The sequence below is a fragment of the Mycolicibacterium sarraceniae genome, assembly GCF_010731875.1.
Lineage (GTDB): Bacteria > Actinomycetota > Actinomycetes > Mycobacteriales > Mycobacteriaceae > Mycobacterium > Mycobacterium sarraceniae.
The window spans coordinates 2,899,124-3,014,466 of record NZ_AP022595.1 but is presented as its reverse complement, the minus strand read 5'-3'; the positions used below and the strand labels follow the sequence as shown (position 1 = coordinate 3,014,466).

Below are 115,343 nucleotides of genomic sequence, written 5' to 3'. Positions count from 1 at the left end.
AACGGCCACAGCGACTCCCACGAGGACGGTCAGCGCGACGGTGTTCGTCAGCAGCTCGTAGGACCGCCGGCGGAACAGCACGGCATGAACCTCATGCCAACCCGCAGAATGAGCGTCAACAATCACCACCACCAGCGGCGCCACCACGGCGCCGGCCACACCCAAGCCGACCAGGGTGAGTAGACCCCTCGTCTGCAGTGCTCTGTGGGTGCGGCGGGCGGCTGTCACAGCAGCTGCGCCTCCTGCAACAGCGCCTCGGCATCCTCGCACGTGCCCATATCAGTCACGCTGAAATCGTTGGGCGCCAACGTGTCCATCGGCGGGAGCTGCGAGTTGGCGGCTACTCCGACGGCTAATGGATACTCGAAGCTGTCGCTGGTGGCGATGATGGTCTGACCCGACTTTCCGGTGAGAAATGCCAGAAACTTCTGGGCTGCGGCTTGGTTCTTGCTCGATTTCAGCACGGCGGCCCCGGAGATGTCCTTGACATAGCCCGGATCGTGCGGAGCGAAGTAGGCGAACTGAGACTTCACCGACGACGCCCCGACCTCAGTCTTCAACCGATAGAAGTAGTAACTGTTCAGCACACCCAACGCGGCGTTGCCTTGGTTGATGTCGGCCGCCAGGTTCTCGTTCGACGGCACCGCGGCATTCGCGCCGGCGTTAGCCTTCAGACCGTTGAGCCAGGCCAGGGTTGCGTCTTTGCCCTTGGCGTGCAGCACCGAGCTGACCACCGGCCAGAAGTCAGTCTCCGTCGGAGCGAGTTCGATCTTGTCCTTCCACTGCGGACCGGCCAGGTCCAGCACCGAGTGCGGCAGCTGGTCGGCAGGCACCTTGTCCGGGTTGTAGGTCACGCCCGTCACCCGGGCCGACACCGCCACCCAGTTGCCGCTGGCCGCGCTGTCGCCCTTGGGCACCAAACCCAGGGTGCCATCGTCAACCTTGCCGAGCAGGCCCTTGCTGTCGAGCTGGGCCAACCATGGCGAGTTCTCGGTGTACACCAGGTCGGCGGGCGACTTATCGCCCTCCTGCTCGATCTTGGCCACCGCGGCACCTTCGTCGAGAGGCACCACCTTGACCTTGATGCCGCTGTCTTTGGTGAACGCCTCGACCAGCGCCTTGGTGGTCTGCTCGTGTTGCGCCGAGTACAGGGTGAGCTCACCGCCCGCGGTGGGCTGTGGGGCCGAATGCGACCTGCCGCAACCTGCAGAAAGCACGGACAGCACCGCCAAAGCGCTTGCACCGAAGGCCAAGTGTCGCTGGCCGACGAGGTGTGTCATGAGACTCCGATCGAAATGGGTTGCAGGGGTTACGGTCACGCGAACAGTTCTTCGCCGACCCAATGGCCAGGACCGGCTGCACCCGACGGGAGAGCGAAGACGGCGCTGGCGGTATGGGTGGTGAACTGGTTGAGCGCGTCGTTAATCGCCAACCGGCTGTTGATCGGGACGAAGGCCGTCCGCGGGTCCTTCTGGTACCCGAGGAACAGTAGACCGGCGTCGTACTCCAACGCCTGACGCCACGGTGGCCACCGTTCGATAAACGGTGTGGTGCCGTTGTTGTACGAGAACGCCCGACGGATGATGACGGCCCCATTGTTCGTCTCCGGCGCCGCCAACCGAACGTGCGAGGTCTCCGGAACGTGCAGCGCGCCAGAAGCATCCCGGGCATCAAGCTTGAGCTCATCGAACTCACCCTGCCCACCCAGCGGCGCGCCGGACACCTTCTGCCGCCCGACCACCTGTTCCTGAGCCGCCACTGGCAGCCGGTCCCAGTGCTCCAGGGTAATCCGGATCCGGCGGTACACCAGATAGCTACCATCGCGCATCCAGTCCTGACCGTCATTGCCGGCCCACAGGGTGGCGTTCAGATCCGCGGGAGGATGCGCGTTGGAATTAATCGTTCCGTCCTTGAACCCCATCAGGTTCCGCGGTGTACCCGCCGCATTGCTGGGTGAGTAGCCGATCTGCGTCCAGCGCAGGGTCGCGATGTCCGGCGAAATCCGGGCAATCGACCGGACTGCGTGGAACACCACCTGCAGGTCGTCGCCGCAGGCGTGGAGCAGCAGGTCGCCTTCGCTCTGCTCGGCCGCGAGCTGGTCTCCCGGGAAGTGTGGCAACTCGACCAACTGGTCAGGCAATCGTGCGCGCAGGCCGAACCGGTCGATTCCGTTGCGCAGGAACAGGGTCCGGCCGAATCCGATCGTCACGGTCAGCCGGTTCGGACCGGTCTGCCAAGTGTCCAGCGAGTCCGAGGTGGTGGACTTCGCGGTGGTGTTGGCGTAGGGGTTCACCACGTCCGGCGGGTCGTAGATCGGGATGGTCGCCGAGTCCCCGCGAGCCAGTAGGGCAGCCAGATCGCTCCAGCGGCGCAGCACCTGCACCACGTGGTCCCGTTTGTCGGTGTTCAGGTCGAACGCAGCGATGACGGTGTGCTGCTGGGTGTCGGTGACGATGCCGCCCTGATGTCGGCCGTAGAACGGTTCGACATCCGACGACGACAGCCCCGCGTGCCTCACAGCGGCTCCGGCTGTGGCGGCGCCCACCGCGCCGACGACCGCACCACCGACGAAAAGGCCGCCGTGCAACAGGTTTCGGCGGGAAAACCGGCCCCGGGCCGGCTCAGTCTGCGTCGGCTGATCAGCAGCCGGCGCGGCGTCGGGCGATTCGGTCATGCGTGCAGCAGTGACAACGTGTTGCTGTCGTCATTGACGAAGTAGATGCCGTCGCGGGTCTGGTTGACCGCGATCCCGAACAGGTTGCCGTTGCCGGGCGGGTCCTGGGCGACATCCTGGTTGGCGTAGTACTCGCCGACCTGCTTACCGTCAGGGGTGATTTCGACGATTTTGCCGTTGGTTGCGTTGGCCACCAGAATATCGCCGTTTGGCGCCCGGTCCAGACCCAGCGGGTTGGCCAACTGACCATCCGCGCTTAAGGTGTCACCGGTCTTGGCCGAATCCGGACGGGTCAGTGCGCTCCGCACCACCGCGACCCGGTTACCGAGGTTGTCCCCGACATACAGGTTCCCCGCAGGATCGAGCACCAGCCCGGTCGGGCCCTTTACCAACGCCGACGCGTCTTCCTTCTCTGCAAATCCATCAGCGATGACGGTGTGGCTGGTCACCGCAGGGGCTTTCGTCGGGGTCTGGCTCAACCCGATGCGCACGACGTTGCCCTGATTCACCGGCTTGCCGGCCGCGTCCTTCAGCCCGTTCAGGGTGTTGCTGACGAACAGTGTCGCAGCGTCGCCGTGGTCGTCGACGGCGGCGGCCCATGGCCCGTTCAGGTAGTCACCGGCGATGGTGCCCGCGACCTGGCCGGTCGGGTTCAGCTCGATCAGGCAACCAGCGCCAGCGGTACCGAGTTTGCCGTCAGTGGTCGGCAGGCTGCCGACCAGAACCCAGCCGTCCTTGAGCACCACCATCGCGGTGGTCAACCCGACACCGCCCGGGCACCCCGGCAGGTTGGCCGGTACGGCGGCGAAGACCGTCAGCGACTTGTCCGGGTGGACGTCGACGACGGTGGTGCCGGTGCCCTGGTTGTTGGACTTGTTGTTGAAGTTGTCGACCAGGACATCGCCGGCATGCAGGGTGCCCACGTTCACGGTGACCGGCCAGATAGCGTAAGGGTTCACATCGCCGTTCTCCGGCGTGGTCGCGGCGATGGTGCTCACCGACGCTTTGCCAGCGAGGAACGAACCCGGCTGGGGAGCCAGCGTGGTACGCGCCGCGGCACCAGCATCAGAGAACTGCCCAGCGTTGAGGGCCTGGGCATCCTTGGCTTCCAGCCCCGCCGGCGTGGCCGGATCGGCCTGATGCCCACAACCAGTCAGCATTCCCGCCACGACCGCGGCCGTCACGGCGGCAACGGTGCCGACCTTGCTCACCCGCGACCGGCGCACGCCGGCCTTCGCCGTGTTCGTCATGCCGAAGCCCACTCCCGTCCGTTGATTCGCCGCATCGCCACCGCAAATATTTGGTTAGCCTAACCATGTTCGAGCGTGGTCAGGCTACCGTCGACCCTTGACCAGATCCCGATCTCGCAGCATCACGGCAGGCTATTCACGGTTCGCTATCAGATTTGGCCCGGGCGGCGTCGCCGGCGGAAACCGTCTGGCTGCACCACTAAACCAACCCAAGCCGGGACGAAGTGAGGCAACCCCAGCCGATGGTGTTGCGGGTGTTCGGATTAGCGCCGCACAAACACGATTCGTGGAATCTGTTGTCCGAAGTCCTTTTTCACGACCATGACGTGCTCAGCCTCTACGATCTGCCGCCCCGCCGAGGTGCAGGGATTCATCGCCGATTCGGTCCTGCACCCGGAATTCTCGACTCGGGCTCGACGGCCGCACCACGCCCCACGCGCGTCGCCTCCCGCTGTCGAGATATGCCATCACCCGGCATAAGACGACGTAAGCAGCACGCGCACCAAGGCAACAGTTGTACGTTCACCTACAGCATCGATGAGCCGTACCGATCCACCGGCCTGGCTTGCGACCGTGAAAACCCTTAAACATAAACGGATTTCATCGCCTTCACGAATCACACCGGCTCTTAGCGAAGTCACAAGACTGCCGCGCTCACCGTTGTCCGCTCGTCGAGCATCCTGCGGGACAGATCGGCCACCACGCGCCGATACCAGAGCAGGTGCACCGTATCGCCCCGGAGCCGACGGCCGGCACCCCGCATCTGAAAATCGTATGAACTCACCGGCCGTCTTCATCACCGGTGCCGCCGCGGGCATCGGCCGGGCGACTGCGCTGACCTTCGCGCGGCATGGCTATCGCGTCGGCGCCTACGACATCGACCTCGCCGGGTTGGCCGCCCTGCACAGCGAGATCACCGGACGCGGCGGTGAGGTGACGACCGGCGAACTAGATGTCACCGATGCCGCGGCATGGTCGGCACGCCTGGCCGAATTCGCCGGTGCGGCAGGCGAACTCGACATTCTGGTCAACAAAGCGGGTGTGCTGACCGCAGGCGCCTTCCAGGACATTCCGTTGCCGGCGCAGCGACAGATGATCGATATCAATTTCACCGGCGCGCTGACCGGACTGCCCGCCGCCTTCCCCTATCTGCGCGACACCGCGCACGCGCAGGCAGTCAACATGTGCTCGGCCTCGGCGCTGTACGGCCAACCCGAACTCGCCACCTACTCGGCCACCAAGTTCGCGCTGCGCGCCCTGACCGAAGCCCTGGAGCTACGGTGGCGCCGGTATGACATCAGGGTGCTGGCGATGTGGCCGCTGTTCGTCAAGACCGCGATGACCGACGGTGTGGAAACCGGCAGCACCAAATCGCTGGGCGTCAACCTCTCCGCCGACGACGTCGCCACAGCTGTCTATTCGGCCACCCACCGCCACAACCGGTTGCCCAAGGTGCACTATCCGGTCGGGCGGCAAACCCGCGTACTGGCCACGATGGGTCAGGTCAGCCCGAACTGGGCGCAGCGGCTGCTCACGAAAATGCTGACGTGCAGCGGGTCCTAGCCGATCGAGGTGGAGGGCCGGCGCGGTGGCTGCTGGTTCTGGACGAACGATTGGCATAGCGCAAGGTTGCTCGCCACGCACGGAACACCGTTGATGGTGGGAGCGCTGCCGTACAGATGACACCGGCCAACACCGCCCCGGCGAGCACTTTGGCCACACCCGTCGTCACTGCCGCCACCGATAGCCTTTCCGCAGCCAGACTACGCATTTCATGGATCGACAGATCCCACGGCTAGGATCGCCGTCATGTCGGAACCGACCACAGCAGCCCACGAACCGCCTTCGCCTAGCCGTCCCCCCCGCAAATCCGGATCGTCACCGCGCTGGATTGCGCCCGTCGCGCTGGTGATCGCGGTGATCGCCGCCGCTGCGGCGGGATGGGCCGTACTCCGCCCAGCGCCCAAGCCCCCTGCTGCGCCGGCCCCATCGCTGAGCGGCGACCCGAAGGCGAGCGCCTGCGACGCCTACCGCACCGTGACGTCCGCGGTGCAGCTGCAGACGCACGCCGACGGCGGAACCGAAGTGCAGGGCGTGGCGGCCAACGCTCGGCTGGCGATGTCCGGCGGCGCGACCTACCTGTTGGCGCACCTGAGTCCGGCCACGCCCGCCGACCTGGCCGGCGCGATTCGCGACTTCGCGACCGGATTGCAGGATATTTCGATGAACGCGTTAGCCGGGGTCGCCAACTCCGACCCGACCCAGGCCGAGCGCCTGCGCAACGCCGAGGCGGTCAACTCCCGGCTCGCCGATCTGTGCAAATAGCCCACTACGGCGGCTTTTACAGGTTCAGTTCAACTGGCGTTTGCACGAAGTTCGACAGTGCGCCAAGTGCGGTCTAGTCGTGGGTAAGCGGCGTCTCATTAGATTTCCCTTGCAGTGAACCACTCGGCGCATTTGCCGGACTGAAGACTTCTTCGAAGGGAATTCCGATCTTGTCCAAACACCGCAGGAAATCGCCCCGTGTGGCCACACCAACCTTTGTCACCACGGGTATCGCCGGTGCGGCGATGGTGGGCGCGGGTGTTCTTTTCGCCCTCACCGAGGCTCCTTCGGCCGCGGCTGCGCCCGAATACAACCAGACCTCGGGCGACTCCGATCTTTGGCTCTGGCCGACCACGCCGACCGGCAAGAACACCGTCAGCCTCAAGAATGTCACCGGCGCGGCCTCGGCCAGCGCCGCAGGCAACGTCGTATCGCTGCTCATCGGCAACGGCACCGCCGCTCATCCCAACGGTGGTCTGCTCATCGGCAACGGCTATAGCTACAGCGCGGCCGACGCCCAGTGCGCCAGCGCAGCCTGCAACGGCGGCAACGGCGGCCTTCTGGGTAACGGCGGCAACGGCTACAACGGCGGCAAAGGCGGCAACGCGTACGTGTACGGCGCAGGCGGTAAGGGCGGCGATGCCACCACCACCAGCATCAACAACGGCAACGGCGGCGACGGCGGTCGCGGCGGCCTGTTCGGCGGCTCCGACAGCGACGGGACTCTCTTTCGGGCCGGCGGCGGCGCCGGCGGCGCCGGCTACGACGGCGGCGACGGCGGTCACGGCGGCAACGCTGGGCTCTTCTCCGGCTACGGCGGGGCCGGCGGCGCGGGCGGGAACAACATCAGCGGCCGCAATGGCGGCGCGGGCGGCAATGGTGGCAACGCCGGTAACTCTGCTCTCCTGCCGATCCTCGACACGGGCGTCCCCGCGTCCGGTAAGACAGCACGCCACGTCGGCGGCAACGGCGGCGCCGGATACACCAACGCTTCCGCCGCCGGCGGTGCCGGGGGCAACGGTGGCGCCGGCGGCACAGGCGGCCTGTGGGGTTCAGAGTTCGGCGGCAACGGCGGCGTGGGCGGCGCCGGCGGCACGGGCACGACCAGCGGCGGCGCAGGCGGCAACGGCGGTGCCGGCGGCGCCGGGAGCCTGGTTGCGGGCACCGGCGGCACCGGCGGCGCTGCAGGCACCGGCGGTGCCGGCGGCACCGGTGACGGCGGTGCCGGCGGCAAGGGCGGCAATGGCGGCAACGGCGGCTTGACGGGCGTCTTGGGCAGCGCCGGCACCGCCGGCCGGGGTGGCGACGGCGGCGGGTCGGTCAGCGGCAACGGCGGCGCAGGCGGCGCCGGCGGAGAATCCGGCTACGGCGGCATCTTCGGTGGAAATGGCGGAACCGGCGGTAACGGCGGCACCTCGACCAATGGCGCCGGCGGCGCCGGCGGCAAAGGCGGCACCGGTAACTTCGGCTTTTTCGAAGGCGGAACCGGAGGAAACGGCGGCACGGGCGGCAACGGCGCTAGCGCCGGCAAGGGCGGCACCGGCGGCACTGGTGGTCACGGCGGCAATGCCGCGGTGCTTGGCGGCAACGGCGGGACCGGCGGCAACGGCGGCAAGGGCGGCGCGACCGCGGGCAATTCCGGCAAGCAGGGCTCGGGCGCTGTCGGTGGCGCGGGCGGCGCCGGTGGAGCGGGTGGCGCCGGCGGCTAGCGCGGACCATGGAATTGGCCCCCCTCCCGCGAGAGGGGGGCCAATTTTGTCACACGTGTCCGACCCACTCCTGGATTTCTCAGCCTGGCATCAATGTGGTTGCAGGGCAGCCGAAGTCAGCGGGGCCGATAGACCGATGATTGACTGTTCCCACAATGCGCGCAGCTCAATCCCCGGCCATTCGAACGGGGTCGAGCGACTGCCTGGGCCCGTCGGCGCGGTCCCTGGTTCATGGCTTGGTCGCTTCGCGGCAGAACCCGATCACACCGCCGTTCTGACGCTCCCACCCGGCGCAATAGCCACGGGCATTTTGTGTCAGGACACACGATACATTTCGTGTCAGGGCACACGATTTGGCGCGTGGGCCAGCGTAAATGCGCTGGTGTTGTTATTGTGGGCGAAACGTCATGGAAGAGAGGACAGGTATGGCCAGCACCCGTTTGGTTTCGGCGATTGTGGTTGGAGGCGTTATCGCTGCGGCGGCCTCGACGGGCATCGCATGGGCAGGTGGGCCTGACGGGGGCACCGACAACCCGAATGAGGTCTCCGAGGCGGTCGGCACCGGCGCATTCTTGGGCGTCCTTGAGGGATTCCGCGCGACCGGTGCCACCAATGGGGAAGCTTCTGCGCGCGTAATTGCGGCGTGCGAGCAGGCCGGTGGTATCGAATGCTCCGTTGACGAAGTGACCAACGAAAACCTGTGCATCGTGTCCGTCGCTGACGACGGCAACAGCACGGTGGCTGGCGGTGCGGGTCCGACTGTTGAAGCGGCTCGCCAGGATGCGTTGCAGCGCGCGGCGGCCAACGGCACGCCCTTCGGTCCGGGAGCCGGAATTGTCATCTCGGCATGTCCGTAATTGGTAAGTGGATGTCGATCGGCGTAACAGCCCGAAAGGTGGAAGGGAATATGACTTCGCGAGGTAAGTCTGCTCTGGTGTTGGCGGGTTTGATGGTGGCGGCTGCGGTTTCGGCCCCGATCGCTTATGCCCGACCCAACTGTCAAGAGGCGGGCGTTAAAACCATCTGCCAGACCAACGGCAGTGTGTCGATCAAGGCGGTGCCGGGCACTAGAGCGCCTGTCGCCAACCAGCCCGTCTTCCCGTGGCTGGGCATGCCCGGTGCCCGCAGGTAAATAGACGCTCCATTGGGTGGCCGCGTGTTTCACGCGGCCACCCAATGCTATGTCCAATATGTTTGCGCAGGCGGAGTGTTCATCCGCTGGTCTCGGCAGCGCGCTGGCACGTTGCCGACGGGTTGTCCGTGCCGCCCGAGAGCCAGCACCGAAGTTTTATGAGTCAGATCTGAGCGTCGAAGTCCTCTACGATTAGTGCATTATTTCCGCTCGATCGACGCGTTCAGCACAAATGCAGACACACCGCGCAGCGCCTTATCACGGCAATTAATACTCCACCGGAAAGCCTATTCCAATGTGTGGAGGAAATAGGGGCCAGCCTCCGTAATGTCGTGATCGAGAGTGGGGTCTGGCCTGCGTTGTGAGCGAGCGCCCGAGAGTTCATCTGACCGCCGGGTCGGATTGGCGAATGCTGCTTCAGTGCGCTCCGTGCGTCGCGCACGCCATCTGCGTGTCGTGCGCGTCGGCGTTAAGAGCGGTAGCCGCTGAGTTCAGCGAGTCCCCGCCCCCGTGCAGACCCATGATCAGGACCAGTTTGGTCGCGTGTAGGGACCAGGACCGCATCGGATCGCCGATGTCGTTCGGCAGACCGGGAGTGCCTGCTGCGTCCATGGCCGCGTGGGCCGCCACCCGCAAAGCGGTCCGCCCGGGTTGATTCGACTGAAGGACCTCAGGATTGTCGTAGTTCACGCTGTCACCATTGCCCGCGGTGGCATAGGCGAAGTCCTCGTAGTTGGTTGCGGCGAGATCCAGCGCCGAGCCGAACGTCCGACAGGCGGACCGGATCGCATCCGAGTCATCAACGGGCCCCGGGCCGAGCTCGGTGGCAGCCGGATCGGGGCCGCCCGACGACGCTGGATCCGCTGGTGCGGGATCCGTCGGATCGGCCAGCGCCGCAGGCGCGAGGAACGTCATGGCCAGAGGCGCAAGCACTACAGCCGCGACAGTCGCGCGGCAGCGGTGTGATCGGCTCATCCAATCCCCTCACGTTGCTACGTCAGGTCGTTCCGTCACGACCGACGGGGCAAACAGTACCGGGAAAATGCGGGCCGACCTTCCGAGGCCGACATATGAAGCACACTAGACCGAAATAAGGAACTCAGCATTCGTCGTCCGTTTGCCAATTGGACACTTTCGCGCCGAAACATGTCGCTGCAGCATCACGATCAGATCTCAATCGAGAGGCCCCATCGCGATATGTCGCATCGAATCATCACCCTGCTCAGCGCCTGCGTGATCACTGCGATCAGCACCGCTCCCCTCAGCCTCGCCGACCCGCCGGCAGACTCGGGCGTCGTGTCAGCCGCCAATCCGGCGCCCGCGCCGGCGCCGGCCGGAGCCGCCCCGATCGCCTCCGGCACAGCCGGGACCCTCACCACCCCGGACGGGTGGGTGTTGACGGTGGGCGCCAAGAACGAATCACTCGAGCCGGTTGCGCCGCTTACCAATTCGCCGTGGTCGAGGGAATACCTCGTGGACGGCAGTTTCCAAGGAGCGGTGACCGGGTCCGGCACGTCCAAGCTGGCCGGAGGTTCGCTGGAAGTCGGCTACCAGATCGGCTGCGGCATCATCCAGGATGACATCGAGTCAATCTCGACGGCCACGGGAATCGCGGGCATTAACCTCCCGTTCACGAGCGGATCGATTCTGCCATTCATTCTCGGCGCACAAGCTGGCGAACAGATCAAGATCGACCTCAAGCCCGGAACGGTGAACATCGTACCGGTGGACAAGAAGTCGTTCAAAGGCACCAAATCGCGAGTGACCGTCAACGGTTTCCGGATCAAGATCGACGGTTGCGCCGGGCAGTCCTTCATCCGGTCTTACGCGACATTCACCAGCTCGACGGACAACACCGACGACGTCGTGACCTACCTCGGCGTCACCAGGGCCATCTAGTGGACGAGCACGGCATCACCCGGCTGGCAGCCGGGATCTCCGCGACAACGACAACTAGGACTTACCCAGAGAGGCGCCACGACGACATGTTGCTTCGATTCGCCGCTGTGGCCGCGAGTGTCTTGCTCGCGGCGGTAGGCAGTGCACCCTCGGCGTTCGCCGACCCAGATCCGGCGCCGCCCGCTGACGTGAACAGCGCACAGGGCGTGCCGGCCGCCGACCCGGGACCGCCCCCGGACAACGGCGCGGTGGCCTCTGCCCAACCGGGGATCGCCAAGACCCAGGACGGGCGAACCCTGACCGTGGTGGCCAAAGACGAGACGCAGCTGCCGGTGGCGCCATTGACGACTTCGCTGTCCTCTCGTGACTGGCTCGTCGGCGCCACTTTCACCGGCACCACCACCGGGTCGGTCAACGGGGGCACCTTGGAGGTCGGTTACCAGATCGGCTGTGGCGTGGAGATGGACAAGGTCAAGCTCAACGGCGGCTTGACCGGCATCCTCGGCAACACCAACTTCGGACAGACCGGCGTGATCCTCGCGCCCTCCGCCTCGGTGCAGATCCAGGGCCAGATCGAGGTCGAGCCGCGTCCCGGCACCATCACCAACGTGGCCGTCGACAAGAAGTCGTTCAAGGGCACCCAAGCGCGCGTCACGATCCGTGACGTCCACATCAAGGTGGACAACTGCGTCGGCGCGTCCTCGCTGCGCTCCTATGCCGTGCTGACCAGCTCAGGCCCCGACGACGACGACATCGTCGCCTATTATGGCAACGCGAAGGTCTTCTGACCGCCATGGACCGTATGTTCATCGTGGGACTGACAACGGTTGGGATCGGCTTCGCGGCGGTGGCTTCGTCGGCCACCGCCGCGGCCGACCCCGACCCGACTGCCCCATCGGATACCGCCGCGCCGATAAGCGCCGAGCCACCGCCGCCGACCGACATGATCTCCGGAGCTATCGCGGCCGCCGGCCAGAATCCCGTCGCGCAACTCGACAGCTTGCTCACCTCATCGCCGGCTCCTGCCGCTGCGCTGGGACAGTCGACCCTGCCGAATTCACCGGCTGCTGATCCACTCGCAGATATCTCGAGGATGTTCCCGCAGTACTATCGGATGCCTGACTCCGACACGGTGTCGCCATACCAGTTGACCGAAAACGCACCCCAGGGCCCCTTCGCCCGTGTGAACGCGTACAAAGGTGTGCACGCCCTGCTGCACGGCGCGCTCGGGCGCATGCCAGCGGCTCAGCTCGGCGATCCCCTGCCGGGGACCGCCCCGGCACCGGGAATGGTGCTTCCAGCCGGCCCTGAGCAATTTCTACCGGATCCGGCCGACCCCCTCCCGCCGACGCCACCGCCGGGCTGAACGGGCTTGCGACATTCGCCCGTCGGCAAAATGCCGAAGGTGTTCTGGTGCTAGCATCCGAATCCTATGCCTGCTAACGCTCCACGCGTGATCGTCGAACCGGACGACGGTTTGGAACCGGTGCGCGAATTCATCATGAGCGCGCAAAGCTCGCTTCTGATAAAGCAATTCACCTTCACCGAACCCAGCTTGATGGACGCTGCGATCGATCGGCAGAAAGCCGGCGTCGACGTTCGGGTCATGCTGAACCCGCAACGATCCAGCGGCGACCGGGCTAACGACGAGAGCTACGAAGCCTTCAAAGCCGCCGGCATCGACGTTCAGTGGTCCAGCCCCAAATTCTATGTGACGCATGAGAAATCGATCGTCGTCGACGACACCGCGGCCATGGTCGCCACCTACAATCTGATGATCAAGTACTTCACGTTGACCCGTGACTACGGCATCATCACGCACGACCCCCTCCACGTGGCGCAGATCAAAGACGTGTTCAACGCCGACTGGGACCACCGCGATTTCACCCCGCCCTCCTATGAGGGGCTGCTGTGGAGCAACTCGAATTCCCGCTACCACATGGCACGTTTCATCGACACCGCACAGCGCCGGCTCTACATCCAGCATCCGAAGTATGTGGATGCCGTCATCCTCGATCACATCGCCGCCGCGGCTCATCGCGGGGTGAAGGTGAAGGTGCTCTGCGGCGGCAAGCACGGCATCAGCGAGTGGGACATCCTGGACACCTTCGCCTCGTTGCGCACCCTGCGCCGGGTCGGGGTCAAGGTGCGCAAGCAGAAGAATCTGCGCGTGCACGCCAAACTGCTCATCGTCGATGACTCGAGCGTGCTGGTCGGTTCGATGAACATCGACCGCAGCGCCTTCGACCTCCGCCGCGAGCTCGGCATCACCACCGACGACCCGGACGTCGTGGCGCGCCTGCGTGAGGTTTTCCAAGATGATTGGGATATCTCGCACCAGTACGACCCGCCCGACCCGGTGGAAGAGCATCCTCCCGTCGAGGACGAGTTCCCGCACGACGCCGACCTGGTCCATGAGTGAGCCCAGCTCGACCCTGGAGAAGGTCTCACTCCTAGAGATCGCCCGTACGTTCAACCACATCGCGCTGGCCTCGTTCGGCGGCGGGTTGGGAGCGTGGTCGCGAGAAGTCATCGTCGTCGAGAAGAAGTGGCTCGCCGAGGAGGAGTTCTTGTCGGCCCTGACGATGTGCCGGATCGTGCCCGGCGCCAACCAGGTGAATCTGGCGGTCTTCGTCGGGACCAAGATGAAGGGCCTCACCGGCGCCATCGCGGCCCTGATCGGCCTGTGCCTGATGCCCGTCGCGATCGTCCTCACGCTCGGCTTCATCTACTTCACATTCAAGGAAGTGCCCGCGATCAAGGGCGCACTGCACGGCGCATCGGCCGCTGCGGTCGCCCTGACATTGGCGATGGTGATCCAGACCGGCCAGAAGTGCCTCAAAGGCGTAATGCCGATCGCCTTCTTCCTGGCCGCCTTCGCGCTGAACGGATTGCTGCGTTGGCCGCTGCTGACCACACTGGCGATCCTGGCGCCGCTGAGCCTGATCTGGGCCTGGCCCAGAAAGAAACCGGTGGAGGCATGAAAACGCTTCTCGCGGTGGTCGGCATGTTCGGCTCGCTGTCACTGCTGTCGATCGGTGGTGGCAACACCGTGCTGCCCGAGATGCATCTGCGGGCGGTCAGCGGCCACCACTGGCTGACGAACTCCCAGTTCGCCGACATCTTCTCGATCTCGCAAACCGCACCGGGGCCCAGCATCCTGATCGTCGCGCTCGTCGGCTATGCAGCCGGGCTGGGCGTGGCCGGGGTCTTCGGCGGCATCCTCGGCGGCGTGCTCGCCACGGTGGCAATGGTGGTGCCAGCTGCCGGGCTGATGTACCTGATCACCCTGTCCTGGCAGAAGGCCCAGAAGTCCAAGCTGCGCTACGCCGTCGAGAAGGGTTTCGCACCGCTGACCGTGGGGTTGGTCCTGGCCAGTTCGCTGGTCATGAGCAGGGCTGCCGACCATGACTGGCGGGCCTACCTCATCACCGGCGTCGCGACACTGATATTCGTCCGGACCAAGACCAATCCGCTCATCGTGGTGGGCGCCGCCGCACTGCTGGGGTACGTCGGCTTCGTCTGACCGCTGCCTGAACGCCAGTCAATGAGACCTCTGCGCGGTAACTCGGGATAGGTTTCACCGGTGCGAGTCGACGGGCGTGAGGTTGCCGTATCAGGCAACGTGCTGCTCCCGTTGGCCCGCCGGACCAACGACATCGTGCGGCTCGGTCTCGCGGCCGTCGTGCTGGCTGTCATCATCACGAGCTCACTGATCACCCGTAACGACTGGGTCGGACTCGAGAAATCGGTGTCGCGGATCGTCGGGGTGCTGACGCCCACCCAGTCCAACCTGGTCTATCTGGCTTACGGCATCGCGATCCTGGCGCTGCCCTTCGTCATCCTGATCGGGCTGATCGCCGCGCGGCAGTGGAAACTGTTCGCAGCCTACGCGGCGGCCGGATTCCTGGCCGTGTTCTCGCTGTCCATCACCGGTAACGGAATCGCCGCGCCCCGCTGGCACTTCGACCTCTCGGAACGGTTGTCGACCACCCTGTCGCAGTTCCTCGACGATCCCCGTTGGATCGCGATGCTCGCCGCCGTCCTGACCGTGTCCGGCCCGTGGCTGCCGGCGCGCTGGCGCCGATGGTGGTGGACACTGCTGCTCGCGTTCGTACCGATCCACCTCGTCGTCAGTGCGGTGGTCCCGGCGCGCTCACTGCTCGGGCTCGCGGTGGGCTGGTTCGTCGGCGCGCTGACGGTGTGGGTGGTCGGCACCCCGGCACTCGAAGTCCCCCTCGACGGGGCCGTGCGCGCGTTGTCCCGCCGCGGGTTCATGGTGACCTCGCTGACCGTGGTGCGCCCGGCCAGCACCGGCCCGTTGGAGCTGGCGGCAGCCGATGACGCCGGCTCACGAGTGGTCGTCGAGATGTACGGCCCCAATCAGCGCAGTGGCGGTGCCTTGCGTCAGTTCTGGCGGTGGCTGATCTTGCGCGACGCGGAGACCGCGCCGCTGCAGGCCTCGATGCGCCGCGCCGTCGAACACCGCGCATTGCTGACGATAGCGGTCGGCGATCTTGGCGTGTCCAACACGACGACGATGGCCGTCGCGGCGCTGGAACGCGGGTGGACGCTTTATGCGCACACCCCATCGCTCGGCACCCCGATCGGGACCTCCTCCGACGAGGGTCTGGTGACCACGATCTGGGGTTCGCTCGGTGTGCTGCACCGACATCAGATCGCCCACGGCGACTTACGTTTCCGGGAGATGACCGTCGCGGCCGGCAAGGTGTTGTTCGGCGGCTTCGGCAGCTCGGAGTACGGCGCGACCGACGAACAGCTGCAGTCCGATATCGCGCAGCTGCTGGTGACGACCACCGACCGGTTCGGTGCCGAGCCGGCCGTCCGGGCCGCCGTCGACACCCTGGGCAGCCAGACCGTGCTCAACGCGTCACGACGGCTCACGCGGGCGGCGGTACCGGCCCGAATTCGTAAGTCGGTCAGCGATCCCAAGGCGATCATTGCCGCCGCGCGCGATGAGGTGAAGCGACAGACCGGCGCCGACGAGATCAAGACCGAGACCATCACCCGGTTCACCCGCAAGCAGGTCATCCAACTGGTCCTGCTCGTGGCTTTGGTCTACGTCGCCTACCCCTTCATCAGTACGGTGCCCACATTCTTCAGCGAGCTGCGCAATGCGAACTGGTGGTGGGCACTGCTCGGGCTGGCAGTGTCCGCGCTGACGTATATCGGTGCGGCAGCGTCATTGTGGGCGAGCGCATCGGGACTGGTCAGCTTCGGCAACCTGGTCATCATGCAGTTCGCCAACACCTTTGCCGCCACCACCACCCCGGCCGGTGTCGGCGGCCTCGCGCTGAGCACGCGGTTCCTGCAGAAGGGCGGGCTGGGTGCCTTGCGGGCCACCGCGGCTGTCGCCCTGCAGCAGGCGGTACAGGTGATCACCCACGTGACGCTGCTGATCTTCTTCAGTGTGGCCGCCGGGGCCACCGCTGATCTTTCCCATTTCGTGCCGAGCACCACGCTGCTCTATCTGATCGGCGGTGTCGCGCTGGGCATGCTGGGGACCTTCTTGTTGGTGCCGCGGGCGCGCCGGTGGCTCGGCACGGCGGTCCGCCCCCGGATCCAGGAGATCGGCAGTGAGCTGCTCGAGCTGATCCGCGAACCCAAACGGTTGGCGATCATCGTGTTGGGTTGCGCCACAACCACGCTCGGCCAGGCCCTGGTGTTGTGGGCCAGCATCGAAGCTTTTGGCGGCGACACGACGTTCGTCACGGTCACCATCGTGACGATGGTCGGCGGCACCCTCGCGTCGGCGGCGCCGACGCCCGGCGGTGTCGGCGCGGTGGAGGCCGCGCTCATCGGTGGGCTCGCCGCCTTCGGTGTGCCCGCCGCCGTCGGTGTGCCGGCCGTGCTGCTCTATCGGGTGCTGACATGCTGGCTGCCGGTGTTCGCCGGCTGGCCGATCATGCGGTGGCTCACCGCAAAGGAGATGATTTAGCGCCGGACTGCGTAGCGTGGACACGTGCTGGCGATGCGTGTTCTGGCGGTGCTGTCCGCACTGGCACTGGTGCTGACCTCGTGCGGTGCGCCGCGCACTCCCGCCACGGAGTCGACGTGGCCGCCGTCGAGTAGCCGTGGCCCGTGCGGGGTCACCAAGCAGACCGACGTGGCGGCACGCATGCGCGACGGCACCATCCTGCGTGCCGACGTCTACCGGCCGGACACCACCGAGCTGGTCCCGGTGATCCTGATGCGCACCCAATACGGAAAGTCCGGCGCACAGGTGCAGCCGTGGCGGTATCAGTCCCCCGACTGGTTTGCTTCGCACTGCTATCTCGTTGTCATACAAGACGTTCGGGGGCAGGGCACGTCGCAGGGAACCTTCAGCGAGTTCACCCATGACGGCGGCGACGGCTATGACTCGGTGGAGTGGGCCGCGGCCCTGCCGGGATCGAACGGCAAGGTCGGCATGTACGGCTCGTCGTATGTCGGCGCGACCCAATGGCTGGCCGCGATAGACACGCCGCCGCATCTGGTGACCATCGTGCCGGCCAATACCGCGTCGGACTACTACGACGGCTGGATGTATGAGGGCGGCGAGTTCCGGCTGGCGTTCGTCCTACCGTGGGCGATCGGGCTGGCGACCAGCGCCGCCACCAATCGCGGCGACGACGTCACCGCCGCCGCACTGAGACTGGCCTCGGCGGACCCCACCCGATGGCTGGACTTCCGGCCGTACCGCACTCTGCCGGTGCTGCAACCCGCCAATCCTGCTGTGGCTCCATGGTATTTCGACTGGGTCACCCATTCGTCACGTGATGACTTCTGGCGGCAGTGGAGCATTCGGGACCGTTACCCATCCGTGCGGGTGCCAGTGCTCGACGTCGAGGGCTGGTACGACGCGTTTCTCGCCGGCGGAATTGAGAACTTTACCGGGATGGTGAATTCGGCTGGTACACAGCAGGCCCGGGCGAATCAACGACTCGTCATCGGCCCGTGGGACCACGTGGACTGGGGTCGGCCAGGTTCCGAGCCCGCTCCCCTGCTCAAAGATATCGGCAGGGTCGGCGAGAGTCCGATCAACGAACTGATGCTGGCGTGGTACGACCACTTCCTCAAGGGTATGAACAATGGCGGGGCGGGCACACCGCGGGTCGACTACTTCCTGATGGGCGCCAATAAGTGGAAGTCCGCCGACAGCTGGCCGTTACCGCACACCCAGTGGAGTCGCTACTACCTGGCCGGCACCGGCCAGATGGACTCGCGCACCGGCACTTTGAGCACGACGGCCCCGGCCACCGACCAGGCACCTGATCGTTACCTCTACGACCCCACCGACCCGGCACCCAGCCTCGGCGGGCATTCGTGTTGCGGCGCGCGATCCGGGCCGCAGGGGCCCTACGACCAGACTCCGGTCGAGCAGCGTTCTGACGTGCTGGTCTACAGCAGTGATCCGCTCCCTGCCGACACCGAGGTGACCGGACCTGCGACGGTTGACCTTTGGGCCGCGTCGTCGGCGGTCGACACCGACTTCACCGCGAAGCTGATCGTGGTCAAACCCGATGGTGAAGCGATCAACCTCAACACCGGGATCCTGCGGACGACGTTTCGCGATTCGCTATCCGATCCGCGGCCAGGCATCCCAAATCAGCCGTACGAGTACCACATTGCGATCTGGCCGACGAGTTATCTGTTCCGCGCGGGCGATCGGATCCGGCTGGAAGTCTCCAGCAGCGACTACCCGCAGTTCGCGCCGAACCCGAATACCGGTGAACCGTTCGGGCAGAGCGCGGCCACGCTGCCCGCAACGCAGACGATCCTGCACGACGCCGCCCACCCGTCGGCGGTGATCATCCCGGTAATCCCCGGGAGCGACCGGGGATCGGACCGATTCCCCAGTCGGTAATGGCCCCCCACAGATCGTGGCGGAGGGCTATTCAACGGTAAAACTTGGCGGGCAGGGATTTTGGCTCAGATCCCGCACCCAGTTAGCGGGGCAGCAGCCATCGGTCAGGTAAGACCGGTGGAAGACCTGCGGGTCTAGCGAGGACGAGCCGAGTCCGCAGCCGCACCGATGAACACGGCGTAGGCAGCCGACATGGCAATCTGGTCGATCATCTCGGCGTCGCCACCGAGCTCACGAATCTGATCGGCAATTGCGTAGCGGATCAGGTCGACCGAAGTCATGATGGACTCGCTCATCGTTGTCGCCACTCGCTCTCAGTGCTATTCACTTTCGGCTGTCAGGGCCAGCCACACTGCCGCTGCTACGAAGAAGACGACGTATGCGACTTTGCCCAACTCGATTACCGTAGCTCCGATCTCGCACAAGTACCTGAGACCGACCTTAGAGTCCTATTGTTAGATTAACTATTAGATTTGCAGAGTTGTGATAGTGAGATCCGGCCGACGCGGGCGAGACAGTGACGCAGGTCATGTATGTCGAACAACCTACGCTACGGCGAACGGATTGCCGCCGAGGTTCTGTCCGGCGCGCCGTCAAGAGGGCGATGCCCCGTTCATGGACCTGTTGCCATGGCCACAGACATCGATGTCATCGAACCCGGCGATATCGATCGGTCAGCGCGGAAGTCAAGAACGTTGTCGCTCGACAACGTCAAAACCGTTGGGAACCAGCAGTATTCACCAGCGCGGGGGCAGTGTCGATGCTAGCCGCGCGGTGCCACGCAGAACGCGTTCCCGTCGGGGTCGGCGAGCACCACCCAACCGAAGTCACCCCAGCTGTTACGTGCGGTTTCGGTCGCACCCAGCTCGACCAACCGCGCGACTTCCCCCTCGACATCATCGGTGGAGAAATCAAGGTGGACCTTGTTCTTCCCCGGTGTCGGATCCTCGACCTGCTGGAAGGCCAGGCCCGGACCGTCGGGACGGCTGACGACGACGAAGAAGGGTGGGGCAACGGGAGTCACCTCACCGTCAAGAGCGCGTGCCCACCATGCTGCGAGGCCTTCGGGATCGGTGGTGTCGAATGTGATGTTCTCGGTCTTGAGTGCCATGGTCCGACGCTAGCCCCGGCGTACGACACATCTCTACCGAACCACCAGCACCGGGCATTCGGCGTGATGGATCAGATTCTGGCTGACCGAACCGAAGATCGAATCGGCGAGCTTCCCGCGGCCGTGGCTGCCGACGACCACCAGCTGGGCCTCCCGGGACAGATCGGTGAGCCCCTTTGCCGGGCTGATGTCCTGAAAGACCTTGTTCACGTGGGCGTTCCGGTACTTACGGGCGAACGGTTCGACCAACGCGTCCATCCGTTGGCGCTGCTGGGTCTGCAACAGATCGAGCAGCTGCCAGTCCATGGGCCCCTCACCGCCGAGATCGCCCATGCCAACCGCCGCGCCGATCTCCCACATATGCACCACCGTCAGCGGTGCATGCAACGTGGCAGCGATGTCGAAAGCCTCGGCGAGGGCGCGGGTCGACTGGTCCGATTCATCGACACCGATGACGACGGGCAGCGGCTTGCCCGTCCGCTTGGCGACCGGTTGCCGCCAGACGACGACGGGGCAGAGCGCCCGATGGGCGACCTTTACGGCGTGCCCGCCCAGTGCGCGATGGTCCGCCGCACCCGTGCCCACCACCACAAGCCGGGCGGAATCCGAGGCGTCCACCAGTGTTGTCGCGACCGCACCTTTGACCGCTGTCGGATGGATCGCGAGATCTGGATGCGTCGACCGCACGGCTGTCTCCGCCGCGGCCAGCACTCCGTCGGAGCGAGCGGCTCGGTCGAGGTCGGCGGGTGCGTCAGCGCTGGCGAAATCCCAGTGCAGCTTGGGGATCGCGTGCACGAGCGTCAGCGCAGACCCGTGTTTAGCGGCGAACTCCGCGGCCCACTGGGCAGCACCGAGCGCGGTGTCCGATCCGTCGATACCCACGACAACGGCTGGCTGATTGGCTGCGGTAGTCATGCCTGAACACTATTCGGCATCGGCGGGAAGGCCTCGAAGGGCCACTCACATGGGTGAAATTGTGCGGGCGGGGGGACTCGAACCCCCACGTTCTTTCGAACAATGGCACCTAAAGCCATCGCGTCAGCCAATTGCGCCACGCCCGCAGGACGGCCAAGTCTACCGCCAACTCGACTCCGGAATCTGTCGGTAGTCAGTCCTAGCGTCGATCACAAGGCAGGAGGGCTGGCGCTATCCGCTCGCATGAAGAATTCGCGAATGCACGGCGGCTCATCGCCGCTGGTGTCAACGACTGCGAGATCGCTCGTCGCACGGGCATACCCCGCGCGACGATCAAGGAGTGGCGCCACCAGACAACGCCAACGATTCGGCGCCCGACGGCTGACGCGCCCTGCGGGACAGTCCACGACTTCGACACGTTCCCAGTAAAGGCGTACACATATCTGCTCGGCCTCTACCTCGGTGATGGCTGCATATCGAAAGCCGGCCGCGTCTGGCGGTTGCGAATCGCGTTGGACAAGAAATACCCGGGCATCATCGAGAGCTGCCGCGCGGCCATCGACGAGGTGATGCCCGGACAGCACGCTTGGCTAGGCACGCACCCCAAAGGTTGCGTCAACGTGTGCCTCTACTCGAAACATTGGCCATGCCTGTTCCCCCAACACGGACCCGGCCTGAAGCACCGCAGGCTGATCAAGCTGGAACCGTGGCAGCAAGAACTCGTGGACCAAGCACCAGAAGACTTCATCCGAGGCCTGATCCACAGCGACGGCTGTCGCGTCATCGCCGACGACCGCGGCGTGAAGAGCATCCGCTACCACTTCACGAACCACTCCGAGTCGATATCCTCGGCCTGTTCACCGCAACCCTCCATCAACTCGGCATCCCGTGGACCCGGTCGACCAAATACGTCGTCTCGATCTACCGCAAGGCCGCCACCGCACGCCTCGACGAATTCATCGGCCCGAAGTGCGCGGCGTCACGCGCGGTTTAACCCATAACCGCTGGCACGGTACCGTCGTGGTGTGTCCACGACGCGCCGGCACCGGTTCGCGCTGATCATCGGAGTGATCATCGCCGCCACCGCCTGCCTGGCGCTGGGCTGGTGGCAGTGGAGCCGATTCGAGTCGAACTCGGGCAGCTTCCAGAACCTGGGCTACGCCCTGCAGTGGCCAATGTTCGCCGGCTTCTGCGTGTACGCCTACCGCAAGTTCATCCGTTACGAAGAAGCCCCGTCCGAGGCTGCACCGGCGGCCGACACCGTCACCGAGATCCCCGCCGGACTGCTGCCCGAACGACCAACGGCCCACGCCGGTTCCACTGACGTCGACCCCGTAATGCGCGAATACAACTCCTACCTAGCCGAGCTGGCCCAGGCCGACCAGACCGACCTGACGAGCAAGACCCACGAAGATCAGAACAGGACCACCGCATGAGTGCACCCGAGTCGCCCGAAGCCCAGACGGGCGTCCCGAACGAGACGATCCGCAAAGCCCTCCTCGGCTACCGGGTCCTGGCCTGGACCACCGGCCTCTGGCTGATCGCGCTCTGCTACGAGATGGTGATGAAGTACATCGTGAAAGTCGACGACCCACCCACCTGGATCGGCGTGGTGCACGGCTGGGTCTACTTCGTGTATCTGCTGTTCACCGCAAACCTGGCGGTAAAGGTGCGCTGGCCGATCGCCAAGACCATCGGCGTCCTGCTGGCCGGCACCATCCCGCTGCTGGGCATCATCGTCGAGCAGGTTCAGACCCGGGAGCTCAAGACCCGCTTCAACCTCTAGACCGGATCGGCCTCGAGCTCGAGTTCCTCGGAGGACCACTCCTCGATGGCGGCAGCGTCCGCAGCCGGCAGCGTCATCGCGATCACCGCGGCCAGTGCCGCGACCCCAGCGGAGATGAGCAATGCGATCCGCAGACCCTGCAGCGACGGCATGACGTGCCCGGCGTAAGTGATCGTCATTGTCGCGAGCACCACACCGATCACCGCACTGGATATCGATGTGCCCAGCGACCGAGCGAGAGCGTTGATTCCATTGGCGGCCGCCGTCTCAGATATCGGCACCGCGGCGTTGATGAGCGCCGGCAACGACGAATACGCGAAGCCCACCCCGAGGCTGATGACGATGTTGACGACCATCACCGCCACCGGACTGCCGAGTCCCCACAGCGCGCCCAGGTAGGCGGCCGCAATAATCGCCGCACCACACACCAACGTGAACTTCGCGCCGCGGCGGCCGGCCACCCGCGCCGCAAGGGGGGACGCGACCATCATCGCCAGACCACCGGGTGCCATCCACAGACCCGCCTGCAACATGGACTGTCCCAAGCCGTATCCGGTCCCCTTCGGTAGCTCGAGCAGCTGCGGAGCGACCAAGGAAAGCGCAAACATCGAAAAGCACACCAAGATCGCCGCAATGTTGGTGGTCAAGACCGGACGGCGCAGCGTCGTCCGCAGATCAACCATCGGCGAGGCCGTTCGAAACTGCCAACGGGCGAAGACGGCGAACACCACGACGGACACGCCGAACAGCGACAGCGTCGTCGAACTCGTCCACCCCCAGGTCGAACCCTTGGTGATCGGCAGGAGCAGGGTCACCAACCCGGTGGTGAGCAATACGAAGCCCAGCGGGTCGAATGGGTCGGCCGAGGTCGCCGGAATGTTGGGCACCAGGAAAAAGAACAGCAGCATCGCCATCATGCCGAGAGCGCTTGCGCCCCAAAACAATACGTGCCAGTCGGTCTTTTGGGCGATCACCGCCGACAGCGGGAGCCCCAGCGCGCCACCGACCCCCAAAGACGAACTGATCAAGCCCATGGCCGAGCCGACTCGGTCGGCCGGTATCGCGGCCCGCAACACACTGATAGCGAGCGGGATGATCGGGATGCCGAAGCCTTGCAGTCCACGGCCGATGATGAACGGCAGCAGTGAGGTGGTCATCGCGGCGATCAGCGAGCCAGCGGTCAGGGTTGCCGCGCAGACGATGAGCATCGGCTTGGGGCCGTACATATCACCAAGCCGGCCGAATACCGGGGTGGTCACCGCCGCGGTCAGCAGCGTCACTGTGATCGCCCACGAGGCATTCGCCGGGCTGGTGTGCAGCAGCGTCGGCAGCTCGGGGATCAGCGGGATCATCAGCGTCTGCATCAGCGACACGCTGATACCGGCAGCCGCCAGCACGGCGATCAGAACACCGGGGTGCGCCACCCGGACCGCATGACGACCCATCTCGGCATCATGACACAGTTAGATGCACTAGCAAAATTTGCTAGTACTCACCTGGCCAGCGCACGCAGCGCCGGGATCAGCAGCGCCAGCGCCCGACCACGATGTGACGCCGCGTCCTTCTCCGCCGCGCTGAGCTGCGCGGCGCTGCGAGTCCCCCCCTCCGGGACGAACAACGGGTCATAGCCGAAGCCGCCCTCGCCTCGTGGTTCGCGAGCGAGCACGCCCGGCCACTCGCCGCGTACGACGGCATGGTCAGCGTGACCGGGACCGTAGACGAGTGCGCACGCGGAGACGAACGCCGCCGTCCGCCGCTCGTCGGGCACGTCGCGCAATTGGGCCAACAGCAGGTCGTTGTTGGCGGTGTCCTCACCGTGCACGCCGGCCCAGCGCGCCGACAGCACCCCCGGCATTCCGTTGAGGGCGTCGACCGCGATCCCGGAGTCATCGGCGACGGTCGGCAGACCGGTGGCGGCATAGCCGTCACGTGCCTTGGCCAACGCGTTCTCCTCGAAGGTGGCCCCGGTCTCGGGAGCCTCCTCGAAGGGCGGCACATCATCGAGTGAGACGAGCGTGAGCCCGGACAGTCCGGCGGCATCGAGCACCCGGCGCAGCTCGGCCAGCTTCTTCGGGTTGCGGCTGGCGACCAGAAGTTGGCTCAGGACCCGAACGCCTTCTTCGACGGCGGGCCTTCCGGCAGCACTCCGGGATAGGGCAGTTCCAGCGCTTCGCGCTGGACGGCGAACAGCGTCTCGCATGATGCAAGCGCCGCGTCGAGCATCTTGTCCAGCGTCGAGCGTGGGAAGGTCGCACCCTCACCGGTGCCCTGGATCTCGACGAGCGTTCCGGTGTCGGTGGCGACGACGTTCATATCGACCTCGGCGCGCGAATCCTCTTCGTAGGGAAGGTCAACGCGCACCCGGCCGTCGACCACACCGACGCTGACCGCGGCGATCGCACACGACAATGGGCGCGGGTCGGACAGCTTGCCGAGCGCAGCCAGATAGGTGACGGCATCGGAGAGCGCGACATAGGCGCCGGTGATCGCCGCGGTCCTGGTTCCGCCATCGGCCTGCAACACATCGCAGTCGATGGCGATCGTGTTCTCGCCGAGCGCGGCCAGGTCGATGCACGCCCGCAACGAGCGGCCGACCAGCCGGCTGATCTCTTGGGTGCGTCCGCCGAGGCGACCCTTTACCGATTCCCGATCCGAGCGGGTGTGGGTAGCGCCGGGCAGCATCGCGTACTCGGCGGTGAGCCAGCCCTGCCCCGAACCCTTGCGCCAGCGCGGCACACCGTCGGTGACGCTGGCCGTGCACATCACCCGGGTTTCGCCAAAGGTGATCAGGACCGAGCCGGCCGGGTTGGAGGTAAAGCCGCGGGTAATGGTGACCGGCCGCAGCTCGTCGTCAAGCCTGCCGTCTTGTCGTCGGGACACGTCGCAACCCTAGCGGAGCGTGTCAGTGCCGATGGACCTCAATGGTCTCGCCGCACACCACGGCATGCACGGGCCCGTCGAACGCGGCCTTGGCCTCGCTGATGACGTCCTCGCGGGAGGTCCAGGGCGGGATGTGGGTCAGCAACAGTTCGCCGACGCCGGCACGCTTGGCCATCTGACCTGCCTCGGTGCCAGACAGATGTAGATGCGGCGGACGGTCCGGCGCGTGGGTCCAGGACGCCTCACAGAGGAAAACGTCTGCACCGCTGGCCAACTCGACGAGCGAATCGCAGACGCCGGTATCGCCGCTGTAGACCAGAGTGGCACCGCTCGGATCGGTGATCCGCATGCCGAATGACTCGGTCGGATGCGTCACCAAGCGCGGCAGCACCTTCAGCGCGCCGAATTGCACCGGCTGTTTGTCCTGCCAGTGATGGATCTCGAAGATGTCGGAGAAGTCGTCGAGCTCGCCACCCATCGGCGAGGACGCCGCGGCCAGTCGACTCCACGTGTCGCTGGGGCCATACATCACTGCGCGACCCTTGGCCGGGTTCGGGTGGTAACGGCGCCACACGAACAGGCCGGGCAGATCCAGGCAGTGATCGGCATGAAGATGCGACAGCAGAACGTGGACGTCGTTGGGGTCGGCGTAGCGCTGCAACGCGCCGAGCACCCCGCCGCCGAAATCGAGAACCAACGGTGGTGTGTCCGGAGCAGTCAGCAGGTACCCGGACGCCGGCGAATCAGGCCCGACAACACTGCCAGAGCAACCAAGAATGGTGATTCGCACAGTCGCTAGCTTGCCATGCCCAGATGCCGCAAGAGGAAAACATGACGGGTTTGGATACGAGAATCACGTCGTCGCGCTGGCGTGACGCTGAACAGGGTGGACACCGGTGATCGCCGGCCCCAGGAAGCGGGCCGCCAGGGCCGTGAATACCTCGGGATCCCCCGTCGCCTCGAACAGCCGCGTCGCCGCCGGGGCCTCGTGCGGCCGAAGTAAATCGCACTCGGTCAGCACTTTCAGCAAGTCTTTGGCCGTCTCCTCGGCGCTGGACACCAGCGTCACCGAATCCCCCATCGCCAGCTGGATCAGCCCGGATAACAACGGGTAGTGCGTGCAGCCGAGCACCAGCGTGTCGACCTGCGCGCGCTGCAACGGCTCGAGATAGCCCTCGGCCAGGTTCAGCACCTGGCGGCCACTGGTCACGCCGCGCTCGACGAAGTCCACGAAGCGCGGGCAGGCCACCGCCGTGACGTCGACGTCGCGGGCAGCGGCGAACGCGTCCTGATAGGCGCCGGATGCGACGGTTGCCTGGGTCCCGATCACACCGATCTGCCCGGTCCGGGTGGTGGTCACTGCACGGCGCACGGCCGGCAGGATCACCTCGACGACGGGCACGTCGTAGCGTTCGCGGGCGTCGCGCAGACAGGCCGCTGACGCGGTGTTGCAGGCGATGACGAGGGCCTTCACCCCGCGCTCGACGAGATCGTCCCCGATCGCCAGGGCATGCGCCCGGACTTCGGGAATGGTGAGCGGACCGTACGGGCCGTTGCCGGTGTCGCCGACGTAGATAACGTCCTCGTCGGGCAGCTGGTCGATGATCGAGCGGGCCACCGTCAGCCCGCCCACACCGGAGTCGAAGATGCCGACCGGCGCGAGACGGTCGCTCATGAGGTCAAGCCGGGCAACTGGCCGGCCTTCCTGCGTTCCCGGGCTTTGCGTTCCGGGCCGGACAGCACGTACGCCGCGAACACCCCGGCCACCGCACCGCACAGGTGGCCCTGCCAGGAGATGCCGGTGCAGCCGACCTGAGGCAGTGCGCCGAACAGGACAGTGCCGTAATACAGCAGCACCAGGATGCCGACGGCGATCTGCCACAGCGTGCGGGTGAAGAATCCGAACACCAGCAGAAAGGTTAACCATCCCAAGATCAGACCGGACGCCCCGATGATGTTGGGTTCGCCCCCACAGGTGTTGCCCACCCTGCCGATCAGCCAGGTGCCGAAACCGCCTGCGATCCAGATGAATACCGACGCGAAGATGAACCGCGACATGCCAAGCAGTGTCATCAGAAAGCCGAGCACCAACGCGGGCACGGTATTCGAGATCAGGTGCTGCCAGTCCGCGTGAAGCAGCGGGGCGAACAGGATGCCCCACAACCCGTCGGTCTGCAGAGGCCGGATGCCGCCGCGGTAATCGAGGCGGTCGCCCGTGGCCTGATTGACGGCTTCGACGACGTACAGAAGGCCGACGAACGACAGGATCGTGATGCCACCCGTCATCCACAGCGCCCGCTTCTTCGGCTGCGGTCCGGTCATGCCCATAGCTGCCCTTCCAAAGCCTCCTCGGCTTCGTCCAGGCTACCGGCGTAGGCACCGGTGGACAGATACTTCCAACCGGCGTCACACACAGTGAATGCCACGTCGGCGCGCTGACCGGCGTTGCGCGCCTTGGCTGCGACACCGAGTGCGGCGTGCAGGATCGCGCCGATGGAGATGCCGGCGAAGATGCCCTCGACCTGAACCAACTCCCGGGTGCGCCGCAGTGCGTCGATCGAGCCGACCGAGAAACGGGTGGTCAGCACCTCGGGGTCGTACAGCTCGGGGATGAAGCCCTCGTCGATATTGCGCAGTGCGTAGACGCCTTCGCCGTAGCGCGGTTCGGCAGCGACGATCGCGATACCGGGGACATGCTCGCGCAGGAATCGGCCGGTGCCCAACCGCTCGGCGTTGACCATCGCGATATGCCGTTCAGGACGATCGGACCCCTCCGGCCCGGCCAGCACCCCGCACGCCTCATCGGGGTGGTCGGCCCTGGCGTGGGCGACCATGGCGTCGACCAGGTCGGCACGGATCACCAGCACGGTGGGATGTCCTCCTGTGGTCGAGCTCAGCGGGCAGATGCGCCGAACGCACCAGGTAACAGGTCGCGGTAGGTGGGTATTCCGGCCGCCGACTCCGCGGCCAGCACCGCGACCAGCACCGCGCGCGCCAAACAGTCTGCCCCGGCCGCGCCCAGCCTCGCGAGCGGCTTGGTCTCCGGTGCCATCTGCGCCGGGGTGTCCGGGTCCGGTTCGAGCTCGATGGCCCCGGTGGCCAACGCGAAGACGGTGTCCCCGTCCAGCGGGGTGTGCGCCGGGCGAATGGTGTGCGCCAGGCCGTCATGGGCGGCCACCGCAAAGCGCCGGCAGGCGGCCGGGGACAGCGCGGCGTCGGTGGCGACCACCGCGATGGTGGTGTTCAGTGGACCGGACTCGGCATCCAGCGCGGCGAGCGCGGCGATTTGCTCGGCGGGCGGACTGAGCAGCCCGAACTCCTTGGCCAGGTGGCTCATCCAGGGCAGGCCGGTGGCCGGGTCGATGACGTTGCCCGCGCTGTTGACGATGACGATCGCGCCGACGGTCACGCCGGAATCGAGCGTCATCGAGGCGGTGCCGACACCGCCCTTGAGCACCGCCGCGCGCGCTCCGATGCCCGCCCCGACGGTGCCGACTGCCATGTCCACGCCGGCCGACTGCGCGGCCGCATAGCCGAAGTCTGCGGTCGGCCGGCATCCCCAGCCGCCAACGGGAAGGTCAAAAATCACCGCGGCCGGAACTATCGGGACGACGCCGCCCGCCATCGAGACCCCGCGGCCCTGTTCCTCCAGCCACGTCATCACGCCGTCGGCGGCAGCCAGCCCGTAGGCGCTGCCACCGGTCAAGACGACGGCGTCGACGTGGCGGACGCTGTTGGCCGGGTCGAGCAGATCGGTCTCGCGGCTACCGGGGGCACCACCCCGGACGTCAACGGCCCCGACCGTCCCCGGTGGCGCGACGATCACGGTGCTGCCGCAGGCCCAGCCCGATCCCAGCGTCGCATCAGGGTCGAGCCGGCCGTGATGACCGACGAGGATGCCGTCGACGTCGGTGATAGATCCGGTCACCGGATCGGTTTACCCATCAGGCCCAGCACTAGATACTCCTGCAGGACGGTCAGCCACTGATACACATCGAGGTGCCCGGCCAGCGGATGGTCGGCCGGCAATCGGTCCGGGCCCTCGGGCCCGATCGCGAGCATCGCGCCCAGCGCAAGCCGGACGTCGTTGATCGCGGCTATCCAGGCGTTGGCGTCGCCCTCGGTGATCTCGAAACGGCCGCCTCCATCGGGGAGCGTGTCCAGAACCCGTTGCGCTGCAGCCTTTTTAGCATCGATGATCGTGGGCTCGTGCAGGCTGCGCAGGGCACCGTTGAGACTCTCGGCGACCGCCGAACCGGCTGGGTGATCGCGCTGCGGCTTGAAGAAATCGGGCAGCAGCCGCCGCATGGTGGAGTCCTCGGGCGGCTGCGGGTTGCCGGCCCGGATCCCGGTGATTTGCTCGAGTGGATCCGACGGCGTCGCGGCCTCGCGCTCGTCTAGCATGCCCTGCACCGAGGACACCATATTCTTCAGCAGCGCCGCCTCATGTGGCGCCAGAGCAGACCGGAACCGGGGACCCTCAGCGGTGTCGACCCGCTTCCATTTCCGCACGCGCTCAGCGGTCCTGCTGCAGGGTCGCCCACAACCCGGCGGCATGCAGTTTGGACACGTCTACTTCCATGGACTCCCGACTCCCCGCGGATACCACCGCCTTACCCTCCTGATGAACCTGCAGCATGAGCTTCGTCGCGTGCGGTTCGCTGTAGCCGAAAAGCTTCTGGAACACGTACGTCACGTAGTTCATCAGGTTGACCGGGTCGTCCCAGACGATAGTCACCCAGGGGGTGTCCAGGGCGCTGACGGTATCCGTCTGTTGCTGTCCTGCGGCGTCCGGTCGAGTCGGAGCTGCTTGCGAGCCCATGGCCACAAGGATAGCGAGCCGGGTCATTGGCTATCCAGCCCGTGGGACGGGGAATACCGTTGCGCTGTGAGCGCCGCCCTGCTGACGGACAAATACGAGCTGACGATGCTTGCCGCCGCGCTGCATGACGGGTCGGCCGCACGCACGACCACCTTTGAGGCGTTTGCCCGCCGTCTGCCCGACGGCCGGCGCTACGGGGTGGTGGCCGGGACGGGCCGGTTCCTGGATGCCTTGCGCGAGTTCATCTTCGACGACACGGCCCTGGAGCCCCTGGCGTCCTTCCTGGACTCCACGACGCTGGACTACCTCCGGGACTTCCGCTTCACCGGCGATATCGACGGTTACGCCGAAGGCGAGCTGTACTTCCCCGGTTCCCCGATTCTGTCGGTCACCGGCACTTTTGCCGAATGCGTCCTGCTGGAAACCCTGGCGCTGTCGATCTTCAATCACGACACCGCGATCGCCTCGGCGGCCGCTCGAATGGTTAGCGCGGCCGCCGGCCGAACACTGATCGAGATGGGCTCACGGCGCACCCACGAGCAGGCGGCGGTGGCCTCGGCGCGCGCGGCCTACATCGCCGGTTTCACCGGAACGTCCAATCTCGAAGCCAACCGCCGCTATGGCATTCCCGCGATGGGGACCAGCGCGCACGCGTTCACGATGCTCTACACGACGGCCGACGGCCCAGACGAACAAGCGGCATTCAGCGCGCAGGTCAACGCGCTGGGCACCGGGACGACCCTGCTGGTCGACACCTACGACGTGACCACCGGGGTGGCCAATGCGATCGCGGTCGCCGGAACCGAACTCGGTGCCGTGCGTATCGACTCCGGCGACCTCGGCGTGCTGGCCCGCCGGGTACGCGCTCAGCTCGACGATCTCGGCGCGACAGGCACCCAGATCGTCGTGTCCGGCGATCTCGACGAATTCTCGATCGCGGCGCTGCGCGCTGATCCGGTCAACAGCTATGGTGTCGGAACTTCGGTGGCCACCGGCTCCGGAGCGCCCACCGCCAGCATGGTCTACAAGCTCGTCGAGGTGGACGGCCTGCCGGTGGAAAAACGCAGCAGCCGCAAGGAATCTCATGGTGGCCGCAAGGCAGCCCTTCGGCTGTCCCGGCCGACGGGCACGATCATCGAGGAGGTCATCTACCCGGTGTCGGCACCCCTCGAATTGACCGATCCCGCGCGCGCACTGACCGTGCCACTGGTGCGCGGGGGGCGGCCTGTCGGCGTACCCGATCTGGCTGCGGCGCGCGCGTTGGTGGCCAGCGGTCTGCGCAGCCTGCCGTGGGAGGGTCTGGCGCTGTCCCAGGGCGAACCGGCGATCCCGACCCGCCAGGTGCGGATACGGTGAGCACCGACGAACTACCGCCGGTGACCGAGTTGCTGGCGACGGCGGTGACCGCGCTCGGCGGAAACGAACGGCCTGGGCAGGTGCAGATGGCCGAGGCCGTGGCGCGGGCGTTCGAAGGCGGCGAGCACTTGGCGGTGCAGGCCGGCACCGGAACCGGTAAGTCGTTGGCCTACCTCATCCCGGCGATCGCCCGCGCGGTCGCCGACGAAAAGCCCGTCGTGGTGTCCACCGCGACGATAGCCCTGCAGCGCCAGCTCGTTGACCGCGACCTGCCCCGCCTCGTGGACGCGCTGGCCGCCAGCCTGCCCCGGCGGCCCAAGTTCGCCCTGCTGAAAGGGCGTCGAAACTATCTGTGCCTGAACAAGATTCACAACGGCGGCGGCGAAGAGAACGCTGAAGCACCGCAGGAAGAACTGTTCGAACCGGTCGCGGCCACCGCATTGGGCCGCGACGTCGCCAGATTGACGGCGTGGGCGTCGGACACCGAGACCGGCGACCGCGACGAACTGACACCCGGCGTCCCCGACCGCTCCTGGTCGCAGGTCAGCGTCACGGCGCGGGAATGCCTCGGCATGGCCCGCTGCCCGTATGGCACCGACTGCTTCTCGGAACGTGCGCGCGGTGAAGCCGGGCGCGCCGAGATCGTCGTCACCAACCATGCGCTGCTCGCCATCGACGCGATCGCCGACGCCGCGGTGCTACCCGAACACGAATACCTGGTGGTCGACGAGGCCCATGAGTTGGTGGATCGGGTGACGTCGGTGGCCACCGGCGAGCTGACCCCCGCCCCGCTCGGCGTGGCCACCCGGCGCATCGCCCGCCTCGTCAGCCCACAGCTCGCGCAGCGGATGGAAGCGGCGGTGGCGACGTTCTCCTCGGCGATCCATGACGCGGAGCCCGGCCGGCTCGACTACCTCGACGACGAACTCGCCACCTACCTGACCGCACTGCGCGATGCCGCCACCGCAGCCCGCGGTGATATCGACCCCGCACCCAAAGATCCCAAGGCCGCCGCGGCGCGCAGCGAGGCGATCGCGGCACTGACCGAGATCGGTGACGCCGCCTCACGGGTGCTGGACTCCTACGTCCCGGCGATTCCGGACCGGACGGAGGTGGTGTGGCTGGACCATGAGGACAACCGCGGAAACATTCGGCCGGTCCTGCGGGTCGCTCCCTTATCGGTGGCCGGACTGTTGCGCACCCGGCTGTTCGACAGTGCCACAACGGTTTTGACATCAGCGACGCTGACCGTCGGCGGTTCGTTCGACGCGATGGCCGGCGCGTGGGGGCTCGGCGACGGTCCGAAGTGGAAGGGCCTCGATGTCGGCTCCCCGTTCGAACACGCCAAGTCCGGCATCCTCTACGTCGCCGCGCATCTACCGCCGCCTGGCCGCGACAGCGCCGGCAATCCCGAGCAGCTCGACGAAATCGCCGGGCTCATCGAAGCCGCCGGCGGTCGCACCCTTGGACTGTTCTCCTCGATGCGTGCCGCCAAGGCCGCAGCCGAGGCACTGCGCGCACGGATCGACACCCCGATCCTCTGCCAGGGCGACGACGGAACCGCCACCCTGGTCGATCGCTTCGCCGCCGATCCCGAAACGTCGCTGTTCGGCACGCTGTCGCTCTGGCAGGGCGTTGACGTGCCGGGACCGTCGCTATCGCTGGTGCTGATCGATCGCATCCCGTTCCCCCGCCCCGACGATCCCCTGCTGACCGCCCGGCAAAGGGCGATTGCCGCGCGCGGGGGCAATGGGTTCATGGCCGTCGCCGCCGCCCACGCCGCCTTGCTCCTGGCCCAGGGTGCGGGCCGGCTGCTGCGCCGGGTGGACGACCGCGGCGTCGTCGCGGTGCTGGATTCGCGGATGGCCACCGCACGCTACGGCGGCTACCTGCGCGCATCATTGCCGCCGTTCTGGCCGACCACTGATCCCGAGCGCGTCAAACAGGCACTTCAGCGGTTACGCGCCGACGCCGCGTCGTGAATTGGGATCGGTGACGCCGGGGCCACGGCACTATTGTGGGAGCAATTTTCGATGTTTCCTAACACGCCGGTTCGACATAAGGGTGGCCCCCGTGCACCGACGACATCTCGCCCGCCTGCTCGCGGTCGCGGGTAGCGCGGTGGTGCTGGCCGGCTGCGGCTCCACGATCTCGGGCAAGGCCGTGTCGGTGTTCGACGACCCGTTCAAGGTCGGCGGCTTGCAGGCGGTCGACGGGACCAGCGGGTTGCGTTCGGATGCCGAGAAGCCGACCCGCACGGTGTCTCATTCCCGTGGCGGCAAGGACGACGAGATCGCCGTCCAGTCGATCAGCGATCTCGAGGACTTCTGGAAGGACTCCTACCAGGGCGCGTTCGAGGGCGATTTCAAGCCCGTCAAGGACCTGATCTCGTGGGACTCCAACGATTACGACGGGGAATTTTGCGGGGACACCACCTCCGGGCTGATCAACGCCGGCTTCTGCGAAGACGACAACACCATCGGCTGGGACCGCGGCGTGCTGTTGCCTGCGTTGCGACAGGCCAACGGCGACATGGCGATCACGATGGTGCTGGCCCATGAATACGGCCACGCCATCCAGCAGATGGCCAAGCTCAACAACAAGGGCACCCCGACGCTGGTGGCCGAGCAGCAGGCCGACTGCCTCGCAGGCGTCTACATGCGCTGGGTCGCCGAAGGCAATTCGAAGCGATTTACGTTGAGCACCGGCGACGGGCTCAACAACCTTCTGGCCGCCATGATTTCGTTCCGCGACCCCCTGCTGAGCCAGGACGACCATATCGACTCCGGCGACGAGCACGGCTCAGCGTTCGAACGGATTTCGGCCTTCCAGTTCGGCTTCACCGACGGACCGTCCTCGTGCGCGGCCATCGACGCTCAGGAGATCGGCCAGCGCCGCGGCGATCTGCCCATCGAACTGCAGCACGACCAGACCGGTGAGTGGCCGGTGAGCGAGGAGTCGACCCGCGCGATCGTCGAGGCGCTGAACATCCTGTTCACGCCCAAGAATCCGCCGACACTGAGCTTCGATGCGGCCTCGGCAGCCAAGTGTCCCGACGCCAGGCCCAGCGCGCCGGTGTCCTTCTGCCCGGCCACCAACAACATTGCCGTCGACCTGCCGGGGCTGGAGAAGATGGGTGCCTCGACCGAGCGGCAGGACAACGTTCTGGTGACCGGTGACAACACCGCCTACTCGGCGCTGGTGTCGCGCTACATGCTGGCGGTGCAGCACGAGCGCGGCGGGCTGGTGCTCGACAATGCCGAGGCCGGGCTGCGCACCGCCTGCCTGACCGGCGTGGCCACCACCAAACTGTCGAAGGAAGTCACCACCTCCGACGGCAACACCGTGGCGCTGACCGCCGGCGATATCGACGAGGCGGTGTCGGGCCTGCTCACCAACGGTCTGGTCGCCAGCGATATCAACGGCGAATCGGTGCCCGCCGGGTTCAACCGCATCGACGCATTCCGCATCGGGGTGCTCGGCGATCAGGACCGCTGCATCAAGCGCTTCCCGTAGCGCCGAGTGTGCGGAGAGATCGCTTTTCTGCGTGCCTTTGCGATCTGAGCGCACACTCGATGACATGGGTAACGAAATCGATCCGCTCGAGTCGGTGGCCGTGGCTGTACGGCAGGCACGGGACGCCGGCTACACCTGGCAGCAGATTCGAGCAGTGCTCGGCGAACCACCCGCTACCCCTGCGCTGCCGGAGGCCGAAGAGTTGGCACGCACCGTCATCGATGATCTTGCTCATGCCCGGTGGGCCGATGTGAGCGCTCGCTTCGATGCCACGATGCGCGACGGGCTCACCGACGAAGAGCTCGCCCAGGGGTGGGAGCACATAGCGGGGCTGGCCGGCGGCTACCAAAGTCACCGCGACACCGACGCCGTACGGGTCGGCGACTTCACCACCACTAACACGCCGTTGACGTTCGCGGCCGGCGAGTTCGTCGCTCGCATCAGCTTCCGTGACGATCGGACGATTGCCGGGCTGTACATCCTCGATCCCAATGCGGCCGGCGCCCAGGCTCGTTGAGATAGCGGCTAGATCTTTTTGGTCACTCCGTACCAGGACAGGATCGCGTCACCCTCGTCAGTCGACTTGGACAGCGTCGCGTAGGAGCGAATGAACGACTCCCCCACACACCCATCGATCTTGACGTGGAAGTTGCTGATCGACAGCCAGGGGCGGTCGCCCTTGTATTCCTTCTTCGTCACCGGGATGTTGATGATGCCCGGCTTGAGGCCCACGGTGATACCGCCGCCAACGTTCCCGCCGATGCCGGGGGTTAGACCATCGGCCATCGTGTTGGAGAAGTCCAACCCGAAGTAACCCAGCGAGGCATTGCCGCCGACGGTGCCCGTCAAGGCGACACCGTTGGACGTGCTCATATCGATGCCGCAGCCGATCTGGTAGCCGACCTCGAACACGCCTCTCGGCACGTCACTGGGTCCGTCCAGCGCGCCGTTGAAGACGCCGCTGACGATGTATTCGCGCGACGAGATTGCGGTGGTCAGTGGCGCGCTCGGCATCTGGATCTCATCCTTGGCCGAGATCGTCAGCGTCCAGCCGTCGGGCGATTTGGTGGCGGCCGGCGGCGAGGACATCACCTTGCCGTCGTCGACCGGCGGGGCAGCCGGATCGGCGGCGACGGGCTGGGCCAGCTCTGGGCCACCCGGATCAGGATCGGCCGACGCGGGTATCGGCGTCGCCAACACGGTGCCTACCAGGGCCACCAGCACCGCATGACGAACAACTACTGCCCCGAACGCCGATGGTCCGCCGCGATGCGGGACACTCCTCGACGATCCCTTTGGGAACCTACAGGTGGCTCCCATGCACTGCTAACCGGTTGGGGGACTCCCAGCGTTACGCCAGTGTGACCAGACCGAGCTCGTTGTCACCGGCCAGCAGCCGGTGATGCGGCAACACCCGCACGGTATAGCCGAGCAATCCGGCCAGTGGCAGCGGGGTCGTCGTGGTGAAGATGTCGGTACCGGCGTCACCGGAACCGCCGTGCGTCATGACCACCGTCTCCGGGTCCTGCAGGGCATCGGTGGCGTCGACGCGGCCCAGCACCGCCTGCACCACCACCTCGTCAGGTTTCAGGCCGGCCAGCTGCACGGCGGCCGTCAGCGTGAGCTCCGAACCCAGCAGCGGGGTGTCCGGCAGCCCGGTGCTGTCCACATCGGTGATCTGGATCTTCGGCCAGGCTTCCGAAACCCGAAGCCGGTAGGCCGCCAGATCGCGGGCCGCACCGAACGGCACGCCGTCCACAGGTGCGCTGGTCCGGGCGAACGACTGCGCGGCCGGTGCGTAGTACTTCTCGGTGTAGTCGCGCACCATCCGCGAGGCCAGCACCTTGGGGCCCAGCTGCTGCAGGGTGTGCCGGACCATCTCGACCCACCGGTTCGGCACACCGTTGTCGTCGCGGTCGTAGAACCGCGGTGTGACCGCATCCTCGAGCAGGTCGTACAGCGCGGCCGCTTCTAGGTCATCGCGACGTCCCTCATCGGCCAGACCGTCGGCTGTCGGTATCTCCCAACCGTTTTCGCCGTCGTACCACTCGTCCCACCAGCCGTCCCGGATGGACAGATTGAGCCCGCCGTTGAGGGCGCTCTTCATGCCGGATGTGCCGCAGGCCTCCAGCGGCCGCAGCGGATTGTTCAGCCACACATCGCAACCCCAGTACAGCTGGCGCGCCATGGACATGTCGTAGTCGGGCAGAAAGGCGATGCGGTGACGCACTTCTGGGCGGTCGGCGAACTTGACGATCTGCTGGATCAGCGCCTTGCCCGCGTCGTCGGCGGGATGGGACTTGCCGGCCACGATTAGCTGCAGCGGCTTGTCCTCGTCGAGCAGCAGCGCCTCCAGCCGCGCTTGATCACGCAGCATCAGCGTCAATCGCTTGTAGGTGGGGACGCGGCGGGCGAAACCGATGGTCAACGCATTCGGATCGAAAGCCGTTGCAATCCAGCCCAGTTCGGCTTCCGATGCACCACGCTCCAGCCAGGACCGGCGCAGCCGGGCCCGAACGTCCTCGACCAGCGCTGCCCGCAGTTGAGACCGGATCCACCAGATGTGACCGGTGTCGACCTGCTGTAACCGCTGCCAGACGCTCGGCTCGCGCAGCGCCTCGGTGGAGCCGGCCAGCTCGCGGCCGAGCTGCAACCACTGCGGCGCCGCCCAGGTGGGGCCGTGCACGCCGTTGGTGATCGACCCGATCGGCACCTCGGACGGGTCAAAACCGGGCCATAATTCGTCGAACATCGTCCGGCTGACCCGCCCGTGCAGCAGCGAGACCCCATTGGCGCGCTGGGCAAGCCGCAGACCCATATGCGCCATGTTGAACTTGGACGGATCGTCCTCGGTGCCGAATGCCAGCACCCGATCGACCGGAACACCCGGCAGCAGTCCGGTTGGGCCATCGTCGCCGAAATAGCGCTTCACCATCTCCACCGGGAACCGATCGATACCGGCCGGCACGGGCGTATGCGTGGTGAACACCGTCGCCGAGCGCACCAGCGTGAGCGCGGTATCGAAGTCCACCTGCTGCTCGCAGACATACTCGCGAATGCGCTCCACGCCCAGAAATCCGGCGTGGCCTTCGTTCATGTGGAAGACGTCAGGGGCGGGCCGGCCTTCGATCGCGGTGAACGCGCGAATCGCCCGCACCCCGCCGATACCGGCCAGCAGCTCCTGCTTGATGCGGTGTTCCTGGTCGCCACCGTACAGCCGGTCGGTGACGTTGCGCAGGTCATGTTCATTTTCGGGGATGTCAGAGTCCAACAGCAGCAGCGGAATCCGGCCCACCTGCGCCACCCATACCCGGGCCCGCAGCACCTTGGCATCCGGCATCGCGAGCTCCACCAGCACCGGCGCACCGGCGTCGTCGGCCAGCAATCGCAGTGGAAGTCCCTGCGGATCCAGCGACGGATAGTTCTCATGCTGCCAGCCGTCGGTGGTCAGCGACTGACGGAAGTAGCCCGACCGGTAACACAGGCCGACGGCGGTCAGCGGCAGCCCCAGATCCGAGGCGGACTTCAGGTGGTCGCCGGCCAGAATGCCCAAACCGCCCGAATAGTTGGGCAGCACCTCGGCGACACCGAACTCCATCGAGAAGTAGGCGATCCCGGTCGGCAAGCTCGACGCGTCCGCTTCCTGAAACCACATCGGCCGGTTCACGTAGTCGGCCAGATCAGCGGCAAGCTGATCGAGACCGTTCAGGAAACCCTCATCGGTGGCGAGTTCGTCGAGCCGCGCCGGGGTGACCGCACCCAACAGGGCCACCGGATCCTGACCGGTCTGCAACCACAGCCGAGGATCGATCGAGGCGAACAAATCCTGGGTCGGTTTGTCCCACGACCACCGCAGATTCGTGGACAACCGACCGAGTGCGGCGAGCCGATCGGGTAAATGGGCGCGGACCGTGAACCTGCGGAGTGCCTTCACGTGTTCCAACCTACCGAGATTGACTGGCGCCGATGGCCGACCGAATAGCTTCCTCCCCCCGCATTCATTCGGGCTACTACGGTGTGAATAGAGCGCGATGCGGTTACCCCGAGAAACGAAGACCGACAACGAGAAGACCGACGGAGCCGGCGCGGGGCAGACCACGCCGCACAGGTTCAGGAATGGAGTGTTGGGTGCCCGGTCGTATCGAGATCGATGACGTCGCGCCCGTCGTGTCCTGCGGTGCTTACCCCGCCAAAGCGGTCGCCGGCGAAGTGGTGCCGGTATCAGGGTCGGTCTGGCGCGAGGGTCACGACGCGGTGGCGGCGACGTTAGTGGTCCGCTACCTCGGAACGTCCTACCCGCAGCTGGGGGCTAATCCGGCCCGCCGGGTCAAGGCGCCCGAAGGCGCCGGCCCTGCCGCGGCCGCGCCGGCCGCCGGCAGGGTGAAGCCCCAGTTGCACGCGATGGCGACCGGCCGCACACCGGATCTGTTCCACGGCCAATTCGTGCCCGACCGGGTGGGACTCTGGACCTTTCGAATCGACGGCTGGGGCGACCCGATCACCACCTGGCGGCATGCCGTCACCGTGAAACTCAACGCCGGTCAAGGCGAATCGGAACTCGATAACGATCTGCTGGTGGGCTCACGTCTGCTGGCGCGGGCGGCCACCGGTGTGCCCCGTGATCGGCGTGCACCGCTGCTGGACGCCTCGGCCGCACTGCGCGAGCCCGGCGACCCGCTGACCCGCGCGGCGCTGGCGCTCTCGCATGACGTCACCGAGCTGCTGGCGCAGTACCCGCTGCGCGAACTGGTGACCCGCGGCGCCACGTACGGGGTCTGGGTGGATCGCCCGCTGGCGCGCTGCAGCGCCTGGTACGAGCTGTTCCCCCGCTCCACCGGCGGCCGTGACGAGCACGGAACGCCGGTGCACGGCACCTTCGCCACCGCGGCGGCGACGCTGCCGCGGGTGGCGGCAATGGGATTCAACGTCGTCTACCTGCCGCCGATCCACCCGATCGGCAAGGTGCACCGCAAGGGCCGCAACAACAGCGTGACCGCCGAGCCCGGCGACGTGGGATCACCTTGGGCAATCGGTAGCGACGAAGGTGGCCACGACGCCGTTCATCCCGATCTTGGGACGATCGATGACTTCGACCGATTCGTGGCCGCTGCACGCGACAACGGTCTGGAGGTGGCGCTGGATCTCGCGCTGCAGTGCGCCCCGGATCACCCGTGGGCCAAGGACCACCGGCAGTGGTTCACCGAGCTGCCCGACGGCACCATCGCCTACGCGGAGAACCCGCCCAAGAAGTACCAGGACATCTATCCGCTGAACTTCGACAACGATCCCGGCGGCCTCTATGACGAGGTACTGCGGGTGGTTCGGCACTGGATGGACCACGGCGTCAAGGTCTTTCGGGTGGACAACCCGCACACCAAGCCACCGAACTTCTGGGCATGGCTGATCAGTCAGGTCAAATCGATCGACCCCGACGTGCTCTTCCTTGCCGAAGCCTTCACCCGGCCGGCCCGGCTGAACGGTCTGGCGAAACTCGGCTTCACCCAATCGTATTCGTATTTCACCTGGCGAACGGCGAAGTGGGAGATCGAGGAGTTCGGCCGCCAGATCGCCGAACACGCCGACTACACGCGGCCCAACCTGTTCGTCAACACCCCCGACATCCTGCACAAAAGCCTGCAGCAGGGCGGCCCGGGGATGTTCGCGATCCGGGCCGTGCTGGCCGCGACGATGGGCACGTCCTGGGGGGTGTATTCAGGCTACGAGCTGTTCGAGCACCTGCCGGTACGAGAAGGCAGCGAGGAGTACCTGGACTCCGAGAAGTACGAGCTGCGGCCACGCGACTTCGAGACAGCCCTGCAACAGGGCCGGTCACTGGAGCCGTTTCTGAAGCGCCTCAACGAGATCCGACGCGTGCACCCGGCGCTATGCCAGATGCGCACGATCACGATCCACCATATCGACAACGACGCATTGCTGGCCTACAGCAAGTTCGATCCGGTCTCCGGCGACACTGTGCTGGTGGTGGTGTCACTGAACCCATTCGGCCCCGAAGAGGGCACGTTATGGCTGGATATGGACGCATTGGGCATGCACCCCTACGACCGGTTCTGGGTCCGGGACGAGATCACCGGAGAGGAATACCAGTGGGGACAGTCGAACTATGTGCGACTAGAGCCCTCGCGCGCCGTCGCGCACGTTGTGAACATGCCGTTGATCCCGCAGGAGCAGAGAGCAAGTCTGCTGCGGCGGGAATGACGCGAACTACAAAGGAGCCCTGGCAATGACGAGAACAGACAAGCTCGCCAGCCCGCATCTGGCACCCGATCCCGCCGAGGTGGCCAGGCTGGTCGCCGGTGTGCACCACAGCCCGCACAGCATCCTGGGCACCCACGAGTACGGCAACCACACCATCATCCGCGCGCTCAAACCGCACGCGGAGGAGGTGGTGGCCGTGATCGGCGACGAACGTCACCCGCTGGCGCACATCGATTCCGGCATCTTCGCGGTGGCACTGCCGTTCACCAACCTGGTCGACTACCGGTTGCAGGTCACCTATCCGGGCGGGCACACCATCACCGTCGCCGACGGCTATCGGTTCCTACCCACGCTCGGCGAGATGGACCTCTACCTGTTCGGCGAGGGACGCCACGAGCGGCTGTGGGAAATCCTGGGCGCGCATCCGCGCTCGTTCACCACCGCCGACGGTGTCGTCAACGGTGTGTCATTTGCGGTGTGGGCGCCGAACGCCAAGGGCATCAACCTGATCGGCGAGTTCAATCATTGGGATGGCAATGACGCCCCGATGCGCGTGCTCGGCTCCAGCGGCGTGTGGGAATTGTTCTGGCCCGACTTCCCCGCCGACGGGCTCTACAAGTTTCGGGTGCACGGGGTCGACGGTTCGGTCACCGACCGGGCCGACCCGTTCGCCTTCGCGACGGAGGTCCCGCCGCACACCGCGTCGCGGGTGTTCACCTCGGAATACACCTGGGACGACGCCGACTGGCTGACGCAGCGCGCGGCGCAGAACCCGGTGTTCGAGCCGATGAGCACCTACGAGGTTCACCTCGGTTCGTGGCGACCCGGCCTGAGCTATCGCGAACTCGCCGAACAGCTCACCGATTACGTTCTGGCACAGGGCTTCACCCACGTCGAGCTCCTGCCGGTCGCCGAACACCCCTTCGGCGGCTCGTGGGGCTATCAGGTGACGTCGTACTACGCCCCGACGTCACGGTTCGGCACACCCGACGAGTTCCGGCTGCTGGTGGACACCCTGCACCGGGCCGGTATCGGCGTGATCGTCGACTGGGTGCCCGCACACTTCCCCAAGGACGCCTGGGCGCTGGGCCGCTTCGACGGCACGCCACTCTATGAGCACTCCGACCCGCGTCGCGGTGAGCAACTCGACTGGGGTACCTACGTTTTCGACTTCGGTCGCGCCGAGGTGCGCAATTTCCTGGTGGCCAACGCCCTGTATTGGCTGGAGGAATTCCACATCGACGGCCTGCGGGTGGACGCCGTCGCGTCCATGCTCTACCTGGATTACTCCCGCCCGGACGGTGGTTGGACGCCCAATATCTACGGCGGTCGGGAGAACCTCGAAGCCGTGCAGTTCCTCCAGGAGATGAACGCGACTGTCCACAAGATGGCGCCGGGCATCGTCACGATCGCCGAGGAGTCCACCTCGTGGCCCGGCGTCACACGGCCAACCAACCTTGGTGGACTTGGCTTTTCGATGAAGTGGAACATGGGGTGGATGCACGACACCCTGGACTACATGAGCCGCGACCCGATCTATCGCACCTATCACCACGGTGAGCTCACGTTCTCGTTGCTCTACGCGTTCAGCGAGAACTTCGTGCTGCCGATCAGCCACGACGAGGTGGTGCACGGCAAGGGCACGCTGTGGGGACGCATGCCCGGCAACGACCACGTCAAGGCGGCCGGGTTGCGCAGCCTGCTCGCCTACCAGTGGGCCCATCCCGGTAAGCAACTGCTGTTCATGGGCCAGGAATTCGGCCAGCGGGCGGAGTGGTCAGAGGAACGCGGCGTCGACTGGTACCAGCTCGACGAAAACAGCTACTCCGACGGAATTCTGCGATTCGTCGCCGATATCAACGCGATCTACCGCACGCGTACGGCGTTGTGGAGCCAGGACAGCCGTCCAGACGGCTACTCGTGGATCGACGCCAACGATTCGGCCAACAACGTGCTGAGTTTCCTGCGCTACGGCAGTGACGGTTCCGTGCTGGCGTGTGTGTTCAACTTCTCCGGTGCCGCGCACACCCGCTACCGGCTCGGCCTGCCGCACAGCGGAACGTGGCGCGAGGTGCTCAACAGCGACGCGACGATCTACAACGGTGCGGGAGCGGGCAACTTCGGAGCCGTCGAGGCCACCGAGGAGCCGTGGCACGGCAGACCGGCGTCGGCGACGCTGGTGTTGCCGCCGACCTCCGCGATCTGGCTCGAGCCTGAGGTCTAGTACAGCGCGTTGGCGAGGTTGCGCCGGCCGGTGATGACATCGGGATCGGCCGGGTCGAACAGCTCGAAAAGCTCGATCAACCGGGTGCGCACCTTCGTGCGGTCATCATCGGATGTCTTGCGCACCAGCGCGATCAGCCGGTCGAATGCGGGAATCACATCCTGGTTGAGGATCTGCACATCCGCCGCGGCAAACGCCGCCTCGATATCGTCTGGTGCCGCATCCGATGCTGCGACGGCGTCCGGGCTGCGCGTGGTGGCGCGCTCCAGGAAGGTCATCTGCCGCAGCGCACCCTTGGCTTCGGCATTCCCTGGATCGGCATCGAGGATCGCCTGATACGCGGTCGCGGCGGCTGCGAAATCGCCGGCTTCCAGAAGGTCGCGGGCCTGTGCGAGCACGGGATCGTCGGCCGCTTCGCCTTCGGGATCACCTGAGCCGGAGAGTTTTCCGGCCGTCGCCGACAACAGGGAGTCGACCCAGCGGCGCAGCTGCTCGGGGGGTTGCGGGCCCTGGAAGCTGGCCAACGGCTGTCCACCGGCCAGCGCCACCACCGTGGGCACCGCCTCGATGCCGAACATCTGGGCCACCCGCGGCACCACGTCGACGTTCACCGTGGCCAACGACCACGTGCCGTTGCCCTCGGCGGCCAGCGCACCCAGCGCCTCGGCGAGCTGGACCGCGGAATCGCTGCGGGGCGACCAGAGCACCACCACAACCGGCACCTGACCGGACTTGACCAGCACCTCGGCTTCGAAATTCGCCTCGGTGACCTCGGTGCCGCCGCCGGGGGCGGTCGCACCGCCGGATGCGGGCTGCTGGGCCCGCTGTTTGAGACCGGATAGATCAACGGCACCGGCGGCTAAGGCGGGGCCGATCGAAGGGCGTGGACGCGTCACGTACCCAAGTCTGTCACGTCGCCGTTCGCGCTGAATCGCGCGGTTGAGAAGAAGCCGCGGGAGCCGCCCGACCGCCCAATTTGGCCGTCCGATCAGCCCATATGAGGAAGATCACACTGCCGAGCGGCACGATGCTGCCCAGCAACGCCAGCACCCACGTCGCGACGCCCCACGAGCAGGCGATCCCAGCTAGGAGAGCAGTGATCACGAAAGCGATGAACACCAGCCCGTGGGCCATGCCGAAGACCTTGACGCCGACCTCGGTGCGCGGGGTGCCCAGGTACTTGAAGTACATCCCGACCAGTAGCCCGACCCAGGTCACCGCTTCGGCCAGCGCCACCAATCGGAACCGCCCTGCCGTGCTGCGGATATCAAAGGTGCGCGTCATGCCGCCATTGTGCCGCAGCGACGCGCCAGCTACTACGCTGCGTCGTTGCTGCGGCCACCGCTACCCCGTCAGGCGCGCAGGATTAGCGCATCGCCCTGGCCGCCCGCGCCGCACAGCGCGGCCACCGCGTAGCCCGAGCCGCGCCGGGAGAGCTCCAGCGCCGCATGCAGCGTGATACGCGCGCCGGACATCCCGATCGGGTGGCCGACCGCGATTGCGCCGCCGTTGCGGTTGACGCGCTCGGCGTCCACCCCGAGCTCGCGAGTCGAGGCCAGCGCGACGGCGGAGAACGCTTCGTTGATCTCAATGACATCGAGCTGATCGAGGCTGATGCCCTCGCGCGCAATGGCCTTCTTGATCGCGTTGGCCGGCTGGGACTGCAGCGTGGAATCTGGGCCGGCGACCACACCGTGGGCACCGATCTCACACAGCCACGTCAGGCCCAGTTCCTGCGCCTTGGCCTTGTTCATCACCACGACAGCGCATCCGCCGTCGGAGATTTGGGACGCCGAACCCGCGGTGATGGTGCCGTCCTTGCGGAACGCGGGCTTCAGCCCCGACAGCGATTCGGCCGTGGTGTTGGCCCGGATGCCCTCATCCTCGGCGAACTCGATCGGGTCACCCTTGCGCTGCGGGATCTTCACCGGCACGACCTCGTCGGCGAACACCCCGTCCTTCCAGGCCGCGGCGGCCTTCTGATGCGAGGTGGCGGCGAATTCGTCCTGCTCGAGGCGGGTGAACTTGTCGGTGTCGTTGCGCTGCTCGGTCAGGGCGCCCATCGGCTGGTCGGTGAAGACGTCGTGCAGGCCGTCGTACGCCATGGAGTCGAGCACCGTGACATCGCCGTACTTGTAGCCCTCACGGCTGTTTACCAGCAGGTGCGGCGCCTTGGTCATCGATTCCTGGCCACCGGCGACGACGACGTCGAACTCACCGGCCCGGATGAGCTGGTCGGCGAGCGCGATCGAGTCGATGCCGGACAGGCACATCTTGTTGATGCTCAGCGCGGGCACGTCCCAGCCGATCCCGGCGGCGACGGCCGCCTGGCGGGCCGGCATCTGGCCGGCACCGGCGGTCAGCACCTGGCCCATGATCACGTACTCGACCAGTGACGCCGGCACTCCCGCTTTCTCCAGCGCGCCCTCAATGGCGATCGCGCCCAGGTCGCTACCAGAGAAATCTTTGAGGGAGCCCATCAGCTTTCCGATGGGAGTGCGAGCTCCAGCAACGATCACCGACGTCGTCATTCCTGCCTCCATGCGCGTTTCGAGCCGCTTCGATGCGGCTATCCACGGATCCCCCAGTAGTTGAATCCGATCTGGTTAGGTTACCTTTGCGTTATGACCGCTGAGCAAGTTGACGCCCGTCCAGTCCTGGCCAGTGCTCTCGTCACCGCTGTCGATCACGTCGGCATCGCGGTGCCGGATCTCGATGCGGCAATTCAGTGGTATCACGAGCACCTCGGCATGATCCTGGTGCACGAGGAGATCAACGAAGACCAGGGTATTCGCGAGGCGATGTTGTCGCTGAAGAACGCTGCGCCCGACTGCGCGCAGATCCAGCTGATGGCCCCGCTGGACGAGACCTCGACGATCGCCAAGTTCATCGACAAGCGCGGCCCCGGCATCCAGCAGATGGCCTATCGGGTCAGCGATCTGGACGCGATCTCCGAACAGTTGCGCGGCCAGGGCGTCCGGTTGATCTACGACGCACCACGACGCGGAACGGCGAACTCGCGCATCAACTTCATCCACCCCAAGGATGCCGGTGGCGTCCTGGTGGAACTCGTTGAGCCGGACGCCTCGCACTAGTCGTTAGGACCATTTCCGGGTCGGACCGCGGTTGGCGCGGTTGGCCCAGCACGCAGTGTGCCAATGCCGCCGCTCGCCTAGCCCCGGCTCCCCCTGATCGACCGGCCACACCACGACATGTGCTGTGCCCGAGTGGATTTCGTGATCGCATCCGGGACACCGATAGTTCTTGACGGCACGCGACCCAGGGATCGGCCGCACCTCGTAGTCGAACCCGTCGGCACCGACCTCGACCCGGCGCGGACCGGGCAGCGGCGGAAAGTCGCTCCCCTTACGACGGTCCGGCCGGCGGCGCGGCATCAGAAGAGCCGGAACTCGTCGCTGTCCATACCGCGCATGACGTCGTAGTCGAGAGTGACACAACGTATCCCGCGATCAGTGGCAAGCGTGCGCGCCTGCGGCTTGATCTGCTGGGCCGCGAACACACCGCTGACGGGCGCCAGCAGGCTGTCGCGATTGAGCAGTTCGAGGTAGCGCGTCAGCTGCTCGACCCCGTCGATCTCACCCCGGCGCTTGATCTCCACAGCTACCGTGCGGCCCGCGTCATCGCGGCACAAGATGTCCACCGGACCGATCGCGGTCATGAACTCCCGGCGAACCAAGGTGTAGCCGCCGCCCAGGAGCTCGATGTGCTCGGCCAGCAACTTCTGCAGATGGGCTTCGACACCGTCCTTGACGAGCCCGGGATCGATCCCGAGCTCATGGCTCGAGTCGTGCTCGATGCTCTCGATCGTAATGCGAAGCTGCTCGCCGGTCTTGTTCTCCACTACCCATACCGGCAAAGAATCATCCGGTGCCTCCTCGGTGAGCCAGCACGGCGGGCTCATCCAGTTCAGCGGCTTGTAGGCGCGATCGTCAGCGTGCACGCTGACCGAACCGTCGGCCTTGATCAGCAGTAGCCGGCGAGCAGACGGGAGGTGGGCGGTGAGACGGCCGACATAGTCGACGGTGCATTGAGCGATCACGAGGCGCACCGCACAAGCTTAGGGTCTGGCGCCTGCGGCGACTTAGGCTGACGCCACCATGATTTCCCACCCCAGCGTTGCGCAGCGGTTGGGCCGGGTTCTGGAACGGCTCACCCGGCAAAGCGGTCGGCTGGTCGGCGCACCGGCCTACGGATCATTGCTGCTGGGCCGGGTGAACGAAAGCCCGCCCCGTCGGCGGGTGCGGATCCAGACGCTGGTCACCGTGTCGCTGCTGACGGTGAACGTGATCGGAATCCTGGTGGCGGCGCTGCTGGTGACCGTGGCGTATCCGGTGCCCAGCGTGTTCACCGACGTGCCACCCTGGCTCACCTATGCGCTGGCGCCCGCCTATGCGACGTTCGCGCTGGCGTTCGGCACCTGGTGGATCACCACCCGCACGGTCAACGACCTCCGATGGGCCGTCGACGGGCGGGTGCCAACACGAGCCGATCAGCGCAAAGCGTTCTTCACACCCTGGCGGATCGCGTTGGCCCAGCTGACGCTCTGGGCCGTGGGCACCGCGGCGTTCACCGTTCTCTACGGGCTCTACAACACTGACTTCATTCCCCAGATCGCGCTCGGGGTGGGGTTCTGCGGCGTGCTGGTCTCCACCGGTGCCTACCTATTCACCGAGTTCGCACTGCGCCCGGTCGCGGCACAGGCGCTCGCGGCGGGGCGACCCCCGCACCGCCTGGCCCCCGGCATCATGGGCCGCACGATGACGGTGTGGATGTTGGGCTCCGGTGTGCCCGTGATCGGAATCGGCCTGACCGCGCTGTTCTCGCTGATCCTGGACAACCTCACCAAGACTCAGTTGGAAGTCGCGATCCTCATCACCTCGCTGGCCACCCTGGTGTTCGGGTTCATGTTGATGTGGATTCTGGCCTGGCTCACCGCAACTCCGGTCCGCGTGGTTCGCTCGGCGCTCAAACGCGTCGAGGACGGGGACCTCACGGCCAACCTCGTCGTCTTCGACGGCACCGAGCTCGGGGAACTGCAACGGGGTTTCAACTCGATGGTGAACGGGCTTCGGGAACGCGAGCGGGTGCGCGACCTGTTCGGCCGCCATGTCGGACGGGAGGTCGCCGCGGCGGCCGAACTGCAGCGACCCACCCTCGGCGGCGAAGAGCGCCATGTGGCAGTGCTTTTCGTCGACATCGTCCAGTCCACCCACTTGGTCAGCGCGTTGCCGCCGATCGACGTGGTCGAACTGCTTAACCGGTTCTTCGCCGTCGTTGTCGAGGAGGTCGACCGCCACCGCGGGATCGTCAACAAGTTCGAAGGCGACGCGACGTTGGCGATCTTCGGGGCCCCCGTCAGCCTGGACAACCCGGAGGACGAGGCACTGCGCGCGGCCCGCACGATCATGCGGCGGCTCGAGCGGGAGGTACCCGAATGCCCCGCGGGCATCGGGGTCACGGCTGGGCAGGTGGTGGCCGGCAACGTAGGCGCCAACGAGCGATTCGAGTACACGGTGATCGGCGGACCGGTCAACGAGGCCGCCCGCCTCTCGGAGCTGGCCAAGTCCGCCGACAGCCGCGTGTTGGCGTCGGCGGTGGCGGTCGAGAATGCCAGCGAGCAGGAGCGCGCCCACTGGACCCTCGGTGACGCGGTGACGTTGCGCGGCCACGACGCGCCGACCCGGCTGGCGGTGCCCGCCTGAATCCGGCCACCGGACGGTGTCCTGATCCGAGGGGTACATGGCCCGCAAGCCCCTGGTGCGGCGGGCTCGGGTTGGGTGTCACTGACTTCGGCAGTGCCGACCAGCGCTTTGAGGTCGACGGAGCCGATGCCGCGGCCCGCTTCCTCCGGGAACACACCACACCTCGGAATCGTGTTGGGCATCAACGGGTTCGACACGCAGCGGCTGTCGCGCGGCTTCGCCGAACGGGTGCACGCGGTATGGCCACGCCACGATCTGGGGTACGCGATCGCTGTCGACGCCCGGGCCAACCCGATGACGGCTCCGCTGTTCTCGTTCCCCGCCCACCTGGATCATCTGATCAACGGCAGACCGTCGCCCACCTTCTTGGACCTGGTGAGCAACTCGGCTTGGGGTGATCAGCCCCTACAGAGCCGCATCATCGCCAATCGCTGAGGCAGAGGGTCGATCTGAGCGCAGAGTTCCTCGTCGTCGATCTGGATCTGTTCGTGCCGAGCGGCCGCGAGCAGACCGTCCAGCAAGATGTCTCGGTAGTGTGTGCCGTCCAGCAGCGCAACAAGGAGCCGGTCGGCCGCCGATAGCGAGAACACTTCGCGCCAGCGATTGAATGTCACCGCCTCGGCCTCCCTTTGGCTCAGCTCTGCCATGAGTCTCGAAGGCTCGTCGGTGCCCGTTGTCGTCGCATCGGCCGAGACGGGGTCGAGACGATAGCGCGCCGTTCCGTTGAGGATCAGAACGTTCAGCAGTTCGTCGATGCGCACCGGTAATCCCGCACCCGCCGGACTGCCTGCGCCCCTGAGTCGGGTTACCGTCTCCTGCTGTAGCTCTGCCCACGAAATCGTCCAGGGCCAATGCGAATTCAGTACGTCAAGGGCTGCCTTCAGACCAGGGTCGTTGGCGAATACCCCCGGTCCGCCCGGCACGCCGAAGGTTTGACGCGAGGAGTCCAGCACAACCGCCCCCTCGACCTATAGAACCCGTGACGGGTGACGTGATCGAATGCGCCCATCTCCACCACCCGCGCGGTGGCGACATCGGGGACGTCGTCGAGCCCCAGCAGGTAGCCGATGGCGGCCACATGGCCGGGAGCGGTCTGCGGATACGCGTGGAATCCATAGGGGGGGGGCGGAGTCGTATTCGCTGCACACCTGCTCGAGCGCATCGTCGATTCGGCTGTGGGGTGGGCAGCTCGCGACGGGTAGCTAACGGTGCGAACATTGAGACTCACACCGCCAACTGCTGTGTGTTAACCAAGAAGCCGTGAAACAGGCAGCACGACCACGATGTCGGTTTTCCGCTAGTGCTGTCGGTGCCGACGTGTAAAAGTCGAGATATGCATGACGATTTCGACCACTGCTACCGGGCCGTGCAGTCCAGGGACTCACGCTTCGACGGTTGGTTCGTCACCGCGGTCAAGACCACCGGTATCTACTGCCGGCCCAGCTGCCCGGTTCGCCTCCCGCTGGCCCGCAACGTCTGCTTCTATCCCAGCTCGGCGGCCGCCCAACGAGCGGGCTTCCGAGCCTGCAAGAGGTGCCGCCCGGACGCCTCACCGGGATCACCCGAATGGAACGTCCGCGGTGACGCGGTGGCCCGCGCGATGCGACTGATCGCCGACGGCGCGGTGGACCGCGAGGGCGTCACCGGCCTAGCCGCCCGGGTGGGCTACACCACCCGCCAGCTCGAACGGATGCTGCAGGCCGAAGTCGGTGCCGGCCCGCTGGCCCTGGCCAGGGCCCAACGGGTGCAGACGGCACGGGTACTCATCGAGACTACTGACATGCCGTTCAGCGATATCGCCTTCGCGGCCGGTTTCGCCAGTATCCGGCAGTTCAACGACACGATTCGGGCTGCCTGCGATATGCCGCCGACAACGTTGCGGCACAGGACCATCCACCGAGATCGGCACGACAGCGCACCGGGCGGGCAGGCGTTGTCACTACGACTACCGGTACGGACGCCGTTCGCCTACGAGGGCGTGTCCGGCCACCTGGCGGCCGGTGCGGTGCCAGGCTGCGAGGAAGTACGGGACGGGGCCTACCGTCGCACCCTGCGACTGCCCTCGGGTTATGGCGTGGTCAGCCTGACACCGCAGCCCGACCACGTCCGGTGCACGCTGGTGCTCGAGCAGGTCCGCGATCTGGCGACGGCGATCGCCCGGTGCAGGCGGTTGTTGGACCTCGACGCCGACCCCGAGGCCGTCATCACTGTGCTCGACGCCGACGCCGACCTGCGAGATGTCGTGGCCAAGGCGCCCGGGCAGCGCATCCCGCGGACCGTCGACGAAGAGGAGCTGGCGGTGCGGGCCGTGCTCGGCCAGCAGGTGTCGACCAAGGCGGCGCGTGCCCACGCAGGCCGGCTGGTCAGCGCCTACGGCAGCCCGGTGACCGATCCGCACGGCGGCCTGACCCACACATTCCCCAGCACCGCGCAGCTGGCCGATATCGACCCGGCCCATCTGGCCATGCCCACCGCCCGCCGACGCTCGCTGACCACGCTGATCTCGGCGCTGGCGAGCGATGAACTGACTGTGAATCCTGGCTGCGACTGGGAGCAAGCACGTCGGCAACTGCTGGCGCTGCCCGGCATCGGGCCTTGGACCGCCGAGATCGTAGCGATGCGCGGGCTGGGTGATCCCGACGCCTTCCCCGCCAGCGATCTCGGTGTGCGAATGGCGGCCGAACAACTCGGGTTGGCAACCAAGGTGCGGGCGCTCACCGCGCATAGTGCACGCTGGCGACCGTGGCGGTCATACGCGGTGCAGCATCTTTGGACAACTCTGGACCACTCCGTGAATCAGTGGCCACCGAAGGAGACGATGTGACGACGACAATGCACTACCGAACGATCGACAGCCCGGTCGGGCCGCTCACGCTGGCCGGCACCGGATCCGCGTTGATGCATCTGCGGATGGTGGATCAAACCCATGAGCCGGACCGGTCCGAGTGGCAGCCGGCCGAGGGCGAGGTATTCGCCGAGGCAGTCGCGCAGCTAGCGGCCTATTTCGCCGGCGAACTCACAGAATTCGACCTCGACCTGAACCTCGCCGGGACGGAATTCCAGCGAAAAGTGTGGGCGGCGCTTCGCACCATTCCGTATGGGGAGACGCGATCGTATGGTGAAATCGCGATGCAAATCGGATCACCCGGTGCCTCGCGAGCGGTGGGATTGGCGAATGGCCGAAATCCAATCGGCATCATTGTGCCCTGCCATCGCGTTATCGGTTCGACCGGCGAGTTGACCGGATATGGCGGCGGAATTGATCGCAAGCGTACGCTTTTGGCGTTGGAGAAAAGCCGAATGCCGGCCGATCTTTCGCTCTTTGATTAGTTCCACATACACAAATGCCTGTGCCCCCCAATCGAAATTGGGGGGCACAGGACTTAAATTGTGTTCGGCGGTGTCCTACTTTTCCACCCTGTTGGGTAGTATCATCGGCGCTGGTAGGCTTAGCTTCCGGGTTCGGGATGGGTCCGGGCGTTTCCCTGCCGCTATGGCCGCCGTAACTTTATTCACTCGTTTTTGAGTGGTCCCTTGTGGGGGAGTTCTGTGTTTTGGTGGTGGGGTGTGGTGTTGTGTGTATGTGGTGTGGTTGCGGGCGTCGTTGTGTGTGTTTTTACAGTGTCCGAATCAACTGGTTTGTTGTTTTGGTTGTTGTAAGTTTTCGGCCGGTTAGTGCCAGTCCCCTGAACACCTTGCGGTGCGTGCAGGTCTGGTCTATCGATCCCGTGGTCTGCGGGGGGCCTTATCCCTCTAAAAGGGTGAGAAACCTGGTCTTGGAGAAGGTTTCCCGCTTAGATGCTTTCAGCGGTTATCCTGTCCGAACGTGGCTATCCAGCGGTGCCCCTGGTGGGACAACTGGTGGACCAGAGGTTCGTCCGTCCCGGTCCTCTCGTACTAGGGACAGGTTTCCTCAAGTTTCTGACGCGCGCGGCGGATAGAGACCGAACTGTCTCACGACGTTCTAAACCCAGCTCGCGTGCCGCTTTAATGGGCGAACAGCCCAACCCTTGGGACCTGCTCCAGCCCCAGGATGCGACGAGCCGACATCGAGGTGCCAAACCATCCCGTCGATATGGACTCTTGGGGAAGATCAGCCTGTTATCCCCGGGGTACCTTTTATCCGTTGAGCGACACCCCTTCCACTCGGGGGTGCCGGATCACTAGTCCCGACTTTCGTCCCTGCTTGACATGTCCGTCTCGCAGTCAAGCTCCCTTGTGCACTTGCACTCAACACCTGATTGCCGTCCAGGTTGAGGGAACCTTTGAGCCTCCGTTACATTTTAGGAGGCAACCGCCCCAGTTAAACTACCCACCAGGCACTGTCCCTGGACCGGATATACGGTCCGAGGTTAGAAGTCCAATACGATCAGAGTGGTATTTCAACAATGACTCCACCCACACTGGCGTGTGAGTTTCACAGTCTCCCACCTATCCTACACAAACCGAACCGAACGCCAATACCAAGCTATAGTGAAGGTCCCGGGGTCTTTTCGTCCTGCCGCGCGTAACGAGCATCTTTACTCGTAGTGCAATTTCGCCGAGTCTATGGTTGAGACAGTTGAGAAGTCGTTACGCCATTCGTGCAGGTCGGAACTTACCCGACAAGGAATTTCGCTACCTTAGGATGGTTATAGTTACCACCGCCGTTTACTGGGGCTTAAATTCTCCGCTTCACCGGTAAGGGTTAACGGGTCCTCTTAACCTTCCAGCACCGGGCAGGCGTCAGTCCGTATACATCGTCTTGCGACTTCGCACGGACCTGTGTTTTTAGTAAACAGTCGCTTCTCACTGGTTTGTGCCACCCCCCACCGCTGCCGGCAGCACGTGCCATGACAGTAGGAGGTCCCCCTTCTCCCGAAGTTACGGGGGTATTTTGCCGAGTTCCTTAACCATAGTTCACTCGTACGCCTTGGTATTCTCTACCTGACCACCTGTGTTGGTTTGGGGTACGGGCCGTGTGTGTGCTCGCTAGAGGCTTTTCTTGGCAGCAAAGGATCACCGAATTCGCCTCACTCGGCTATGCATCACCTCTCAGGATATGTGCTGGACGGATTTACCTATCCAACTCCCTACGGGCTTGCCCCAGTATTACCACTGACTGGTACGGCTACCTACCTGCGTCACCCCATCGCTTGACTACTACCCACCCGGGTCCCGCGCAGCCAGTGATCCCCGCTCCCCGAAGGGATTGGTCGACCACCTTTTGGGCGGTTAGCAGAATGGATTCATCAGGGACGCTCATACACGGGTACGGGAATATCAACCCGTTGTCCATCGACTACGCCTGTCGGCCTCGCCTTAGGTCCCGACTCACCCTGGGCGGACTGGCCTGCCCCAGGAACCCTTGGTCTTTCGGCGGGCAAGGTTCTCACTTGCCTTATCGCTACTCATGCCTGCATTCTCACTCCCACACCCTCCACAGCTCCATTACCAGGCTGCTTCACCGGTGTGCAGGACGCTCCCCTACCCATCCAACTCACGTTGAATGCCGCGGCTTCGGCGGTGTGCTTGAGCCCGCTACATTATCGGCGCACAATCACTTGACCAGTGAGCTATTACGCACTCTTTCAAGGGTGGCTGCTTCTAAGCCAACCTCCTGGTTGTCTCTGCGACTGCACATCCTTTTCCACTTAGCACACGCTTAGGGGCCTTAGCCGGCGATCTGGGCTGTTTCCCTCTCGACGAACGGAGCTTATCCCCCGCCGTCTCACTGCTGCGCTCTCACTTACCGGCATTCGGAGTTTGGCTGACGTCAGTAACCCTGTGGGGCCCATCGGCCATCCAGTAGCTCTACCTCCGGCAAGAAACACGCAACGCTGCACCTAAATGCATTTCGGGGAGAACCAGCTATCACGGAGTTTGATTGGCCTTTCACCCCTACCCACAACTCATCCCCTCAGTCTTCAACCTAAGTGGGTTCGGGCCTCCACGCGGTCTTACCCGCGCTTCACCCTGGCCATGGGTAGATCACTCCGCTTCGGGTCCAGAACACACCACTACACCAACCCCTACGGATTGGATACGCCCTATTCAGACTCGCTTTCGCTACGGCTACCCCACACGGGTTAACCTCGCGACATGTCCCTGACTCGCAGGCTCATTCTTCAAAAGGCACGCCATCACCCCACCACGAAGGAGGGCTCTGACGGATTGTAAGCGCACGGTTTCAGGTACTATTTCACTCCCCTCCCGGGGTACTTTTCACCATTCCCTCACGGTACTCATCCGCTATCGGTCACTGGGAAGTATTCAGGCTTACCGGGTGGTCCCGGCAGATTCACAGCAAATTCCACGGGCTCGCTGCTACTCGGGTACCCATCACCACAGAGAACATGTTTTCACCTACGGGGCTCTCACCCACTACGGCAGACCATCCCAGGCCACTTCGATTAACACATTCTTTTCTCACTGCAGCCCAGACCGGCAGATCTGAGAAGACAGGCCCCACAACACCGCACACACAACCCCTGCCGGGTATCACATGCATACGGTTTAGCCATCCTCCGCTTTCGCTCGCCACTACTCACGGAATCACTTACTTGTTTTCTCTTCCTACGGGTACTGAGATGTTTCACTTCCCCGCGTTCCCCCCCACACCCTATGTATTCAGGTGTGGGTGACACGACATCACTCGTGCCGGGTTTCCCCATTCGGACATCCTCGGATCAATGCTCGGTTGACAGCTCCCCGAGGCATAACGCAGCCTCCCACGTCCTTCATCGGCTCCCAGTGCCAAGGCATCCACCATGCGCTCTTAAACACTTACAACACAAAAAACCAATTCGAAAAAAGAAATTGCACATCAACACACAAACCACGCCAACCCCCCCTACGGGAACCGACGCCAACATTTGCGTGCTAGATGCTCGCAACCACTATCCACAAATCAAACACCACACCCCACCACCAAAGTGGAGCAACAACACGCCTCCCACCCCGCAGAAGGGGCCAGGAAAAACGGGCCTGCTGTCTCAAAGCCCAATAGTGTGTCTCATGATTCCGCCGCCGGCATCCCCGCCGAACAGCCACGTTTGTTGTGCACCAGACCCCACCCACTACAGATGAAAGGCCATCCAACGAATCGCTCAAGTCACCGAACCCCCACACGATGTGGGCGGGCCTGAGTCTCGTGGTGCTCCTTAGAAAGGAGGTGATCCAGCCGCACCTTCCGGTACGGCTACCTTGTTACGACTTCGTCCCAATCGCCGATCCCACCTTCGACGGCTCCCTCCCACAAGGGGTTAGGCCACCGGCTTCGGGTGTTACCGACTTTCATGACGTGACGGGCGGTGTGTACAAGGCCCGGGAACGTATTCACCGCAGCGTTGCTGATCTGCGATTACTAGCGACTCCGACTTCACGGGGTCGAGTTGCAGACCCCGATCCGAACTGAGACCGGCTTTACAAGGATTCGCTCCACCTCACGGCATCGCAGCCCTTTGTACCGGCCATTGTAGCATGTGTGAAGCCCTGGACATAAGGGGCATGATGACTTGACGTCATCCCCACCTTCCTCCGAGTTGACCCCGGCAGTCTCTCACGAGTCCCCACCATTACGTGCTGGCAACATGAGACAAGGGTTGCGCTCGTTGCGGGACTTAACCCAACATCTCACGACACGAGCTGACGACAGCCATGCACCACCTGCACACAGGCCACAAGGGAATACCTATCTCTAGGCACGTCCTGTGCATGTCAAACCCAGGTAAGGTTCTTCGCGTTGCATCGAATTAATCCACATGCTCCGCCGCTTGTGCGGGCCCCCGTCAATTTCTTTGAGTTTTAGCCTTGCGGCCGTACTCCCCAGGCGGGGTACTTAATGCGTTAGCTACGGCACGGATCCCAAGGAAGAAACCCACACCTAGTACCCACCGTTTACGGCGTGGACTACCAGGGTATCTAATCCTGTTCGCTCCCCACGCTTTCGCTCCTCAGCGTCAGTTACTGCCCAGAGACCCGCCTTCGCCACCGGTGTTCCTCCTGATATCTGCGCATTCCACCGCTACACCAGGAATTCCAGTCTCCCCTGCAGTACTCAAGTCTGCCCGTATCGCCCGCACGCCCACAGTTAAGCTGTGAGTTTTCACGAACAACGCGACAAACCACCTACGAGCTCTTTACGCCCAGTAATTCCGGACAACGCTCGGACCCTACGTATTACCGCGGCTGCTGGCACGTAGTTGGCCGGTCCTTCTTCTCCCACTACCGTCACTTGCGCTTCGTCGTAGGTGAAAGAGGTTTACAACCCGAAGGCCGTCATCCCTCACGCGGCGTCGCTGCATCAGGCTTGCGCCCATTGTGCAATATTCCCCACTGCTGCCTCCCGTAGGAGTCTGGGCCGTATCTCAGTCCCAGTGTGGCCGGACACCCTCTCAGGCCGGCTACCCGTCGTCGCCTTGGTAGGCCATTACCCCACCAACAAGCTGATAGGCCGCGGGCCCATCCCACACCGCAAAAGCTTTCCACCACCGACCATGAAGCCGATGATCATATTCGGTATTAGACCCAGTTTCCCAGGCTTATCCCAAAGTGCAGGGCAGATCACCCACGTGTTACTCACCCGTTCGCCACTCGAGTACCCCGAAGGGCCTTTCCGTTCGACTTGCATGTGTTAAGCACGCCGCCAGCGTTCGTCCTGAGCCAGAATCAAACTCTCCAAACAAAAACCCCTCACCCAAAGGCAAGGCAGAATTCAATCAGAACAAGCCTGAAACCAAACAACAGACACCACACAAACTGGCATCAAAAAAGCCACACCCCAACACGGGGGTACCAGGATGCAGCAAAAAACAACAACAAACTAAAAAAACCACCAAACACACTATTGAGTTCTCAAACAACACACCCGGCTGACACCCGCCAGCAGGCAACCCTGCCAGCTTACTTGATTTTCTTGTCGGCGTCAACTACCGCTGCCTTCCCGTCTCCGGGTCCGGCGCGGCTGGCCGGCCACCCACACTACACGCGTTCTATCTCAGCTCCAAGTCGGACCATATTCTCGACGAACAGCGGGTAACCGCGGTCGATGTGAAACACGTCGTGAACTTCAGTTTCTCCGTCTGCGACCAGCCCGGCAAGCACCAGCCCGGCGCCGGCCCGGATGTCCGAACACCACACCGGGGCACTGGACAGCTGCGGGATCCCCCGCACCACCGCGTGGTGCCCGTCGGTCCTGGCGTCGGCACCCAGTCGGATCATCTCCTCGACAAACCGGAACCTCGCCTCGAACACGTTCTCGGTAATCATCGCCGTCCCGTCGGCAATGGAGGCTAGGGCGATCGCCATCGGCTGAAGGTCGGTCGGAAAGCCCGGGAACGGCAGCGTCGCCACATTTCCGGCCTTCGGGCGCTCGTACTGCACCACCCGGAACCCGTTGTCGTGCTGCGTGACGGTGGCGCCGGCGTCGTGCAGCTTGTGCAACACCAGCTGCAGATGAGCCGGATCGACACCGGTGACCGAGATATCACCGCGGGTCATCGCCGCGGCAATCCCCCACGTCGCCGCGACAATCCGGTCACCGATCACCCGGTGCTCGGCCGGATACAACCGTGGGACGCCGGTAATCGTCAGCGTCGGCGTTCCAGCACCCGAGATCTGGGCGCCCATCTGGTTGAGCATCTCGCACAGGTCGACGACATCGGGCTCGCGCGCCGCATTGTGGATCGTGGTGACACCCTCGGCGAGCACGGCCGCCATCAGGATGTTTTCCGTCGCCCCGACCGACGGGAATTCGAGCTGGATCTCCGCGCCGTGCAGCTTCTCGGCCGTGGCCACGACGCAGCCGTGCTCGATATTGCAGTCCGCGCCGAGCTGTCGCAGGCCGGCCTGATGCATGTCGAGGGGCCGCGAACCGATCGCGTCACCGCCGGGAAGCGCGACACGCGCCCGCTTGCACCGGCCCACCAGCGGACCCAGGACACACACCGACGCGCGGAACTGGCGCACCGCGGCGAAGTCAGCTTCGTACTTGGGTTCCTCGGGCGATGTGATCCGCACTGTCGGGCCGTCGAGCTCGACGTTCGCGCCGAGGCCACGCAGGACTTCGGCCATCAGCGGCACGTCGAGAATGTCTGGGCAGTTGGTGATGGTCGTGGTGCCTTCGGCCAGCAGACTTGCGGCCATCAGCTTGAGCACACTGTTCTTTGCGCCCCCGACAGCCACTTCGCCTGACAACCGGTTGCCGCCGGTCACCACGAAACGCTCTCCCACGGTCGTTAGTTTAGTGGAGTGGGGCCCTACATCGGCGCACTCGGCCGGTACCGTCTCCCCCATGGCAGTGCACTTGACCCGCATATATACCCGTACCGGCGACGACGGCACGTCGGGGCTGAGTGATTTCTCACGGGTCGAGAAGAACGATCCCCGCCTGACCGCCTATGCCGACTGCGATGAGGCCAATGCCGCCATCGGCGTGGCCGTCGCTCTGGGCGGGCCCGACGACGACCTGCGCACGGTGCTGCTGCAGGTCCAGAACGACCTGTTCGACGCGGGTGCGGACCTGTCCACCCCGGTCGCCGAGAACCCCGAGTACCCTCCGCTGCGGATCACCCCGCCGTATGTCGAGCGGCTCGAGGGGTGGTGCGATCACTACAACGAGGCGCTGCCGGCGCTGAACTCGTTCATCCTGCCCGGCGGTACCGCACTGTCGGCTCTTCTGCATGTCGCGCGGACCGTGACCCGGCGTGCGGAGCGCTCGGCGTGGGTCGCGGTCAAGGCTTACCCCGACACCGTCAGCGCGCTCCCCGCGCGCTACCTCAACCGGCTCTCGGACCTGTTGTTCATCCTGTCGCGGGTGGCCAACCCCGACGGCGATGTGCTCTGGCAGCCCGGCGGCGCGAAGGCCGACGGACCCAAGAAGACCTAGCTCACGCCGTGCGGCGCGCCCGCGGCGACGGGCTGGATTCGACCCAGGACAGGAACGCCGTGAGCGCACCGCGGTCCAGCGCTATCTCGTATCCGCGCCAGCGGTCGATCGTGGTGTCGTGCAGTTCGAGCACAACGATCTCGTCACTCATGATGTCGAACTCGTCCCCGCGGGGAGTCCGCCGCGAGATCACCTCGAGTCCGCGCCGGCTCAGCCGGCGATCCGGCCACCACCGCAGGCTCGAGAGCCGGTAATACCTGGCCTCGTCACCGCGGTAACGGATGACACCGTGCCGCCAACCATGCCCGCCGACCGCGGGGATATCGCGCAGAATCGCGGCAGTGCCACCCTGGCGCAGCTTCCACAACCGGTAACTAAGTGCGGCAACCGCCAACAACAGCACACCGATGAGCGCGGCCATGAAGAACATCGGCGCGCTCATCGGTCGCTGGCTCGCGTCTAGTCGAGCTGGCCCAGGGCGCGCAGGCGCGCCCTACCGCGGGCGGCGGTCTGCGGATCGTCGGAGGCCGCGTCGGATTTGGCCGCCTCGGCATCGATCTCGGACTCGAACTCGGCGGACTCCGCCAGGATCGTCACGCTTTCCTCGGTCACCGATAGGTAGCCGCCGTCGACCGCGACGCGCAGATCGTCCTCACCCTCCCGCTCGACGCGCACCATCGCGTCGTCCACAAGCTGTGCGACGAGCGGGATGTGGCGAGGCAGGATGCCGATCTCGCCCGACGTGGTGCGGGTGAAGACGAACGTCGCCTTACCCGACCAGATCTTGCGCTCGACGGCGACGATATCGACGTCCAATTCGGCCATCTCACACCACCTTTCGAATAGCGCTCACGAACTCAAGCCCTTGGTTCTTCGCGCAAGCGCTCATCACAGCTTGGCGCCGAGGCTTTCGGCCTTCTTCGCCAGGTCGTCCAGGCCACCGATCAGGAAGAACGCCTGCTCGGGCAGGTGGTCGAACTCGCCCTTGGCCAGCTTGTCGAAGGCCTCGACGGTCTCCTTGAGCGGCACGGTCGAACCGGGCTGACCGGTGAACTGCTCGGCAGCCATCATGTTCTGGCTCAGGAAGCGCTCGATCTTACGAGCCCGGTACACCAGGACCTTGTCCTCTTCGGAGAGCTCGTCGATACCGAGGATGGCGATGATGTCCTGAAGGTCCTTGTAGCGCTGCAGAATCCGGATGACTTCCTGCGCAACGCGGTAGTGCTCGTCGCCGACCACGCTGGGGTGCAGGATCGTCGAGGACGACGCCAGCGGATCCACCGCGGGGAAGATGCCCTTGGAGAACACCGCCCGCGAAAGCTCGGTGGTGGCGTCCAAGTGCGCGAACGTGGTGGCCGGTGCCGGGTCGGTGTAGTCGTCGGCGGGCACGTACACGGCCTGCATCGAGGTGATGGAGCGACCACGGGTCGAGGTGATGCGCTCCTGGAGCTCACCCATCTCGTCAGCCAGGGTGGGCTGGTAACCCACCGCGGACGGCATCCGGCCGAGCAGCGTGGAAACCTCGGAACCGGCCTGGGTGAACCGGAAGATGTTGTCGATGAACAGCAGCACGTCCTGGCCCTGCTCATCGCGGAAGAACTCCGCCATCGTCAGCGCGGACAGCGCGACGCGCATACGTGTGCCCGGCGGCTCATCCATCTGGCCGAACACCAGCGCGGTGTCCTTGAGCACATTGGCGTCGGCGAGCTCGACCCAGAGGTCGTTGCCCTCACGGGTGCGCTCCCCCACGCCGGCGAACACGGAGGTACCGCCGAAGTTACGGGCGATGCGGTTGATCATCTCCTGAATAAGCACCGTCTTGCCCACGCCGGCACCACCGAACAGGGCGATCTTGCCGCCGCGCACGTACGGGGTCAGCAGGTCGACGACCTTCAGACCGGTCTCGAGCATTTCCGTACGCGGCTCGAGGTCGGCGAAGGCCGGCGGCTTGCGGTGGATCGACCAGTGCTCGAAGTCCTTGCCATAGCCCGGCTCGTCGAGGCAGTCACCAAGGGCATTGAAGACGTGGCCCTTCACGCCGTCGCCGACCGGTACCGAGATCGAGGCGCCGGTGTCGCTGACCTCGACACCGCGGACCAGGCCGTCGGTGGGCTGCATGGAGATGCAGCGGACCAGGCTGTCACCCAGGTGCTGGGCAACCTCCAGGGTCAGGGTCTTGGCAAGCGGGCCGTAGGCGATATCGGCGTGCAGCGCGTTGAACAGTTCGGGGACCGAGCCACGCGGGAACTCGACGTCCACCACGGGTCCCGTGATGCGGACGACCCGGCCGGCGGTCTTCTCTGCGGTAGCAGTCATTTCCTCTTCGCTTTCGCTTGCTAGTGGCTTGTGTAGTTAATTGGGCTACCGTGCGTCGGCCAGCGCGTTGGCGCCACCGACGATTTCGCTGATTTCCTGGGTGATCTGCGCCTGACGTTCGCGGTTCGCCGCCAGCGTGAGCGCCTTGATCAGATCATCGGCGTTATCAGTCGCCGACTTCATCGCACGGCGGCGAGACGCCGACTCCGATGCCGCCGCTTCGAGCAGCGCCGCGTACACGCGAGTCGCGATGTAGCGCGGCAGCAGGGAGTCGAACAGTTCCTCGGCGTTGGGCTCGAACGAGAACAGGGTGTGCGGTCCGGATTCCGCCTCACCGACATACTCGACGACCATCGGCGCGATCCGCAGCGCCGCGGCCTGCTGCGACAGCATCGACTTGAACTCCGTCGACACGATGTGCAACTCGTCGACACCCAGAATGCCGTCGGCGCCGGCGTCGTCACCCTCGTCATCGACACCGGACATGAACGCGGTCACCAGGGTCTCGGCGATCTCCTTGGCGTTCTCGTACTCGGGCCGCTCGGAGAAGCCGGTCCACGACTCGACAACCTCACGCTGCCGGAAGCTGTAGTAGCCCAACGCTTTCCGCCCGACGACGTAGAGCACCGGCTGCTTGCCCTCATCCCGGAGCAAGGAGAACAGCTCCTCGGCGCGGCGCAGCACGTTGGCGTTGTAGCCGCCGCACAGACCACGGTCCGAGGACACCACCAGCACACCGGCCCGCTTGGGGTTCTCCCGCGCGACCAGCAGCGGGTGATCCAGCGCGCTGGCACCCGCGAGTTCGGTCAGCATATTGGTGATCTCGCTGGCGTAGGGCCGGGCCGCATTGACCCGGGCCTGCGCCTTGGCGATCCGCGACGTGGCGATCAGCTCCTGGGCCTTCGTGATCTTCTTGATCGACGCGGCGGATTTGATACGTCCGCGAAGCTCGCGAAGTGTGGCTGCCATTGTCCTGTAGCTCTTCTACTAGTTCTTTTTCGGCGCCGGCTTACGGACCTTGACGGATTCCTTCTCCAGGTCCTCGGGGTCCAAGGCCTCGGCCGCGTCATCGCCGCCGACCACCGAGCTGCCGTCGGTGGCGGCGAAGCCCTTCTTGAAGTCGTTGATGACCGAAACCAGCTTCTCTTCGAGTTCCTCGGAGAGCTTCTTGGACTCCTTGATGCCGCTGAGGAGATCCGCGTGGCTGGCCTTCACGTGCTCGAGGAACTCCGACTCGAAGCGCGAAACATCCTCGGCGGGAACCGAATCCAGGTGGCCCTGGGTGCCGAGGAAGATCGCGACGACCTGATCCTCGACCGCCATTGGGCTGTACTGGGCCTGCTTGAGGAGCTCGACCAGGCGCACACCGCGGTCCAGCTGAGCCTTCGAGGCAGCGTCCAGATCCGAGGCGAAGGCCGCGAAGGCCTCCAGCTCGCGGTACTGCGACAGATCCAGACGCAGCGAACCGGCAACCTCTTTCATGGCCTTAATCTGAGCGGCGCCACCGACGCGGGACACCGACACGCCGACATTCACGGCCGGGCGCACACCTTGGTTGAACAGGTCGGACTCCAGGAAGCACTGGCCATCGGTGATCGAGATGACGTTGGTCGGGATGAACGCCGAGATGTCGTTGGCCTTGGTCTCGATGATCGGCAGCCCCGTCATCGATCCACCGCCGAGCTCTTCGGACAGCTTGCCGCAGCGCTCCAGCAGGCGGGAGTGCAGGTAGAACACGTCGCCCGGGAAGGCTTCGCGGCCCGGCGGGCGGCGCAGCAGCAGCGAGATCGCGCGGTAGGCGTCGGCCTGCTTGGACAGATCGTCGAACACGATCAGGACGTGCTTGCCGTTGTACATCCAGTGCTGGCCGATGGCCGAACCGGTGTAGGGCGCAAGCCATTTGAAGCCGGCGGCGTCAGAAGCCGGGGCGGCGACGATGGTGGTGTACTCCATCGCGCCACCGTCTTCGAGTGCCCGCTTCACCGAGGCGATCGTGGTGCCCTTCTGGCCGATCGCGACGTACACGCAGCGCACCTGCTGGTTGGGATCGCCGGTCTCCCAGGCTTCGCGCTGGTTGAGGATCGTGTCGACGCAGACAGCGGTCTTACCCGTCTTGCGGTCGCCGATGATCAGCTGGCGCTGGCCGCGGCCGATCGGGGTCATCGCGTCGATGGCCTTGATACCGGTCTGCAGCGGCTCACTGACGCCCTGGCGCTGCACCACCGAAGGTGCCTGCAGCTCAAGGACGCGGCGCTCCTCGGCCTCGATGTCGCCCTGGCCGTCGATCGGCTGGCCAAGCGGGTTGATGACGCGGCCCAGGAAGGCGTCACCGACGGGTACCGAGAGCACCTCGTTGGTGCGCTTGACCTGCTGGCCCTCGGCGATCTTCTCGAACTCACCCAGGATGACCGCACCGACGCTGTGCTCGTCGAGGTTGAGCGCGACACCGAGCACGCCACCGGGGAACTCCAGCAGCTCCTGAGTCATCACCGAGGGCAGACCCTCGACGTGGGCGATGCCGTCGCCGGCGTCGATGACGGTGCCGATCTCCTCGCGCCCGGAATCCGCCTCGAAGCTCGAGACGTACTCCTGGACGGCGCCCTGGATGTCGTCAGCCGAGATTGTCAACTCTGCCATGGCTTTTCGTCTTCCTGCCTTTGTTTTGGGTCTTGGGGTTCGGGGGTGGCCGGTCGGCTAATCAGGGAGTTGCGTCACGGCTGCCTCGAGCCGTGCGGACAACGTCCCGTCGATCACCTCGTCGCCGACGGCGACCGAAAGGCCGCCCAGCAGGGAGGGATCGATGTTCAGCTGCACCGAAACCGGGTGGTTGTAGATCCGGGTCAAGATCTCGGTCAAGCGCGTGCGCTGCGCCGCACCGAGCTCGGAAGCCGCACTCACGTGGGCGACGATCTCGCCACGGCGGGCGACCGCAAGCTGCGCCAGTGACAGCACCGCTTCGTCGGCTCGCTCGCCGCGCACCAGGCTGATCGTCTGGACCAGCAGGGCGGTCGCGGTCGCGTTTGCGCCGTTGCCGTCACCAAGAATCTTGCGCAGCAACGCGACCCGGCCCGCGGCAGGAGTCGTGTAATCGCCGAGAAGAGTGCTCAGCCGGGGCTGCTCGTCGAGAATGCGAGTGAAGCGGAAGAGCTGCTCCTCGACCTCATCGGCCTGCTCATCGCGCTCGGCGCGAAGTAGCAGGGCGAGCCGGGCGACGTGTTCGATGACGTCGACCAGATCCCCCGTGTGCGACCAGCGCACCGATCCCGCGGTCTCCAGCACCGCCAGGGCATTGGCCCCGACCTTGCCGTCGAGAAGCCGGTGCACCAGTTGCTTCTTGGCATCGGTCTCACCGGAGGACTGGGCCAGATGACGGGCTAGGATCGGCTCGCCGATCAGCAGCCCGGCCACCGAGGCGAGGTCATCGGACAGGCTCGACAGGTCTTCGGCGGACAACCCCGACGACACCGCGTCGAATTTCTCCACCACCGCGGCCTGCGCCTCGCGGCTGGCCGACCGCAGATCCGAACCCGTCTCCGGGGTGAAAGCGGCCGGCGCCATCGAGTCCAGTTCATCGAGGAACCGGTCGACGGTGGCCGACTGCGCCTGCGAATCAGCGACGTGGGCACGCACCAGCTCGCCCGCGCGTCGCACCGACTCGCTGCCGAGGTCTTGGCGCAGTTGCCGGATCAGCTGGGCGCGCAACAACTGAATTTGTTGTCCGCCTTGAACTTTGATCCGCTCGACCTCGACATCGGCTTGCGCGCGAAGCTGCTCGACGATGCGCTCGGCGTCGACTCGGGCCTCTTCGACGATGTGCTTGGCCTCGGCCTTGGCTTCGCCGACCCGCGCCGCGTGATGCTTGTCGGCGTCAGCAAGCCGCTTGGTGGCCTTGGAGCTGTCGTCGAGCTGCGTACGCACCGCGTCCTGCTGATTGGCCATCATGCGTTTCACCGGTGGCACCACGTACCGCCAGATGATCGCCACGATGACCAGAAAGCCGATGAGCTGTCCGATGAAGGTTGACATGTCCTACCTTCCCGGCGCCGTAGTCGCCGACTCGCTGGTGACGCCGTTAGTGAGGCTGACACCCAGGACCCGGCTGGCCAGCGTTGCCGACAGCGAGTCCACCGACGACCTCAGGTCGGCCGCGACGGAATCGCCTTGCAACGTGAGCTCATTGGCGGCCTGCTGCAGCATCGCCGCTGCTTCCTCGCTGGCGCGGCCCTTGTGCTCGTCGAGGATCTTGCGACCTTCCGACCTGGCCTCGTCGCGGATGGCGGAAGCCCCGGCGCGGGCCGAAGCCATCTCCTTGCGGTAATCGGAGTCGGCAGCGGCCTCGAACTCGTTGGCTTTGCGGTTGTCCTCGGTGGTCTTGGCGACCATCTTCTCGCGCTCACCGAGCACCTTCTGGATCGGCGGCACGACAAATGTGCCGATCACGGCCAGCACGATCAAGAAAATGGCCAGGACGAAGAAGAAGGTGCCGTTGGGGACGAGGAAGTTCTGGGTGCCACCAGCACTTCCTTCTTGACCGGCCGCCAACAGGGTGACGCTGTGCTCCCCCATGCGGACTAGGAAGCGCCAGGCGTGGCGAACACGAACAGGGCCATGAACGCCAGGTTGATAAAGTACGCCGCCTCCACCAGACCAACGGTGATGAAGAACGGCGTGAACAGCCGTCCCTGGGCCTCAGGCTGCCGGGCGATGCCGGAAATCAGGGCGTTGCCGGCGATACCGTCGCCGATGCCGGCGCCGATGGCACCGCCGCCCAAGATGAGGCCGCCGCCGATCAGGGCGCCAGCGACAATGGTGGGGTCTGCCATTCCTTATCCTCCTTGATTGCTGGTAGGACTCCTACCAGGCTGTGGGTGGTTCGGGGGTCGAACACGTCTTTCAGTGGTGCTCCTCATCCAGTTCCATGGACTGGCTGAAGTAGAGAATCGTCAACAGCGCGAAGATGAACGCCTGGATCAGGCCGACGAACAAGTCGAACGTCTTCCAGATCGCGTTGGGCGCCCACATGATGTAGGGCGGGAACAGCGCGATCAGCGCGACCATGATGCCGCCGGCGAAGATATTGCCGAAAAGTCGGAGTGACAACGAGATCGGCTTGGCGATTTCCTCGACGAGGTTGATCGGGGCCAAGAACGCGACGTGACCCTTCAGCACCTTGACCGGGTGGCCGATCAGACCGCGACGCCAGATGCCGGCCGCGTGGTAGCAGAGGAACACGAACAGCGCGAGCGCTAACACGAAGTTGATATCGGCAGCGGGCGGCTTGAGCAGCTCGTGGGTACCGCCGTCTGCGGTCCCGTACTGCACCGGCAGCACCGAGATCCAGTTGGCGATCAGGATGAAGATGAACAGCGTCACGGCCAGCGGTAGCACGAACGGGGCGACCTTCATGCCGATCGCCGACTCGATCTGGCCCCGCATCTGAGTGGTCAGGGTCTCCCAGAGCAGTTGCACACCGCCGGGCACACCTGTGGCCGTCACCTTCGCGCGCAGCACGAAGGCCAGAGCGATGACAACAGCACCGGCGATCGCCGTCGCCAGAACCGTGTCAGTGTTCACCGTCAGCCCCAGCCACTCGGCGGTGGGGTGATGGCCGACCTCGATGGCGGCCTCGGCGAGGATTCGTTCACTCATCGTGCGTTCAATCCTTCGGTGCTTCGTCGGCGGAGCCAGCAGCCCCGGGAGCCGTCGTTACGTCAGCCGCGTCGTCGTCTCCGGTGCGAATTTTTTTCCACACCGGCAACGCTGTGCTCAAAACCAGCAGAACTTGGAACAACGCCAAGCCAAAAAGCACGCCGAGCCCGAGCGGGCGGAACAGGATCGCGATGGTCAGCCCGATCGCGGTGATCACCAGCAGCCGCGTCGCCGAGTTGAGGGCCATCTTGCGCTTGAGCGGGTGATCCCCCGCGGTGATCGACTCCACCGACCGCTGCACGAGCACCGCGTTGAGCAGACCCAGCGCCAGGCCGACACCGAAGAAGACGCCGAACATGATGTAGGGCCCTGCCGTCGCGGCCGCAATGACGACGACCGCCGTCAGCACCGCGCAGATCGCAAGCAGCCGCACGGGCCGGAAGGCAACGGACGGGAACACCAACGGCGCATCGTGCGCTGGCGTCGTCACAGGTTCACCTCAATCTTGCGTTCGCGAGAGCCGGTCGAGCGATTTCTGCGTGCTGGCCCGCCGAGCGTATCGGAGGGCGACATGCGCGCTGGAATCACCCAAGGGGCAGCTCCCTTTGTCGGTCGTAAATCGGCTCCGATCGGGCGTGACTCCGATGGGCCGGGCCGGCAACCCGCGAGGTTTCTTCGGGTTCTGCCAGCACCGTACCACATGGTAGACGGCAGAAAACACGTCTACTACTTACTGTCGTAAAGTCCCTCGTAGTCGTCGTCGCGACGGCGCAACAGCGGGACCAAAGTGACCACGACGGCGACCACGATCGCGGCCAGCATGACCGCCCCGGTGTAGCGCGGATCGAAGAAAATGGTGGCGGCCGCGCCGAACGCGATGATGCCCACCCACAGGTAGATCAGCAGCACCGCGCGGCGATGCGAGTGCCCGATCTGCAGCAGCCGATGATGCAGATGCATCTTGTCCGGGCTCAGCGGACTGCGGCCGGCGCGGGTGCGCCGCACGATCGCCAGCAACGTGTCCAGAGCCGGCACCAGCATCACCGCGAATACCAGCAGGAACGGCGACAGCAGGGCGAAGACGTCCCGCGCGCCGTAGGCGCTCTGGGATATCGGGCCTGCCGCCGTGGTGGACGCGGCCGCCAGCATCAGGCCCACCAGCATCGAGCCGGAATCGCCCATGAAGATCTTGGCCCGGTAGAAGTTGTGCGGCAGGAATCCCAGACAGGCACCGGCCAACACCACCGAGATCACCGCCGGCGGGTAGAACAGCACGTCGCCGCCGTGATCGCGGAGCAGGCCGACCGAGAAGACGCAGATCGCCAGAGCGGTGATCAGCCCGAGCCCGGCGGCCAGTCCGTCGAGCCCGTCGACGAAGTTCATCGCGTTGACGATCGACACCGTGAGCGCCAGGGTCAGCAGGATTGATGACACCTGGTCCAGCACGATCGTGCCGACCCCGCCGATCGGGATGTACAGCACGCTCCAGGCGACACCCATGGTGACCAGCACGCTGGCCGCGGTGATCTGCCCGGCGAATTTCGTCAGCGCATCCAGGCCCCACCGGTCATCGATCAATCCGATCCCCATGATCAGCCCGCCGGCGACCACCACCGCGGGCATGCCCGAGGAGTAGATGAAACCGCGGGCCAGCGCCGGCAGCTGGGAAGCCAGGAAGACGGCGGTGACTACCCCGACGTACATCGCCAGCCCGCCCATGCGCGGGGTCGGTTTGATGTGCACGTCGCGCTCGCGCGGGTAGGCCACCGCGCCCAGGCGGGTGGCCAGCACGCGGACCCAGCCGGTGCCGAAGTAGGTGATGATCGCTGCGGTCAGACCGACAAGTGCCAACTCGCGCAATGGAACACCGGCGCCACGGTCGGCGAGGGTGCTCGCCAAGAGCGCAACCATCAGGCCGTCAGGGAGGCGACGTCGGTCCCGAGCACCTCGGCGATGGCCGCGGCGCTGATCGGACCCTCCCGCAACAGACGCGGGGTGGAACCGGTGAGGTCGACGATCGTCGAGGCGGCCTGTTCCTGGGATGGCCCGGCATCGAGGTACACCTGAACCAGATCGGCGAGCTGACGCTGGGCTTCCTCGGACGTCGTGGCCGCCCGACGCCCGGAGAGGTTGGCGCTGGACACCGCCATCGGGCCGGTCTCGCGCAGCAGTTCGATGGCCACTGGGTGCAGCGGCATCCGCAGCATAACGGTCCCCCGGGCGTCGCCGAGATCCCACTGCAGCGAGGGGGCTTGCTGCACAACGAGGCTCAGCGCACCGGGCCAGAAGGCGCGGATCAATTCACGGGCGCTGTGCGGAACGGAGTACACCAGACCTTCGATGGTGTGCCAGGAACCGACCAGCACGCCGACCGGCATATCGCGGCCGCGGCCCTTGGCGGCCAGGAGCGCGGCGACAGCCTCGTTGTCGAAGGCGTCAGCGCCGATCCCGTAGACGGTGTCGGTGGGCATCACCACCAGTCGGCCGCTCTTTACCGCGGCAGCGGCCGCGGTGATGGCCTCGGCGCGCTGGCTGGCGTCGGCACAGTCGAACACCTGGGTCACGCTGGCTCCTTCGTGTCGCGTCGGTCGCGGCAGGCCGTCACGAACCGGGGCCGGCCGGCCAGATCGCGACGTGGGGTTATTGACGTGAAAACCCTCGTGCTGCTAATGGTTTCGACGGTGTAATCCGATGTGGAGTCGTCATGCTCGACGGCGAACAGGCCGCCGGGCTTGAGCCAGTCGCCGGCCAGACTCGCGATCGGCACGATGACGGCCATACCGTCGGTGCCGCCGAACAGCGCATGCGCCGGGTCATGGTCGGCCACTTCGGGATCCAGCACTGCCCCGGCGGGGATGTACGGCGGATTGGACACCACGAGGTCGACGCTACCGCGCAGCTCTGTGAGTAACCCGGGGACGGTGACGTCGGCCTGCACCAACTCGACCGTCGTCGATTCGGCATTACGGCGCGCGTAGTCCAGTGCGGTCGCGTCGTCATCGACGGCGATCACCCGTGCCCGCGGCCAGTGCGTGGCCAGCGCGACGGCCAGTGCACCCGATCCGGTGCACAGGTCCACGATCAGCGGATGCGCGGGCAGGCTTTGGGCCATGGCCCATTCCAGCAGGGCTTCGGTCTCCGGGCGCGGGATGAACACCCCGGGCCCGACCCGCAGCTCCAGCGGCCCGAACGCCGCCGAGCCGGTGAGGTGTTGCAGCGGGATCCGGCTGCGCCGAGCGCCGATCACCTCGTCGTAGCGGGTGAAGAAATCGGCGTCGGGCTCGTCGATCGCGGCCAGCCGGCCACGGTTGACGCCGACCAGGTGCGCGGCCAGCAGCTCAGCATCGGTGCGCGCCGAGTCGATACCCGCCTCGGCGAGGGCAGCGGTAGCCATATCAATGGCTTGCCGCAGGCGCGTCATGCCTGCTGCAGCCTTGCCTGCTTATCGGCCTCGGCCAGCGCGTCCAGCAGCGGGTCGAGCTCGCCGTCGAGCACCTGGTCGAGGTTGTGCGCCTTGAAATTGATCCGGTGATCGGCGATCCGGTTCTCCGGGAAGTTATAGGTGCGGATTCGCTCGCTGCGGTCGACGGTGCGGATCTGACTGGCCCGGTCGGCGGAGGCATCCGCTGAAGCCTGTTCTTCGGCCAGCGCCTGCAGACGCGCGGCCAGCACGATCATCGCGCGGGCCTTGTTCTGCAGCTGGGAGCGCTCGTTCTGGCAGGTCACGACGATACCGCTGGGCAGGTGCGTGATCCGGACCGCGGAATCGGTGGTGTTGACGCCCTGGCCGCCCTTGCCGGAGCTTCGGTACACGTCGATCCGCAGGTCGGACTCGTCGATCTGGACGGCCTCGACGTCTTCAGGTTCGGGATAGACCAGAACACCGGCAGCCGAGGTGTGCACCCGGCCCTGCGATTCGGTGACCGGCACCCGCTGGACACGGTGCACGCCGCCCTCGAACTTCATCCGCGACCAGACGCCGTCGGCCGAATCGCCCTTGCTGCGGATGGACAGTGTGGCGTCCTTGTAACCGCCGAGATCCGACCATGTCTCGTCGAGCATGGTGACGGTCCAGCCGTGCCGCTCCGCGTACCTGATGTACATCCGGGCCAGGTCGCCGGCGAATAGCGCCGACTCCTCTCCGCCCTCACCGGATTTGACCTCGAGGACGATGTCATCGGCGTCGTGCGGATCACGGGGAGCCAGCAGGTCGGTGAGGTGGGCGTCGAGCTCGGCGACCCTGGCCTCCAGCTCGGGCACCTCCGCGGCGAACGAGGAGTCCTCGGCAGCCAGCTCGCGGGCGGCGTCGAGGTCGCCGCGTGCGGTCTCCAACCGGCGGTAGGTCGTGACAATCGGTGCCAGCTGGGCGAAGCGGCGCCCGACTCGGCGGGCGTTGCCCGCGTCGTTGTGCAGGGCAGGATCGGACAGCTGACGTTCGAGGTCAGCGTGTTCGGTCAGCACGGCTTCAACCGTCGCGTGCGTCATGTCTGGCTTCTCCTCTCCGACTCAGCTGCTCCCAAACGCAAACCGACGCCCGGCCTGCGCACTAGGCGGCAGAGCGGGCGTCGGTAAGACAGCTACTTGTCGGCCGAATCCGCCGTCTTGCGCTTGCCATAGCGCTTCTCGAAGCGGGCCACGCGGCCGCCGCTGTCGAGGATCTTCTGCTTGCCGGTATAGAACGGGTGGCACTGGGAGCACACCTCGACGGTGATTTGGCCGCCGTCCTTGGTGCTACGGGTGGTGAACGAGTTGCCACAACCGCAGACCACGTTGGTCTCGGCGTAGGCGGGATGAATCCCTGTCTTCATGGTGTCCTCTGCATTCGGTGGTCGCCGGGTCGCCCTACTGTTTTACCTGGTAATCGAGCGTGAACCGGTACCTGAGGTGGTCGACGGCCCAGTATGCCAGGTTGACCGTCACCTGCCCAAACACGTCGTCGTCCCGGGCTATTCCGCGTAGCTCGTGGCCCGGGCGGCGCGCGTCCAGACCACACCTGCTCCCGGCTGCGTGCCGCGGGCGATGAGCTCCCGTTTGAGCACCTTGTTGGTGGCGGTGGCCGGCAGTTCGTCGGCGACCCAGACGTGCCGCGGCCACGCCTTGGGCGACAGATCGGACTGCTGCGCCAAGAACTCGGCGAGGTCTGCCGGGGCGAGCTGGGCACCGTCGGCCAGCACGATCGCCGCCATCACCTGATCACCTGTGTGCTCGTCGGGCACCGGGTACACCGCCACCTGGCTGACCTGGGGCAGCCGCTGGATGATGCGCTCGATGGGCGCGGCGGCCATGTTCTCGCCGTCCACCCGCATCCAGTCCGCGGTGCGCCCGGCCAGGAAGATCCAGCCGTCGGCGTCGCGGTAGCCGAGGTCACCGGACCAGTACATACCATGCCGCAGGCGTTCGTCGGTGGCATTGCTGTCGTTGTAATAGCCGCCGAACATGCCCCCGCCAGTGGTGTTGACGATCTCGCCGATCGCCTCATCCGGGTTGGCCAGCGCCCCGCTTTCGTCGAAAACCGCTGTGGCGCACTCTGTTCGAGTCTCCGAGTCATAGATGGCCACACCAGGAAACCCGCGGCCGACCGAGCCGGGTGGACAGTCGTCCTCGCGGGTGATGATGATCGCGCCCTCGGTGGAGCCGAATCCGTCCCACACCGCGCAGCCGAAACGGCGGCTGAATTCGGCGATGTCGCGGTCGGTGGCCTCGTTACCGAAGGCGACCCGCAGGGGGTTGTCGTGGTCGTCGGGCTGTTCCGCGGTGGCCAGCACATAGGCCAGCGGCTTGCCGACGTAGTTCATGTAGGTGGCGCCATAGCGGCGTAGATCGGCCAGCAGGCCAGATGCCGAGAACGACGCGGGCGCCATCGCCGCGCCCGCGTTGAGTGCCACCGCCCAGCCCGCCATCAACGCGTTGGAGTGAAACAGCGGCATCGACAGGTAGCAGACATCGGCGGCAGTGATCGCGAACCGGTCGACCAGCGCGACACCGGCGAACGGAACCATCATCTGGGCGACCTGGACCGCCTTGGGTTCACCGCTGGTGCCGGAGGTGAAGATCAGCATGAACGTGTCGGTGGCGGTGACTTCCCGGTAAGGGGTCAGCTCCCCCGCTTCAGCCAGCAGGGCCGCCCATTCGGGAGCGTCGACGTCAAACACCCTGACTCCCGGCAGGTCCAAGCCCTCGAGCAGCTCGCGATCGGCCGAATCGGTGAGCAGGATCTGACAATCGGCTTTGACGATGTCACGAGCCAGTGCGGCGCCGCGGCGGGTGTTGTTCACCCCGCACAGCACGTAGCCGCCGAGGCCGGCGGCCGCCATGGCGGTGAGCATCGCGGGGGTATTACCCAGCAGCGTTCCCACGTGCAACGGCCGGTCCGGGTCAGCGATCGCGATCAGTGCGGCGGCCTGTCGGGCGGCCTCGTCAAGATGTTCGCGCCACGTCCACACCTGCTCGCCGAACTTCACCGCCGGGGTGGATTCGTCGAGACGTTCGCGGAGCAGCTGCTGGACAGTCTCGGCCACGGAACTCCCGTCTTCGGTCATCTCCCGCGATATGCGGTGCGCTACGTCACAATAGAAGCGCAGGGTAAACAGAATGACAAATCTGTCCACCACGCACCGGCCCCCTCGCGGGCCCGGGTTTGGAAGGATGTCCGCATCGGGAATGTCGCGTCGATACGAGGAGGATCACGAGGGTGACTGCCAGCGCCGACGCCGACAGCCAGCAAGCGGCCAGATCCGTCCAGGAACGACTGGTCGACGCCGCTGAACTCTGTCTGCGAGCCAAAGGCATTCGAGCAACGACGGTATCCGAGGTGGCCGAGGCCGCAGGCGTATCGCGAGGCTGGCTGTATCGGCACTACCCCGACAAGGCGTCCCTGTTGGGTGCGGCGATCGTGCGCCTCAACAACGCGTTCTGGGCCGAATCGCATCAGGTATTGGACGCGATCGACGCCTTCGAAGAGCAATTGGCAGTCGGGGTGCGACTGGGCCGCAGCGCCTACGACTCCCCCGGCGCGCTCGTGATGCAGCTGCGCCGCGACGAACCTGAAGAGTTCGCGGCCTGCGCCGGCGCCGGTGTGCAGGGCCTGGTGCCCGATCTCGGGCGGTTCTGGCAGCCCTACCTGGAAGCGGCGCGCGATCGGGGTGAGATCCACGCTGAGACGCAACTCGACGAGGCCGCCGAGTGGGTGGCCAGGCTTCAGATCAGCCTCGGCACCGTTCCCGGCGAGACACTGGACCCCGACGACTACGACGCGGTGCTGCGGTTCATGCGCCGATACGTCCTGCCGGGCTTGCGCGTGGCACCCGCGGCACAGTAAAGCTGTACTGCGAAAACTGTTGGGCGACAGGCGCTGTCATGATCTATTCACGGCGCCGGGCACCCGCCTGACAGAATGATAGCCATGAGCACACGCAGCCATCGAGGAGCGGTCGTCGTCGTGGCGTTGGCAATCGGGCTCACCGCCTGTGGTGGGTCCGCAGGCACCAAGGGCACCACGACAGGGACCTCCAAGGCCGCTACGACATCGGCCAGTGCCGGCGCGTCACCTACTACGGCCGCGCCGACCAGCGGCGTCTCTAACAAGCAGAAGTACTCGGTCACCCGTTCCACCGCCGGAGATGCCACCACCGACGGCCGGGGCCGCTGGACACTGGTGGTCGACACCATTACCGGTGGTGATCCCCGGGTCGCCGGGGCGTTCAACAACGCAGTGCACGCATCAGCGTCCGGACAGCTCGAACCGGTCAAGACCAGCGCCGATCCGGACGGGACCTGGACGTTTGAGACCCAGCCACAGATCTACTTTGGCGGTGCATCGGTGTCGGAACTGATCAGCGGCATTTATGTGCATGTTCCGTCGGCTCATCCGAGCAGCTATGTGAGCACCGTGGTGATCGACTCGCGGTCGGGTAAGCCCGTCACGCTCGCGGATCTGTTCATCGATCAACAGGCCGGCCTAAATCGGCTCTCGGAGCAGACGAAGGCGCTGCTGCCCGGGGTCAGCGGAGTCGGGCCGACGCCGATGCCCGACGAGCCGGGCAACGCGCCGACAGAGGCGAACTTCGCCAATTGGATCCCCACGCCCGATGGGCTGGAGATCCACTTCGCCGACTACCAGTTCTTCCACGGGACGCCGACGATCACGGTTCCGTGGTCGGCGTTGGACGGGCTGCTGGCGCCCGGGATGGACGCGCTGCGGACGTAGTCCGGGAACTTCTGCGCGGAAACGTTCGCGCAGCGACGGTTAGCGCCGCCGAAATCGCCGGGCTAGTCGAGATCCCCGTTGCCGGAGTTACCGCCGCCGCCCGGTGCCGTCTTGGACACCTGCACCAGGAACTCGTAGTTGTTCTTGGTCTTGCGCAGCTGGCTCATCAACAGGTCGATGGCTTGGTGGCTGTCGAGGCCGGAGAGCACACGACGCAGCTTGTGCACGACGGAGAACTCATCGGGGCTCAGCAGCAGCTCGTCCTTGCGGGTACCCGACGGGTTGACGTCGACCGCCGGGAACACCCGGCGCTCGGCTATCTTGCGGTCGAGCTTGAGCTCGGCGTTGCCGGTGCCCTTGAACTCCTCGAAGATCACCGTGTCACCGGTGGAGCCGGTCTCCACCATGGCCGTCGCGATGATCGTCAGCGAGCCACCGTGCTCGATGTTGCGGGCGGCACCCAGGAAGCGCTTGGGCGGATACAGGGCGGTCGAGTCAACACCACCGGACAAGATGCGGCCAGACGCCGGGGAGGCGTTGTTGTAGGCGCGGCCCAGCCGGGTGATCGAGTCGAGCAGCACGACGACATCCTTGCCCTGCTCGACCAGGCGCTTGGCGCGCTCGATGGCCAGCTCGGCAGCCTGGGTGTGGTCTGACGGCGGGCGGTCGAAGGTGGAGGCGATGACCTCACCCTTGACCGAGCGCTGCATGTCGGTGACCTCTTCAGGTCGCTCGTCGACCAGCACCACCATCAGGTGACACTCGGGGTTGTTGCGGGTGATCGCGTTGGCGATGTCCTGCATGATCGTGGTCTTACCGGCCTTGGGCGGCGACACGATGAGGGCACGCTGGCCCTTGCCGATCGGCATGATCAGGTCGATCACGCGGGTGGTCAGCCGGTCAGAGGTGGTCTCCAGGCGCAGCCGCTGATTCGGGTACAGCGGGGTCAGCTTGGTGAAATCGGGCCGGTTTCTGGCCTCTTCGACCGGACCGCCGTTGACGCTGTCGAGGCGAACCAGCGGGTTGAACTTCTGGCGCTGGTTCTGGCCGCCCTCGCCCTCCTTGGGCATCCGGACCGCGCCGGTGACGGCGTCACCGCGGCGCAGGCCGTTCTTGCGGACCATGTTCATCGAGACGTAGACATCGTTGGGGCCGGCTAGGTAGCCCGAGGTGCGCACGAATGCGTAGTTGTCGAGCACGTCGAGGATGCCGGCAACCGGCTGAACGACGTCGTCCTCGCGGAGTTCGGCCTCATTGCCGCCGCCTTCGCCGGGGGTGCGCTCGCCACGACGGCGACGGTCACGGAACCGGCGGCCGCGACGGCCCTGGCGGCCGTCGTCGTCATCATCGTCATCGCGATTCTGCTGGTTGCCGCGATTCTGCTGGTTGTCGCGATTTTGGTTGTTATCGCGGTTCTGGTTGCCACGATTCTGCTGGCCACCCTGGCCGGACGCCTCGCGGTTCTCCGACCGACTCTGGTTCGGGTTCTCGCGCTTTTCGCCCTGCTCAGGGCTATTGTCCTGCGACTTCTGCTCGGTGTTCTCGGCGCCAGCGGAGCCGGCACCACGGGTTGCGGCCCGGCGCTCACGGCGTCGCGGCTCGCCACCGCCGTTGGACTCGGTCTTCTCGGTGGCCTGATGGGGCTCACTTGCCTGCTCGGCAGGGGCTTCGACTTGTGCCTTGGCGGCGCTATCAGTGGCGTTATCGGCGATTTTCTCGGCCTTCTCGGCGCTGTGGTTGGCACCGTTGCCGCCGCTCTGGCGCTCCTTGATCGCGGCGATCAGGTCGCCCTTGCGCATCCCGGAGGTTCCCTTGACGCCGACCTGGTTGGCCAGGGCACGGAGCTCGGGCAGGACCATCGTGGACAGAGAACCGGCCCGGCCCGCATCCCCGCTCGGGGCGGCCTGCGAACCAGGCGCCGAGGGGATTTCTGCGGTCGCGGCGGGCGCCTCCGTCTGCGGTGCGCTATCTCCAGCCGTGATGAGGTCCGTATCGGTCACGGATTTCCTTTCTTCCCTCACCGTTTCGTCGGGGCAAGGGGTTCTGGCATTCAGCCGATTCGCTGAATGCGAAGTCTCACCATCGTCTGCGTCAACGGTGATCGCCGGAGTTCGCCGCATCTGGCGAACCGTCAGTCCACGAGTTGAACACAAGAGAAATTGGTGGTCGTCCTAGTGTCGGCGCAGGAACAGTCGCTGCGTTTGCCTGGACGGGACCGAGAATAGCCCCCTTGAGCGCCGGAAAGCAAGGAATCACCACCGGCGTGTGTGCAACTCAACGACTGACCGGGACACCCGAGCTCCAGCGAACTGCTTCGCCGATGCCCATCTCGGTGACGGTGAATCCCTTCGCGGCGCCGAATTCGACGGCCTCGGCCGGCAGCTCTGAACTGGTTGTCAGAGCCAGGACCGCTGGACCTGCGCCGGACAGCACCGCTGCCACCCCACAACGCCGCAGCACCTGCAGGTATTCCGCCGAGGCAGGCATGGCCGGTCCGCGTTGGGGCTGATGCAGCACGTCGTCGGTGGCCGCCATCAGCAAGTCCGGTCGCTCCGTGAGGGCGACAACCAGCAATGCCGCCCGGCTCAGATTGAAGCGGGCGGCTTGATGCGTGACGTGATCGGGCAACAGCACCCGGGTCTCGGCGGTCGACGATCGCACCTGCGGGATTCCCGGGAACAGCCGGATATCGGGGTGCAGCCGCAAACCGGCCGCCGCATACGTCGGGGGCGCGGTCTGGGCGTCGGCCCACGACACCACCGCCCCACCGAGTACCGAAGCCGATGCGTTGTCGGGGTGCCCCTCGAATTCCGATGCCAGCTGGATCAGCTCCGCATCGGTCAGTGGCTCCCGATCCGCTTGTGTCAGAAGGCCATTCGCGGCCGCCAACCCGCCGACGACGGCCGCGGCCGACGAGCCGAGACCCCGCGAGTGCGGGATCGCGTTGCGGCAGCACACCACCAGCCCCGCGGCGTCCGCCCCACCCGCCGCCAATCCGCGGTGCAGCGCCCGAACCACCAGATGCTCGGGGCCCAGCGGGACTTGTCCGGCCCCCTCCCCCTCGACCTCGATGGTCAGTCCGGCGTCAGTGGTCTCGACAAGGATCTCGTCGTAGAGAGCCAGCGCCAGGCCGAGACTGTCAAAGCCGGGGCCGAGGTTGGCACTGGATGCCGCGACGGTGGCGCTGGCAGTAAGGCCGGCAGGTAGGTTCAGGGTCACCGAGAATCCGTCTCTCAGACCAGGCCCAGCTCGGCGACGACGGCACCGGGATCGACCGCGATGGCCTTCACCGTGGGCATGTCGCGCAGGGCGGTGTCGGGATCCTTGAGGCCGTTGCCGGTCACGGTGCACACCACCGTGGAGCCGGGCTTGACCCAACCGTCCTCGATCGATTTGAGCAGCCCGGCGATGCTGGCCGCCGACGCCGGCTCGACGAAGACTCCTTCGGCCTCAGCGACCAGGTGATATGCGGCCAGGATCTCCTCGTCGGTGGCGGCCAGGAACCGGCCACCGGATTCCTGCTGCGCGGCCACGGCGCCATCCCAGGACGCGGGCGCACCGATCCGGATGGCGGTGGCAATCGTCTCGGGGTTGCTCACCGGCTGACCGGACACCAGCGGGGCGGCGCCGGCGGCCTGCGTGCCCAGCATCCGGGGCAGCTTGTCGGTCAGCCCGTCGCGGTGGTACTCGGTGTAGCCCATCCAGTACGCGGTGATGTTGCCGGCATTGCCGACCGGCAGCGAGTGCACGTCAGGAGCCGTTCCCAGCGCGTCCACGATCTCGAACGCTGCGGTCTTCTGGCCCTGGATGCGCACCGGGTTGACGCTGTTGACCAGGGCGATCGTCGGGTAGTCGTTGGTGAGCTTGCGGGCCAGCTCCAGGCAGTCGTCAAAGTTGCCGTCGACCTGAATGATCTTGGCGCCGTGCATAACTGCCTGAGCCAGCTTGCCCATGGCGATCTTGCCCTGCGGGATCAGCACCGCGCAGGTGATACCGGCACGGGCGGCGTAGGCCGCTGCGGAGGCCGAGGTGTTTCCGGTCGAGGCGCACAGCACCGCCCGCTGACCACGAGCAACGGCGTCGGTGACGGCCATGGTCATGCCACGGTCCTTGAAGGAACCGGTGGGATTGAGGCCTTCGACTTTCAAATGAACTGTGCAACCGGTCTTTTCAGACAGCCGCGGCGCGCTGATCAGCGGGGTGCCACCCTCGAGCAGGGTAATAGGCGTCCAGTCGACAGCCACCGGCAGCCGGTCTCGATACGCGGCGATCAGCCCGGGCCACGGGGTATGCACGGCTTGCGATCTCGTCGAGCTCATTCGCTGGTTCCTTCCAAGCGCAGCACGCTGTCGACCTCCTGGACGGCGTCGTGGTCAGCCAGCGCGGCAACAGTCTCGGATAGCGCGGCATCGGTTGCACGGTGGGTCACCACCACGATGCGCGCACCGCTGCCGCCGCTGATGCCTTCCTGACGGACCTCGGCAATGCTGACTTCCCGCTTGGCGAATTCAGCTGCCACCGAGGACAACACACCGGGCCGGTCGGCGACGGTCATGCTGACGTAGTACCGGGTGGGGATGATTCCTATCGGCGCGATCGGCAGCTGGGCATACTTGGACTCACGCGGCCCGCGACCGCCCTGCACGCGGTTGCGCGCGGCCATCACGAGATCGCCCATCACCGCCGACGCGGTCGGGGCACCGCCGGCGCCCTGGCCGTAGAACATCAACCGACCAGCCGCCTCGGCCTCGACCACTACGGCATTGAATGCCCCGTTGACGGTGGCCAGCGGGTGGCTCAGCGGCACCAGTGCCGGGTAGACGCGCGCCGAAACCCGCTGTTGGCCATCGCTTCCGGTGACCCGCTCGCAGATCGAGAGCAGCTTGATGGTGCACCCCAGCGCCTTGGCCGAGTCGAAGTCCTCCGGGGTGATTTTGGAGATGCCCTCGCGGTAGACGTCGTCGGCGGTGACCCGGGTGTGGAAGGCGATGGACGCCAGGATCGCGGCCTTGGCCGCCGCATCGTAACCCTCGACGTCTGCGGTGGGGTCGGCTTCGGCGTATCCCAGTGCACTCGCGTCGGCCAGCGCCGAGTTGTAATCAGCTCCGGTGGAAGCCATTTCAGACAGGATGTAGTTGGTGGTGCCGTTGACGATGCCCGCCACCCGCAGCACGGTGTCACCGGCCAACGATTGGGTGAGCGGTCGAATCACCGGGATGGCGCCCGCCACGGCCGCCTCGAAATACAGGTCGACGTGCGCGCGTTCGGCGGCCTGCGCCAGCTCGCCGGTGGACTGGGCCAGCAGCGCCTTGTTGGCCGTCACCACCGACTTCCCGCCTTCGAGCGCCGTCAGAATCGCCTTGCGGGCCGGTTCCACCGGGCCCATGACCTCAACGACCAGATCGACGTCCTCGCGGGAGACCAGCTCCTCGACGTTGTCGGTGAGCAGCTCCACCGGCAGGCCGCGGTCGGCGGAGACGTTTCGCACCGCGACGCCGCGCAGTTCGAGCGGGGCACCAATGCGCGCCGCCAGGTCGGACGCGCTCTCCTGGATGATCCGGGCAACCTCACTACCGACGTTGCCCAGCCCCAATATCGCCACACCAATTGCCTTGTCAGGTGTACTCATTGGCTCTACCTCACTTCCAAACTCAGCAGGTCATCGACGGTCTCCCGGCGCAGTATCAGACGGGCCCGCCCATCTGACACGGCTACTACGGCGGGACGGCCGATCAAGTTGTATCGACTCGACATCGCATAGCAATAGGCGCCGGTAGCGGCCACCGCGAGCAGGTCACCTGGATGGACATCGCCGGGAATCCAGGCATCGCGGACCACGATGTCACCGCTCTCACAGTGCTTTCCGACCACCCGGGACAGCTCAGGCGGAGTTCCGGTGACGCGGGAGACCAGCCGAACGTCGTATTCGGAGCCATAGAGTGCCGGGCGAATGTTGTCGCTCATCCCGCCGTCGACGCTGACGTAGCGCCGGGTCTTGTCGGACCCGATGACCACATCCTTCACGGTGCCGACTTCGTAGAGCGTCACCGTGCCTGGCCCGGCGATCGCACGCCCCGGCTCGACGACTAGTCGCGGCGCGGGCAGACCGACGGCCGCCGACTCGCTGCGCACGATCGCGTCGAGCTTGGTCGCGAGATCCTCGATCGGCGGCGGATCATCTTGTGGCAGATAGGAAATGCCCAATCCCCCGCCGAGGTCGACGACGGCGATCTGCGCGGTCTTGTCCACCCCGAACTCGGCGACGACATCACGCAGCAGTCCGATGACCCGGTGGGCGGCCAACTCGAAGCCCGCCACATCGAAGATCTGCGAACCAATGTGACTGTGCAAGCCGACCAGGCGCAGGTGATCGGTGGCGAAGACCCGGCGCACCCCGACCATGGCGGCCCCGCTGGCCAGCGAGAGTCCGAACTTCTGATCCTCGTGGGCTGTCGCGATGAACTCATGAGTGTGCGCTTCCACGCCGACGGTGACCCGGAGCAGCACGTCCTGGACCACACCGGCGTCACCGGCGACGGTATCGAGGCGTTCGATCTCGGTCATCGAGTCCAGCACCACGTGGCCGACCCCGGCCTTGACCGCGGTGGTCAGCTCGTCGACGGATTTGTTGTTGCCGTGGAAAGCGATTCGTTCGGGCGGGAATCCGGCGTGCAGCGCGACGGCGAGCTCACCGCCGGTGGCGACGTCCAGCGACAACCCCTCCTGGTCCACCCAGCGCGCAATTTCACTGCACAAGAAGGCTTTACCCGCGTAGTGCACGTTGTGTCCACCGCCGAACGCCGCCGCGATCTCGCGGCAGCGGCCGCGGAAGTCGCCCTCGTCGATGACGAACAGCGGGGTGCCGTACTCGGCGGCCAGCTCGCTCACGGTCACCCCGGCGATAGACACCTCGCCGTCGGAACCACGAACAAGGTTGCGCGGCCATACATTCGGCGCGAGCGCAAGTGCGCCGGCGGCGGTCAGGGGGCGCGCGGGCACCCCGCCGTGGTGGATCTCTTCGGCGTGGCGCGGGCCGGCGGGGTGAGCGTTCACATCCGCTCCGGTGCAGACACGCCCAGGATCCCCAGACCGTTGGCGATTACCTGGCGGGTGGCCGCACACAGAGCGAGCCGCGCGCGATGCAGATCGCCGGGCTCTTCATCGCCCATAGGCAGCACCCGGCACGAGTCGTAGAACCGGTGGTAGTCACCGGCCAGGTCTTCCAGATAGCGGCACACCCGATGCGGCTCGCGCAGCGAGGCACCGGCTTCGAGCACCCGAGCAAACTCGCCGAGGTTGCGGATCAATACACCCTCTTTGTCATGGGTGAGCAGTTCCAGATGCGCGGTGTCTGGGGCCAGCCCAAGCTCGGCGGCGTTGCGGGCCAGTGCCGAGAGCCGGGCGTGTGCGTATTGCACGTAATAGACCGGGTTTTCGCTGGACGCCGATGACCACAGCTGCAAATCGATGTCGATCGGGGTGTCCACCGAGGAACGGGTCAGCGAGTAGCGGGCCGCGTCCACCCCGATGGCCTCCACCAGGTCGTCGAGGGTGATGACGGTGCCCGCCCGCTTACTCATCCGCACCGGCTGGCCGTCGCGCACGAGGTTGACCATCTGACCGATCAGCACCTCGACGGTGTCGGGATTGTCACCGAGGGCGGCGGCGGCCGCCTTGAGTCGGGCGATATAACCGTGGTGGTCGGCACCGAGCATGTAGATACACAAGTCGAAGCCGCGTTGCCGCTTGTCCAGGTAGTAGGCCAAGTCGCCGGCGATATAGGCGGGCTGCCCGTCACTCTTGATGACGACCCGATCTTTGTCGTCACCGAATTCCGTTGTGCGCAACCAGGTTGCGCCATCCTTCTCATAGATATTGCCGGTCTCGCGCAACTTGGCGATAGCCTGGTCGACCCGCCCGCTGGTGTGCATCGAATCTTCGTGGGTATAGACGTCGAAGTCGGTGCCGAACTCGTGCAGCGAGTTCTTGATGTGGGTGAACATCAGGTCCACTCCGATGGAGCGGAAGGTCTCCTTCTGCTCCTCACCGTTAAGGCTCAGCGCATCAGGGGATTTAGCCAGCACCTGTTCGGCAATGTCCTTGATGTAGTCACCGGCGTAACCGTCCTCAGGGGCGGGCTGGCCGGTGGCCGCGGCGATCAGAGAGTTGGTGAACCGGTCGATCTGCGCACCGTGGTCGTTGAAGTAATACTCCCTGGTGACCGCCGCACCCTGGGTGCTCAACAGCCGGCCCAACGCGTCGCCGACCGCAGCCCAGCGGGTACCACCGATGTGGATGGGGCCGGTCGGGTTCGCCGAGACGAATTCGAGGTTGATGTTGGTGGCGTCGAGCTCCGCTGAGTTCCCGTAGCGCGCACCGGCGTCCAGGATGTTGCGCACGATGACCCCCTGCGCGGAGGCTTCGATGCGAAGGTTGACGAAGCCCGGCCCGGCGACGTCGGCGGCGGCGATACCGTCGGCAGCGACCAGCGCAGCAGCCAGCCAACCGGCCAGCTCGCGGGGGTTGGCGCCGACCTTTTTGCCCAGCTGAAGGGCCAGGTTGGTGGCGTAATCGCCATGCTCGGGATTGCGCGGACGCTCGACAGTCACCGTCGCGGGCAAGGCGGCGGGATCCAGGTCATGCTCGACGAGCACCGCGGCGGCGGTGCTCTTCAGCAGGTCGGCGAGGTCGGCGGGCGTCACGAGGGTCCATCCTATGGTCTGGCGTGGTCAGCGCCCGAATCCGGATCCCCGGCGGGCAGGAGCGCAGCGACCCGGGAACCAGGCCGAGCGGGCAGGAGCGCAGCGACCCGGGAACCAGGCCGAGCGGGCAGGAGCGCAGCGACCCGGGAACCAGGCCGAGCGGGCAGGAGCGCAGCGACCCGGGAACCAGGCCGAGCGGGCAGGTCGGAGTGGTCCATGAAATGCGTTAGGCTGTCGAAGCCCATTGGCGCAGTTGTTTCGTGCGCCCCCGTAGCTCAGGGGATAGAGCGTCTGCCTCCGGAGCAGAAGGCCGCAGGTTCGAATCCTGCCGGGGGCACCACCGTTTGACCGGTCATCATGTTGCTTCCGCGCGCGACCGCCCCATTAATTGATTAGGCCGTAAATATGCGCCTCGGCGATTAGGGTTTACGCACCGGCCTCGAGATTCGAAGGCGGGGAGGGCGAACCCGATGAGACGCTCAATATATGTGGTGTCCGCGGCCATTGCGGCTGTGCTCGCGCTGCCGGCATCGACGAATACGGCGGCGGCGACACCGTGGTGCGGGGCCGACTCCCTGAGCCTCAGCACTACTCCACCGATGTGTCCGACAGAGGATAACTCGCGCTACCTCTACTTCTCCGTGCTGTTGACGAATACTTCCGCACAGACCTGCACCCTGCAGGGCTACCCCGGCGTGGACGGCACAACCAACCCTCACTACGGCGTCCCCCCAGACCCTTCCGACCCGCCGTTCAGCGGGATCGTCAGCGCCGCGAGAACGGGCGGCGATGAGCAGCCTGTCGTGCTGGCTCCCGGAGCAACAGCCAGCAGCGACTGGGCTTTCAGCCGAAGACAGGCGACCCCATCGCCTGGCCCCCCACCACTGTCGTCGTGACCCCACCGGACACCACCACCCAGCTGCAGACTCGGTGGCCGGCGGAATCACCGTTCAACTCATCAATGACGGGACCTACCCCGTCGTCACCATCGACCCACTTCAGCCGTTTGCATGAACGCCGTTACGACAATCGCATCACTGACCACAAATCCGTGACGATTATCAACTAGAAGACTGTCAGTAGTAGGTGGCGTCGGGTACGGTCCAAACCAGCAAAGATTCATACGAGTTACAGGGGATTTTGATGGGGCGGGTTGGAGCTAAAAACAGCAACGCGTTGCTCGGCGCATTGGTTTCGAGTGCGCTCGCAGCAGGGGCGTTCGCAGCACCACCGCCGGCCCACGCATCGTGCTTCTCGGCCTTCGGGTTTAACAACGGCAACGGTTGTATCAGCAACCTGACCACGATCGCGATCGGGATCGGCGACGGCGCAACCGCGAGTGCCACCAGCGGACTGTTCACCAGTGCCATCGCCCTCGGCACCAACGCGCACGCCACGACCAGCCTGAGTGCCTTCATGTTGGCTTTGGCCGCCGGCGACAATGCCGTGTCCGAGTCCCTCGATTCGTTTCTCGGATGGAACCTGCAATTTGGGCCCGGCACTGCGTCAACTGTCGGAGGCCTCTTCAATTTCGTCCTCGGCATCTCGCCAGACGGCATGACTCCGAATGTCACCGGCGCCGTCGGCCTCGGCAATATCGCAGTGAAAATCGGCGCGGGCACGACACAGGCACTCGGCGCCTTCAATGTGGTCCTCGGGCTGATGAGCGGCAACGCCAACACACAGTCGGCGGGCGCATCGGGGATCGCCAACTTCGTGATGCAGGCCGGGGCGGGTACCGCGGCAGCAGTCGGCTTGCTTAACGCCGCCCTCAGCATCGTGATCAAGAACAGCGGGTTGCAAACCGTCTCAGCGGGCGTCCTCGGCACACTTGCGCTCAACTTTCTCGGCGACGGCGGCACCGCGGCAACGCAGGCCGAATTCAGCTCCGCCCTCAATTTCCTGGGCACCAACATCGTGACCACCGCCGGCATACTCAGTACCGCACTCAACTGGCTGGGCACCGGCAACAACATTTCAGTGACGGGGCTGTTCCCCTTCGCCACCTTCGGCACGGCGTTGAACTTCTTTGGCTCCGACAACGTCCTGAAGACCGTCGGTGGCCCGCTGGCAATCATCGCGTCCTTCTTCCAAGAGGCCGGGAACGTCATCCAAAACGGACCAGGCATCAGAATCACCGGGCCATTCCACCTCGATCTACCATCTCTTGCGCACCAATCCGCAGCCAGCGTGACAAGGGCGTCCGCTACCGCAGTTTCCGATCGCAGCTCAAAAGCAGCGGCGCGGACCCACTCAGACGACGGCGGTGCAGCGGCCACGCCGGCCGCCGCCGACGACGCCACCGACGATGTCACCGTGACTGCCGCCGTGACTCCTGCCGACGACAGCACCACGACGGTTGCCCCGCGCGCTGCCCGGGGCGGCGCCCACCGGATATCCAACGCCCCGAGTACCACCTCTGACGCGGGCAGTAAGAAAACCAGCGGCGCGTCCGCATCTGACGACACGAAGACCGCAGCGGCTTCGCGCAGCGCCGGAGGCAAACACCCGAAGCACTAAGCCGCGCTGCAACGTTCCTCATCACGCGATTGGCGAATAGCTGTTCGGTGCGCGCGACCGTCAGATCGCCCACTCACCGGGACTACACGTGAGCTGTGGGCAAGAAACACTGCTCGGCGACCGCACAGCGGGTGGACATCTGGACCTGCCAGCCCGGCGTTCCGGGTGGTCAAAAGGAGTGGGACAGGGGTGCAAGAAGTTCACCAGCTGGGAAAGTGACGAGAAGATGCACCGGAAACGCTGTCAACGGGTTTCAGGCGTTCACCACGCTGTGCCGCACCGTGGGGATTCGCCAGTCGATGGGTCGGGTCGGATCGTGTTTCGATAATGCCGCCGCGGAGGCGTTCTTCTCCTCGCTGGAATGGGAAGTGTTGTCCCGCAATCAGTTCCGTAGTGCGGTTCATGCGCAGGCGGTAGTTATCGACTGGTGCTATACCTTCTACAATCACCAACGCCGGCACAGCGCCGCCGACGGGCTATCGCCCGTCAACTATGAGATCAGGGAATCCAAGACCAGGCTGGGAGCGGCATAGGAAACCCTCCACGATTTCGGGGAACCACAGACCCCTAAAGTAACGGGCTATGTCGATGAATCAAGTAGGGGCCAAAGGCGGCATCTTGCTCAGCGCATTGGTGTCCAGTGCGCTTGCAGTTGGGAGCGTCAGCGAAGCACCGACGTCACATGCGAGCTGCTTTTCGGCGTTCGGCATCGGCAACGGCAACGGCTGCACAAGTAACCTCACCAGCATCGCCATCGGGATCGGGAACGGTGCGGTCGCCAACTCCAGCACCACGTTCTTCGGCGGTGCCATCGGGATCGGGAACGGTGCGGTCGCCAACTCCAGCACCACGTTCTTCGGCGGTGCCATTGCATTCGGCAACTACGCCAGCGCGGCCGCGGCTGCCTCGACCGCCTTCAGCCTCCTGTCTTTCACAATCGCGCTCGGCGACAATGCGAAAGCCTTAGCGTTCCCGTCCATTCTCAGCATGGCCGTGCAAGTCGGTGAAGGCGTGACCACCACCCTGGGTGCGCTCAATTACGCCCTCGGCATCTCCACAGGAGGAACGCAGACAACGGGTGCCGCGGGCATCGGCAACGTCTCCGTGCAATACGGGCCGGGCAACATCGTCAACATCGGCAGCATGAATTTTGCCTTCGGCATCAATCCCGGCGGCACAACCCAGTCGATCACCGTCGGCGGCCTGGGCTCTCTTGCACTCAACCTTCTCGGCGACGCGAGCACCCTCATCGCGCAGGGAATCTTTAGCAGTGGCGTCAACGTCATGGGTAAGCACGTGATGGCGGTCGCGGAAGGGGTGTTGAGCAACGCCATCAATTACATGGGCAACGACAATAAGATTACGGTGTGGGGTTCATTACCCAACACAACAGCGAGCTGGGCGTTCAACCTGTTTGGCAGCGGGAACACGGTCAAGGCCGGGCCCGGACCATTCGCCGTCGCGGTGTCGTTCCTGCAAGACCTCGCGACAGTCATCAAATCCAGTCCGGGCATTAATATCAATGGATTTGCGCCGTTCGCGGCGGCACCGGCGGCCTCCAGCAAGCGGTCCTCCGTGGTGGCAGCGGTGTCCAATGGGAGCAGCGAGGAGACCTCCGCGCCAACGGCCGCCACTGCCAGCGGCAAGAAGACAAGCCCGCAATCCACCCGCGCCATCGCTCCGAAGCGCCCTGGGACATCATCGGCCTCAAGCGCCAGTGGCACGAAATCGGCCAACTCGTCGACATCTGGCGCTACGGGCAAGAAGAACGCTCGCCAGCGCTGAAGCCGGCAAGGCCGGACACGGACCGTCCCGTGCAACAACGGTGATGGCGGCAAATCCGGTGTAAGTGCCGGCGAAAGTGGCACCCGGCGGCGGTAACGGGAAATACCGGCGTCACCCCACCGCCGTCAACGGCGGGACCGTCGGCACGGATGGGTACCGGTGGTGCAGGCGGTACTCAGCTCTGCGGACCGGTAGCTCGGCGCATCTGAAAACAGCGCTATACAAGGGTTCGGACGATCAACCCGAAAAGAGGAATCGAGCAGGATTTGCCGCCTGATCCGCGGCTCAGAGAACGCCTGTGCCATCAAATTCGGTCCAGATTTCCCATCGATCGAAAGGTCAAAGGCAGTACCCGCTCACCCACCCAAATTGCTGAAACCGGTGGATCGAAAGTTTGCCACGGCCGGGCATGTCCCATTGCCACCATGTCGACTCAGAAGCACTCGCAAACCTGGGAGCTCAACCATGGCTGGAAAGGCCCTTCCTCGAGCCACAGCAGCAGTGGTCCCAAGGCGGCCAACTCCAGCCGCACCTCAGCGACGAAACCGAGTAGCAGTGCCGTCAAGGCATCTGCCGGCAAAACTCATTTGTCCACGGTCACGTATTTCCCCAGGGGTTGCCGTCACGTAATTCCCCAGGTTCAGGTGCTGCTGCGGTGAGCGTAGCGAACCGCTAAGTGGGTGTCAGGTGGTCTTGGTGCCAATGCCGTTAACTTTGTAGGCGGGTGAGTCGGATGTCGGGTGGCCCTCGGTGTCTGATGTTTTTGTGGTCCAGGGTTTTTCGCGGAAACTTTGTGCCGCTGGCTCGTTTGGTGACGCGGGGGTAGGTGCGGTGCCGTCTGGCCGGGTTGGGTCGCTGGAGGATCTCGGCGACGGCGTGACGCAGGCTGGTGGCGAGTCGGTTAGGGGGAAAAACCCGCCTGCCCGGTGACGTGGCGGCGGACGATGCGCAGGGTGCGGATGAACGACATCCGTAGCGGGTCGAGTCCGTCGGGGTTGGTGGCCTCATACATCAGCGCGCGGATCGCGTAGTGGGTCAACAACAGCGCCCAGATCTCTTGGCGCACCATCTCGGGGCTGTGCGAGCGCAGGACCCGGTAGCTGCCGCGTTGGCGGGTTTCGATCTCGGCGAGGCTGGATTCGAATTCCCAGCGTTGGTGATAGACCGCGGCGAGCTCGGTGGCGGAGGCTAGCTCCGGATCGAGGATGGTGGTGATCAGCCGGATGGGCGATCCGCTGTGGGTCTCGCGGTTGGTGATGTCGTACTCGATGACGCGCACCATGGGGCCTCGAGGGACGGCGTGCAGGCCGCGGGCCTCGTGGCGTCGCAGGCGTTGACGTTCGATGGTGGTCAGCAGCACGCTCAGATACGAGCCGTCAGCCAGGTCGGTGACTACGTGCAATTTCAGTGCTGACTGCACCCGCCACAGCAATTCGGCGCCGGTCGCAGTGGCCTCCTGCCAGAATTCGCGGCTGTAGAACCCGCGGTCGGCAAGCACGAGCATCCCGGGTTCGACACTGGCCAGCAAGGGGCGGGCGAGTTCACGCTCGTCGACGAGGACGCCACCGAGGTGGGCGTCGATCACCGCGTGGGTGCCGCATTCGCCCAGTCCGAGCACCTTGACCTTCGGGTAGGGGGCGTCCAGGCCCTGGCTGACACCGCGACCGAAGGCGTCTTCGTTGTCGGCGGTGTCGGGAACGTCGAGTTGGACGCCGTCGATGGCCATCACCCGCAGATCCCCCAGCCACGCGCCCGGCGTGCCTGCCCCGGCCAGCGGCCGGGCGACCCGCGTAGAGCTCGCGGATCGGTTCGGCACCCAGCCGGGCCGGGCTTGGCACAGCGCTGAGGAGGTGGGCAGCTGCCAGTCCTCGTCCCAGGACCGCAGAAACCGCAACCCGTCGACGAGTTTGCGCATTACCTCTTCGTAGGCGTCGTCGAAGAACAACGTCATAGCCAGCACGAAGTAGGCGACCACCCGGGCCGGCAGCAGCCGACGGCGCCGTTCGGTGCGGCCGGTGTCGGCGAGCACCTCGTCGACGAGATCGCGGTGCACCAGCCTGGTCAGCACACCCAAGCCGATCCGGTCGGTCAACCGGTCCCTACGACCGCTTTCACCACCGGCACCCTCGTCGACCACACGAATAAGTGTGATGCGTAATCCTTTGCAGCGCAATACTTCTAGGAGCCAATCTGAGGCGCGAAGAACGTGCCGGCCAACACATCACCTTCGCTCGATCGGCACCGTTCACATCCACTGAACACGCTCTACAGCAACAGCTTTCGATCCTAATCCCGCTGACCTGCGACGACGCTAAAGTTAACGGCATTGGTCTTGGTGCCGGGTCGTTTCCGGGGTCGGTAGGACGGGCCGTCCATGAGGACTTGGTGGCTGGTGTTGATGAGTCGGTCGAGCAGCGATTCGGCCACGACCGGGTTCGGGAAACAGCGGGTACCAGTCCTTCGGGGCCCGGTTGCTGGTCAGGATCAGGGGCTTGGCGGCGATGGCGCGGTCGGAGACAAGGTCGTAGAGGTCGTCGCTTTGGGTGGGGGTGTGCTCACGCATCGCGAAGTCATCGACGATCAGGACCAGGGGGGCGGGTGTATTCGCGCATGCGTTGTCCGATGGTGCGGTCGGCGTGGCCGCCGGCGAGGTCGGCGAGCATGCGGGAGCATTTGACGAAGCGGATGTCGCCGCCGCGGAGTGCGACTTGATGCCCGAGTGCCTGTGCCACATGGGTTTCCCGACTCCGACGGGTCCGTAGAGAATCACTGATTCACCGGCCTCGAGCCAGCGCAACGCGGCCAGGTCGCGCAGCATCGCAGCGGGCAGTTTCGGGCTGACGGTGAAGTCGAAGTCCTCGAAGGTGTTGGGCTGTTCGAAGCGGGCGCGGCGGACCCGTCGGGCCAGGGCGGCGGTCTCCCGGCGGGCGATTTCGTCTTCGCAGAGTACTTGGAGGAATTCCAGGTGTCCGAGTTTCCCGTCGCGGGTTTGAGCCAGGCGGGCATCGAGGGTGTCGAGCATGCCGGTCAGTTTGAGGGTCTTCAGTGCGGCCCGCAGGCTGGGATCGTGAATGGTCATGACTATGTCCTTGGAGTTGAAGTGGTTGCAGTGGAGGTGTTTTCGTGCGCTCAGGCAGTGAGGTCGGTGTCGAACGCGTCAGGTCCTCGCAGCATCGCCGGTGGTGGCGGGACGACGGCGGGCGAGGCATGGTCTGCTTCGGTGCCGGCGACCAGGATGCCTTTGACGGTGCGATAGCCGGGGTCCCCGACCTGCAGTGCTCGAGTGCAGGCCGCGTCCAGTCGGCGATCGCCGTACTTCTCGCGCAGGCGGATGATCCCCTGGATGGCGCGGAGCCGGTGGATGGCGTTGACCGTGGACAATTCGGCGACGACCGCGACGGCGCCGGGCCCGATCTGCTCGGCCTGGGTGCGGCACCACGTCACGGTGCGCAGGGTGTGGGCGATCTTGTGGGGCGGGTAGTGCTCGACATTGGTCGAGCGGCCCGCCAGATGCAGCACGTGAGTCGCGACCACGGTCCCGCTGTGGAAGATCTGCACGACGTCACCGGCGGTGCGGGCGGTGACCTGCTGGCCGATCAGCCGCCACGGCACCGAGTACAGCGCCTTGCCGGACTTGACGTGGCAATCCGCGGCGACCCGCCCGATCGAGTAGATAACCGACTCAAACACTCTGGGCGGCAACGCCATCAGCGCATCGCGTTCGATCGCTGCGAACACCGACGCCGGGGTCTGCCCATCCAGACCGCGGTGCTTGTGGACCCGTATACCTGCGTGGACCACCTGATCGCCTCGGCCTGCATCTGGGCCAGCGAGGTGAACTCGCGGCGGCGAAGAACGAGTCCCGAATGTAGGGCATCGGCCGCTCGATGCGAGGTTTGTCCTTCGGCTTGCGGGCTCGCGCCGGATCGATCAGGGTGCCGTAGTGCGCGGCGAGCTCGCCGTAGGCCGGATTGATCAGCGGATCGTAGAGGTCGGGTCGCTCGACTCCGGTCTTGAGGTTGTCGCACACCAGCCGCGCCGGCACGCCGCCGAAGAACTCGAACGCCGCGACATGCGAGGCATTCCAGGATGTTTGATCCATCCGCAACACCGGTTGGACGAACAACGCCCGTGAACACGACAGGATCATCGCGAATACCCACACCGCGACGCGGCGCCCGATTGCGGGTCCCACCACATCCCGAGCTTGCCGTAGTCGATCTGCGCTTCACTGCCGGGTTCGACCGCACCGCGGGGTACCGTGACTTTGCCTTCGAGTCGCTCCTCGGCGAAAGCGGTTGCCACGTAACGACGTACCGTCGATTCGGACACATCCACATGATGGTCGTCGCGGAGGCGCTGCGCGATGGTCGCCACTGTCACCGGAACCTTCAGCTGCTCGGCGATCCACTGGTGATGCACGGCGATCTGGGGCCATGTCAGTGCCCGCGCCACCGGATCGATGAGCTCGGGAAACCAACGCCCGATGCGTGCCCGCCATAGCTGCTCGTCAAACTCCTCCGGGCACGGTGCCAGACCCTCGGCCAGCGCCGGGGCCAGATACTTGCGGATGGTCTTGCGGTCGATGCCCAGCGCCTCATTGATCTGCACCTGGGATCGGCCGGCATTCCAGTGCCGGAACATCTCCACGAAATCAGTCACGTCCCACGATCTCCTCGCCACTCAAGGCCCCTTCCAGGACCCCTGGCGGGGCACCTGAACGGAGCGAACCTGAACAGCGCCCCAACCCCCACCGGACACGCCCCACGGGGTGGGGAATTACGTGACCGAGGGTGAGGAATTACGTGACGGACAACCCCTCAGACCTGGGGAATTACGTGACCGCTGACACTCATTCGCCCAAGTCGACGACACCGCTCCGAGCACATCAGCGAGCCTCGGTAAGGCCACACCTGACCGGGCCAGCACCACCCGTCCCGTTTCGGCGCAGGCCGGGCCGGTTCCAGACAGTCAGACCACTGAGGGCGCCACACCCGACGACACCGTCGCCGCGGCAAGCCCTGCTACCAAGGCCGCGCGATCAGCCAGACCTGCGACCGCGTCGACCACTGCCCTTAGCGCGGCAGCCCGCCCCGCGACCGCTGCGGCCGCGACGGTAAGCGCAGCGGATGTCACTACGTCAGACCTCGGTGTCCTCTCCCCGTTGCAGCAGCTGACGTGCGCCATCCTCGCATCTGTACTTAACGCCGCCGGCCCCACCCTGCTGAATCTCTTCGTCACGCCGCAGCAAATCAGCCTCGAGGAGATCATCCTCGCACTCGCCACCAATTCGTGGAAGGGACGAGCACTCTGGGGCAACGGTGCGGACGGCACCGCCGACGGTAAGCCGGGCGGCTGGTTCATCGGCAACGGCGGCAACGGCGGCAACGGCTATTCCCAGCCCGATGGCTCCGGCCAGAACGGCGGCAGCGGCGGCGCCTCGGGATTGGTCGGTAATGGCGGTACGGGCGGGGCGGGTGGATCTAGCGCCACGCTGCCGGGCACCGGGGGCAATGGTGGGGCGGCGCAATTGTTCGGCACCGGTGGTGCCGGCGGAAGCGGCGGACTGTTCAGCGGTAACGGCGGAACCGGCGGGGCCGGCGGGACGGGTCTGATCGGCGGCGCCGGCGGCGCGGGCGGCTATGTGCTCAGCCTCGGATTCGGCTACTTCACTGCCAGCGGGCAGTATCACGCCGGCACGGTCACCGGCGGGACCGGTGGAGCTGGCGGCACCGGAATCGGCCTCACGGGCATCGGCGGAATCGGCGGCGCGGGCGGAGTCGCCATCCTCTGGGGCCTCGACCAGACGAACTACTACTTATCGGTGATCACGCAATTCACCGGTATTACCAACGATGCCGCCACCGCCGTCGGCGGCTCCGGCGGCTCCGGCGGCACCGGCACTGTTGGCGGCCTTGGCGGCGCCGGCGGCGACGCCTATAACTTCCTGCCCGCCGGGTCAGTGCCCGAGGGTGTGGCCATCGGTGGACACGGCGGAGCTGGCGGCGACTCCACGGATACGAACCCACTGGAGATGGGCATCGTCGGCGGCGCTGGCGGCAACGGTTATGCGGTCGAGCTGTTCAACGCTTCGGGCGGTGCCGGTGGCACCGGCGGATCGGGCTTGTTAGGGCTTCCGGGCGCACCCGGCCTCCCCGGCCTTGGGCTGCTCTTGCCCGATGTCTCCGCCGCGGGTAGCTGCATCATCGGCGTCTGCCTCTCGGCCTAACGCCGAGAATCAACCCTAGGCGTCCAACCGGGCGAACGCCTTCCGCTGGTAGAGGTCTCCACACGAGGACCTTCTGACCTTGCCGCTGGTGGTAATGGGAATCGAACCCGGCGACACCAGCACGAGGTCGGCCACCGCAAGCCCATGTGAGTTAGAGATCGCCGCGGTGACTTCACCTTTAAGAGTCGCGAGCTGCTGCTTCACGTCCTCGGCCTCGCCGCGGGTCCTGACCTCCAGGATGACGGCCAACTGCTCGACTCCATCGTCGGCGATCGCGATCGCCGCGGACCGGCCGCCGGTGATCTCCGAAATCGTCGCCTCAATGTCGTCCGGTGCATGGTTACGCCCGTAGACGATCAGGAGATCCTTCAGCCGGCCGACCATGAACAGCTCGCCCTCAGAGATAAAGCCGAGGTCGCCGGTCTTGAGCCAAGGCCCTTCCGGGGTACCGGCCGACGGTTCGACGATCCGGCCGCCGAACGTACGCTCGGTCTCCTCCGGCTTCTGCCAGTAGCCCGCACTGACGTTGTCACCATGTGCCCAGATTTCGCCGGTCGTCCCGTCCGGGCACTCAACGCCCGTTTCCGGGTCGACGACACGCAGTGTCGGTGATTGCGGGGTGATCGGGCCGCCGTAACTGATCAGCGGCGTTCCGCCGTCCCCGTCGACGCGCTGGGCGCGGCCCTCCGAGAGCGCCTCGGAGTCGAATTTGACGACCTTCGTCAGCTGGCCCGGCCGGGGCGTCGCGAGGTACAGCGTCGCTTCGGCGAGACCGTAGGACGGCTGGATCACCGTGGGCCGCAGATTGAACCGTGCAAACCTGTCGGTGAACCGCTTGATCGTCACGGGCTGGACCCGCTCGGCACCGCTCTGGATGGTGAGCACACCACTGAGATCGAGTCCGGCCATGTCATCGTCCGAGGTCTTCTTGGCCGCCACGTCGAAGGCGAAGTTGGGTGCCGACGTGAACACCCGGGGGTAGCTGGCTGCCAGCTGCATCCAGCGGGCCGGCCGCTGCAGGAAGGACACCGGGCTGGTCAGCACCGCGCTGGTGCCCAGCACGACCGGCGAGCAAACTCCCATGATCAAGCCCAGGTCGTGGAAGAACGGTAGCCAGGAGACGAACGTCAGGTCCGGCGGAGCGACGCCGCCGAAGTCGATCAAGAAGTCCGAGGTGATCTGCTGAAGGTTGGTCAGCAGGTTGGTGTAGGACATCATCACGCCCGCCGGCGAGCGAGTCGATCCTGAGGTGTACTGCAAGTATGCGGTGTCGTGGCTGTCCGACCCCTCGTAATCCGCCGAACTTGCCCGGACCGGCGCATCCAGATCAAGTCGATCGACCTCGATGATCGCCGGTGCGGCCTGGCCGGGCTGCGGGGAGATGCTGCGCGCGACCTCGGCGACCACCGACGACGTCGTGAGCACGGCGGTGGGCAACGCATCGCGCAGCACCGATTCGACACGCTCGTCGGCCACGCCACCCATCGGTACCGACAGCGGCACCGGGATCACCCGAGCCTGCAGCGCACCCAGGAAACCGAAGATATAGTCCAGCCCTTGCGGGGCGATCAGCATCACGCGGTCCCCGGGTGAGGCGACCGCACTGAGCTCGCGTGCCACGTTGAGCACTCGCCGATGCAATTGCGGCCACGTCAGGCTGAGCGGCACTCCAGCCCAGTCCTGGTCGTAATCAATGAACGTGTACGCCGTGTCATCCGGCTGCAGACTGGCGCGCTCGCGCAGCAGAGCGGGAAGGGACGTCTCAACCACCTGTGTCACATGTGGCAAAGTACCGTAGCCCCCCGAACTACATCCTCGAAGTGGGCCAGATCGACGTCCCAGCGATCGAATCCCAGTGACTGCGCGCCAGGGGCCACACCAAAATCCTTCCGAGCGAGACCAAATCCCAGCACTCGCCCCGATGTCGCTACGGTGGCTGCTAAATTGATGCAGACGAAGGCATCCCACGTGGTTGAGGGATGGCCAGGGCGTGCACGAAGCGACGGGTATGTCGTGGCTGTGAGGAGTCTGGATGGTGTCATTCGGTGCGATCGATGATCGGGCAGATCGCTCAGGTTCAGTCGATCCGTCGATCCCTATGAACGCCCGCACAACCGTCCCGGTCGCCGTCATCGGCATGGCATGTCGGCTTCCCGGCGGTATCACTTCGCCGGAGCAGCTCTGGGATGCGCTGGTCCGCGGTGATGACCTGGTCACCGAAGTGCCGCGGGACCGCTGGGACAACGACGAGTACTACGACCCCGACGCTGGCGTGCCCGGCCGGACGACGTCCAAATGGGGTGCGTTCATCGATGACGTCACCGGGTTCGATCCGGAGTTCTTCGGCCTGAGCGAACGCGAGGCGGCCGCACTCGATCCTCAGCATCGGTTGTTGCTGGAGACCTCGTGGGAGGCGATGGAGCATGCCGGTCTCCCCCCGGAGGCAGTCCAGGACTCGCTGACCGGTGTGTTCACCGGGTTGACGCACTACGACTACCAGATGGTGTCCACCGACTCAGACGCGATGGAGGGCCCGTACGGCTTCTCAGGCAACACCTTCAGCATGGCGTCCGGGCGGATCGCCTACACGCTGGGACTGCATGGCCCCGCGATGGCCGTCGATACCGCGTGCTCGTCAGGTCTGCTCGCAGTGCACATGGCGTGCCGCAGCCTCAACGAAGGTGAGAGCGATCTCGCGCTGGCCGGGGGTGCCTACGTCATGCTGGATCCGCGCAAGTATGTCGCGGGCACCGCGGCCGGCCACCTCTCCCCGACCGGACGCTGCCAGGCATTCGACGTCGCCGCCGACGGTTACGTCAGCGGCGAGGCATGCGTGATGGTCTTGCTCAAGCGCCTGCCCGACGCAGTGCGCGACGGCGACCGCATCCTGGCGGTCGTGCGCGGTACCGCCGCCAACCAGGACGGCCACACCGTCAACATCTCGACACCGTCGGTGAGCGCACAGACAGCGGTCTATCGCGCAGCGCTAGCCGCCGCTGGCGTCGATGCCGGAAGTGTCGGCATGATAGAGGCACACGGCCCCGGCACCCCGGTGGGTGATCCCATCGAATACACCAGCCTCAGCGAGGTTTACGGCGTCGACGGCCCGTGCGCGCTCGGGTCGGTGAAGACGAACTTCGGCCATGCACAGTCCGCGTCCGGCGCCCTCGGGTTCATCAAGACGGTTCTCGCGCTGCAGCACCGCGCGATTCCGCGGAATCTCCATTTCACCCGCCTGCCCGATCAGATGGCCCGCATCTCCACGAATCTCTTTGTGCCACAAGAGACCACCGAATGGCCCACGGATGCCACGGCACCGTGCCGAGCAGCCGTCTCCTCATATGGGGTGTCCGGAACCAACGTCCACGCAATCCTGGAGCAGGCACCCCAAACCGCAGGCACCGTCGGAAGACCAGCCCCGACTGCCGGAACATCACTGTTGTTCCCGCTGTCCTCCACCTCGGCCGAGGAATTGCGCCGCAGTGCCGGCCGGCTGGCCGACTGGGTGCAGTCGCACGAAGACGTCGAATTACCCGATCTTGCCTACACTCTGGCCCGCCGGCGGGCGCATCGACCGGTCCGCACCGCCGTATCGGCGAGCGACCGGTCCGGACTCGCGGCAGCGCTCCGGGAGGTTGCCGATGGCGATGCGTTCTACCAGGGGGCCGTCGGGCGCGATGACCGCGGCCCGGTGTGGGTGTTCTCCGGGCAGGGTTCGCAATGGGCCCAGATGGGTGCCGAACTGCTGGCAACCGAACCGGTTTTCGCCGCCAAGATCGCCGAACTCGAGCCGCTGATCGCCCACGAGTCCGGCTTCTCGGTGACCGAGGCGATGTCGGCACCCGATGTAGTGACCGGAATCGACCGGGTCCAGCCGACCATCTTCGCCATGCAGGTCGCGTTGGCGGCGGCGATGGCAGCCCACGGGGCGCGACCCGGCGCAGTGATCGGGCATTCGATGGGTGAGACAGCAGCCGCGGTCGTCGCCGGCGCGCTGACCCTCGAAGACGGCGTGCGCGTCATCTGCCGCCGGTCCCGGCTGATGGCGGGCATCGCGGGCTCGGGCGCCATGGGATCGGTCGAATTGCCGGCCAAACAAGTACTTTCGGAGCTGACGATGCGCGGCATCAAAGACGTCGTGGTGGCCGTCGTCGCTTCGCCGCAGTCCACGGTGATCGGTGGTGCCACCGAGACCGTCCAGGAATTGATCGCAGCCTGGGAAGAGCGCGACGTGATGGCCCGCCAGGTCGCCGTCGACGTCGCGTCACATTCGCCTCAGGTCGACCCGATCCTCACTGAGCTCGCCGACGTCCTCGCGGACCTCAAACCCATGACTCCGACGGTCCCGTTCTACTCGGCGACCGGGTTCGATCCGCGCGAAGAACCGTTGTGCGACAACAAGTATTGGGTTCGCAATCTGCGCAACACGGTGCGCTTCGCCGCCGCTGTGCGGGCCGCTCTCGAAGACGGTTTCCGAGTCTTCGCCGAATTGGCGCCGCATCCACTGCTGACCCACGCCGTGGAGCAGAACGCCGACAACCTGGACGTGCCGCTGGCTGCGTTGGCAGCGATCCGCCGCGGCCAGGAACTCCCCAGCGGTCTGTCCGGCCTGTTGGCCGACCTGCACAGCGCGGGCGCCGCGATCGACTTCGCCGTGCCCTATCCGCAAGGGCGACTGGTGGATGCGCCGCTGCCCACCTGGACCCACCAGCGACTGTGGTTGGAGCACAGCGGCACCGAATCCCCGGCACACGGATACACCGTCGCGGTACATCCGCTGCTCGGTCCGCACGTGCGCTTGCAAGAGGAGCCAGAGCGCCACGTGTGGCAGGCCGAGGTCGGCACCGCCGCGCAGCCCTGGCTGGCCGAGCACACGGTTCGCAACGTGCCGGTGCTGCCCGGCGCGGCCTACTGCGAGATGGCATTGGCCGCCGCTCGGACAGTGCTGGGCGAGACAGCCGAGGTCCGCGACATCCAATTTGAACAGGCCCTGCTGCTCGACGAGCACACCACCGTCGGTGCCTCGGCATCGTTGTCGTCCCCTGGCGTTGTCGAGTTCATCGTGGAATCCGACGAGGGTGGCCGACAAACACGGCAGGCCAGCGCGGTCCTGCACGCCGCCGATGGTGAGCAGCCCGCCGCGTACGACATCGCGACATTGCTTGCGGCCCATCCGGATCGCATCGACGGCGCCGACGTGCGCAAGGGTCTCGATGAGCGCGGCATCCAGTACGGTGCGGCATTCGCCGGCCTCGGAGCCATTCATACCGGCGACGATGCCCGCACGGTGCTGGCCGAGGTCGCGCTGCCCCGCCAGATTCGCACGCAGGAAGGTTCCTACGGCGTACACCCGGCACTGCTGGACGCCTGCTTCCAGGCCGTCGCGGGCAGCCCGCAGATCCAGGCGCTCAGCGAGGGTGCTCTGGGGTTGCCGCTGGGCGCCGCGCGGGTGCGCTCCTACGGGTCCGCCCGCACCGCCCACTACTGCTACGCCCGCGTCACCGGAGTCGACGCATCCGGGCTCGTCGCCGACCTCGACGTACTCGACCAGCACGGTGCCGTCCTGCTGAGCGTGCATGGGTTGCGCTGCGGCACCGGGGAATCCGAGGAGGCTCAGCAGGAGCGGGTCCTGAACGAGCGACTGCTGACCGTCGAGTGGCAGCAGCGGGAGCTGCCGGAGGCACCCCACGCCGACCCGGGAACGTGGCTGCTGGTCAGCACCACGGGCACCGCCGACCTGCTCGGCAGCGCGTTGACCGACACGCTGAAAAGTCAGGGCGCGCAATGCAGCACGATGTGCTGGCCGCCGAACGCCGATCACTCGTCCACCGGAGAACAACTTGCCGAGCAGCTGCGATCCAATCAAATCACCGGCGCGGTGATCCTCACCGGACCCAAGACCGGCAATGCTGAGGACCAGTCGCCACTGCTTGGTCGCGAGTACGTGCAGCACCTGACCCGCATCGCCCGCGAGTTGGCTCGGACGTCCGGACACCTGCCGCACCTGTATGTGGTGACTCGCGGCGCCCAGACCGTGCAGGCCAGCGACGTGGCCAACCTGGAGCAAGGCGGACTACGGGGCCTGGTCCGGGTGATCGCCGCCGAAAATCCGCATCTGCGCACCGCCCAGATCGATGTTGATGACAACACCGACGCCGAGCAACTGGCCCGGCACCTGCTCTGTGAGTCCGAGGAGGACGAGACCGCCTGGCGGGACGGCACGTGGTACACCGCTCGCATGCGTCCCGGCCCGCTGCGGGCCGACGAACGCCACACCGCGCTCACCGACAACGGCTTCGAGAAGATGCGACTGCAGATCCGCACCCCCGGCGACCTGCAGACCCTGGAACTGGTGTCCTGCGAACGGGTTTCACCCGGACCGGGACAGATCGAGGTCGCCGTCAACGTGTCCAGCATCAACTTCGCCGACGTGCTCGTCGCGATGGGGCTGTTCCCGGCCATCGACGGCGGCCTGCCCCAGCTGGGAATGGACTTCGCCGGGGTGGTCACCGCGGTCGGCCCCGATGTCACCAGCCACCGCATCGGTGACCGCGTCGGCGGGTTCTCCGCCAACGGCTGCTGGGGCACGTTCGTCAGCTGTGACGCCCGATTGGCCGTCTCCTTGCCGGACGTCCTGACTGACCACCACGCGGTCGCGACGGCTACGGCGACGGCAACCGCGTGGTACGGCCTACATGATCAGGCTGGTATCGCCGCTGGCGACCGGGTGCTGATTCATTCCGCGACCGGTGGCGTAGGCCAGGCTGCGATCGGAGTCGCGCGCGCCGTTGGTGCCGAGATCTTCGCGACCGCGGGTAGCGAAGAGCGCCGACAAATGCTGCGCGACATGGGAATCAAGCATGTCTACGACTCGCGCAGCACCGACTTCGCCGAGCAGATAAGGCATGACACCGATGGCTACGGCGTCGATATCGTGCTCAACTCCCTGACTGGCGCCGCCCAACGGGCGGGGTTCGAGCTGCTGGCCATCGGTGGACGGTTCGTCGAAATCGGGAAGCGCGACGTGTACGGCAATACCCGGCTCGGGATGTTCCCGTTCCGGCGGAACCTCACGTTCTATTACCTCGACCTGGCGTTGATGTCGCTCAGCCACCCCCAACAGGTCGGCGAGCTGCTGCGCACGGTATATCAGCGAGTGGCAGATGGTGATTTGCCGCCCGCGCGGCACACCGAATACCCGTTGGCCGACGCCGCCACCGCGATTCGGGTGATGAGTGCAGCCCAACACACCGGCAAGCTGCTGCTCGAGGTCCCGCGTACCGGCACCAGCAGGGTGGTGGTGCCGCCCGAGCAGGCCAAGTCATTCCGCCGCGACGGCGCCTATCTGGTGACCGGCGGTCTGGGCGGCCTTGGCTTGTTCCTCGCTGAGAAGATGGCCAGCGCCGGCGCCGGGCGCATTGTGCTGACCTCCCGGTCGCAGCCGACGCTCAAGGCGCTGGAGACGATCGAACTGATCCGCGCGATGGGCGCTGAGGTCGTGGTGCACTGCGGCGACATCGCTGATCCGGTCACCGCGCAGAAGATGGTGGAGGCCGCGACCGTCACCGGCCTGTCGGTACGTGGTGTGCTGCACGCCGCAGCAGTTGTCGAGGATGCCACGCTGGCCAACGTCACCGATGAGCTTATCGAGCGCGACTGGGCGCCAAAGGTTCAGGGTGCGTGGAATCTGCACGGCGCGACCGCCGATCAGCCGCTGGACTGGTTCTGCTCGTTCTCCTCGGCAGCCACATTGGTGGGGTCACCTGGGCAGGGTGCCTACGCCGCCGCCAACAGTTGGCTGGATGCCTTCACCCACTGGCGGCGGGCCCAGGGCTTGCCCGCTACCGCGATCGCCTGGGGCGCGTGGGGCCAGATCGGGCGCGCGACGGACTTCACCGAGAATGCCGGTGCCGCCATCGCTCCCGACGAAGGCGCGTACGCGCTCGACGTGCTGCTGCGGTACGACCGCGGGTACACCGGGTATGCACCGATTATCGGCACGCCGTGGCTGACGGCCTTCGCCCAGCGCAGTCCATTCGCTGAGGCGTTCAACGCCGTCGGGGAAAGCGCAACGGGCACAAGCAGACTGCGCGCCGAGCTCAGTGAGCTGCCGCGGGAAGAGTGGCCCACCCGACTGCGGCGGCTGATCTCCGATCAGGTGGGTCTGATCCTGCGCCGCAGCGTCGACCCCGACCGGCCGCTGTCCGAGTACGGCGTCGACTCACTCGGCGCGTTGGAGCTGCGGACCCGCATCGACGCTGAAACCGGAGTGCGCCTGACATCCAGCGACCTCGCCGTCGGCACAGTCCGCGGGCTATCCGAGCTGCTGTGCGAGAAGTTGGCACCTTCCAACAGCGAAATGTCGGCGTAGTGCGAGCGATACCAGCTGTAGTGATGACTGGGCTTTTCCAGGTTGTCGCTATCGGCATCCTGCTGTTTGCGCCGGCGGGCACGTTCCACTATTGGCAAGCCTGGGTATTTCTGTCGGTGTTCACTGTGTCGGCGGTGCTCCCCAGCGTCTACCTACAGCTCACCAATCCCGATGTCCTGGAACGCCGGATGCGCAGCGGACCGGTCGCCGAGGGCCGATCGGTGCAGAGATTCGTAATGGCCGTCTTATACCTGTCGCTTGCGGCGATGTGCGTGGTCAGCGCTCTTGACCACCGCTTCGGCTGGTCAGCGGTGCCCACGGCAGTCAGCTGGATCGGCGCCGCCCTGTGCGCCGTTGGCCTTGGCGTGATGGTGATGGTGGCCGTTCAGAACCGGTACGCGTCGACAACAGTTCAGGTGCAGTCAGATCAGCAAGTCGTGTCGCACGGACTCTATGGGCTTGTGCGGCACCCGATGTACACCGGGAACACGATCATGCTTGTCGGCCTGCCGTTGGCGCTCGGATCCTACTGGGCGCTCATTTTCATCGTGTCGGGTCTGTCTGTTCTCGCCTGGCGTATCCGTGACGAGGAGACAATGCTCAGGGAAGAATTGGCGGGCTATAACGAGTACACCCGGAAGGTTCGCTATCGCCTCGTTCCGAGCGTGTGGTAGCCAGGTCCAGAAAGGGAGACACCATCCAATGACGGATCTACACGTGCGGAAGCTGCGATTCGGGTTCGCCGACTACGAGGTTCCGTTCTTGTGGAATGCAGCCGATCCGACCTTCTCCTGCGCGTCCAATGCGTTGTCCTTCTTTTTCCTCGCCATCGAGAAGATGATTGGTGCTGCCGTACACGAGGCGATGCCGCTCATCAAGGACCCAGATGTCGCCGAGGAAGCGCTGGCATTCGTGCGCCAAGAGGGCCAGCACAGTATGGCGCACCGGCAGCACGCCAAGGGCCTGATAAAAACCCACCCGGAACTCAAAGAGACCCTCGACGAGATGGTCGGGGCGTATGACCATCTCACTGCGACCGCGCCGTTGAAGTATCGGTTGGCCTACATCGCCGATTTGGAAGCAACATTCACGCCAACGTTCAAGATGATGCTCGACAATGCCGACAGCTTGTTCGCGCCAGGTGATGACCGCGTCGCGTCGCTGTTTCTCTGGCATTTCGTCGAGGAGATGGAGCATCGGAGTTCGGCACTCATCATCTACAACGACATTGTCGGCAACCCGTGGTATCGCCTGCGGATAGCGCCCTCCGTGTTCAACCACGCCGGGTCGGTGATCATGGCCACCGCCGACAGTTTCAACAAGAATGTCCCGCTCGAGGATCGAAAGGTCGATGCCCGGTCGATGTTCGGCGCAGGCGGGACCAACGCAAAGCTCATACAAAAGATTCCGTTTGTGCGCAAGCCACCGCCAACGGACGCCTCCGACCACGGGCCGTTCGGAACGATCTACCCGTCCGTCCCACATTGGGACAAACTGGCGGCCGCGTACGGCGTTGCGCGCAGCCAGGTTCCGGGTCACAACCCCGCCAATCTGAAACTGCCGGTCCTCGCCACCGAGTGGCTTGCGCGCTACGACTCCGGATACGACGTCACCCGGTGGTACACCGCGGGTCGCTCTTGAGTTTGCCGCATCGGCCTGAAGATGTTTTTCCGTAGATATCTGTCCTAGAACTACGTACCGACGTGCCGATCGCGAGCAACGAGAGTCTCATTTCGCTTGAACTGCAGTAATTTCAGCGACCGGCAGTCCAACCTGCGGAGCACACGTCTGTGATTCTGACCGCAGTCGCTAGCTCAGCGCGGAAACGTCTTCCACCGCACTGCTATGTCCACCCAGCTTGCGATTCAACCTTCGCACGGACGGCGCGTCGAACAGGGCGGTGACCGAAAGGTCGGTGTCGAGTGCGGTGTTAATCGCGGCAATCGCCCGCATCGCGGAGAGCGAGTCGCCACCCAAGTCAAAGAAGGACTCATCGATCCCGACGTGGTCAGCGCCCAACACCTCGGCATAGACGTCGGCCAGAATCTGCTCCACCAAGGTCTCCGGCTCGCTGAACTCACCACCGCTGTAGTGGCTTTCCGGTTTGGCCGGGATAGCCCTGCGGATATTGCCGACGTCCGACAGCGCCACCGGACGGCTGGGATCGGCGGTCATCGCCACCAGGACCTGGGTGAACCGCTCGGCCAGCAGGTCGACAGCCGCATCGTCGAACGCATCGGTGCGGTACTGGATCCGGAGGTCCAGCTCGGTGCCCGGTACCGCCTGGACGGTCAGCGGGTAGTGATAATAGTCGCGGTTGGCGATGTCGCTGATCGCCAACCCGTCCGCGCCGGACAACAGCGCTGCGTCGGTGGGATAGTTCTCGTAGACAAAGACCGCATCGAACAACCGCTGGTGACCGGTAACTCGATGAATCTCGTTGAGCCCCAAGTGTTCGTGCTCGAACGTCTCATAGCGCAGGTCTTGAAGCTGGCTCAACAGCTCGGCGGTGCTGGTGGCCTCCGTGGCTCTCACCCGGACCGGCACAGTGTTGATCAGCAACCCCACCATCGCATCCACGCCGGGCAGCTCGGCAGAACGACCGGACACCACCGAGCCAAAAGCCACGTCGCGCTCACCGGTCAGCGACATCAGCAGCAGCGCAAAGGCTCCCTGCAGCACCGTGCTGACTGTGGTTTTGGTCGACCGTGCCAATTCCCCCAGAGCCCGGGTGGTCTCTTCGGAGATTCGAACGGACGCAACACTTCTCGTCGCCTTGTCGGCGCGGTCCTCCGAGCCCACCAAGGTCGGCGTCCGGAAGCCGGCGAACACATCACTCCAGGCGGCGCGGGCAGCGTCGCGGTCACGGTCGGCAAGCCAGCTGACGTACCTGCGATACGGCGCAGCTCCCGGCAGTCGCTGACCGTAGTAGCTGGTGAATATCTCCTGAAGCAGAACCGGCAACGACCAACCATCCAGTGCAATGTGATGATTTGTCAACACGAACCGGTACTTGTCGACCGCAGTGCGAATCAAGGCCGCCCGAACGGGAGGATGAGCAGCAAGGTCGCACACCAGTTCACGTTCGGCAGCGCAAACAAGCGTGATCTGGCCCTCGACGTCAGCACCCATCGCAGTGAGATCGATGTACTGCCAAGGCAGCACGGGATGGGCTGGGATAATTTGCACCGGCTCGGTGAACTGCTGGGAGAACCGGGCCACCAAGTTCGGATGCCTGGCCACGGCCGCCTGGACCGCGTCACGAAGTCGGAAGTGATCAAGCCGACCGCTCAACGTGATGTCCAGTTGCACCGCATAGACGTCGTCGCCAGAGCTGTGGGCTACATCGGCGTGGAACAGCAACCCCTGCTGCAACGGAGTCAACGGCAGGATGTCGGCGACCTGGTGCGCCCGGCACAGTTCATCGATCTGCTGCTGCACCAACCGGGCCGGCGCGATGTCCGAGGGTGTCAACCCGCCTCCACCGCCACGGACGTGCGCGCAGATACCGGCGAGCGCATCAAACCACAACCGGCTCAACTGGCCGATCTGTGCCTCGTCCAGCGCCGAGGGGGCCCACGTCCAGCCTGCACGTAGGCGCGGACCAGCGTCGGTGTCCACCGTGCCCGCGTTGAGCTCCACCGCGTGCATCAACGGCATCGGGATCGCCGCGGCCGCAGCGGTCACCGACCAGCCGTCGGGGCGCATTTCCCAGTAGTCACCGGATGCGTCGCCGCCCGCCGCGCCCATCCGCCCGAGGTAGTTGAATCCGATGGCCGGCTCAGGACCGTCTAGGTCGACGTCTCCATTCAAATAGCGCAGTACCCCGTAGGTCAGACCGTCGGGCAACGATCGGATTTGCTCCTTAGCGTCTTTGATGATCGCACCCAACCCAGCCTCACCGGCCACCAACTGCGCCCAGTCCATTCCGGCGATTCCCCTAAAGTTCAGGGCCACCGGGTATTTAGTGGTGAACCACCCCACCGTGCGCGACAGGTCGACATCGGAGCCGAGCTCCTCCTGGCGTCCATGGCCCTCGGCGTCGATGACGATCGGCGCGTTACCGAGATCCAGGTATTCGGCCACTGCTAGCCCGAAGGCGATCAGCAGGATGTCCTGGATCCCGGCATGGAACGCCGCGGGCACTTCGCCAAGCAGCATCCGCGTCGTTTCGACACCCAGGTCTACCGACAAACTTCCGGCGTTGGCGTAGGTGTCTTCTGCCGGTTGTACGGCAGGCAACGGCGCGGGCACGTCCGCGATCTGTCGCCAGGTGTCCACCTGAGCCACGACCTCAGGTCGACGGGCCTGCTCAGCCAACAGCAATGCCCATTGAGCGAATGACGTCCCCGACGGAGGTAGTGTCACCGGCCGCCCACCCCGATGCTGCGCCCAGGCGAGATTGAGGTCTTCCAACACGATTCGCCACGACACCCCGTCGACCACAAGATGGTGCGCAATGACCACCAGCCGGCCCGTCGCTGCCACCCACAGGGCAGCCACCATCACCCCGTTCGCTGGATTCAGCCTCGATCGGGCCGCCACCACAGCTTCATCTGACAGCACATCCACGCTCTGCAGGCAGGCGCGGGCATCTACCGATCCGGGCTCTGGCACGTCAAACGAACAGCTACCCGAACCATCTTCCTCAACCCGCAACCGCAACATGGCATGCCGATCGAGCAAGGCCTGCAACAACACCACGACGTCGTCCTCGGTCGCCCCGATGGGGGCTTGCACCACGACCGTCTGGTTGAACTGATCGACTGGGCCTTGGACTTCCTGCAGCCAGCGGATGATCGGAGTCGCCAACACTGGCCCGACACCGTCATCGGCGGCGTCATTCGCACCGGTGCTAATGCCAGCAACGCGGGCCAGCCGGGCAACAGTCTGTTCGACGAACACGTCGCGCGGCCGACATAACACTCCGGCCGCCCGAGCCCGGGCTACCACCTGCATCGACAGAATGCTGTCGCCACCGAGTTCGAAGAACGACTCGTCGACGCCGACCCGCTCCAGGCCCAACACGTGCGCATAGATGTAAGCCAGGATTTCCTCGACCGCATCCGCCGGGGCGCGGTACGAGTCATTGACTTGATACTCCGGAGCCGGGAGCGCTCGTTTGTCGAGTTTCCCGTTGACGGTCAACGGAATTGAGTCGATAGCAACGATTGCTGCGGGAACCATATACTCGGGTAGCCGCTCAGCCAACGCGACGCGCATCTCGGCTGGGTCGGCGGTACCGGTCACGTAGCCGACCAGACGCTTGTCGCCAGGGCGATCCTCCCGGACAATTACCTCGGCATTGTCGACACCGTCCATCCCGGCCAGCGCAGCCTGGACCTCACCGAGTTCGATGCGATACCCGCGAATCTTGACCTGCTCGTCGGCTCGTCCCAAGTAGCGCAGCTCCCCGTCGGCGCCCCACGACATCAGGTCACCAGTGCGATACATGCGTGTACCAGGCGCACCGAAGGGGCACGCGACGAACCGAGACGAGCTCAACTCGGCACGACCCACATAGCCGTACGCCAGCCCGGCACCGGCCACATACAGTTCGCCGACCGCGCCGGGCGGCACCGGCCGCAACGCGCCATCGAGAACGAAGAAGCCAAGATGAGCCAACGGCACCCCGATCGGGCTGATGACACTTTCGAGGTCGTCTGCGAGAATCTCACGGAACGAGGCGTGCACCGTCGTCTCGGTGATGCCATACATGTTGATCAGACGGGGTGACCCTGGGTGATTCTGCACCCACGACGAAAGCCGTTGTGGCTCCAGCGCTTCCCCGCCGAACACCACGGCCTCGAGCTTGAGTTGGCTCCCCAACTCGGGATCAAGAGCGTCTGCGGCTTGCAGCGCATAGAACGCCGACGGGGTCTGACTCAAGACGGTGACCCGTTCGGTCACCAACAGTGCGAGGAAATCCTCGGGCGAGCGGACTACCGCGTCAGGCACCACCACCACCCGGCCGCCGTAGAGCAGAGGGCCCCAGATCTCCCACACCGAATAGTCAAAGGCCAGCGAATGGCATTGTGTCCAAACCTGTTCCGCTAGGTCCATGCCGGCGTCGAGGGTCTGCAGCAATCGAGTGACGTTGCGGTGCGGGATGGCGACCCCCTTCGGGGTCCCGGTTGTGCCGGACGTGTAGATGATGTAGGCAACATCGTCGGGGGCCGGCGCCGGCACCGCCGTGCTGGGTTGGCCGTCCACGGCGGGATCATCGATGTCCAGGACCATTAAATCGCGGCCGGCTAGCCGCTCGGCCAGCCCAGCGGAAGTGATCGCTGCGATCGGCCCGGCGTCGGCCAGCACGAAGTCCATACGTGCGGCGGGCACCGCCGGGTCGATCGGCACATACGCGGCACCGGTTTTCACGACCGCGAGGATCGCCGCGACGGCCTCCGCCGAACGTGGCAACAGCAACGCCACGCGATGACCCGCGCCGACACCCCGTTCAATAAGCCAGTGCGCCAGACGATTCGATGTCTCGTCAAGCTTGCGGTAGGTCCACGACCGGTCCCCGCAGTTGATCGCGACGGCCTGCGGCGATTGCGCCACCCGCTCGGCAAACGCCGTCGGAATGGACACCTGCGAGTCATCCGATGCGACCAGCACCGCCTGGTTGCCCCAGTCATCCAACTGCGCGTGCTCGTTCTCATCGAGAACGTCGACCGACGACAACCGAAGCACGGGGTCAGCGATGATCGTCGCCAACACCCTGTGTAACCGAGCCACCAGTGTTTCGATGCTCGACGCATCAAACACATCTGTGCGGAATTCGACGAACCCAGTGATGCCGGCGGGTTCGCCCGCCGGACTCCAGCCTTCACCCAATGAGAACGACAGGTCCATCCGAGCGGCGCCCGTGTGGACGGGCATCTCGACGACCCGCAGATCACCCAGCGTTAATCCAGCAGCGGAATCGCTGGAATCTGTGGGCAGATTCTGCCAAGCCAGCATGACCTGAACCAGCGGATGATGCGTCAGCGACCGAGTGGGGTTGAGCCGGTCGACCACGACCTCGAACGGCACGTCCTGGTGCTCGTAGGCAGCCAGGCTGCGCGCCCGCACCTGAGCCAGTACCTCCGTGACACTCGGATCGCCGGCCAGGTCCAGCCGCAACACCAGAGTGTTGACAAAGAATCCGACCAGCTTGTCCAGTGCGGGGTCCCGCCGGCCCGCGATCGGGAAGCCCACTGCCACATCACCACTCGCGCCGAGCTTGGCGAGCAGCACCATCAGGGCGGCCTGTACCACCATGAAGCTGGTCGCGCCGTGCTCGCGCGCCACGCGGGAAACCTGTTGCTGCAGTTCGGCGGGCCAGTCGATAGCCACCGTCGCGCCGCGCTGGTCGGCAACCTGGGGATAGGGTCGGTCAGTGGGCAGCACCAGCCGCTCTGGCATCCCCGCCAGCGCCTGCTGCCAATAGTCCAGCTGCGCGACGATCAGGCTGTCGCCGTCATCCAGATCACCGAACTGTTCACGCTGCCACAAAGTGTAATCGACGTACTGGACTGGCAATTCTGACCAGTCAGGCTCCTGGCCCGCACAGCGGCTGGCATAAGCCACGCCCAGATCGTCCACCAGTGGAGCGATTGACCACCCGTCGGCAGCGATGTGATGGACAACCGCTGCCCACACATGCTCGTCGTCGCTGACCCGGAAAAGCTGCGAATGCAAGGGGATTTCGGCGGCCAGATCGAAACTGTGCCGCGCCGTCGCCTGGACCGCCTCCTCCAGTTCGCTCGTCGACCACTCGGCGGCATCGACAACACACCAACCGAAGTCGACGTTTTCGGGCTCGATAACGACCTGCCGAGGGATCCCATCGGGGGCGGCGAACAATGTGCGCAGACTCTCGTGACGGCGCACCACATCGGACAGCGCTGCCGCCAGCGCGTCGGCGTCAAGCGGCCCGCTCAGCCGCAGGGCCACCGCAAGGTTGTAAACCGGTGAAGGGCCTTGTAGTTGGTCGACGAACCACAACCGGCTCTGGGCGAACGACAACGGGATGACCGCGGGTCGGTCGTGTCGCACCAAAGGTTCGAGACTCCGCACCCCACTGGCGATCCGAGGTGCCAGCTGTGCGACCGTGGGCGCCTCGAACACGGTGCGCACCGCGAGTGCGGCATCCATACCGGTGTTTATCGCGGCGACCAGGCGCATCGCTGACAAGGAATCGCCACCCAGATCGAAAAACGAGTCATCGACCCCGACCCGCTCTGCGCCGAGTACCTCGGCGAAGATCCCTGCGAGGATCGCCTCGACAGGAGTTGTTGGCGCCCGGTAACTCTCGGTGTCCTGATACTCCGGAGCCGGCAGACGCCGCTTGTCGAGCTTTCCGTTAACCGTCAACGGCAACGCGGGCAACGCCATCACCGCGGCCGGAACCATGTACGACGGGAGGCGCTCGGCCAGCGCGGCGCGGGCGGCAGCAGGATCTGCCGCACCCGTGAAATAGCCGACCAGGCGATAGTCACCGGGGCGGTCTTCACGAGCGATCACGACTGCCTGCTCAACGCCGTCAAGCGCGGCCAGCACGGCCTGGACCTCGCCGGGCTCGATGCGGTATCCACGGATCTTGACCTGTTCGTCGGCCCGACCCAGGTATTGCAACTGTCCGTCGGTGCGCCAACGCACCAGGTCCCCGGTGCGGTACATGCGGGCCCCCGCCCCGCCGAAGGGACAGGCCACAAACCGGGACGCGGTTAGCCCGGTACGGCCGACATAGCCAACACCGACGCCGCGGCCAGCCACGTACAACTCCCCGACCACTCCCTTGGGGACCGGCCGCAGTCGCTCGTCAAGAACGAACACCGCAACAGTCGACGGCGGCGCACCGATCGGCACATCGAATCCCGGCAACAACGGCGCGCTCATCGACGCATACACGGTGGCCTCAGTCGGGCCGTAAGCATTGATCACCACGCGACCTGGCGCCCACCGGTCCACCACTTCGGGCGGGCAGGCTTCGCCGCCGAGCAGCAGCGCGACCGATTCCAGTCCCTGCGGTCGCAAAGCGGCTACCGCGGAAGGAGTTTGGGTGAGGACATTCACCTGCTCGCCGACCAACAGGTCGTGGAAATCATCGGGTGAGCGGACGACCGCGTCGGGGACCACCACGAGCCGGCCGCCGCCGAGCAGCGCAGCCCAGATCTCCCAGACCGAGAAGTCGAAGGCATACGAATGACACTGAGTCCATACCTGTTTCGACGGCAGGGCCGCCGGGGTCGAGGCCGCCAGGTGGGCCACATTGCGGTGCGAGACAGCCACCCCCTTGGGGGTGCCGGTTGTGCCCGACGTGTAGATCAGGTAGGCGATGCTGTCGGGGTCTGGTGCGGGCAACGTTGTGGCGGGCTGAGTTTCGGCATTCGGGTCGCTGATGTCGATCACCACGTGGTCGTAACCACCCAGGCGCGCCCGTTGAGCTGCCGCGGTGACGACGGCGATCGGCGCCGCATCGGCCAGCATGAACTCGATCCGATTGTCGGGTAACGCCGGGTCGATCGCGAGGTACGCCGCTCCGGCTTTCAGAACGGCCAGCATGGCCACCACGGCCTGCGCCGAGCGGTCCACCAGCAGAGCTACGGTCGCGCCTGGGCGGACGCCGTGCCCCACCAAAAGATGCGCGTACCGGTTGGCGGCTTCGTCGAGATCGCGGTAATTCAGTGTCAGGTCTCCGTCGGTCACCGCGACGGCATCGGGGGTGCGGAGCGCCTCGGCGGCCAACAATTCCGGCACCGACACCGCTGCCGGTTCGGGACTTGTCAGGACTGAGCGGTTGCCGATCTGGTCGAGGTGCGCGCGCTCGGCTTCATCGAGAACGTCAACCGATGACAGCCGTCGGGTGGGGTCGGCGGTGACCGCCACCAACACCCGGCGCAAACGATCCACCAGTGTTTCGATGCTCGACGCGTCGAACACGTCGGTTCGGAACTCGACCAGTCCGCTCATCCCGGCGGCCTCACCGGTTCGCGACCAGCGTTCGTCGATTGAGAAGGCCAGGTCGACGCGAGCGGTATGGGTGTCGAGCGGCAGCTGGGTGACCTTCAGATCACCCAGGGCCGCGGCGATGTCGTCACTGGCCTCTGCCGGCAGGTTGCGCCAGCCCAACATCACCTGGACGAGCGGGTGACGGTTCAGCGATCTTGTCGGGTTGAGCTGCTCGACAACCACTTCGAAAGGAACATCCTGGTGCTCGTAGGCCGCCAGGCTGCGCGCCCGCACCTGAGCCAACAGCTCGGTGACAGTCGGGTCACCGCCCACGTCGACACGCAACACCAAGGTGTTGACGAAGAAACCCACCAAGTCGTCGAGGGCGGGATCACGACGACCGCCAATCGGGAACCCGACCGCCACATCCGAACTCGCGCTGATCTTGCCTAACAGCACCGCCAGTGCGGCCTGCACCAGCATGAAGCTGGTTGCGTTATGTTCGCGAGCCACCTCAGCGATCCGCCGCTGCAGCTCGATGGGCCAGTTCCAGCCGTGCATGGCGCCGTACTGATCGGCCACCGGCGGATACGGCCGGTCGGTCGGTAACGCCAACAGCTCGGGCATTCCTGCCAGCGCCTCCCGCCAGTACCCGAGCTGACCGGCGATCAAACTGTTGGCATCGTTCAGGTCACCGAACTGCATACGCTGCCACAGCGTGTAATCGACGTATTGCACCGGCAATTCGGCCCAGAGCGGGGCCAGTCCCAAACAACGGCTCAGATATGCCACACCGAGGTCGCGCACCAGCGGGGTCATCGACAAGCCGTCGGCGGCGATGTGGTGCACCATCGACACCACAACGTGATCGTCCTGACTGATACGGAAAAGCCTTGCCTGCATCGGAATCTCGGCCGACAAGTCGAAAGCGTGCTGCGCGACGGCATTCACGGCCTCGTCGAGTTGGGTCTCCGACCAACCGCTCGCATCGACAACGTCCCACCCGAAGTCGGCCTCTTCGGTCGGCACCACCAGCTGTTGCGGGACACCGTTGGGAGCGACATAGCGCGTTCGTAGGCTCTCGTGGCGCGCCACCACATCGGCCAGAGCCGCACCCAAGGCCTCGACGTTCAAATACCCCTTGAGGCGCAACCCCACCGGCATGTTGTACGTGGGTGAGGGGCCCTGCAGCTGGTCGAGAAACCACAACCGATTCTGGGAGAACGACAACGGGATCACCGGAGGCCGCGGCATGGGCACCAACGGATCCAGCCGGTACTGCTCGCCGCCGACGCGGGTTGCCAACTGGGCGACCGTGGGTGCCTCGAACAGGGTCCGCACCGAAAGACCGGCGTTC

The 115,343-nt window shown here is 65.5% G+C and carries 89 protein-coding genes, 2 tRNA genes, 3 rRNA genes and 3 pseudogenes (2 of these 97 running past the window's edge); 37 read left to right on the top strand and 60 right to left on the bottom strand.

What is annotated here, in order from left to right:
* From G6N13_RS14920 to G6N13_RS14900, 5 genes are all read right to left on the bottom strand, one after another.
* On the bottom strand, positions 1-228 hold the start of the coding sequence (locus G6N13_RS14920; RefSeq protein ID WP_163698182.1) for an ABC transporter permease. 1,362 nt of this gene lie to the left of the window's left edge; 228 of the gene's 1,590 nt are visible here — the first part of the coding sequence; it begins with the start codon at positions 226-228; its stop codon lies off the left edge, out of view.
* Positions 225-1,280 carry an extracellular solute-binding protein gene (locus G6N13_RS14915; RefSeq protein WP_220096757.1) on the bottom strand — a complete coding sequence of 352 codons (1,056 nt, stop codon included), beginning with the start codon at positions 1,278-1,280 and terminating at the stop codon, positions 225-227. The genes G6N13_RS14920 and G6N13_RS14915 overlap by 4 nt, the downstream gene beginning before the upstream one ends.
* Before the next feature lie 35 nt (positions 1,281-1,315).
* On the bottom strand, positions 1,316-2,674 hold the full coding sequence (locus tag G6N13_RS14910) for a Dyp-type peroxidase (protein ID WP_163698178.1): 1,359 nt from the start codon (positions 2,672-2,674) through the stop codon (positions 1,316-1,318).
* Entirely contained in the window at positions 2,671-3,924 is a 1,254-nt protein-coding gene (locus tag G6N13_RS14905) for an NHL repeat-containing protein (protein ID WP_163698176.1), read from the bottom strand. The genes G6N13_RS14910 and G6N13_RS14905 overlap by 4 nt, the downstream gene beginning before the upstream one ends.
* A gap of 637 nt (positions 3,925-4,561) precedes the next feature.
* Positions 4,562-4,708 (bottom strand): hypothetical protein, encoded by a 147-nt coding sequence (locus G6N13_RS14900; protein ID WP_163698174.1) that lies wholly within the window; start codon positions 4,706-4,708, stop codon positions 4,562-4,564.
* Here G6N13_RS14900 and G6N13_RS14895 point away from each other — a divergent pair.
* From G6N13_RS14895 to G6N13_RS14880, 4 genes are all read left to right on the top strand, one after another.
* Positions 4,699-5,487, top strand: coding sequence for an SDR family oxidoreductase (locus tag G6N13_RS14895; RefSeq protein WP_163698172.1), 789 nt, complete (start codon positions 4,699-4,701; stop codon positions 5,485-5,487). The two genes, G6N13_RS14900 and G6N13_RS14895, sit on opposite strands and share 10 nt — an antisense overlap.
* A 246-nt stretch (positions 5,488-5,733) precedes the next feature.
* Entirely contained in the window at positions 5,734-6,249 is a 516-nt protein-coding gene (locus G6N13_RS14890; RefSeq protein ID WP_163698170.1) for a hypothetical protein, read from the top strand.
* A gap of 200 nt (positions 6,250-6,449) precedes the next feature.
* On the top strand, positions 6,450-7,958 hold the full coding sequence (locus tag G6N13_RS14885; RefSeq protein ID WP_163698168.1) for a hypothetical protein: 1,509 nt from the start codon (positions 6,450-6,452) through the stop codon (positions 7,956-7,958).
* Positions 7,959-8,383: 425 nt separating this feature from the next.
* Positions 8,384-8,815, top strand: coding sequence for a DUF4189 domain-containing protein (locus G6N13_RS14880; protein WP_163698166.1), 432 nt, complete (start codon positions 8,384-8,386; stop codon positions 8,813-8,815).
* Positions 8,816-9,507: 692 nt separating this feature from the next.
* Here G6N13_RS14880 and G6N13_RS14875 read toward each other — a convergent pair.
* A complete protein-coding gene (locus G6N13_RS14875) occupies positions 9,508-10,005 on the bottom strand; it encodes an Rv2240c family protein (RefSeq protein WP_163698164.1) in 498 nt (165 codons plus the stop codon).
* 282 nt (positions 10,006-10,287) lie between these two features.
* Between G6N13_RS14875 and G6N13_RS14870 the strand changes: the two genes are divergently transcribed.
* The 8 genes from G6N13_RS14870 (at position 10,288) to G6N13_RS14835 (ending at position 18,856) form a co-directional block, all read left to right on the top strand.
* The gene (locus tag G6N13_RS14870) at positions 10,288-10,989 is read left to right on the top strand and encodes an MspA family porin (protein ID WP_163698162.1); all 702 of its coding nucleotides are present in this window, start codon (positions 10,288-10,290) and stop codon (positions 10,987-10,989) included.
* 89 nt (positions 10,990-11,078) lie between these two features.
* Positions 11,079-11,777, top strand: coding sequence for an MspA family porin (locus G6N13_RS14865; RefSeq protein WP_179965156.1), 699 nt, complete (start codon positions 11,079-11,081; stop codon positions 11,775-11,777).
* A 5-nt stretch (positions 11,778-11,782) separates the two neighbouring features.
* Entirely contained in the window at positions 11,783-12,355 is a 573-nt protein-coding gene (locus G6N13_RS14860; RefSeq protein ID WP_163698157.1) for a hypothetical protein, read from the top strand.
* Between the two features lie 66 nt (positions 12,356-12,421).
* The gene (locus G6N13_RS14855) at positions 12,422-13,411 is read left to right on the top strand and encodes a phospholipase D-like domain-containing protein (protein ID WP_163698155.1); all 990 of its coding nucleotides are present in this window, start codon (positions 12,422-12,424) and stop codon (positions 13,409-13,411) included.
* The gene (locus G6N13_RS14850; RefSeq protein ID WP_163698153.1) at positions 13,404-13,973 is read left to right on the top strand and encodes a chromate transporter; all 570 of its coding nucleotides are present in this window, start codon (positions 13,404-13,406) and stop codon (positions 13,971-13,973) included. The genes G6N13_RS14855 and G6N13_RS14850 overlap by 8 nt, the downstream gene beginning before the upstream one ends.
* The gene (locus G6N13_RS14845) at positions 13,970-14,515 is read left to right on the top strand and encodes a chromate transporter (protein WP_163698151.1); all 546 of its coding nucleotides are present in this window, start codon (positions 13,970-13,972) and stop codon (positions 14,513-14,515) included. The genes G6N13_RS14850 and G6N13_RS14845 overlap by 4 nt, the downstream gene beginning before the upstream one ends.
* 60 nt (positions 14,516-14,575) lie before the next feature.
* Positions 14,576-16,948: a lysylphosphatidylglycerol synthase transmembrane domain-containing protein gene (locus G6N13_RS14840; RefSeq protein WP_163698149.1), complete on the top strand. Its 2,373-nt coding sequence runs from the start codon at positions 14,576-14,578 to the stop codon at positions 16,946-16,948.
* Between the two features lie 33 nt (positions 16,949-16,981).
* Complete coding sequence (locus G6N13_RS14835; protein WP_163702138.1) at positions 16,982-18,856, top strand: CocE/NonD family hydrolase; 1,875 nt, start codon at positions 16,982-16,984, stop codon at positions 18,854-18,856.
* Between the two features lie 134 nt (positions 18,857-18,990).
* Here the strand turns inward: G6N13_RS14835 and G6N13_RS14830 are convergent, their stop codons facing one another.
* From G6N13_RS14830 to G6N13_RS14815, 4 genes are all read right to left on the bottom strand, one after another.
* Positions 18,991-19,137 carry a hypothetical protein gene (locus tag G6N13_RS14830; protein ID WP_163694287.1) on the bottom strand — a complete coding sequence of 49 codons (147 nt, stop codon included), beginning with the start codon at positions 19,135-19,137 and terminating at the stop codon, positions 18,991-18,993.
* 482 nt (positions 19,138-19,619) lie between these two features.
* Positions 19,620-19,967, bottom strand: coding sequence for a VOC family protein (locus tag G6N13_RS14825; protein WP_163698147.1), 348 nt, complete (start codon positions 19,965-19,967; stop codon positions 19,620-19,622).
* A 33-nt stretch (positions 19,968-20,000) separates the two neighbouring features.
* Positions 20,001-20,882 carry a universal stress protein gene (locus tag G6N13_RS14820; RefSeq protein WP_163698145.1) on the bottom strand — a complete coding sequence of 294 codons (882 nt, stop codon included), beginning with the start codon at positions 20,880-20,882 and terminating at the stop codon, positions 20,001-20,003.
* A 62-nt stretch (positions 20,883-20,944) separates the two neighbouring features.
* Positions 20,945-21,028, bottom strand: a tRNA-Leu gene (locus tag G6N13_RS14815).
* Between the two features lie 879 nt (positions 21,029-21,907).
* On the opposite strand from G6N13_RS14815, the gene G6N13_RS14810 reads away from it, so the two are divergent.
* Positions 21,908-22,318: a hypothetical protein gene (locus G6N13_RS14810; RefSeq protein ID WP_163698143.1), complete on the top strand. Its 411-nt coding sequence runs from the start codon at positions 21,908-21,910 to the stop codon at positions 22,316-22,318.
* Positions 22,315-22,668 (top strand): DUF3817 domain-containing protein, encoded by a 354-nt coding sequence (locus G6N13_RS14805; protein WP_163698141.1) that lies wholly within the window; start codon positions 22,315-22,317, stop codon positions 22,666-22,668. The genes G6N13_RS14810 and G6N13_RS14805 overlap by 4 nt, the downstream gene beginning before the upstream one ends.
* Here G6N13_RS14805 and G6N13_RS14800 read toward each other — a convergent pair.
* From G6N13_RS14800 to clpS, 10 genes and pseudogenes are all read right to left on the bottom strand, one after another.
* Positions 22,665-24,113 (bottom strand): MFS transporter, encoded by a 1,449-nt coding sequence (locus G6N13_RS14800; protein WP_163698139.1) that lies wholly within the window; start codon positions 24,111-24,113, stop codon positions 22,665-22,667. The two genes, G6N13_RS14805 and G6N13_RS14800, sit on opposite strands and share 4 nt — an antisense overlap.
* A 47-nt stretch (positions 24,114-24,160) precedes the next feature.
* Positions 24,161-24,772, bottom strand: a complete 612-nt coding sequence (rdgB, locus tag G6N13_RS14795) for an RdgB/HAM1 family non-canonical purine NTP pyrophosphatase (RefSeq protein WP_163702135.1) — start codon at positions 24,770-24,772, stop codon at positions 24,161-24,163.
* Entirely contained in the window at positions 24,769-25,548 is a 780-nt protein-coding gene (rph, locus tag G6N13_RS14790; RefSeq protein ID WP_163698137.1) for a ribonuclease PH, read from the bottom strand. Before rph ends, rdgB begins: the two co-directional genes overlap by 4 nt.
* A 22-nt stretch (positions 25,549-25,570) precedes the next feature.
* Positions 25,571-26,338 (bottom strand): cyclic nucleotide-degrading phosphodiesterase, encoded by a 768-nt coding sequence (locus tag G6N13_RS14785; protein ID WP_163698135.1) that lies wholly within the window; start codon positions 26,336-26,338, stop codon positions 25,571-25,573.
* 63 nt (positions 26,339-26,401) lie between these two features.
* Positions 26,402-27,223 (bottom strand): glutamate racemase, encoded by an 822-nt coding sequence (gene murI, locus G6N13_RS14780; RefSeq protein ID WP_163698133.1) that lies wholly within the window; start codon positions 27,221-27,223, stop codon positions 26,402-26,404.
* On the bottom strand, positions 27,220-27,876 hold the full coding sequence (locus tag G6N13_RS14775; protein ID WP_163698131.1) for a rhomboid family intramembrane serine protease: 657 nt from the start codon (positions 27,874-27,876) through the stop codon (positions 27,220-27,222). The genes murI and G6N13_RS14775 overlap by 4 nt, the downstream gene beginning before the upstream one ends.
* Positions 27,867-28,385 (bottom strand): annotated as a pseudogene (locus G6N13_RS14770) (Mov34/MPN/PAD-1 family protein); the annotation flags it as partial. The pseudogene G6N13_RS14770 and the gene G6N13_RS14775, both read right to left, overlap by 10 nt.
* A 56-nt stretch (positions 28,386-28,441) precedes the next feature.
* Complete coding sequence (locus G6N13_RS14760) at positions 28,442-29,476, bottom strand: P1 family peptidase (protein ID WP_163698129.1); 1,035 nt, start codon at positions 29,474-29,476, stop codon at positions 28,442-28,444.
* On the bottom strand, positions 29,473-30,060 hold the full coding sequence (gene aosR / locus G6N13_RS14755; RefSeq protein ID WP_163698127.1) for an oxidative stress transcriptional regulator AosR: 588 nt from the start codon (positions 30,058-30,060) through the stop codon (positions 29,473-29,475). The genes G6N13_RS14760 and aosR overlap by 4 nt, the downstream gene beginning before the upstream one ends.
* Before the next feature lie 4 nt (positions 30,061-30,064).
* Positions 30,065-30,370 (bottom strand): ATP-dependent Clp protease adapter ClpS, encoded by a 306-nt coding sequence (gene clpS, locus G6N13_RS14750; protein ID WP_163698125.1) that lies wholly within the window; start codon positions 30,368-30,370, stop codon positions 30,065-30,067.
* Between the two features lie 105 nt (positions 30,371-30,475).
* On the opposite strand from clpS, the gene G6N13_RS14745 reads away from it, so the two are divergent.
* The 4 genes from G6N13_RS14745 to G6N13_RS14730 all read left to right on the top strand — a co-directional run bounded on the left by G6N13_RS14745 (position 30,476) and on the right by G6N13_RS14730 (position 35,759).
* Complete coding sequence (locus G6N13_RS14745) at positions 30,476-31,726, top strand: nicotinate phosphoribosyltransferase (protein WP_235678080.1); 1,251 nt, start codon at positions 30,476-30,478, stop codon at positions 31,724-31,726.
* A gap of 20 nt (positions 31,727-31,746) precedes the next feature.
* Positions 31,747-33,708: an ATP-dependent DNA helicase gene (locus G6N13_RS14740; RefSeq protein ID WP_163702133.1), complete on the top strand. Its 1,962-nt coding sequence runs from the start codon at positions 31,747-31,749 to the stop codon at positions 33,706-33,708.
* 91 nt (positions 33,709-33,799) lie between these two features.
* Positions 33,800-35,242 (top strand): neutral zinc metallopeptidase, encoded by a 1,443-nt coding sequence (locus G6N13_RS14735; RefSeq protein WP_163698121.1) that lies wholly within the window; start codon positions 33,800-33,802, stop codon positions 35,240-35,242.
* A 64-nt stretch (positions 35,243-35,306) separates the two neighbouring features.
* Entirely contained in the window at positions 35,307-35,759 is a 453-nt protein-coding gene (locus G6N13_RS14730; RefSeq protein WP_163698119.1) for a DUF3887 domain-containing protein, read from the top strand.
* A gap of 8 nt (positions 35,760-35,767) precedes the next feature.
* Here G6N13_RS14730 and G6N13_RS14725 read toward each other — a convergent pair whose 3' ends face one another.
* Positions 35,768-36,463: an MspA family porin gene (locus G6N13_RS14725; protein ID WP_235678079.1), complete on the bottom strand. Its 696-nt coding sequence runs from the start codon at positions 36,461-36,463 to the stop codon at positions 35,768-35,770.
* Between the two features lie 130 nt (positions 36,464-36,593).
* Complete coding sequence (gene glgP, locus G6N13_RS14720) at positions 36,594-39,176, bottom strand: alpha-glucan family phosphorylase (RefSeq protein ID WP_163702131.1); 2,583 nt, start codon at positions 39,174-39,176, stop codon at positions 36,594-36,596.
* Between the two features lie 194 nt (positions 39,177-39,370).
* Between glgP and G6N13_RS14715 the strand changes: the two genes are divergently transcribed.
* On the top strand, positions 39,371-41,458 hold the full coding sequence (locus G6N13_RS14715) for an alpha-1,4-glucan--maltose-1-phosphate maltosyltransferase (RefSeq protein ID WP_220096756.1): 2,088 nt from the start codon (positions 39,371-39,373) through the stop codon (positions 41,456-41,458).
* A gap of 25 nt (positions 41,459-41,483) precedes the next feature.
* On the top strand, positions 41,484-43,682 hold the full coding sequence (gene glgB / locus G6N13_RS14710; protein WP_163698112.1) for a 1,4-alpha-glucan branching protein GlgB: 2,199 nt from the start codon (positions 41,484-41,486) through the stop codon (positions 43,680-43,682).
* On the opposite strand, the gene G6N13_RS14705 is transcribed toward glgB, so the two are convergent.
* From G6N13_RS14705 to G6N13_RS14695, 3 genes are all read right to left on the bottom strand, one after another.
* Positions 43,679-44,578 carry a tetratricopeptide repeat protein gene (locus tag G6N13_RS14705; RefSeq protein ID WP_163698110.1) on the bottom strand — a complete coding sequence of 300 codons (900 nt, stop codon included), beginning with the start codon at positions 44,576-44,578 and terminating at the stop codon, positions 43,679-43,681. The genes glgB and G6N13_RS14705 overlap by 4 nt on opposite strands.
* Before the next feature lie 13 nt (positions 44,579-44,591).
* Positions 44,592-44,966 carry a DUF3817 domain-containing protein gene (locus G6N13_RS14700; protein ID WP_163698108.1) on the bottom strand — a complete coding sequence of 125 codons (375 nt, stop codon included), beginning with the start codon at positions 44,964-44,966 and terminating at the stop codon, positions 44,592-44,594.
* Between the two features lie 68 nt (positions 44,967-45,034).
* Entirely contained in the window at positions 45,035-46,213 is a 1,179-nt protein-coding gene (locus G6N13_RS14695) for an acetyl-CoA C-acetyltransferase (RefSeq protein WP_163698106.1), read from the bottom strand.
* Positions 46,214-46,306: 93 nt separating this feature from the next.
* Here G6N13_RS14695 and mce point away from each other — a divergent pair, with 93 nt between their 5' ends.
* Positions 46,307-46,777: a methylmalonyl-CoA epimerase gene (mce, locus tag G6N13_RS14690; RefSeq protein ID WP_163698104.1), complete on the top strand. Its 471-nt coding sequence runs from the start codon at positions 46,307-46,309 to the stop codon at positions 46,775-46,777.
* A 3-nt stretch (positions 46,778-46,780) separates the two neighbouring features.
* Here the strand turns inward: mce and G6N13_RS25175 are convergent, their stop codons facing one another.
* Together G6N13_RS25175 and nucS are read right to left on the bottom strand one after the other, a co-directional pair.
* The gene (locus G6N13_RS25175) at positions 46,781-47,077 is read right to left on the bottom strand and encodes an Rv1322 family protein (protein WP_235677770.1); all 297 of its coding nucleotides are present in this window, start codon (positions 47,075-47,077) and stop codon (positions 46,781-46,783) included.
* Entirely contained in the window at positions 47,077-47,751 is a 675-nt protein-coding gene (nucS, locus tag G6N13_RS14685; protein ID WP_163698102.1) for an endonuclease NucS, read from the bottom strand. Before nucS ends, G6N13_RS25175 begins: the two co-directional genes overlap by 1 nt.
* 49 nt (positions 47,752-47,800) lie before the next feature.
* Between nucS and G6N13_RS14680 the strand changes: the two genes are divergently transcribed.
* A complete protein-coding gene (locus G6N13_RS14680; protein ID WP_163698099.1) occupies positions 47,801-49,405 on the top strand; it encodes an adenylate/guanylate cyclase domain-containing protein in 1,605 nt (534 codons plus the stop codon).
* A 126-nt stretch (positions 49,406-49,531) separates the two neighbouring features.
* A complete protein-coding gene (locus tag G6N13_RS14675; RefSeq protein WP_235677769.1) occupies positions 49,532-49,840 on the top strand; it encodes a hypothetical protein in 309 nt (102 codons plus the stop codon).
* Here the strand turns inward: G6N13_RS14675 and G6N13_RS14670 are convergent.
* Positions 49,804-50,166, bottom strand: a complete 363-nt coding sequence (locus G6N13_RS14670) for a class I SAM-dependent methyltransferase (protein ID WP_163698098.1) — start codon at positions 50,164-50,166, stop codon at positions 49,804-49,806. The two genes, G6N13_RS14675 and G6N13_RS14670, sit on opposite strands and share 37 nt — an antisense overlap.
* A 572-nt stretch (positions 50,167-50,738) precedes the next feature.
* Here G6N13_RS14670 and G6N13_RS14665 point away from each other — a divergent pair.
* On the top strand, positions 50,739-52,229 hold the full coding sequence (locus tag G6N13_RS14665) for a DNA-3-methyladenine glycosylase 2 family protein (protein WP_163698095.1): 1,491 nt from the start codon (positions 50,739-50,741) through the stop codon (positions 52,227-52,229).
* 8 nt (positions 52,230-52,237) lie between these two features.
* Positions 52,238-52,735, top strand: a complete 498-nt coding sequence (locus tag G6N13_RS14660; RefSeq protein WP_163702129.1) for a methylated-DNA--[protein]-cysteine S-methyltransferase — start codon at positions 52,238-52,240, stop codon at positions 52,733-52,735.
* Positions 52,736-52,797: 62 nt separating this feature from the next.
* On the opposite strand, the gene rrf is transcribed toward G6N13_RS14660, so the two are convergent.
* The 4 genes from rrf to murA form a co-directional block, all read right to left on the bottom strand.
* Positions 52,798-52,910: ribosomal RNA gene (rrf, locus tag G6N13_RS14655) — 5S ribosomal RNA — on the bottom strand.
* Positions 52,911-53,057: 147 nt separating this feature from the next.
* Positions 53,058-56,176 (bottom strand): 23S ribosomal RNA (locus G6N13_RS14650).
* Between the two features lie 375 nt (positions 56,177-56,551).
* A 16S ribosomal RNA gene (locus G6N13_RS14645) occupies positions 56,552-58,070 on the bottom strand.
* Together the 16S, 23S and 5S rRNA genes form the textbook arrangement of a ribosomal RNA operon.
* Before the next feature lie 296 nt (positions 58,071-58,366).
* Positions 58,367-59,617, bottom strand: a complete 1,251-nt coding sequence (gene murA, locus G6N13_RS14640) for a UDP-N-acetylglucosamine 1-carboxyvinyltransferase (protein ID WP_163698093.1) — start codon at positions 59,615-59,617, stop codon at positions 58,367-58,369.
* Between the two features lie 61 nt (positions 59,618-59,678).
* On the opposite strand from murA, the gene G6N13_RS14635 reads away from it, so the two are divergent.
* Complete coding sequence (locus G6N13_RS14635; RefSeq protein WP_163698092.1) at positions 59,679-60,272, top strand: cob(I)yrinic acid a,c-diamide adenosyltransferase; 594 nt, start codon at positions 59,679-59,681, stop codon at positions 60,270-60,272.
* Between the two features lies 1 nt (position 60,273).
* Here G6N13_RS14635 and G6N13_RS14630 read toward each other — a convergent pair whose 3' ends face one another.
* From G6N13_RS14630 to fadD1, 16 genes are all read right to left on the bottom strand, one after another.
* Complete coding sequence (locus tag G6N13_RS14630) at positions 60,274-60,714, bottom strand: DUF2550 domain-containing protein (protein WP_163698090.1); 441 nt, start codon at positions 60,712-60,714, stop codon at positions 60,274-60,276.
* A gap of 17 nt (positions 60,715-60,731) precedes the next feature.
* Entirely contained in the window at positions 60,732-61,097 is a 366-nt protein-coding gene (locus G6N13_RS14625; protein WP_163698088.1) for a F0F1 ATP synthase subunit epsilon, read from the bottom strand.
* Between the two features lie 63 nt (positions 61,098-61,160).
* Positions 61,161-62,588 carry a F0F1 ATP synthase subunit beta gene (gene atpD, locus G6N13_RS14620; protein ID WP_094484294.1) on the bottom strand — a complete coding sequence of 476 codons (1,428 nt, stop codon included), beginning with the start codon at positions 62,586-62,588 and terminating at the stop codon, positions 61,161-61,163.
* A gap of 45 nt (positions 62,589-62,633) precedes the next feature.
* Positions 62,634-63,557, bottom strand: coding sequence for a F0F1 ATP synthase subunit gamma (locus G6N13_RS14615; RefSeq protein ID WP_163698086.1), 924 nt, complete (start codon positions 63,555-63,557; stop codon positions 62,634-62,636).
* Positions 63,558-63,575: 18 nt separating this feature from the next.
* The gene (atpA, locus tag G6N13_RS14610) at positions 63,576-65,225 is read right to left on the bottom strand and encodes a F0F1 ATP synthase subunit alpha (RefSeq protein WP_163698084.1); all 1,650 of its coding nucleotides are present in this window, start codon (positions 65,223-65,225) and stop codon (positions 63,576-63,578) included.
* A gap of 57 nt (positions 65,226-65,282) precedes the next feature.
* On the bottom strand, positions 65,283-66,614 hold the full coding sequence (locus G6N13_RS14605) for a F0F1 ATP synthase subunit B/delta (RefSeq protein ID WP_163698082.1): 1,332 nt from the start codon (positions 66,612-66,614) through the stop codon (positions 65,283-65,285).
* A gap of 3 nt (positions 66,615-66,617) precedes the next feature.
* Positions 66,618-67,154, bottom strand: coding sequence for a F0F1 ATP synthase subunit B (locus G6N13_RS14600; protein ID WP_163698080.1), 537 nt, complete (start codon positions 67,152-67,154; stop codon positions 66,618-66,620).
* 5 nt (positions 67,155-67,159) lie between these two features.
* Positions 67,160-67,411 (bottom strand): F0F1 ATP synthase subunit C, encoded by a 252-nt coding sequence (locus G6N13_RS14595; protein ID WP_005148260.1) that lies wholly within the window; start codon positions 67,409-67,411, stop codon positions 67,160-67,162.
* Between the two features lie 70 nt (positions 67,412-67,481).
* Complete coding sequence (gene atpB, locus G6N13_RS14590) at positions 67,482-68,237, bottom strand: F0F1 ATP synthase subunit A (RefSeq protein WP_163698078.1); 756 nt, start codon at positions 68,235-68,237, stop codon at positions 67,482-67,484.
* A 7-nt stretch (positions 68,238-68,244) separates the two neighbouring features.
* Positions 68,245-68,727, bottom strand: a complete 483-nt coding sequence (locus G6N13_RS14585) for an ATP synthase subunit I (RefSeq protein WP_163698075.1) — start codon at positions 68,725-68,727, stop codon at positions 68,245-68,247.
* 236 nt (positions 68,728-68,963) lie between these two features.
* Positions 68,964-70,148, bottom strand: a complete 1,185-nt coding sequence (locus tag G6N13_RS14580; protein ID WP_163698073.1) for a glycosyltransferase family 4 protein — start codon at positions 70,146-70,148, stop codon at positions 68,964-68,966.
* Entirely contained in the window at positions 70,148-70,801 is a 654-nt protein-coding gene (locus tag G6N13_RS14575; protein WP_163698071.1) for an L-threonylcarbamoyladenylate synthase, read from the bottom strand. Before G6N13_RS14575 ends, G6N13_RS14580 begins: the two co-directional genes overlap by 1 nt.
* Entirely contained in the window at positions 70,798-71,658 is an 861-nt protein-coding gene (gene prmC, locus G6N13_RS14570) for a peptide chain release factor N(5)-glutamine methyltransferase (protein ID WP_163698069.1), read from the bottom strand. Before prmC ends, G6N13_RS14575 begins: the two co-directional genes overlap by 4 nt.
* Complete coding sequence (prfA, locus tag G6N13_RS14565) at positions 71,655-72,722, bottom strand: peptide chain release factor 1 (RefSeq protein ID WP_163698067.1); 1,068 nt, start codon at positions 72,720-72,722, stop codon at positions 71,655-71,657. The genes prmC and prfA overlap by 4 nt, the downstream gene beginning before the upstream one ends.
* 92 nt (positions 72,723-72,814) lie before the next feature.
* A complete protein-coding gene (rpmE, locus tag G6N13_RS14560) occupies positions 72,815-73,045 on the bottom strand; it encodes a 50S ribosomal protein L31 (RefSeq protein WP_163698065.1) in 231 nt (76 codons plus the stop codon).
* A 138-nt stretch (positions 73,046-73,183) separates the two neighbouring features.
* The gene (gene fadD1, locus G6N13_RS14555) at positions 73,184-74,755 is read right to left on the bottom strand and encodes a fatty-acid--CoA ligase FadD1 (protein ID WP_163698063.1); all 1,572 of its coding nucleotides are present in this window, start codon (positions 74,753-74,755) and stop codon (positions 73,184-73,186) included.
* Positions 74,756-74,928: 173 nt separating this feature from the next.
* Here fadD1 and G6N13_RS14550 point away from each other — a divergent pair, with 173 nt between their 5' ends.
* Together G6N13_RS14550 and G6N13_RS14545 are read left to right on the top strand one after the other, a co-directional pair.
* On the top strand, positions 74,929-75,555 hold the full coding sequence (locus tag G6N13_RS14550) for a TetR/AcrR family transcriptional regulator (protein WP_163698061.1): 627 nt from the start codon (positions 74,929-74,931) through the stop codon (positions 75,553-75,555).
* 84 nt (positions 75,556-75,639) lie between these two features.
* On the top strand, positions 75,640-76,443 hold the full coding sequence (locus G6N13_RS14545; RefSeq protein ID WP_235677768.1) for an RsiV family protein: 804 nt from the start codon (positions 75,640-75,642) through the stop codon (positions 76,441-76,443).
* A gap of 62 nt (positions 76,444-76,505) precedes the next feature.
* Here the strand turns inward: G6N13_RS14545 and rho are convergent, their stop codons facing one another.
* The 6 genes from rho to argS form a co-directional block, all read right to left on the bottom strand.
* Complete coding sequence (rho, locus tag G6N13_RS14540) at positions 76,506-78,443, bottom strand: transcription termination factor Rho (protein ID WP_163698059.1); 1,938 nt, start codon at positions 78,441-78,443, stop codon at positions 76,506-76,508.
* A gap of 274 nt (positions 78,444-78,717) precedes the next feature.
* Complete coding sequence (thrB, locus tag G6N13_RS14535) at positions 78,718-79,662, bottom strand: homoserine kinase (RefSeq protein ID WP_163698058.1); 945 nt, start codon at positions 79,660-79,662, stop codon at positions 78,718-78,720.
* 14 nt (positions 79,663-79,676) lie between these two features.
* Positions 79,677-80,762: a threonine synthase gene (gene thrC, locus G6N13_RS14530; RefSeq protein ID WP_163698056.1), complete on the bottom strand. Its 1,086-nt coding sequence runs from the start codon at positions 80,760-80,762 to the stop codon at positions 79,677-79,679.
* Complete coding sequence (locus G6N13_RS14525; protein ID WP_163698054.1) at positions 80,759-82,072, bottom strand: homoserine dehydrogenase; 1,314 nt, start codon at positions 82,070-82,072, stop codon at positions 80,759-80,761. Before G6N13_RS14525 ends, thrC begins: the two co-directional genes overlap by 4 nt.
* Positions 82,073-82,077: 5 nt before the next feature.
* Positions 82,078-83,496, bottom strand: a complete 1,419-nt coding sequence (lysA, locus tag G6N13_RS14520) for a diaminopimelate decarboxylase (RefSeq protein ID WP_163698052.1) — start codon at positions 83,494-83,496, stop codon at positions 82,078-82,080.
* Entirely contained in the window at positions 83,493-85,145 is a 1,653-nt protein-coding gene (argS, locus tag G6N13_RS14515; RefSeq protein WP_163698050.1) for an arginine--tRNA ligase, read from the bottom strand. The genes lysA and argS overlap by 4 nt, the downstream gene beginning before the upstream one ends.
* A 264-nt stretch (positions 85,146-85,409) precedes the next feature.
* On the opposite strand from argS, the gene G6N13_RS14510 reads away from it, so the two are divergent.
* Positions 85,410-85,485: transfer RNA gene (locus G6N13_RS14510), tRNA-Arg, on the top strand.
* A 130-nt stretch (positions 85,486-85,615) separates the two neighbouring features.
* The gene (locus G6N13_RS26205; RefSeq protein ID WP_163698048.1) at positions 85,616-86,041 is read left to right on the top strand and encodes a DUF4232 domain-containing protein; all 426 of its coding nucleotides are present in this window, start codon (positions 85,616-85,618) and stop codon (positions 86,039-86,041) included.
* A gap of 180 nt (positions 86,042-86,221) precedes the next feature.
* Here G6N13_RS26205 and G6N13_RS24570 read toward each other — a convergent pair whose 3' ends face one another.
* Positions 86,222-86,506 carry a hypothetical protein gene (locus tag G6N13_RS24570; protein ID WP_220096755.1) on the bottom strand — a complete coding sequence of 95 codons (285 nt, stop codon included), beginning with the start codon at positions 86,504-86,506 and terminating at the stop codon, positions 86,222-86,224.
* Between the two features lie 64 nt (positions 86,507-86,570).
* On the opposite strand from G6N13_RS24570, the gene G6N13_RS14500 reads away from it, so the two are divergent.
* The 3 genes from G6N13_RS14500 to G6N13_RS14490 all read left to right on the top strand — a co-directional run bounded on the left by G6N13_RS14500 (position 86,571) and on the right by G6N13_RS14490 (position 89,450).
* Positions 86,571-87,665: a hypothetical protein gene (locus G6N13_RS14500; protein WP_220096754.1), complete on the top strand. Its 1,095-nt coding sequence runs from the start codon at positions 86,571-86,573 to the stop codon at positions 87,663-87,665.
* 215 nt (positions 87,666-87,880) lie between these two features.
* Positions 87,881-88,198: an integrase core domain-containing protein gene (locus G6N13_RS14495; protein WP_235677767.1), complete on the top strand. Its 318-nt coding sequence runs from the start codon at positions 87,881-87,883 to the stop codon at positions 88,196-88,198.
* Positions 88,199-88,247: 49 nt separating this feature from the next.
* Positions 88,248-89,450, top strand: a complete 1,203-nt coding sequence (locus G6N13_RS14490) for a hypothetical protein (protein ID WP_163698044.1) — start codon at positions 88,248-88,250, stop codon at positions 89,448-89,450.
* A 901-nt stretch (positions 89,451-90,351) separates the two neighbouring features.
* Here the strand turns inward: G6N13_RS14490 and G6N13_RS14485 are convergent.
* The 3 genes and pseudogenes from G6N13_RS14485 to istA form a co-directional block, all read right to left on the bottom strand.
* Positions 90,352-91,587, bottom strand: a complete 1,236-nt coding sequence (locus G6N13_RS14485; RefSeq protein ID WP_235677766.1) for an IS4 family transposase — start codon at positions 91,585-91,587, stop codon at positions 90,352-90,354.
* Between the two features lie 149 nt (positions 91,588-91,736).
* Positions 91,737-92,529 (bottom strand): annotated as a pseudogene (istB, locus tag G6N13_RS24330) (IS21-like element helper ATPase IstB).
* A gap of 50 nt (positions 92,530-92,579) precedes the next feature.
* Positions 92,580-94,112 (bottom strand): annotated as a pseudogene (gene istA, locus G6N13_RS24325) (IS21 family transposase).
* 502 nt (positions 94,113-94,614) lie between these two features.
* Here istA and G6N13_RS14475 point away from each other — a divergent pair.
* Positions 94,615-95,679 carry a hypothetical protein gene (locus G6N13_RS14475; protein WP_163698043.1) on the top strand — a complete coding sequence of 355 codons (1,065 nt, stop codon included), beginning with the start codon at positions 94,615-94,617 and terminating at the stop codon, positions 95,677-95,679.
* 15 nt (positions 95,680-95,694) lie between these two features.
* On the opposite strand, the gene G6N13_RS14470 is transcribed toward G6N13_RS14475, so the two are convergent.
* Positions 95,695-97,449, bottom strand: coding sequence for an AMP-binding protein (locus G6N13_RS14470; RefSeq protein ID WP_163702123.1), 1,755 nt, complete (start codon positions 97,447-97,449; stop codon positions 95,695-95,697).
* Between the two features lie 262 nt (positions 97,450-97,711).
* Between G6N13_RS14470 and pks2 the strand changes: the two genes are divergently transcribed.
* From pks2 to G6N13_RS14455, 3 genes are read left to right on the top strand one after another with little or no spacing between them, the layout of a single operon-like run.
* Positions 97,712-104,050 carry a sulfolipid-1 biosynthesis phthioceranic/hydroxyphthioceranic acid synthase gene (pks2, locus tag G6N13_RS14465; RefSeq protein ID WP_163698041.1) on the top strand — a complete coding sequence of 2,113 codons (6,339 nt, stop codon included), beginning with the start codon at positions 97,712-97,714 and terminating at the stop codon, positions 104,048-104,050.
* Positions 104,051-104,073: 23 nt separating this feature from the next.
* Positions 104,074-104,724 (top strand): methyltransferase family protein, encoded by a 651-nt coding sequence (locus G6N13_RS14460; protein ID WP_179964989.1) that lies wholly within the window; start codon positions 104,074-104,076, stop codon positions 104,722-104,724.
* A 28-nt stretch (positions 104,725-104,752) separates the two neighbouring features.
* Positions 104,753-105,691, top strand: coding sequence for a metal-dependent hydrolase (locus G6N13_RS14455; protein WP_163698037.1), 939 nt, complete (start codon positions 104,753-104,755; stop codon positions 105,689-105,691).
* A gap of 168 nt (positions 105,692-105,859) precedes the next feature.
* On the opposite strand, the gene G6N13_RS14450 is transcribed toward G6N13_RS14455, so the two are convergent.
* A protein-coding gene (locus G6N13_RS14450) for a non-ribosomal peptide synthetase (protein WP_456320139.1) crosses the window boundary here: on the bottom strand, positions 105,860-115,343 show its 3' portion. The gene runs 3,032 nt beyond the window's last position; the window shows 9,484 of its 12,516 coding nt (coding positions 3,033-12,516); the start codon falls outside the window, past its right edge; the stop codon is at positions 105,860-105,862.

Bases quoted from the DNA above. Each gene is read 5' to 3' on its own strand.
- G6N13_RS14820 (WP_163698145.1), bottom strand. From the start codon at position 20,882: ATGACTACCGCAGCCAATCAGCCAGCCGTTGTCGTGGGTATCGACGGA.
- pks2 (WP_163698041.1), top strand. From the start codon at position 97,712: ATGGTGTCATTCGGTGCGATCGATGATCGGGCAGATCGCTCAGGTTCA.
- G6N13_RS14525 (WP_163698054.1), bottom strand. From the start codon at position 82,072: ATGAGTACACCTGACAAGGCAATTGGTGTGGCGATATTGGGGCTGGGC.
- G6N13_RS14455 (WP_163698037.1), top strand. From the start codon at position 104,753: ATGACGGATCTACACGTGCGGAAGCTGCGATTCGGGTTCGCCGACTAC.
- G6N13_RS14830 (WP_163694287.1), bottom strand. From the start codon at position 19,137: ATGACTTCGGTCGACCTGATCCGCTACGCAATTGCCGATCAGATTCGT.
- G6N13_RS14730 (WP_163698119.1), top strand. From the start codon at position 35,307: ATGGGTAACGAAATCGATCCGCTCGAGTCGGTGGCCGTGGCTGTACGG.
- clpS (WP_163698125.1), bottom strand. From the start codon at position 30,370: ATGGGCTCGCAAGCAGCTCCGACTCGACCGGACGCCGCAGGACAGCAA.
- G6N13_RS14595 (WP_005148260.1), bottom strand. From the start codon at position 67,411: ATGGCAGACCCCACCATTGTCGCTGGCGCCCTGATCGGCGGCGGCCTC.
- G6N13_RS14825 (WP_163698147.1), bottom strand. From the start codon at position 19,967: ATGGCACTCAAGACCGAGAACATCACATTCGACACCACCGATCCCGAA.
- G6N13_RS14905 (WP_163698176.1), bottom strand. From the start codon at position 3,924: ATGACGAACACGGCGAAGGCCGGCGTGCGCCGGTCGCGGGTGAGCAAG.
- prmC (WP_163698069.1), bottom strand. From the start codon at position 71,658: ATGACGCGCCTGCGGCAAGCCATTGATATGGCTACCGCTGCCCTCGCC.
- G6N13_RS14880 (WP_163698166.1), top strand. From the start codon at position 8,384: ATGGCCAGCACCCGTTTGGTTTCGGCGATTGTGGTTGGAGGCGTTATC.
- G6N13_RS14680 (WP_163698099.1), top strand. From the start codon at position 47,801: ATGATTTCCCACCCCAGCGTTGCGCAGCGGTTGGGCCGGGTTCTGGAA.
- G6N13_RS14635 (WP_163698092.1), top strand. From the start codon at position 59,679: ATGGCAGTGCACTTGACCCGCATATATACCCGTACCGGCGACGACGGC.
- G6N13_RS14915 (WP_220096757.1), bottom strand. From the start codon at position 1,280: ATGACACACCTCGTCGGCCAGCGACACTTGGCCTTCGGTGCAAGCGCT.
- G6N13_RS14675 (WP_235677769.1), top strand. From the start codon at position 49,532: ATGCCGCGGCCCGCTTCCTCCGGGAACACACCACACCTCGGAATCGTG.
- G6N13_RS14895 (WP_163698172.1), top strand. From the start codon at position 4,699: ATGAACTCACCGGCCGTCTTCATCACCGGTGCCGCCGCGGGCATCGGC.
- G6N13_RS14860 (WP_163698157.1), top strand. From the start codon at position 11,783: ATGGACCGTATGTTCATCGTGGGACTGACAACGGTTGGGATCGGCTTC.
- G6N13_RS14580 (WP_163698073.1), bottom strand. From the start codon at position 70,148: ATGGTTGCGCTCTTGGCGAGCACCCTCGCCGACCGTGGCGCCGGTGTT.
- G6N13_RS14695 (WP_163698106.1), bottom strand. From the start codon at position 46,213: ATGACGACGTCGGTGATCGTTGCTGGAGCTCGCACTCCCATCGGAAAG.
- G6N13_RS14855 (WP_163698155.1), top strand. From the start codon at position 12,422: ATGCCTGCTAACGCTCCACGCGTGATCGTCGAACCGGACGACGGTTTG.
- G6N13_RS14615 (WP_163698086.1), bottom strand. From the start codon at position 63,557: ATGGCAGCCACACTTCGCGAGCTTCGCGGACGTATCAAATCCGCCGCG.
- atpD (WP_094484294.1), bottom strand. From the start codon at position 62,588: ATGACTGCTACCGCAGAGAAGACCGCCGGCCGGGTCGTCCGCATCACG.
- G6N13_RS14850 (WP_163698153.1), top strand. From the start codon at position 13,404: ATGAGTGAGCCCAGCTCGACCCTGGAGAAGGTCTCACTCCTAGAGATC.
- G6N13_RS14890 (WP_163698170.1), top strand. From the start codon at position 5,734: ATGTCGGAACCGACCACAGCAGCCCACGAACCGCCTTCGCCTAGCCGT.
- G6N13_RS14600 (WP_163698080.1), bottom strand. From the start codon at position 67,154: ATGGGGGAGCACAGCGTCACCCTGTTGGCGGCCGGTCAAGAAGGAAGT.
- G6N13_RS14490 (WP_163698044.1), top strand. From the start codon at position 88,248: ATGTCGATGAATCAAGTAGGGGCCAAAGGCGGCATCTTGCTCAGCGCA.
- murI (WP_163698133.1), bottom strand. From the start codon at position 27,223: ATGAGCGACCGTCTCGCGCCGGTCGGCATCTTCGACTCCGGTGTGGGC.
- G6N13_RS14910 (WP_163698178.1), bottom strand. From the start codon at position 2,674: ATGACCGAATCGCCCGACGCCGCGCCGGCTGCTGATCAGCCGACGCAG.
- mce (WP_163698104.1), top strand. From the start codon at position 46,307: ATGACCGCTGAGCAAGTTGACGCCCGTCCAGTCCTGGCCAGTGCTCTC.
- G6N13_RS14870 (WP_163698162.1), top strand. From the start codon at position 10,288: ATGTCGCATCGAATCATCACCCTGCTCAGCGCCTGCGTGATCACTGCG.
- G6N13_RS14605 (WP_163698082.1), bottom strand. From the start codon at position 66,614: ATGTCAACCTTCATCGGACAGCTCATCGGCTTTCTGGTCATCGTGGCG.
- G6N13_RS14835 (WP_163702138.1), top strand. From the start codon at position 16,982: ATGCGTGTTCTGGCGGTGCTGTCCGCACTGGCACTGGTGCTGACCTCG.
- atpB (WP_163698078.1), bottom strand. From the start codon at position 68,237: ATGAGTGAACGAATCCTCGCCGAGGCCGCCATCGAGGTCGGCCATCAC.
- atpA (WP_163698084.1), bottom strand. From the start codon at position 65,225: ATGGCAGAGTTGACAATCTCGGCTGACGACATCCAGGGCGCCGTCCAG.
- rpmE (WP_163698065.1), bottom strand. From the start codon at position 73,045: ATGAAGACAGGGATTCATCCCGCCTACGCCGAGACCAACGTGGTCTGC.
- G6N13_RS14630 (WP_163698090.1), bottom strand. From the start codon at position 60,714: ATGAGCGCGCCGATGTTCTTCATGGCCGCGCTCATCGGTGTGCTGTTG.
- G6N13_RS14805 (WP_163698141.1), top strand. From the start codon at position 22,315: ATGAGTGCACCCGAGTCGCCCGAAGCCCAGACGGGCGTCCCGAACGAG.
- G6N13_RS14545 (WP_235677768.1), top strand. From the start codon at position 75,640: ATGAGCACACGCAGCCATCGAGGAGCGGTCGTCGTCGTGGCGTTGGCA.
- G6N13_RS14800 (WP_163698139.1), bottom strand. From the start codon at position 24,113: ATGGGTCGTCATGCGGTCCGGGTGGCGCACCCCGGTGTTCTGATCGCC.
- thrC (WP_163698056.1), bottom strand. From the start codon at position 80,762: ATGAGCTCGACGAGATCGCAAGCCGTGCATACCCCGTGGCCCGGGCTG.
- prfA (WP_163698067.1), bottom strand. From the start codon at position 72,722: ATGACGCACGCGACGGTTGAAGCCGTGCTGACCGAACACGCTGACCTC.
- G6N13_RS14875 (WP_163698164.1), bottom strand. From the start codon at position 10,005: ATGACGTTCCTCGCGCCTGCGGCGCTGGCCGATCCGACGGATCCCGCA.
- glgB (WP_163698112.1), top strand. From the start codon at position 41,484: ATGACGAGAACAGACAAGCTCGCCAGCCCGCATCTGGCACCCGATCCC.
- G6N13_RS14660 (WP_163702129.1), top strand. From the start codon at position 52,238: ATGCACTACCGAACGATCGACAGCCCGGTCGGGCCGCTCACGCTGGCC.
- G6N13_RS14745 (WP_235678080.1), top strand. From the start codon at position 30,476: ATGCTTGCCGCCGCGCTGCATGACGGGTCGGCCGCACGCACGACCACC.
- G6N13_RS14625 (WP_163698088.1), bottom strand. From the start codon at position 61,097: ATGGCCGAATTGGACGTCGATATCGTCGCCGTCGAGCGCAAGATCTGG.
- G6N13_RS25175 (WP_235677770.1), bottom strand. From the start codon at position 47,077: ATGCCGCGCCGCCGGCCGGACCGTCGTAAGGGGAGCGACTTTCCGCCG.
- G6N13_RS14665 (WP_163698095.1), top strand. From the start codon at position 50,739: ATGCATGACGATTTCGACCACTGCTACCGGGCCGTGCAGTCCAGGGAC.
- G6N13_RS26205 (WP_163698048.1), top strand. From the start codon at position 85,616: ATGAGACGCTCAATATATGTGGTGTCCGCGGCCATTGCGGCTGTGCTC.
- G6N13_RS14700 (WP_163698108.1), bottom strand. From the start codon at position 44,966: ATGACGCGCACCTTTGATATCCGCAGCACGGCAGGGCGGTTCCGATTG.
- G6N13_RS14775 (WP_163698131.1), bottom strand. From the start codon at position 27,876: ATGGGCATGACCGGACCGCAGCCGAAGAAGCGGGCGCTGTGGATGACG.
- G6N13_RS14460 (WP_179964989.1), top strand. From the start codon at position 104,074: ATGACTGGGCTTTTCCAGGTTGTCGCTATCGGCATCCTGCTGTTTGCG.
- G6N13_RS14845 (WP_163698151.1), top strand. From the start codon at position 13,970: ATGAAAACGCTTCTCGCGGTGGTCGGCATGTTCGGCTCGCTGTCACTG.